The 115,343-nt window shown below is 71.5% G+C and carries 95 protein-coding genes, 1 tRNA gene and 3 pseudogenes (1 of these 99 running past the window's edge); 43 read left to right on the top strand and 56 right to left on the bottom strand.

The genetic code is table 11. The annotated features are described in order from the left end of the window. The 7 genes from R2S09_RS05325 to R2S09_RS05295 form a co-directional block, all read right to left on the bottom strand. Positions 1 to 39: the beginning of a hypothetical protein gene (locus R2S09_RS05325; RefSeq protein WP_316739993.1), read on the bottom strand. The gene continues 117 nt to the left of window position 1, outside the view; the window shows 39 of its 156 coding nt (coding positions 1–39); the start codon lies at positions 37 to 39; its stop codon lies off the left edge, out of view. 17 nt (positions 40 to 56) lie between these two features. Beyond that, a complete protein-coding gene (locus R2S09_RS05320) occupies positions 57 to 248 on the bottom strand; it encodes a mobile element transfer protein (protein WP_316739992.1) in 192 nt (63 codons plus the stop codon). 20 nt (positions 249 to 268) lie between these two features. Continuing rightward, on the bottom strand, positions 269 to 943 hold the full coding sequence (locus R2S09_RS05315; RefSeq protein WP_316739991.1) for a DUF2637 domain-containing protein: 675 nt from the start codon (positions 941 to 943) through the stop codon (positions 269 to 271). Between the two features lie 73 nt (positions 944 to 1,016). Then, positions 1,017 to 1,211 (bottom strand): hypothetical protein, encoded by a 195-nt coding sequence (locus R2S09_RS05310; protein ID WP_316739990.1) that lies wholly within the window; start codon positions 1,209 to 1,211, stop codon positions 1,017 to 1,019. A gap of 2 nt (positions 1,212 to 1,213) precedes the next feature. Further along, complete coding sequence (locus tag R2S09_RS05305; protein ID WP_316739989.1) at positions 1,214 to 1,420, bottom strand: hypothetical protein; 207 nt, start codon at positions 1,418 to 1,420, stop codon at positions 1,214 to 1,216. An 87-nt stretch (positions 1,421 to 1,507) separates the two neighbouring features. Beyond that, entirely contained in the window at positions 1,508 to 2,848 is a 1,341-nt protein-coding gene (locus tag R2S09_RS05300; RefSeq protein WP_316739988.1) for an FtsK/SpoIIIE domain-containing protein, read from the bottom strand. 3 nt (positions 2,849 to 2,851) lie between these two features. Then, positions 2,852 to 3,208, bottom strand: coding sequence for a hypothetical protein (locus R2S09_RS05295; protein ID WP_316739987.1), 357 nt, complete (start codon positions 3,206 to 3,208; stop codon positions 2,852 to 2,854). A 190-nt stretch (positions 3,209 to 3,398) separates the two neighbouring features. On the opposite strand from R2S09_RS05295, the gene R2S09_RS05290 reads away from it, so the two are divergent. After that, a complete protein-coding gene (locus R2S09_RS05290; protein ID WP_316739986.1) occupies positions 3,399 to 3,719 on the top strand; it encodes an antibiotic biosynthesis monooxygenase in 321 nt (106 codons plus the stop codon). Next, positions 3,716 to 4,951 (top strand): helix-turn-helix transcriptional regulator, encoded by a 1,236-nt coding sequence (locus tag R2S09_RS05285; protein WP_316739985.1) that lies wholly within the window; start codon positions 3,716 to 3,718, stop codon positions 4,949 to 4,951. The genes R2S09_RS05290 and R2S09_RS05285 overlap by 4 nt, the downstream gene beginning before the upstream one ends. Positions 4,952 to 7,230: 2,279 nt before the next feature. Here R2S09_RS05285 and R2S09_RS05280 read toward each other — a convergent pair. Both R2S09_RS05280 and R2S09_RS05275 read right to left on the bottom strand, forming a co-directional pair. Beyond that, positions 7,231 to 7,551: a hypothetical protein gene (locus tag R2S09_RS05280; protein ID WP_316739984.1), complete on the bottom strand. Its 321-nt coding sequence runs from the start codon at positions 7,549 to 7,551 to the stop codon at positions 7,231 to 7,233. Between the two features lie 2,049 nt (positions 7,552 to 9,600). Continuing rightward, a complete protein-coding gene (locus tag R2S09_RS05275) occupies positions 9,601 to 9,996 on the bottom strand; it encodes a hypothetical protein (RefSeq protein ID WP_316739983.1) in 396 nt (131 codons plus the stop codon). 225 nt (positions 9,997 to 10,221) lie between these two features. On the opposite strand from R2S09_RS05275, the gene R2S09_RS05270 reads away from it, so the two are divergent. Further along, positions 10,222 to 10,470, top strand: coding sequence for a hypothetical protein (locus tag R2S09_RS05270; protein WP_316739982.1), 249 nt, complete (start codon positions 10,222 to 10,224; stop codon positions 10,468 to 10,470). Between the two features lie 224 nt (positions 10,471 to 10,694). Here the strand turns inward: R2S09_RS05270 and R2S09_RS05265 are convergent, their stop codons facing one another. Continuing rightward, a complete protein-coding gene (locus R2S09_RS05265; RefSeq protein ID WP_316739981.1) occupies positions 10,695 to 12,098 on the bottom strand; it encodes an FG-GAP-like repeat-containing protein in 1,404 nt (467 codons plus the stop codon). Positions 12,099 to 12,278: 180 nt separating this feature from the next. Here R2S09_RS05265 and R2S09_RS05260 point away from each other — a divergent pair. Continuing rightward, positions 12,279 to 12,411 (top strand): annotated as a pseudogene (locus R2S09_RS05260) (chaplin); the annotation flags it as partial. A gap of 144 nt (positions 12,412 to 12,555) precedes the next feature. Here the strand turns inward: R2S09_RS05260 and R2S09_RS05255 are convergent. The 8 genes from R2S09_RS05255 to R2S09_RS05220 all read right to left on the bottom strand — a co-directional run bounded on the left by R2S09_RS05255 (position 12,556) and on the right by R2S09_RS05220 (position 17,126). Continuing rightward, positions 12,556 to 12,681, bottom strand: a complete 126-nt coding sequence (locus tag R2S09_RS05255) for a hypothetical protein (RefSeq protein WP_372337751.1) — start codon at positions 12,679 to 12,681, stop codon at positions 12,556 to 12,558. A gap of 82 nt (positions 12,682 to 12,763) precedes the next feature. Further along, on the bottom strand, positions 12,764 to 13,282 hold the full coding sequence (locus tag R2S09_RS05250; RefSeq protein WP_316739980.1) for a hypothetical protein: 519 nt from the start codon (positions 13,280 to 13,282) through the stop codon (positions 12,764 to 12,766). Positions 13,283 to 13,411: 129 nt separating this feature from the next. Further along, positions 13,412 to 13,696 carry a hypothetical protein gene (locus tag R2S09_RS05245; protein ID WP_306189975.1) on the bottom strand — a complete coding sequence of 95 codons (285 nt, stop codon included), beginning with the start codon at positions 13,694 to 13,696 and terminating at the stop codon, positions 13,412 to 13,414. Positions 13,697 to 14,057: 361 nt separating this feature from the next. Beyond that, positions 14,058 to 14,672, bottom strand: coding sequence for a hypothetical protein (locus tag R2S09_RS05240; RefSeq protein WP_316739979.1), 615 nt, complete (start codon positions 14,670 to 14,672; stop codon positions 14,058 to 14,060). Positions 14,673 to 14,927: 255 nt separating this feature from the next. After that, complete coding sequence (locus R2S09_RS05235; protein WP_306189973.1) at positions 14,928 to 15,167, bottom strand: chaplin; 240 nt, start codon at positions 15,165 to 15,167, stop codon at positions 14,928 to 14,930. A gap of 318 nt (positions 15,168 to 15,485) precedes the next feature. Then, positions 15,486 to 16,109, bottom strand: a complete 624-nt coding sequence (locus tag R2S09_RS05230; protein WP_316739978.1) for a chaplin — start codon at positions 16,107 to 16,109, stop codon at positions 15,486 to 15,488. 135 nt (positions 16,110 to 16,244) lie between these two features. Beyond that, positions 16,245 to 16,472, bottom strand: a complete 228-nt coding sequence (locus R2S09_RS05225; protein ID WP_306189971.1) for a chaplin — start codon at positions 16,470 to 16,472, stop codon at positions 16,245 to 16,247. Between the two features lie 252 nt (positions 16,473 to 16,724). Beyond that, positions 16,725 to 17,126, bottom strand: a complete 402-nt coding sequence (locus tag R2S09_RS05220) for a rodlin (RefSeq protein ID WP_306189989.1) — start codon at positions 17,124 to 17,126, stop codon at positions 16,725 to 16,727. A gap of 249 nt (positions 17,127 to 17,375) precedes the next feature. Between R2S09_RS05220 and R2S09_RS05215 the strand changes: the two genes are divergently transcribed. Next, on the top strand, positions 17,376 to 17,771 hold the full coding sequence (locus R2S09_RS05215; protein ID WP_316739977.1) for a rodlin: 396 nt from the start codon (positions 17,376 to 17,378) through the stop codon (positions 17,769 to 17,771). 111 nt (positions 17,772 to 17,882) lie between these two features. Here R2S09_RS05215 and R2S09_RS05210 read toward each other — a convergent pair whose 3' ends face one another. From R2S09_RS05210 to R2S09_RS05200, 3 genes are all read right to left on the bottom strand, one after another. Next, positions 17,883 to 18,743, bottom strand: coding sequence for an ABC transporter permease (locus tag R2S09_RS05210; RefSeq protein ID WP_316739976.1), 861 nt, complete (start codon positions 18,741 to 18,743; stop codon positions 17,883 to 17,885). Further along, positions 18,740 to 21,394, bottom strand: coding sequence for a CocE/NonD family hydrolase (locus tag R2S09_RS05205; protein WP_316739975.1), 2,655 nt, complete (start codon positions 21,392 to 21,394; stop codon positions 18,740 to 18,742). Before R2S09_RS05205 ends, R2S09_RS05210 begins: the two co-directional genes overlap by 4 nt. A gap of 395 nt (positions 21,395 to 21,789) precedes the next feature. Further along, positions 21,790 to 23,187, bottom strand: coding sequence for an APC family permease (locus R2S09_RS05200; RefSeq protein WP_316739974.1), 1,398 nt, complete (start codon positions 23,185 to 23,187; stop codon positions 21,790 to 21,792). Between the two features lie 435 nt (positions 23,188 to 23,622). On the opposite strand from R2S09_RS05200, the gene R2S09_RS05195 reads away from it, so the two are divergent. Continuing rightward, positions 23,623 to 24,477: a hypothetical protein gene (locus tag R2S09_RS05195; protein ID WP_316739973.1), complete on the top strand. Its 855-nt coding sequence runs from the start codon at positions 23,623 to 23,625 to the stop codon at positions 24,475 to 24,477. Positions 24,478 to 24,536: 59 nt separating this feature from the next. Here the strand turns inward: R2S09_RS05195 and mmsA are convergent, their stop codons facing one another. The 3 genes and pseudogenes from mmsA to iolC all read right to left on the bottom strand — a co-directional run bounded on the left by mmsA (position 24,537) and on the right by iolC (position 27,646). After that, the gene (gene mmsA, locus R2S09_RS05190) at positions 24,537 to 26,039 is read right to left on the bottom strand and encodes a CoA-acylating methylmalonate-semialdehyde dehydrogenase (RefSeq protein WP_306189965.1); all 1,503 of its coding nucleotides are present in this window, start codon (positions 26,037 to 26,039) and stop codon (positions 24,537 to 24,539) included. Then, a pseudogene (locus R2S09_RS05185) lies at positions 26,036 to 26,225 on the bottom strand (hypothetical protein); the annotation flags it as partial. The pseudogene R2S09_RS05185 and the gene mmsA, both read right to left, overlap by 4 nt. A 452-nt stretch (positions 26,226 to 26,677) precedes the next feature. Continuing rightward, a complete protein-coding gene (iolC, locus tag R2S09_RS05180; RefSeq protein WP_306189964.1) occupies positions 26,678 to 27,646 on the bottom strand; it encodes a 5-dehydro-2-deoxygluconokinase in 969 nt (322 codons plus the stop codon). A 324-nt stretch (positions 27,647 to 27,970) separates the two neighbouring features. Between iolC and R2S09_RS05175 the strand changes: the two genes are divergently transcribed. Continuing rightward, a complete protein-coding gene (locus R2S09_RS05175) occupies positions 27,971 to 28,171 on the top strand; it encodes an AlpA family transcriptional regulator (RefSeq protein ID WP_030170966.1) in 201 nt (66 codons plus the stop codon). Between the two features lie 162 nt (positions 28,172 to 28,333). Here the strand turns inward: R2S09_RS05175 and R2S09_RS05170 are convergent, their stop codons facing one another. Further along, entirely contained in the window at positions 28,334 to 29,377 is a 1,044-nt protein-coding gene (locus tag R2S09_RS05170; protein WP_316739972.1) for a zinc-dependent alcohol dehydrogenase family protein, read from the bottom strand. A gap of 180 nt (positions 29,378 to 29,557) precedes the next feature. Between R2S09_RS05170 and R2S09_RS05165 the strand changes: the two genes are divergently transcribed. Then, positions 29,558 to 29,797 carry a heavy-metal-associated domain-containing protein gene (locus tag R2S09_RS05165; protein WP_030170958.1) on the top strand — a complete coding sequence of 80 codons (240 nt, stop codon included), beginning with the start codon at positions 29,558 to 29,560 and terminating at the stop codon, positions 29,795 to 29,797. Between the two features lie 98 nt (positions 29,798 to 29,895). Further along, complete coding sequence (locus R2S09_RS05160; RefSeq protein WP_316739971.1) at positions 29,896 to 32,271, top strand: heavy metal translocating P-type ATPase; 2,376 nt, start codon at positions 29,896 to 29,898, stop codon at positions 32,269 to 32,271. Positions 32,272 to 33,265: 994 nt separating this feature from the next. Here the strand turns inward: R2S09_RS05160 and R2S09_RS05155 are convergent. After that, positions 33,266 to 34,555, bottom strand: a complete 1,290-nt coding sequence (locus R2S09_RS05155; RefSeq protein WP_306189961.1) for a citrate synthase — start codon at positions 34,553 to 34,555, stop codon at positions 33,266 to 33,268. 274 nt (positions 34,556 to 34,829) lie between these two features. After that, entirely contained in the window at positions 34,830 to 37,094 is a 2,265-nt protein-coding gene (locus R2S09_RS05150; RefSeq protein ID WP_316739970.1) for an ATP-dependent RecD-like DNA helicase, read from the bottom strand. 185 nt (positions 37,095 to 37,279) lie between these two features. Between R2S09_RS05150 and R2S09_RS05145 the strand changes: the two genes are divergently transcribed. The 5 genes from R2S09_RS05145 to rbsD are packed head-to-tail and all read left to right on the top strand — an operon-like array spanning position 37,280 to position 43,213. Beyond that, positions 37,280 to 38,296, top strand: a complete 1,017-nt coding sequence (locus R2S09_RS05145) for a LacI family DNA-binding transcriptional regulator (protein WP_306189959.1) — start codon at positions 37,280 to 37,282, stop codon at positions 38,294 to 38,296. Further along, complete coding sequence (locus R2S09_RS05140; RefSeq protein WP_306189958.1) at positions 38,293 to 39,831, top strand: sugar ABC transporter ATP-binding protein; 1,539 nt, start codon at positions 38,293 to 38,295, stop codon at positions 39,829 to 39,831. Before R2S09_RS05145 ends, R2S09_RS05140 begins: the two co-directional genes overlap by 4 nt. Further along, positions 39,821 to 41,773, top strand: a complete 1,953-nt coding sequence (locus tag R2S09_RS05135; protein ID WP_306189957.1) for a substrate-binding domain-containing protein — start codon at positions 39,821 to 39,823, stop codon at positions 41,771 to 41,773. The genes R2S09_RS05140 and R2S09_RS05135 overlap by 11 nt, the downstream gene beginning before the upstream one ends. Before the next feature lie 49 nt (positions 41,774 to 41,822). Beyond that, positions 41,823 to 42,836 (top strand): ribokinase, encoded by a 1,014-nt coding sequence (locus R2S09_RS05130; RefSeq protein ID WP_316739969.1) that lies wholly within the window; start codon positions 41,823 to 41,825, stop codon positions 42,834 to 42,836. Further along, positions 42,833 to 43,213: a D-ribose pyranase gene (gene rbsD, locus R2S09_RS05125; RefSeq protein ID WP_189905415.1), complete on the top strand. Its 381-nt coding sequence runs from the start codon at positions 42,833 to 42,835 to the stop codon at positions 43,211 to 43,213. Before R2S09_RS05130 ends, rbsD begins: the two co-directional genes overlap by 4 nt. 215 nt (positions 43,214 to 43,428) lie before the next feature. Here the strand turns inward: rbsD and R2S09_RS05120 are convergent, their stop codons facing one another. Genes R2S09_RS05120 through R2S09_RS05110 form a run of 3 tightly spaced genes read right to left on the bottom strand, consistent with a single transcriptional unit; the run spans position 43,429 to position 46,585 of the window. Beyond that, complete coding sequence (locus R2S09_RS05120) at positions 43,429 to 44,289, bottom strand: sugar phosphate isomerase/epimerase family protein (RefSeq protein ID WP_316739968.1); 861 nt, start codon at positions 44,287 to 44,289, stop codon at positions 43,429 to 43,431. Further along, complete coding sequence (locus R2S09_RS05115; RefSeq protein WP_306189954.1) at positions 44,286 to 45,437, bottom strand: dihydrodipicolinate synthase family protein; 1,152 nt, start codon at positions 45,435 to 45,437, stop codon at positions 44,286 to 44,288. Before R2S09_RS05115 ends, R2S09_RS05120 begins: the two co-directional genes overlap by 4 nt. Next, the gene (locus R2S09_RS05110) at positions 45,434 to 46,585 is read right to left on the bottom strand and encodes a Gfo/Idh/MocA family protein (RefSeq protein WP_306189953.1); all 1,152 of its coding nucleotides are present in this window, start codon (positions 46,583 to 46,585) and stop codon (positions 45,434 to 45,436) included. Before R2S09_RS05110 ends, R2S09_RS05115 begins: the two co-directional genes overlap by 4 nt. 201 nt (positions 46,586 to 46,786) lie before the next feature. On the opposite strand from R2S09_RS05110, the gene R2S09_RS05105 reads away from it, so the two are divergent. Continuing rightward, positions 46,787 to 47,833 carry a LacI family DNA-binding transcriptional regulator gene (locus R2S09_RS05105; protein ID WP_316739967.1) on the top strand — a complete coding sequence of 349 codons (1,047 nt, stop codon included), beginning with the start codon at positions 46,787 to 46,789 and terminating at the stop codon, positions 47,831 to 47,833. A gap of 665 nt (positions 47,834 to 48,498) precedes the next feature. Continuing rightward, positions 48,499 to 49,299: a sugar phosphate isomerase/epimerase family protein gene (locus tag R2S09_RS05100; RefSeq protein ID WP_316739966.1), complete on the top strand. Its 801-nt coding sequence runs from the start codon at positions 48,499 to 48,501 to the stop codon at positions 49,297 to 49,299. Here the strand turns inward: R2S09_RS05100 and R2S09_RS05095 are convergent. Next, positions 49,283 to 49,939, bottom strand: a complete 657-nt coding sequence (locus R2S09_RS05095; protein WP_306189949.1) for a GNAT family N-acetyltransferase — start codon at positions 49,937 to 49,939, stop codon at positions 49,283 to 49,285. The genes R2S09_RS05100 and R2S09_RS05095 overlap by 17 nt on opposite strands. Before the next feature lie 352 nt (positions 49,940 to 50,291). Here R2S09_RS05095 and R2S09_RS05090 point away from each other — a divergent pair, with 352 nt between their 5' ends. Then, the gene (locus tag R2S09_RS05090) at positions 50,292 to 51,635 is read left to right on the top strand and encodes an IS630 family transposase (protein WP_316739965.1); all 1,344 of its coding nucleotides are present in this window, start codon (positions 50,292 to 50,294) and stop codon (positions 51,633 to 51,635) included. Positions 51,636 to 51,895: 260 nt separating this feature from the next. Here the strand turns inward: R2S09_RS05090 and lpdA are convergent, their stop codons facing one another. After that, on the bottom strand, positions 51,896 to 53,296 hold the full coding sequence (gene lpdA / locus R2S09_RS05085; protein ID WP_316739964.1) for a dihydrolipoyl dehydrogenase: 1,401 nt from the start codon (positions 53,294 to 53,296) through the stop codon (positions 51,896 to 51,898). 29 nt (positions 53,297 to 53,325) lie between these two features. Next, complete coding sequence (locus tag R2S09_RS05080) at positions 53,326 to 54,264, bottom strand: EamA family transporter (protein ID WP_306189947.1); 939 nt, start codon at positions 54,262 to 54,264, stop codon at positions 53,326 to 53,328. Between the two features lie 160 nt (positions 54,265 to 54,424). On the opposite strand from R2S09_RS05080, the gene R2S09_RS05075 reads away from it, so the two are divergent. From R2S09_RS05075 to R2S09_RS05065, 3 genes are all read left to right on the top strand, one after another. After that, positions 54,425 to 55,336 carry a LysR family transcriptional regulator gene (locus R2S09_RS05075; protein ID WP_306189946.1) on the top strand — a complete coding sequence of 304 codons (912 nt, stop codon included), beginning with the start codon at positions 54,425 to 54,427 and terminating at the stop codon, positions 55,334 to 55,336. A 311-nt stretch (positions 55,337 to 55,647) separates the two neighbouring features. Then, entirely contained in the window at positions 55,648 to 57,495 is a 1,848-nt protein-coding gene (locus R2S09_RS05070) for a glycoside hydrolase family 3 protein (RefSeq protein WP_316739963.1), read from the top strand. Positions 57,496 to 57,630: 135 nt separating this feature from the next. Beyond that, the gene (locus R2S09_RS05065; protein ID WP_316740132.1) at positions 57,631 to 58,263 is read left to right on the top strand and encodes a hypothetical protein; all 633 of its coding nucleotides are present in this window, start codon (positions 57,631 to 57,633) and stop codon (positions 58,261 to 58,263) included. Between the two features lie 390 nt (positions 58,264 to 58,653). On the opposite strand, the gene R2S09_RS05055 is transcribed toward R2S09_RS05065, so the two are convergent. The 7 genes from R2S09_RS05055 to R2S09_RS05025 all read right to left on the bottom strand — a co-directional run bounded on the left by R2S09_RS05055 (position 58,654) and on the right by R2S09_RS05025 (position 69,411). Further along, a complete protein-coding gene (locus tag R2S09_RS05055) occupies positions 58,654 to 59,043 on the bottom strand; it encodes a hypothetical protein (protein WP_316739962.1) in 390 nt (129 codons plus the stop codon). A gap of 130 nt (positions 59,044 to 59,173) precedes the next feature. Beyond that, positions 59,174 to 62,914 carry an ABC transporter ATP-binding protein gene (locus R2S09_RS05050; protein WP_316739961.1) on the bottom strand — a complete coding sequence of 1,247 codons (3,741 nt, stop codon included), beginning with the start codon at positions 62,912 to 62,914 and terminating at the stop codon, positions 59,174 to 59,176. 173 nt (positions 62,915 to 63,087) lie between these two features. Further along, positions 63,088 to 64,128, bottom strand: coding sequence for an esterase-like activity of phytase family protein (locus R2S09_RS05045; protein ID WP_316739960.1), 1,041 nt, complete (start codon positions 64,126 to 64,128; stop codon positions 63,088 to 63,090). Between the two features lie 53 nt (positions 64,129 to 64,181). Continuing rightward, positions 64,182 to 65,108, bottom strand: coding sequence for a serine hydrolase (locus R2S09_RS05040; RefSeq protein WP_316739959.1), 927 nt, complete (start codon positions 65,106 to 65,108; stop codon positions 64,182 to 64,184). 108 nt (positions 65,109 to 65,216) lie between these two features. Further along, complete coding sequence (locus tag R2S09_RS05035; RefSeq protein WP_316739958.1) at positions 65,217 to 66,902, bottom strand: thiamine pyrophosphate-binding protein; 1,686 nt, start codon at positions 66,900 to 66,902, stop codon at positions 65,217 to 65,219. Between the two features lie 23 nt (positions 66,903 to 66,925). Beyond that, complete coding sequence (gene speB / locus R2S09_RS05030) at positions 66,926 to 67,894, bottom strand: agmatinase (protein ID WP_306189939.1); 969 nt, start codon at positions 67,892 to 67,894, stop codon at positions 66,926 to 66,928. 56 nt (positions 67,895 to 67,950) lie between these two features. Then, on the bottom strand, positions 67,951 to 69,411 hold the full coding sequence (locus tag R2S09_RS05025; protein ID WP_316739957.1) for a sodium:solute symporter: 1,461 nt from the start codon (positions 69,409 to 69,411) through the stop codon (positions 67,951 to 67,953). Positions 69,412 to 69,603: 192 nt separating this feature from the next. Between R2S09_RS05025 and R2S09_RS05020 the strand changes: the two genes are divergently transcribed. Together R2S09_RS05020 and R2S09_RS05015 are read left to right on the top strand one after the other, a co-directional pair. Beyond that, positions 69,604 to 71,091 carry a helix-turn-helix domain-containing protein gene (locus R2S09_RS05020; RefSeq protein ID WP_316739956.1) on the top strand — a complete coding sequence of 496 codons (1,488 nt, stop codon included), beginning with the start codon at positions 69,604 to 69,606 and terminating at the stop codon, positions 71,089 to 71,091. A 281-nt stretch (positions 71,092 to 71,372) separates the two neighbouring features. Next, entirely contained in the window at positions 71,373 to 72,164 is a 792-nt protein-coding gene (locus R2S09_RS05015) for a phosphatase (RefSeq protein WP_306189936.1), read from the top strand. A 19-nt stretch (positions 72,165 to 72,183) separates the two neighbouring features. Here R2S09_RS05015 and R2S09_RS05010 read toward each other — a convergent pair whose 3' ends face one another. The 3 genes from R2S09_RS05010 to R2S09_RS05000 all read right to left on the bottom strand — a co-directional run bounded on the left by R2S09_RS05010 (position 72,184) and on the right by R2S09_RS05000 (position 75,123). Continuing rightward, the gene (locus tag R2S09_RS05010) at positions 72,184 to 73,065 is read right to left on the bottom strand and encodes an acyl-CoA thioesterase II (protein ID WP_306189935.1); all 882 of its coding nucleotides are present in this window, start codon (positions 73,063 to 73,065) and stop codon (positions 72,184 to 72,186) included. Between the two features lie 45 nt (positions 73,066 to 73,110). Beyond that, positions 73,111 to 74,268, bottom strand: coding sequence for an acyl-CoA dehydrogenase family protein (locus R2S09_RS05005; protein ID WP_306189934.1), 1,158 nt, complete (start codon positions 74,266 to 74,268; stop codon positions 73,111 to 73,113). Between the two features lie 234 nt (positions 74,269 to 74,502). Then, a complete protein-coding gene (locus R2S09_RS05000; protein ID WP_306189933.1) occupies positions 74,503 to 75,123 on the bottom strand; it encodes a TetR/AcrR family transcriptional regulator in 621 nt (206 codons plus the stop codon). 107 nt (positions 75,124 to 75,230) lie between these two features. On the opposite strand from R2S09_RS05000, the gene R2S09_RS04995 reads away from it, so the two are divergent. From R2S09_RS04995 to R2S09_RS04950, 10 genes are all read left to right on the top strand, one after another. Further along, positions 75,231 to 76,847 carry a carboxyl transferase domain-containing protein gene (locus tag R2S09_RS04995; protein ID WP_306189932.1) on the top strand — a complete coding sequence of 539 codons (1,617 nt, stop codon included), beginning with the start codon at positions 75,231 to 75,233 and terminating at the stop codon, positions 76,845 to 76,847. A 16-nt stretch (positions 76,848 to 76,863) separates the two neighbouring features. Next, the gene (locus R2S09_RS04990; protein WP_316739955.1) at positions 76,864 to 78,828 is read left to right on the top strand and encodes an acetyl/propionyl/methylcrotonyl-CoA carboxylase subunit alpha; all 1,965 of its coding nucleotides are present in this window, start codon (positions 76,864 to 76,866) and stop codon (positions 78,826 to 78,828) included. Continuing rightward, a complete protein-coding gene (locus tag R2S09_RS04985; RefSeq protein WP_316739954.1) occupies positions 78,825 to 79,772 on the top strand; it encodes a hydroxymethylglutaryl-CoA lyase in 948 nt (315 codons plus the stop codon). Before R2S09_RS04990 ends, R2S09_RS04985 begins: the two co-directional genes overlap by 4 nt. 6 nt (positions 79,773 to 79,778) lie before the next feature. After that, positions 79,779 to 80,939 (top strand): acyl-CoA dehydrogenase family protein, encoded by a 1,161-nt coding sequence (locus R2S09_RS04980; RefSeq protein WP_306189929.1) that lies wholly within the window; start codon positions 79,779 to 79,781, stop codon positions 80,937 to 80,939. Between the two features lie 123 nt (positions 80,940 to 81,062). Beyond that, positions 81,063 to 82,112 (top strand): ABC transporter substrate-binding protein, encoded by a 1,050-nt coding sequence (locus tag R2S09_RS04975; RefSeq protein ID WP_316739953.1) that lies wholly within the window; start codon positions 81,063 to 81,065, stop codon positions 82,110 to 82,112. Between the two features lie 140 nt (positions 82,113 to 82,252). Continuing rightward, on the top strand, positions 82,253 to 83,095 hold the full coding sequence (locus tag R2S09_RS04970) for a siderophore-interacting protein (RefSeq protein ID WP_316739952.1): 843 nt from the start codon (positions 82,253 to 82,255) through the stop codon (positions 83,093 to 83,095). 98 nt (positions 83,096 to 83,193) lie between these two features. Further along, positions 83,194 to 84,636 (top strand): lysine decarboxylase DesA, encoded by a 1,443-nt coding sequence (gene desA / locus R2S09_RS04965; protein ID WP_316739951.1) that lies wholly within the window; start codon positions 83,194 to 83,196, stop codon positions 84,634 to 84,636. Continuing rightward, entirely contained in the window at positions 84,620 to 85,906 is a 1,287-nt protein-coding gene (locus R2S09_RS04960; RefSeq protein ID WP_316739950.1) for a lysine N(6)-hydroxylase/L-ornithine N(5)-oxygenase family protein, read from the top strand. The genes desA and R2S09_RS04960 overlap by 17 nt, the downstream gene beginning before the upstream one ends. After that, positions 85,903 to 86,433, top strand: a complete 531-nt coding sequence (locus R2S09_RS04955) for a GNAT family N-acetyltransferase (protein WP_306189924.1) — start codon at positions 85,903 to 85,905, stop codon at positions 86,431 to 86,433. The genes R2S09_RS04960 and R2S09_RS04955 overlap by 4 nt, the downstream gene beginning before the upstream one ends. Continuing rightward, a complete protein-coding gene (locus R2S09_RS04950; RefSeq protein ID WP_316739949.1) occupies positions 86,430 to 88,199 on the top strand; it encodes an IucA/IucC family siderophore biosynthesis protein in 1,770 nt (589 codons plus the stop codon). The genes R2S09_RS04955 and R2S09_RS04950 overlap by 4 nt, the downstream gene beginning before the upstream one ends. 66 nt (positions 88,200 to 88,265) lie before the next feature. Here the strand turns inward: R2S09_RS04950 and R2S09_RS04945 are convergent, their stop codons facing one another. Continuing rightward, the gene (locus R2S09_RS04945; RefSeq protein WP_306189922.1) at positions 88,266 to 89,891 is read right to left on the bottom strand and encodes a beta-N-acetylhexosaminidase; all 1,626 of its coding nucleotides are present in this window, start codon (positions 89,889 to 89,891) and stop codon (positions 88,266 to 88,268) included. A 90-nt stretch (positions 89,892 to 89,981) separates the two neighbouring features. Here R2S09_RS04945 and R2S09_RS04940 point away from each other — a divergent pair, with 90 nt between their 5' ends. The 3 genes from R2S09_RS04940 (at position 89,982) to glmS (ending at position 93,181) form a co-directional block, all read left to right on the top strand. Continuing rightward, positions 89,982 to 90,911, top strand: coding sequence for a DUF4429 domain-containing protein (locus tag R2S09_RS04940; RefSeq protein WP_316739948.1), 930 nt, complete (start codon positions 89,982 to 89,984; stop codon positions 90,909 to 90,911). Positions 90,912 to 91,044: 133 nt separating this feature from the next. Continuing rightward, positions 91,045 to 91,302 (top strand): hypothetical protein, encoded by a 258-nt coding sequence (locus R2S09_RS04935; RefSeq protein ID WP_306189986.1) that lies wholly within the window; start codon positions 91,045 to 91,047, stop codon positions 91,300 to 91,302. A 61-nt stretch (positions 91,303 to 91,363) separates the two neighbouring features. Further along, positions 91,364 to 93,181, top strand: a complete 1,818-nt coding sequence (glmS, locus tag R2S09_RS04930; protein ID WP_306189920.1) for a glutamine--fructose-6-phosphate transaminase (isomerizing) — start codon at positions 91,364 to 91,366, stop codon at positions 93,179 to 93,181. Positions 93,182 to 93,288: 107 nt separating this feature from the next. Here the strand turns inward: glmS and R2S09_RS04925 are convergent, their stop codons facing one another. Both R2S09_RS04925 and R2S09_RS04920 read right to left on the bottom strand, forming a co-directional pair. Continuing rightward, positions 93,289 to 93,855, bottom strand: coding sequence for a GPR1/FUN34/YaaH family transporter (locus R2S09_RS04925; protein WP_306189919.1), 567 nt, complete (start codon positions 93,853 to 93,855; stop codon positions 93,289 to 93,291). Positions 93,856 to 93,995: 140 nt separating this feature from the next. Beyond that, complete coding sequence (locus tag R2S09_RS04920) at positions 93,996 to 94,523, bottom strand: universal stress protein (protein ID WP_306189918.1); 528 nt, start codon at positions 94,521 to 94,523, stop codon at positions 93,996 to 93,998. 563 nt (positions 94,524 to 95,086) lie between these two features. Here R2S09_RS04920 and R2S09_RS04915 point away from each other — a divergent pair. The 4 genes from R2S09_RS04915 to R2S09_RS04900 all read left to right on the top strand — a co-directional run bounded on the left by R2S09_RS04915 (position 95,087) and on the right by R2S09_RS04900 (position 97,932). After that, on the top strand, positions 95,087 to 95,359 hold the full coding sequence (locus R2S09_RS04915; RefSeq protein WP_306189917.1) for a hypothetical protein: 273 nt from the start codon (positions 95,087 to 95,089) through the stop codon (positions 95,357 to 95,359). Positions 95,360 to 95,738: 379 nt separating this feature from the next. Further along, the gene (locus R2S09_RS04910) at positions 95,739 to 97,007 is read left to right on the top strand and encodes a helix-turn-helix domain-containing protein (protein ID WP_306189916.1); all 1,269 of its coding nucleotides are present in this window, start codon (positions 95,739 to 95,741) and stop codon (positions 97,005 to 97,007) included. Positions 97,008 to 97,127: 120 nt separating this feature from the next. After that, on the top strand, positions 97,128 to 97,736 hold the full coding sequence (orn, locus tag R2S09_RS04905; protein WP_030170802.1) for an oligoribonuclease: 609 nt from the start codon (positions 97,128 to 97,130) through the stop codon (positions 97,734 to 97,736). Positions 97,737 to 97,859: 123 nt separating this feature from the next. Next, positions 97,860 to 97,932 (top strand) — tRNA-His (locus R2S09_RS04900). A 114-nt stretch (positions 97,933 to 98,046) separates the two neighbouring features. On the opposite strand, the gene R2S09_RS04895 is transcribed toward R2S09_RS04900, so the two are convergent. From R2S09_RS04895 to R2S09_RS04875, 5 genes are all read right to left on the bottom strand, one after another. Continuing rightward, positions 98,047 to 99,102 carry a LacI family DNA-binding transcriptional regulator gene (locus R2S09_RS04895; RefSeq protein WP_306189915.1) on the bottom strand — a complete coding sequence of 352 codons (1,056 nt, stop codon included), beginning with the start codon at positions 99,100 to 99,102 and terminating at the stop codon, positions 98,047 to 98,049. A 218-nt stretch (positions 99,103 to 99,320) separates the two neighbouring features. Next, positions 99,321 to 100,769 carry a GH1 family beta-glucosidase gene (locus tag R2S09_RS04890; RefSeq protein ID WP_316739947.1) on the bottom strand — a complete coding sequence of 483 codons (1,449 nt, stop codon included), beginning with the start codon at positions 100,767 to 100,769 and terminating at the stop codon, positions 99,321 to 99,323. Between the two features lie 538 nt (positions 100,770 to 101,307). Next, positions 101,308 to 102,231: a carbohydrate ABC transporter permease gene (locus R2S09_RS04885; RefSeq protein WP_316739946.1), complete on the bottom strand. Its 924-nt coding sequence runs from the start codon at positions 102,229 to 102,231 to the stop codon at positions 101,308 to 101,310. 14 nt (positions 102,232 to 102,245) lie between these two features. Next, positions 102,246 to 103,241, bottom strand: a complete 996-nt coding sequence (locus R2S09_RS04880) for a carbohydrate ABC transporter permease (RefSeq protein ID WP_306189912.1) — start codon at positions 103,239 to 103,241, stop codon at positions 102,246 to 102,248. Between the two features lie 431 nt (positions 103,242 to 103,672). After that, positions 103,673 to 104,998 carry an ABC transporter substrate-binding protein gene (locus R2S09_RS04875; RefSeq protein ID WP_306189911.1) on the bottom strand — a complete coding sequence of 442 codons (1,326 nt, stop codon included), beginning with the start codon at positions 104,996 to 104,998 and terminating at the stop codon, positions 103,673 to 103,675. Between the two features lie 496 nt (positions 104,999 to 105,494). Here R2S09_RS04875 and R2S09_RS04870 point away from each other — a divergent pair. Both R2S09_RS04870 and R2S09_RS04865 read left to right on the top strand, forming a co-directional pair. Then, positions 105,495 to 105,758 (top strand): annotated as a pseudogene (locus R2S09_RS04870) (LacI family DNA-binding transcriptional regulator); the annotation flags it as partial. A 352-nt stretch (positions 105,759 to 106,110) separates the two neighbouring features. Further along, the gene (locus R2S09_RS04865; RefSeq protein WP_316739945.1) at positions 106,111 to 107,535 is read left to right on the top strand and encodes a GH1 family beta-glucosidase; all 1,425 of its coding nucleotides are present in this window, start codon (positions 106,111 to 106,113) and stop codon (positions 107,533 to 107,535) included. A gap of 130 nt (positions 107,536 to 107,665) precedes the next feature. Here the strand turns inward: R2S09_RS04865 and R2S09_RS04860 are convergent, their stop codons facing one another. From R2S09_RS04860 to R2S09_RS04850, 3 genes are all read right to left on the bottom strand, one after another. Then, positions 107,666 to 109,114, bottom strand: a complete 1,449-nt coding sequence (locus tag R2S09_RS04860) for a cellulose binding domain-containing protein (protein ID WP_316739944.1) — start codon at positions 109,112 to 109,114, stop codon at positions 107,666 to 107,668. Positions 109,115 to 109,225: 111 nt separating this feature from the next. After that, positions 109,226 to 110,629, bottom strand: a complete 1,404-nt coding sequence (locus tag R2S09_RS04855; RefSeq protein WP_316739943.1) for a HAMP domain-containing sensor histidine kinase — start codon at positions 110,627 to 110,629, stop codon at positions 109,226 to 109,228. Continuing rightward, the gene (locus tag R2S09_RS04850; protein ID WP_316739942.1) at positions 110,626 to 111,330 is read right to left on the bottom strand and encodes a response regulator transcription factor; all 705 of its coding nucleotides are present in this window, start codon (positions 111,328 to 111,330) and stop codon (positions 110,626 to 110,628) included. The genes R2S09_RS04855 and R2S09_RS04850 overlap by 4 nt, the downstream gene beginning before the upstream one ends. Before the next feature lie 162 nt (positions 111,331 to 111,492). Between R2S09_RS04850 and R2S09_RS04845 the strand changes: the two genes are divergently transcribed. After that, positions 111,493 to 112,020 carry a hypothetical protein gene (locus R2S09_RS04845; protein ID WP_316739941.1) on the top strand — a complete coding sequence of 176 codons (528 nt, stop codon included), beginning with the start codon at positions 111,493 to 111,495 and terminating at the stop codon, positions 112,018 to 112,020. Between the two features lie 41 nt (positions 112,021 to 112,061). On the opposite strand, the gene R2S09_RS04840 is transcribed toward R2S09_RS04845, so the two are convergent. After that, entirely contained in the window at positions 112,062 to 112,931 is an 870-nt protein-coding gene (locus R2S09_RS04840; RefSeq protein ID WP_316739940.1) for a fused MFS/spermidine synthase, read from the bottom strand. Positions 112,932 to 113,082: 151 nt separating this feature from the next. Next, a complete protein-coding gene (locus R2S09_RS04835) occupies positions 113,083 to 113,517 on the bottom strand; it encodes a hypothetical protein (RefSeq protein ID WP_316739939.1) in 435 nt (144 codons plus the stop codon). A gap of 283 nt (positions 113,518 to 113,800) precedes the next feature. On the opposite strand from R2S09_RS04835, the gene R2S09_RS04830 reads away from it, so the two are divergent. Further along, on the top strand, positions 113,801 to 115,343 hold a 1,543-nt coding region (locus R2S09_RS04830; protein ID WP_316739938.1), incomplete at its 3' end, for a hypothetical protein.

The following is a 115,343-nucleotide window of genomic DNA, read 5'->3' as shown; positions in this document are numbered from 1 at the left end:
GCCGAGGCAGGCGATGAAGAACCACAGCGGCACGGACACGGACCCTCCCCCTCCTTTCAGCGGACGGGGCAGCGGTGGCCCTGCGCGGCGATCATGGCGGGGGACACGTCGTCGTACTCCGCCGACCACCCGCAGTCGGGGGTGGTGCAGGCCGCGACGTACTTGACCTGTCCGCGCCGTCCGTGCGCGGTGCCGACCTGGGTGGTGCCCACGCGGTGGAGCGTGCGCCAGATCCGGTAGATGCCCATGAGCTGATCTCCTTTGCGGGTTAGGCGAGTTGGGCGGCAATCGCGTCGGCCATCGGCGCAGGGACGCCGAGGCGGGCGCGCAGGGTGTCGGTGTCGATCGGGGAGCCGGTGCGGGAGCGGTGGTCGTCGGCGACCTTCCGCGCGTGCGCCACCAGCGCCGCGGGCACCGCCACAGCAGGAGCAGGAGCCGGGGCGGGGGCGGGCAGGGCCGGGGTGTCGTCGACAGCGGACGACGGGGCAGGCTCCGGGGCGGCCGTGGGAGCGGGGGCCGGTTCGCGCTCGACCTGCGGCACGGGGGCCGGGGCGCTGGCCGGGTGCGCGGCAGATGCCGGGGTGCTCGCGGAGTGGGCGAGGAGGGTGCCGCCGAGGAAGGCCAGGGCGGGCCATCCGGCGATGCCGAAGCGGAGCCAGGCCGGGGGGTGGGCCAGGTCGAGGAAGCCGGCGGTGGCGACGTTTGCGCCGAGGGAGGCGACCAGGGCGATCAGGAACCAGCACCAGGCCAGCCGTGAGGGTCCGGCCGAGCGCAGGCGACGCCAGGCGGCGACCAGGAGCAGGTCGACCGAGACGGGGTAGGCCCATGCCTTCCAGCCGGACTGTCCGGCCGCCGAGGCCAAATCGTGCAGGTGGGCGAAGGACAGCGCACCGGCGATCACGGCCTGTACGAGTACGGCGTCCGGGCGGATGGTGGAGCGCATCAGGTCCTCCTTCCTGGGGGTCGGGCCGGGGCGGAGCGGGGAGCGGGTCCGGCGCTCCGCCCCTGGCGGGGTGTCAGGCGGCGGGGGCCTCGCCCGTGCCCCAGCAGGTCAGGCAGAGCCCGGCCTGCTGGTCGTCGGTGGTGCGGCCTTTGCGGGTGCCGACGCGGACGGCTTCGGTGATCTCACCGTTGCCCTGGCAGTCCGGGCACGGGCGCGGTTGCGGCTTGGCCGTCCTGCGGCGCGGGGCCGGCTTCTTCGCGGCGGCCATCGTCAGGCCCCCTCACCGGAGTAGTCGGGGCCGTCGTTGAGGTCGTAGCCGGGCGGGAAGATGCCCGGCGGCGGCTCGGGCAGCGACGCGGCCAGCGAGGGGCTGATCGCGTGGACGAAGTCCAGGTCCGCGCCGGGCCGGTCGGCGTACAGGGAGAGGTCGCCGAGCAGCAGGATCGTGCGGTGGAAGTCCTCGTACTGCGGGCACATGACGCGCGCCCTCCTTGGTCTTCGGGCATGGCAGGGGTAGGGACCCGGCGCGAGGCGGTCGCGCCGACCGTGAAGCAGTGCGGGGTGTCAGGCGGCTTCGGCCACCGCGGGCGACTCGACGGGGGCGAGGTCGGCCAGCGGGCGGAAGCGGGCCAGCTCCGGGATGTCCGGGACCAGGCCGGCGTGCCGGTTGCAGGCGGCCACCGTCTGCCGCATCGAGGTGTGCGGGGTGCGGATGCGGACCCACTCGCCGGTGGAGTAGCCGACCACCGCCATCCCGCGCCGGTTGTTCGGGATCTGCGTGGCGGCGAACACCGCGTGCGGGGAGATGTCGCCGAAGGCCATCTTGGCGGTGGCTTCGTCGTTGACGCGGTGGACCATCCGGCCGGAGAGCTGCGCGCGCAGCATGGTGATGCCGTCGCCGAGTTCGGAGCCGAAGCGCTGGCCGTAGATGTCCAGGAACATCCCCGCCGCACGGCCGAGCTGGGCCAGGCGGATCAGGGCGGTGACGATCCGGTCGCGCCGGGGATCGTTGCGCTTCGTGCTCAGGGTGAGTTCGGCGATCTCGTCGATCGTGACCACCACCGGCACCGGCCGCAGTTTCTCCGGCAGGTCCCAGATGTTGGCCGCGATCTCAGCGGCCGGTGTGTCCGCGCTGATCCGCTGCTCACGGCGGATCACGTCGTAGATGCCCTCCATCCGCGCCACCAGCGCTTCGAGGAGGTCGGCGGCATCGTCGGCGTTGTCGGCGATCGCGGAGAAGCGGCGGGCGAACGGGCCCAGTTCCACGCCCTTCTTGCAGTCGATCCCCACCAACGCCACCGGCTGAGAGGCGAGTTCTTTGATCACGGTGCGCTGGGTGACGGACTTGCCGGACTGCGTGGCCCCGACCGTGATCGAGTGCGGCACCTCCCGGTAGTCGCGGTAGTGGACCGATCCGTCCTCCACCAGCGCCACCGGGATCTTCAACAGGTCCCGTGCCGTCCTGGCCGGCATCTGCACCCGCTTGAGCACGTCATAGCCGGTCAGCGTGACCTCGACGACGCCCGGCTTGATCTCGCGGGAAGTGACCTGATGGACACCGAAGGAGTGACGCAGCCGGTCAGCGGCGGCGGAGAACTCGAACGCGTCCTGACCGGGCCGCATCCTGATCCGCAACCGCAGACCGGTCCGGGTCGGCTTCACCCACATCAGGCGCGGCACCCGCTGCTGCGGCACCGGCTTGTTGAACCAGCGCGCCAGCGCCAGCCGCAGACGCGAGGCCGGCACCGTCAGGTGACAGGCATCCATCACCTGCGCATAACGCCAGCGCACCCGCACCGTGGCGAGCAGCACGCCGAAGCAGGCCCAGTACCAAACCGGGCGGCACCGCTTGAGCAGCAACGCCAAACCGACCACGAGCACAAGCGCGATCACTAACCGCGCCATGACTCACGCCGCCTCAGGCTGCGCCGACGCCTGCACCAGCGAGGTGGCGGCGACCGCGCGGAAGCTGATGCCGTGCCGCTTCTGGCCGTTGAACTCGTTCTCCCAGGGCACCGCGACCAGTCCGGTCAGCGCGAGCGGGGTGCCCATGGCCAGCTCCCCGGAGATGTCCGGCTCGGCCACGGTCACAGTGATGACCTCCGCGTTGCCGTTCATGACGAACAGCACGTCAAGGGTCATGAGGGTGTTGCCGGTGTCCCGGTCGGTGGCGATCACACCGTTGCGCTTGTCCTTCATCTTCGTCTGCGGGGGCTGAGCGACCATCAGGGTCGCGCCGTTCGTCTCGACGGGGATCTGACGCATGATGGAGTCTCCCTTTTGGGATCAGCCCCGGACTGCGTTGTGATCTTGGCGGATGGCACGCGGTCCGGGGTGCCTTGTTGTTGCGACACCACCGAAGCTACTCGCAGGAAAACTGCGAGTCAACAGAAAAACTGCGACTAGTAGCTCAACTCTGAGTCTGCGAGACTGAGTGCGACACAAGGAGGCAGGAATGGGCAACTTTGGGCTTTTTGTTCGCTTCACGTTGCGTGAAGGCGCAGGGGAAGCGTTTGACGCGCTGATTCAAGAGACCACGGCGGGTATCCGGGCACACGAGCCCGGCACGCTGGTCTATGCGTGCCATGAGGTCGAGGGGGCTCCCAACGAGCGTGTCTTCTTCGAGCTGTACGCCGATCACGATGCGTTTGAGGAGCACGAGCGTCAGCCGCACACGCGTCACTTCCTGGCCGAGCGCTCCAAGTACGTCGAGAAGACCGAGGTCGACCGCCTCCAGCCGTACGTCGGCAAGTACCCCACCGGAGCCGAGAAGTGACGACTTCCGACACCAAGACCCTCGGCCAGAGGGTGAAGGAGTTGCGCCGAGCCGCCGGCATGTCGCAGAGCGACCTTGCCGCCGCTATGGGGCGCTCAGAAAGTTGGGTGTCGCAGGTCGAGAGAGGGGTGCAGCCTGTCGAGCGTCTCTCAGTCCTGCAAGCCCTTGCCGACGCGCTCAATGTGTCCGTGCGCGAGCTGAGGCCGGATGCTCCCCCAGCTGAGGAAGCCGAGCCAGAGGCGCAGGCGAAGAGCAACGATCTCGACGGCCTACGAGTGGCCCTCACAGGTCACCCAGCGCTGGGCAGCCTCTTTCAGCAACCGCCGGCCGAACCGACCCCATCGCTTGCTGACTTCCGTCAGCGAGTGGATGAGGCGTGGACCCTTGTGCACGCGTCGAGTTACGCGGCCTTGAGTGATCACCTCGCGGAGCTGCTTCCCAGCATCGAGACCGCGGTACGCCAGGCACCCGCAGGCGAGCGCACGGAGCTTCACTCCCTACGCGCCAAGGCGTACCAGGTGGCCGCCGCCAGCTTTACACGGCAGGACCAGGCGGATGCTGCTTGGGTCGCGGCAGATCGAGCGCTGCAAGCGGCCGAGCTTGCCGGGCAGCCCTTGGAGGTCATCGCAAGCCTGTTCCGCATGTCGCATGCCTTCATGCGGCAACAGCACATGGAGCAGGCCGAGCAGGCGGCGAAGTCCGCCGTGGCCGTCATGGCACCGAGGGCGGAGGCCCCAACGTGCCCACCGGAAGAGTTGTCACTGTTGGGTGCGATGAACCTGGTCCTTGCGGTGATCAACGCCAGGGAGGGCAACCGAGGGCGGACCCACGAGCACATCGACAGGGCTCGAGGAATCGCAGCGCGACTAGGTGAGGACCGCAACGACTTCGACACCGAGTTCGGGCCGACGAACGTCGAGATTCACGCCGTGAGTACGGCCGTTGAGCTGGGCGATGCCGGACTCGCCCTTGAAGTGGCCCAGCGGGTTGACGCATCGGGGCTGTCCCCCGAGCGGCAATCACGTTTCCTGCTTGACGTGGCGCGAGCGCACGCGCAGCGGCGACACGTCGGCGAGGCTACAGCCGCGCTGTTGGAAGCGGAGGCTTTGGCCCCCGAGCAGATCCAAGACCACCACTTGGCGCGCGATGTCATCCGCGACCTGATCCAGCTCTCAGGTACCCGCATCCCTGAGCCACTGCGCGACTTGGCCGAGCGGAGCGCTGTCGTTTAGGTGACCCGTGACGATCATGCGCACAACCGATCAGTGCGCGGTGGGAATTTCCCTACGTCATCAAGGCTCGCTTCGCTCGCTGGTCCGGCGGCCCACGGCGCTCCTCGGCCATCGCCAACCCGACCACCGCAGACTCCGCCCAGGCGCATCAACGGCCGCTTGCGGCCCGCATGCCACCGCCACCACGATCCGGCCTCGGAAGGGAAACCACCACAGCAGCCCGGCGACCGAACGCCGGCCCGGGCCACCCGCACCCCTTTCCACCCGACTGCCTGGCAGGTCAGGTCGATCACGGATCGATGGCCGCGCACAGCGCGGCGGCGCCGGTCGGCCGCCGCCCCGCTGCCTCATGTCTCCGCCCCGGCTGCGGCGCGCCGTCCGCCCGTCGCCACACGCAGCGGCCAAAACACAGCACGGGCACGGGGCGCAAGGTGATCCCAACAGCACAGGTCAAAGACGCTTTGTGCTACCCGCAGGAGGCCGGATCGTGGTGGCGGTGGCATGCGGGCCGACGCTGGCCGATGCGCCGGCGTTCATACGGCCCGCTGATCCCACGCCGGGACAACCGGCCGGACGGCGGGCGCAGCCTTGCAACGGGGAGAAACCCTCTGTGGCTGGGGCGGTCGGCTCCGCGACTTTAGCCAGCCACTTTGGCGCGAGCCTCGCAGATCATGGCCCCAACGTCGTGCTTTACCGGGCAGGTCCACAGACTGCCCGACGCGCCGGAAGCTTACGGGGCCATGATCACTCGCGCCAAAGCAGCTCCCGGCCAAAGTCGCTACACCGACCTTGCATCGCATGAGGCGCAGGTATTTTTCAGCCAATCTTTCGGGTCCGCAATGTGCTACTAAGTGCGATTGGGTGCGACTAGCCGAGGCTAACTAAGGCTGACTAAGGCTAACTAAGAGAGTTGCCTTGACCTGCACTGATCCGATGGGATTGACCGGCTTCCCGTCCCTTCGAGGTCGTTGACCAGGGGGAATCTGCATGGCTGATATTTCATTGCGTACGCAATGAGAAAGCTCTTTTGGAGAGCCTCCGGGGTCCGTGGCCTATTGGCATCCTGCGTTGTCTTCCCGAGTTCCCGCGCAGTGCACGATGTCCCAGAAGCAATCAAAAGGCCCATCACCAGCTCCGACCTGGAAGCAAGGGCTGGGTGATGGGCCACGAACCCGGAGGTTCAAGGATGAGTGTGACCCCGTCTCCAAGGGATCTGTCAAACCACCCTCAGCGGCCGTGGGTCGTTGTGGTCATCCTCGTACTAATGCTGTGGGCCCCATTCGCTCACGCAGTGGGTGCCTATGTTGACGCGGCGGCCCTAATCGCACTGTTCTCAGCTGACTGCGGTACAGCAGCGGAGTACAGCAACTGCATCAGCCGTGTGTGACCGTCCTAGGTCGATAACGCACCCCATGAACTGGGCAGATGGACCTCAGCGACCGGCCCGCCCATAGTTCGCATCGAGGGGCCCAAGGCACGGTCCCGTGGCCGTGCCACTCTCGTGCCAGAACGGGCGGGGACTCACGGGAACCGGGGTCCGCAGGGGTGAGTTCGTCCGGACTCTGCCCACGGTACGGAATCCGCAGGTCACGCGCGTGATCGCCCAACCTCGCTCCCAATGTGGTGTCCAGGCCCTCACCGACCACACCCCACTGGACCCACGACGGACGCACAACGGCGCTCTGTGGGAGAATCATCTCCGCTTAGCGGGAGGGGGCTGGTATGGGGTTCTATTCAGGCTGGTCGAGCGGGAGAGGCCTTTACAGCGGGTACAGGATGCGTCTCTCAGGAGGGGGGCGGCGGTCCGCTACGTACAGGCCATCGCCCTTGCCAGCGAACGCTCGTCGAGCGGATGATCTTCCTGAGTGGGTTGAACTGTCGTACTTCCTCACGGCGATCGTAATTTTCGGTGCTGGCATTCTGTCCGCCTCGGTATGGCTCTGGTTCTCTACCGACGGCTACTTCGACAGCCTGCTCGGGAGGCTCTTCCTCATCACCCTCCTGCTCATCCCCGCAATAATCGTGAGCGGTGCCGCAGCTATCGCGGCCGGTTTGGCCGCACCCATAATCGTCGGTCTGGTGAAGGCCGTCGTTGTCTTGATTCGCTGGATCAGCCGGAAACGTGCAGCTCGGCGTGCGGCACCACCAGTGCCGGTAGTCCAGGACGATCAGCGGGAAACCCCAGGTCACAGCCCCCGGATCTAACGGGTTTCCCCCGAGGATGGCGGTCAGGCAGGGGTGTTTCTTGCTGTACTCCACTCGCATACTAGGTCGCCCGGTCAGCTACGGTGCTCGGACCTGCCGCCGCGGAGCCACTCCTCGATGTCGCTTCTCTGCCAGTAAAGGCGATACAGCAGCCGATGCGGTGAGGGGAACGGTCGCTTCTTCGGCCCTCCACGCGCCAGCCAGCCAGTAATGGTCTTGGGATTGACGCGCACCAATGCCGCTGCACCAGCGGTGTCTACCCATACATCATCGGCGTCCAGTTCCGGCAACCCAAGCAGGCGGCCGGCCGGGACAGGCAGAGAGCCGGCCAGGGCCTCAAGGAGCGCCTGGTGCTGTGCAGCCAAGGTCACGCGGGATCCACCAGCTTCAACCATCGCACCATCATACAGTTTTAAGACTGCGACGCCGGGTGCTCTGCACCGCCCTAGGTGATCACCGGTTTTGCAACTGTCCGGCTTATTCCGCTACTTGGCGTTGCTCGACACCAAGCTCAGAGAGGACAGAAGCCACCTGGTCGTCAGGGATTCGCTGGAGTAGTTGCCGCTTCAGCGCAAGCGTTTCACGCTTGTGCTTGTGGTCAAGGATGTCGCGGATAATGCACCGCAGCACCCATCCAACTCCAGGAATCGCTCCCAACGAAGCCAGGTCACCAAGGATTTGCACCTAGGGCTCCTGGGATATAGAGGACGGCTAGCTCGTTCCAGCCGTTTAAATGTCATCACTCATCACGAGTGCATGAGAATTGGCCATAGAGAGGCCCGAAACGCATTCGGGCAACCAAAAGGCGGAGACTGCTTGCTGTCTCCGCCTTCTAAGTATTCGCGCACGCCAAGATGGCCTACAACTCAGGCCGTGGAGAGGTTCGGTCACATCGAACCGATTAGGTCTCTGCAGACACGACAGCTGAAGACGGGCTATAGAGCAGATGCCCGCGGTCGCTCCAACCCAGCGAACTCATGTCGCTTCTTGGCTGGCCGAGTATGCGCGGCGCTTGCGCTGCTCAATCAGCGCCTCTACGTGGTAGTCGGCGAAGAGGTGGCCTTGTTGGTCCGTGAGGACCGGTACCAACCTTCCTCGACGAACCCACTGCAACACGGTTAGGTGCTGCACACCACACCGACGAGCTACCTCGGCGGTGTTGATCAACTGTCGTGGACGAACGTTGAAGATCTCGTCGCTTGCCCTGGTGGTCATAGCCCTCCCAGACATGCAAAAACCCTCCGCATCCGCGAAGGGTGGTGATTTTAGGCGCACTTGTGCTGCCTGTAGGCACTATGACAGGACGCCGTCCGTGATCGCAACAGCCACCCGGGCAGGTCGGCGTGACGGTGCAGGCTGGGCCGTCTCTGGGCCGCGCGAAGTCGCCCGACGCCGACCAACCACGACAAGAGCCCACGGCATTCGAGCAGTTCAGAGCCGTGGGCTTCGTCAGCCTCGCTGGTCAGCGAAGCCGGTGATCAGTAGACCGGCTACTGAGAGCCGCCCACATGGTTCCGAGACACCGTGTCGAATGGGTGTCGAAGTTCGCGGCCAAAGAGGTGTCAAACCGTATGAATCCCCAGGTCAGGGACCGACCACGAGCGAACAGGAGGCGCGCCTTCTAAGCGCTTGGCCGCAGGTTCGAGTCCTGCCGGGGGCGCCCCCGAAAGCCCTCCCCCTGGGAGGGTTTTTTCGTGATCAGGGTGAGTGACCTACGACACGCCGAAGCCCCGGACGCCCTCTTGGCGATCAAGGGCAGAGCCCGCCGCTCCGGGCCGCTCGGACAGAGCCCAGCCACTTCCAGCCGCGCCGCTTCGGGTCGGGCAGCGGCCCTTCGACGCATCGGGCCTAGATGGCCGGAAGCACCGGCACGCTGTTTCCGGCCCACCGCGCCACCTGCGCCGGCGGGACACTCACACCAGGCGTCATAGCCCTGGGTACACGGAATCAACTCCGTGACCAGGAGTCCGTGGTCACGGGTATCGGCCGGCGTCCTGGCCGGCGCTTGGATCCCTTCCGGCTCCAACCCTTCAGCGGCAGGCAAGGCCGAGTCCGGATAGAAATGACGGCTCGCGTCGGGGTACTGGGCCAGCAGCTCATCGACGTGATGCAGCCGCTCCAGGCAGTCGTACATGACCGATGTCGCGGCGATCCTGTTGCTCATCGATGCCTGGTTGGCCAACAGACCCGTCTGCCAGGCAAAGAGCGACGCGGAAACAACCACTCCGTACGAGGTCAAGCTGATCACCGCAGGGAGACCGCGCCCATCGCCGGTGAACCGATCGTGGACCGCGAAGGCCACTGGCGGTTCGCGGTGTATCGCACTGGCGTGATGCATTGGCGCGACGGGAGCCTGATGTCCGCTGACGAGCGGGACTCTGTGTTCTCCGGGTCCTCAGTGGGCGCGGTAGGCGACTGGACTGAGTCCGTAAGCGCCGGATCGATCAGGCAAGCGCAGGCATGAAGCCACCTCGCGCTGTGCCTGAGGATCGCAAGAATGACCAGTCGAGCACCTCGGGAAGCTGGTCCAAAGACAGAACGACCGCTCCGCCGGCCCGCTCTGCATCCGCGCACCAGTCGTCCATGCCGCTCGATGCGGTGCCATCCTCCGCGCCACCGACCACCGGTGCAGCGAGAGCCGGGACGACGAGTCCGTGGTTGCCTGGTCCGTCCACGACGCACAGGGTGAGTCGGGGGACGATGCTCCACCCTTCGCACAAGGGCACCGCCCCGCCCGGCGCGGTCAGGAGCGGCAGGGCGTCGTGGACGGGCGCGTCAGCCAGTAGGAGCACGGGCGTGGCACCACGGATGAACAGAGTGTTCTCGGGATCCAGCAGCACGGGTCCACTCTCGCAGGCCCGGGCACAGGGACTGCAGAGGGGGCCGAGATGGGCAACGAGGGCCGGTGCCGGCATCAACGCCGCTGGACGGTGTCGTACGTGGCGGAGAACCGGCCTGCGAGGCATGGCAGCAAGGCCTCGAGTCCGCAGAGGTCTGACCGAACTCGTCATGCAGTGCTCACCAGGTCCCGGGCCCCGGGCTGGCGTGCCAAACAGGGTGCCGGCATGGCCACTTCCCCTGAGCACGTTGACAGCAGAGAAGACCTGGCGGCCTTCGTTCGCTTCCTTCATCGCAGCCACGCCGAGGAGGGGTGCTCATGGGAGAACGCCGACCTTCCGAGCTTCCTGGAGGCCCTGGCGGCGTGGATCTCCGACGCGGACGGCTGGTACGGCAACAACGGTCGCGAGTTGCCGGCCGACGGTGACTGGAGGTTCTTCGCGCGAGCCCTACGAGCGGCGTCCGTCTATGAGTAGGCGGGGCCGTGTCGAACAGTTGTCGAAGCTGTGGGCAAGCCATTGCCGGCGCGAGTGATTGCTCAGAAGTCAGGGTCAGATCGCGGGCCGGCGCACGAAGCGCCTTACAAGCGTCGCTTGACCGCAGGTTCGAGTCCGGCCGGGCGCTCCCCCGGTGATCAGGGGAAGGCCCCGGCCGGGTGGCCGAGGCCATCAGGGCTGTAGGCGAAGCCAGGGGCTGGGTGTCAGCCGGCGAGTGGGGTGCCGAAGCCGGTGGCGCCGGACGGGGGGCCGAAGTAGGCGGAGCCGGTGCTGGTGAGATTGTTGGCGGTGCCGGGGAAGGCCCAGACCAGGCCGGTCCCGTTCTCGCCCGAGGCGGTGGCTGCCAGGTCCGCCCGGCCGTCGTGGTTGAAGTCGCTGAGCTGGAGCTGGGATCCGAAGCGGTCGCCGGACTCGGCGTGCCCCGGAACGCCCTTGCTGTCCTGGCTGAAGGTCTGGGTCCGGGCGGTGTTGATGCCCCGGGTCGAACCGTGCAGCAGGGTGATGTTGCCGGCGTCCCGGATGGAGGCGTTGGTGCCCAGACGCTCGGTCGGGTTGCCGACCAGCAGGTCGGCGTAGGTGTCGCCGTCGACGTCGCCGAAGGCGAGGGCGGCGCCGAAGCTGTCCCACGCTTCGTTGCCGCCCGCGACACCCGCGGTCGCCTCGGTGATGGTGACGGACCTGCGGGTGACGGCGAGGGGGCCCCTGGCCTCCCCGTAGTAGATGCTGACACCGTTCCCGGCGGAGAGGGCCAGGTCGGCGCGGCCGTCGTGGTCGATGTCCCCGGTCGCGAGGGGCACCCGGTTGCCCACGGCGTAGGTGAGCGGCAGGGTGCCGGCGTCCACCAGGCCGCTGGAGGTGCTGTGGAGGTAGTGCAGCCGGAGGTCCGGGTCGGAGTCGTCCTCCGGAGGAGTGGTCTGCGCGTAGACGACGTCGCTGCGGCCGTCGCCGTCGAAATCGCCCACGGTGAAGTGGTCGATCCAGAAGCTGCTGCTCGGGGAGACGGTCGTGACGGCCCCCGTGCCCCCGGCCCGGGTGATCGGCCCGAGTACCACCCGCAGTCGCCCGGTGACGGTGAAGGCGAGGTCGGTGCGGCCGTCGTGGTTGAAGTCGCCGGTGCGGACCTCCTCGGCCGCGGACCCGTACGGCGTTCCGGACTTGAGGCCGCCCGACAGGGCGGTGCCGCCGGTGAGGCCCCCGCTCCCGCCCCACAGCACACGGAGGTCCCCCTGCGGGAACTCGCTGGTTCCGATCTTCTCGCCCGGTACGCCCACGACGAGATCGCTGTACCCGTCGTGGTCCATGTCCCCGACCGCCAGCGCGGCACCGAACCGGTCGCCGGTCTCGTTGCTGCCCGGCACACCCGGCGAGCTCTGGTCGATGGTGACGCGCTTGCCGCCGGGCAGTCCCTTGGCGGATCCGTAGATCACTGTGACCCGCCCGGCGCCGCCGCCGGACGCTATGGCGAGGTCGCGGTAGCCGTCCCCGTTGAAGTCGCCCTGGAGGCCGGAGCCCGCGGCCGATGCCGTCTGGGGAAGCAGCCCCAGCGCCCCGACCGCCATAGCGCCGGTGGCCGCGACTGCCAGGACGGACGATATGCGTTTGCGCATGCGGTGTTGTCCTGTTCGGGGTGTCGGATGTCTGTATGGGTGATGACTCGCGACAGGCGGTACAGGTTGTGGCCCGTTCGGTGCGAATCTGCCTTGGATCGACGCATTCCGATGCGGTGACCCGGCGTGGTGGCGACACGGATGACGGGCGCTGCCACCCACTGCAAGGTGGAGAACGCGATGTCTCGCATTGCGAAAGCGGCGGCCGCCGCCCTCGGCACCGGTGCCCTGGTGATCGGCGGGACCGGTCCCGCCATGGCGAACGCCGGAGCCGAAGGGGGACCTACGGGCACCCGGTGTGGTCTTCGGCAACGCCTGCGCGAACGCCGGTCAGTCCGGGGCGGCGGCAACGACGACGGCAAGCCCGGTCACTGCCACGGCAGCTGACGACCGAGGCCGTACGCCGCCACACATGTGAAGAGCCTCGGCACCTCGATCGCCGCGTTCTTGGCATGGCTCACGCGTACCGGTAGATCCGGCTCATGTCCTCCAGCTCGTCGGGTGTGACGTCCCACGGCGGCAGCTTCTGATGACGGGTGGTGGTCCGGCCGTGCCGTGCGTCGCCAAGAGGTCCTCGCGTCACGGCGCGGCCCCCGTTGGATCGCCGTCGTGCGGCCGAAACGCGATCGCCGTGGTGGCCGGGCCGTGGACGGGCCCGAAGCCGCCTAGAGACCCGGGCCCGCCGTGAGGTCGGTGGTGGGAGCGGTTTGCAGCACGGGGCCGAGAACGCCCAGTTCCGGCAGCTTCAGGCCGGGCAGTCCGGCGCTGCCGGGCTTCGGCGCGGTCAGCGGGCCGTCCGCGGACAGTCCCGGCGCCAGTGCCCGCACGTCGGACGCGGGCGCGTCGACGCTGACGTGGTCGAAGCCGTCGTCGAGAACGTGGGCGAGCGGGACGCGCGCGTCCAGACCCGGCAGCCCGCCGTGCACCGGCACCCGCGGCACCACGCTCTCCGGGAGGAGCCGTCCCCGGACGAAACGCGGTGCCTCCGGCGTGCCTGTCGTCGGTACCGGAAGCTCGCCGCCGACCTTGGGCAGTTTCGTGCCGAGCGCGGTCTCGGCGCCGCCCAGCGGCACCGGAACGGGCACCGTGCCCACCGCCGCTGCCGGGGTGGCGGTGGCGACACCGACGGCCGCCGCGACTCCCGCGACGGCGGCGGCAAGGGTTCCTCGAGTGGTCGACTTCATGACAGGCACGGTCCCTTCCAGGATGGGCAGCACAATGTCCCTACGGCCAACGATCCCTAGGTGGCCGGCGGCGCGAGATTCCTTCGAGTGCCGCAGTAGTACGACGTACAAGACGTACGAAGGGCGGCCTCAGTTCTGCAGCGGCAGCCCGCCGAGCAGCGGGGCGTTGGACTCGTTCAGGCTCTTGGCGGCGCTGTTCACGGTGTGGAGTACGGAGCCCTTGTTCTCGGTGTCGAGCGCGTTCGACTGGTGCTTGACCGGCATCACGTCGACGGGACCCTTGGTGAGCGCGTTCACGGCACCATTGAGGCTGGTGGGCGTCACGTTGGCGGTGTCGTAGGCGAACGCGGGCGCGGCGGCCCCGGCGGCGACCAGGGACCCGGCAATGACGGCGGCAGCCTTCAGGGACTTCATCGTGTTCCTTTCGTTCGGCGACATACGTCACCGGCGGCTATGGGGTCGCCGTGCCTAACGAGTCCCGGGCGGGCCGGAAACCCCGGGGCGGGAGATTACCGAGTCCTCATATGAGATCTTCCGGAGCCGCGGCACGGCTTCTGAGGACTCCGGCACCGCTTCCGGGGCCCAGGCACCGCTTCCGGGGCCCCGGCACCGCTTGCGGGGGCTCCGGCACCCGCTTCCCGTGGCTCCGGCACCGCTTGCGGCGCTCGGACAGGGTCTCCGGGGTCCGACGCGGAACAGCCGTCGTGCCGGCTGCGGTGGCCGGGACAACGGCTGTTCGGGTTCTCGGGTGAAGCGCGGGAGGTGTCAGTCAGTGTTACGACGCCGTCCCGTCCGAGGCCCCCGCGGGAAGCGTGCTGACGGCGGCGGAGGCGCCGGGTGTGGTCAGTCCGTCGTCCTTGAGCAGGGAGTCGACGAGGTCGACCAGACTGTCGACCAGACCGGTGACCGCCGGGAGTACCTGGCCGACGTCTCCGGACGTGAGTGACTTCAGCAGGTCCTCGAGCGCCTTCTGGACGGCCGCCAGCGCGTCGCCCGCCGGGTCTGCCGCCCGCTGGACGCCCGAGGCCGCCTGGGCCGACGGCGCCGACCGGATCGACGTACTCGCCTCGGCGAGGGCGTCCTCCGCCGCCTCACCCAGCTTCTTGGCGTCGGCCGGTGTCAACCGGCCATTGTCGGTGGTGAGTACGGCGGTCGCGAGATCACGGACCGGGGTCAGCCGGCCGCCGAGGTCGCCGAGTCGGCTGAGGTCGCCCAGGCCGTTGAGCTCGGCGAGCAGCCGGTCGGCGCCCGGGAGGGACGTTCGGGGCACCGCCACACGGCTGTGTCCGCCGGCCGAGTCGGCCGCCAGGGCGGCCGGGCCGCTGATCCCGACCAGGAAGGCGGCGCAGAGTGCGGTGGAGGCGATACGCCGTGCGGACAGACCACGCATGAGTGTTCCTTTCGATGGGCGCCAGATCTCAGCCCACCGTTAAAGCGCTTGTCGTGGTCCGCAACCGACCACGGGACCGTCGCCGCCGCCATGGACTGCCGCCGCCCCTTCCCACCTGGTGCCACGGTGCGCCGGGCACCGCTTCGGAACGGAACGGCCGTTCGAGGGGGGTACGGCCGTCGGCCACCCTCCCGAGAGACCCCGGAGCAGTGCCGGGTTCCGGGAGAGCGGCCGACCGAAGGGCGCGCGTGGACGTCAGCCGTTGGCGCAGGTGTTGCCGAACGCCGGGTTCAGCAGACCGATGACGTCGACGGTGTTCCCGCACACGTTGACCGGAACGTGGATCGGGACCTGGATGACGTTGCCCGAGGCGACGCCCGGCGAGTTGGAGGCGAAGCCGTTCGCACCGCTGTCGGCGGCGGCGATGCCTGCACCGGCGGCGACAGCCGTGGCGGCGACAGAGGTAAGGACCAGGCCCTTGGCAATACGCGACATGGAGAAGTGCTCCTTGGGTTGACACACAAACACCCGGGCGAACACCCGGCGCCCTGTCAACGCCTGGCGGCCGTCCGGGTTGTGCCGCCAAAGGAGTGATCTCGGCGTGGCATCAGCCTGACATCCCGGAGCGACGCACCCGATTTCACCAGCTTCGGTCAGCCTGGTCGCTGGAGTCGAGAACCATGCCCGGCTGGGGCCGGACACGCGCGAGCCGCCGCGCCCGGCCCCGGTAGGGGCGCTGGGGCGCGACGGCTCGCGTCGACGCGGTCCTGGCTGCTCGCGGTGCCCGTCGCACGGGCCCGCGGTGCCGATCCTCTAGCGGTGGGAGCCGGTGGTCCGGCCGCGGCGGTAGAGGACGGCGCCGCCCGCGATCAGGGCCGCGCTGGCGGCCGAGGCCGCCAGCATCGCACCGGTGTTCGCGCTGCCCGTCTCAGCCATCTGCGGTGGGTTGCCGGACTCGGCGGGCGGGGTGTCGGCGCGCGGCGGGGTCTCGGTCCGCGTGGGCGGGAGGGGGGTGTCGCCGGCCGGCGGCGTGGTGCAGTCGCCGCCCTGGTCGTCGCAGTCGGTGCCGTTCGACGGGGGCGGCGTCGACACCGGGGTCGGTGTCGACACCGCGGGCGGCGTCGACACCGCGGGCGGCGTCGGCACCGCGGGCGGCGTCGGCACCGCGGGCGGCGTCGGCACCGAGATCTCCCCCGAGCCGTTGGCACACTGGTTGCCGAACGCGGGGTTGAGCGCCGCGGCACCGTCGACGGTGTTGCCGCAGGCGTTGACGGGCACCTCGACCGGCACCTGGACGGTGTTGCCGGACAGGACGCCGGCCGAGTTCTGGGAGGTGCCGTCCGCCTGCGAGTCGGCGAAGGCGGAGCCGCCGTACAGGGACAGCACACTCGTCGCGGCGGCCGCCACGAACACTCCCCTGCTCAGGGTCTGTCGCAATCTAGTTGTCTTCCTGCTCGAAGCCGCTCGAAGCGGCTTGAGAAACGTGACGATGTCGCGGGCCGGTCTCGGGTCGCGGAGTTCGACGTCCGAGGCCGGCCCTGGCACAGCCGTGCGGCTGGTGCGCCCGCGCGGTCAGGCGTTGGCGCAGGTGTTGCCGAACGCGGGGTTCAGCAGGGCGATGACGTCGACGGTGTTGCCGCACACGTTGACCGGAACGTGGATCGGGATCTGGATGGTGTTGCCCGAGATCACGCCCGCCGAGTCGGCGGCGCCGCCCGTGGCCCCGGCGTCGGCGAAGGCGGGGCCCGCCACGCCGAGGGCCAGGATGGCGCCCGTCACCACAGCAAAGCTCTTCTTCATAAAAGGTCCCTTCTTGGGGGTCATTCCCCGATGACGGCCAGAAACCGAGTGGGCGCGACCGGGCGGTCGCGACACTGAACGAGGAATAGACGCAATGGAAAACGGAAGAACGCATATCGCCCGATAAATCACTCGACTGCGCCGCGCACTCTGCGCCTCATCCCCGGCTGCTCACACGAAAAGGCTCTCCGGGAAAAGCCCGGACAGCCCGCGGCCGGAGCGGCGGACGGCCCGGGCCGACCCGGAATCGGATCAGCTTGCTTCGGTGTTGGACGACAGGAGCGAAACGTCGTCCAGTACGTGCGCCAGCGCACCGTCCCGCTTGGCCTGTGTCGAGTTGTCGGCGCACTGCTGCTGCTGGTGGTCCGACAGGACCGGGATGTCCTGGGCCACGACGCCGATCAGGGCAGCGGCGCCGGCGTCGACGTCCTGAACGCCCACGCACGGCTTGTTGAGCGTCCCCTGGACCAGCGAGAGCTGCGGGCTCATGCTGCCGTTCGTCGCCGAGTTGCCGAACGACGTCGAGGCGCCGGAGCCGTTCGAGACGGACGGTCCGTTGTCGTTGTCGATGGCAAGCGCCGTGGGGGCTGCCGCAACCGACATTCCCACGACAGAAGCGGCGGCCGCCACGGCGACCATTGCCTTCTTGAGCACTGCGCGTTCCTTTCTTCGTAGCGACGCATGCCCTACGGCCTCATTCAACATGAGGTCATGGGTTTGGTTGCGGATATTCACCCGGTTGGCTCGCGCCGCAGTCAAAAGGCCCCGAAAATCGGGAATCCCGGAAAACACACAAACACTTCGATGTGTCCGCCGTCGGAGTGAAGAGGAGAAACCGGTTCGCCACCTGGCAGTTGACCAGTGCACTCCGGTGGACGGGGTTTCCTCAGAAAGGACCGGTCAGTGATCAAGAAGATTGTTGCCACCGCGGCCATCGCCGCCTCCGCGCTGGGTGCCACCGCTGCCGCGGCCCCGCAGGCGCTGGCGCTCGGCAACGACGGCGGGCCGAGCGCCGAGAACGCCACGGGTTCGTCGCAGAGCTTCGGCAACTCGACCACGTACGGGACCATGAGCCCGCAGATGGCGCTCATCCAGGGGTCGTTCAACAAGCCCTGCGTCGCCGTGAGCGATCTGCCGATCGGCGCCGCCCTGCTCGGTGTGAGCGCCCAGGACATCCCGATCCTGTCGGACGACCTGAACCAGCAGTGCGCCGAGAACTCCACCCAGGCCAAGCGCGACGGTGCGCTGGCCCATCTGCTGGAGAACGTGTCACTGCTGTCCCGGAGCTCCGAGAGCTGACCGCGGCAGACGCGACAGCGGGCCGCCGAGTTCCTCGGCGGCCCGTTTCGCGTCGGCTCCCCGCGGCGCCGCGCCGGTCCTCCGGCACGCCCACGACAGCGCGTCCTTCGCCTACGACACCACGTCCTTGCGGGCGAACCCGCGGAAGGCCAGGGCGAAGAGCACCAGGGCGTAGCTGACGGAGACCGCCGTGCCCTGGATCATCCCCGACCACTCGGGGTGCGGCTGCACGGCGTCGGCCCAGGCGAACTGCCAGTGCGCGGGCAGGAAGTCGCGCCAGTTCCCGAGGGCCGTGACGGCGTCCAGGACGTTGCCGACGATGGTCAGCCCGACCGCGCCGCCCACCGCGCCCAGGGGCGCGTCCGTCTTGGTGGACAGCCAGAACGCCAGCGACGCGGTGACCAGTTGGGACACGAAGACGTACGCCACGACCACCAGCAGCCGCTGGGCGGCGGTGCCCGCGTCGAGCGCGCCGCCGGTGGGAATCTGCAAGGGACCCCAGCCGTAGGCGGCCGTGCCCACGGCGAGCGCCACCAGCGGCAGCAGCACCATGGCGGCCAGGCTCAGCCCCAGCCCGACGACGAGCTTGGACCGCAGCAGCCGGGCTCTGGGCACGGGCGCGGCGAGCAGATAGCGCAGCGAGGACCAGTTGGCCTCCGAGGCGACGGTGTCCCCGCAGAACAGGGCCACCGGGATCACCAGCAGGAAGCCCGCCGACACGAACAGGTTGACCGCGGCGAAGTTGGCCCCGGAGGCGGTGGCCGTGTCCATCAGGGTCACCTGGTTGTTGCGGGCGCCCGGGTCGCCGCCGATGGCGAAGGCGGCCACCAGGACGAACGGCAGCACGGCCAGGATGGCGCCCATGATCAGCGTGCGGCGCCGCTTCAGCTGCCGCACCAGCTCCACCCGCAGCGGCAGGGTGCGGCCCGCCCGGTAGCCGGTGGCCGTCTCGACGACGGCGGGCGTGCTCATGCGGAACCTCCGATCAGGGTGAGGAAGGCGTCCTCCAGGCGGCGATGCGGGCCGACCGAGGCGACCGGCACCTCCAGCCGCACCAGCTCCACGACGAGGCGCTCGGCGGTGCCGCCGGACTCCAGCCGCACCAGCAGGCCGGCCTCGGTGCGCACGGCGGAGGCGACGCCCGGCAGCGCGGACACCTTCTCGGCCACGGGCTCGTCCAGGGGCACGGCGGTGCCGACCAGCAGGGTGTCCCCGGAGCCGACGATCTCGTCCACCGGGCCCGCCTGCACCAGCCGCCCCCGGTCCATGACGACCAGGTGCGTGCAGGACTGCTCGACCTCGGCGAGCAGATGGCTGGAGACGATCACCGTGCGCCCGCCGGCCGCGTAGCGGATCATCACCTCGCGCATCTCGCGGATCTGGGGCGGGTCCAAGCCGTTGGTCGGCTCGTCCAGGATCAGCAGGTCGGGCAGGCCGAGCATGGCCTGGGCGATGGCCAGGCGCTGGCGCATGCCCTGGGAGTAGGTGCGCACCGCGCGGGCCAGCGCGTCACCGAGCCCGGCGATCCGCAGGGCCTCGTCGAGGTGGGCGTCCTCGGGTGGCCGGCCGGTGGCCCGCCAGTACAGCTCGAGGTTCTCCCGGCCGGACAGGTGCGGCAGGAAGCCCGCGCCCTCGACGAAGGCACCGACCCGGGACAGCACGGGCGCGCCGGGCCGGATCGCGTGGCCGAAGACGCGGATCTCGCCGCTGTCCGGCCGGATCAGGCCCATCAGCACGCGCAGGGTGGTCGTCTTCCCGGCACCGTTGGGCCCGAGCAGGCCGAGAACCTGGCCCTGCTCCACCCGGAACGACACGTCCCGTACCGCGTACCGGTCCGCCGCCCCGGCGTAGCGCTTGCTCAGGCCGGTGATCTGGAGCGGCACGTCGGCCAGTTCCGGATCCGGGGCCGGGGCGGCCGTGCGGCGGCGGGCGGTCAGCAGCAGCGCGAGCGCGATCAGCGCGCCCGCGGCCGGCAGCCACCACACCCAGGCGGGCAGGGGCGCCGCGCCGGTGGTCACCGCGGGTGCCGTGGGCACCTTCAGGCCGCTTCTGAGGGAGACGGTGTACGTGGCCGGCGCGGCCGGGGAGGCGTAGCCGAGGTCGGTGGAGGCGAGGACCAGGCGGAGCCGGTGGCCCTTCTGCACCTCGTGGTCGATCGCCGGGAGGGTGAGGCTGACGTCCTTGCCGGCCTTGGCGCCCGTGACCCGTACCGGGTCCACCAGCTGGGCGGGCAGCACCGGCCGCGCCCGGCCCGGCCCGACGTCGTAGAGCTTGGCGAAGAGCACGGCGTCGTCGCTGGTGGAGGTGGTGTGGACGGTGACCGTCGGCGATCCGGTGATCCGCAGGTCGCTGCTGACGGGGGTGGACTCGAAGCTCGCGTACTGCCCGGGGAAGTCGAGTGAGACGCCGACGCCGAGCGCGGAGAGCTGGGCGAGTGAGCCGCCCGAGCCGCCGAGGCCGGGCAACGAGGACACGGCGGGCGGATTGGCCCCCGCCGGGTTCTGGAACCGCTGCTCGCGTCCGGTCAGGGCGACGGTCCGCTGCCCGCTGGTCAGTCCCGGGTACGTGCTCGCGCTCGCGCCGCGCAGCAGGGCCGCGCCGTCGGTGGAGTCGACGCCTCCGGTGCGGGTGACTCGGAAGGCCGGGCCGGTGCCGGCGCCCGGGTCCTTCTTCAGGTACCGGTCGAACCAGGCCGTCACACGTGCCTGGACCCGGTCGGTCTCCAGGTCGCCGCCGTCGTGCCCGCCCGCGATCCAGTCCACGTCGACGGGTGCGCCGTTCGCCCGGATGGCCCGCGCGGCGGCGTCGGCCTGGCCGAGCGGGAAGAGCGAGTCGGACTGGCCCTGCACCAGCAGCGTGGGCACCCTGATCCGGCCGGCGACGGCGGACGGCGAACGCTCGTCGAGCATCCGGCGGGCCTCGGCGTCCGGCTTCCCGGACTCGGCGACCCGCTGGTACATCCGGCACAGCCCGGGCTCGAACCGCGAGCATCCGCCACCGGTGTTGAGGAAGACACCCGCCCACAGCTTCTTGAAGACGCCGTTCGGGAACAGGGCGTCGGCGAGGTTCCAGTACGTGATCGCCGGGGCGATGGCGTCCACCCGGTGGTCGTACCCGGCGGCGAGCAGGGAGATCGCGCCGCCGTAGGAGGCGCCGGCCACGCCCACGCGCGGGTCACCGGGCCGGTCGAGGAGGACCTGGGGCTGCCGGGCCAGCCAGTCGATCAGCTTCGAGACGTCGGCGACCTCGCCCCGGGGGTCGTTGAGCCCGATCCTCCCCGTGGACCTGCCGAAGCCGCGCGCCGACCAGGTCAGCACCGCGTACCCGTCCCGGGCCAGGTCCGCGGCCTGCTGCCGTACGTCCTCCTTGCTGCCGCCGAAGCCGTGCCCCAGCAGCACCGCGGGGTGGCGGCCGGTGCCGCCCGGGGTGAAGTACGAGGTGTCCAGGCGCACCCCGCCGCCCATGCTCATGACCCGGTCGGCGCGGTGCACCGGGGGCGGGTCGTCGGAGGCGACCGCCGTCCAGGTGCCGGCGCCGGCGAGCACGACGACGGCGGCCCCGGCGGCCAGCAGCCGCCTGGGCCTCCGTAGCAGCCCCCGGAATCCGGGCAGTCGAAGATCCATGTGTCCACGGTACGGGCCGCCACCGACAACGGGAGCAGCCCCGGGACCGACCCTGGCACCCTCCCGGGGGAGTACGGTGCCGGTCCCGCGTACCGCAGGGGCGGTACTTCTCACGACGGACCTGGCGCCGGACGGGCGGGAAGTGACGCCCGCGGAGGCCCGTGCGGGACCCGTTCCCGGAACCGGCGGGGGCCCGTGAGACAGGAACCCGCGATGGCACCGCACGGCGTGCGGACCGGGATCGCCCGCTCTCGTGGGCCGGGGCGTCAGAGGATGTGGGTGGGATCTGGCCCCCTGTGTCCCGTGCGCCCGCGGCGCTTGCGACGCGGGCGCACGGACAATGTCACGTGTATGAACCTCTTGGGACTTTCACCTGCGCCGGGCGGGGTGCCGGGTCAGGCCCGGGCGTCCTCCGGGATGGAGACCAGCCAGCGGGTGTCGCGGCGCGGGCGCAGGTAGAGCGCCCAGTACAGGGTCGCCACCGCCACGATCCCGCCGGTCCACAGCAGGTAGCTGGTCTCCTGCTGGCTGAGGATGTACGCGAGCACCGCGATCAGCAGCACCGGCATGGCGGGCCACAGCGGCATGCGCCAGGCGGGCGTGTGCCGGTGGGAGCCGCGGCGGGCGAGCAGGGCGGCGACCGCGACGAGGAGGTACATGCCGGTCACGGAGACGCCGGTGACGCCGTAGAGCATGTCGAGGTTGACGAAGCACAGCACGGCGCCGGGGACGCCCACCGCGAGCGTGGCGACCCACGGGGAGCCGAAGCGGCCCAGCTTGGCGAAGACGTTGTTGACGGGCTCGGGCCAGGCCTTGTCGCGGGCGGAGGCGAACAGCACGCGGGAGTTCTGGATGACCATGACGATGCCGGCGTTGATGATCGCCAGGGCCACGCAGAGGCTGACGAAGGTGCCGACCGCGGAGTTGGACCACGCGGTCACCATCGAGCTGAGGTCGCCGCCCGTCAGCTCCTGGAGGTCGGAGGCGCCCATCGTGATGGCGACGACCGGCACCAGGATGATCACCGTGGAGATCGCGAGGGTGGCGAGCACCGTGCGGGCCACGTTGCGGCGCGGGTGCTCGAGCTCCTCGGAGAGGTACACGGCGGTCGAGAAGCCCTGGGTGACGAAGAGGGCGATGGCGAGGCCGGAGACGACCAGCATGGCCGTCACGGTGTCGGTGTGGCCGCCCGAGCCGGCCACCTGCATGGACAGGAGGCTGCCGGCGCCCCGGTGGCTGTGCGTGAAGCCCAGCAGGGCGACCACGGCGGCGGCGATGACCTCCAGGACCAGGAAGATGCCGGTGATCCAGGCGTTGGCGCGCAGGTCGAGCAGACCGGCGAGGGTGGCCAGCAGCATCACGCCGGCGCCGGTCATCGCCGGGTCGAGGTGCGCGATCGGGAACAGGTAGTCGGCCGTGCCCATCGCGATCACCGGCGGGACGATCATCACGACCAGCAGGGACAGGACGAAGACCAGCCAGCCCGCCAGCCGCCCGGCCATCGTGGAGACCATGGCGTACTCGCCTCCCGCGCTGGGGATGAGGGTGCCCAGCTCGGAGTAGCAGAACGCCACGGCGATACAGAGGAGGGAGCCGATGGCGATCGTCAGGGCGGTGGCGGTGCCGAGCGAGCCGAACAGGTCGGGGACGACCACGAAGAGGGTGGAGGCGGGGGTGACGCACGAGAGGGTGAGCAGGGTGCCGCCGACGACGCCGATGGAACGCTTGAGCGTCTGGGGACTGTCGGACGCCTCTGTGAGGTCGGCGTCGACAGGGCGGAGCGTGTCGGTCATGCGGCGGTTCCGATCGACTTGAGCGGGTGAGGGTGGGGGACGGGAGCGCTATCGCCTCCGGCGGATCGTCTTCGCGTCTGTGTCGTCCGCTCCCGGCGCTGCATGGAACCCCGGCGAAAACCGCTGCGTCAATGGCCGATCACCTTCGGATTCCGCACTTACGGAACGGAAGGTTCGACATCACTTTCCCAGGCTGCGACGTCCTGTCAGTGAGACCATCAAGATGATTTGTCTTGTGACCTTGCTTTCAAAGATCATTAAGCTGAAATCCCTTCACCATCCGTTTCGTCCGGGCTGAACGAGAACCGAAGCCAACGCGTCAAAAAAATGTCAACGCGTCCGGTATCCGGACGGCCCGGGGAGGCCCCCGGGGCTGTCACAGGGCCCCGCTAGAGTCGACGGCCACAGCCGAATCACAGCAACGGGTGGGGACTCATGAAGCTGAAGCACACCGCGGTGTGGGTGGCATTCACGGCGGCGACGGTGCTCGCCGCCTCCGCGTGCAGCGCGGAGACGACGAAGAAGGCCGCCGAGGCCGCCGGCGACGCGCAGGGCCTGATCAAGGCCGCACTGACCCGGGCGACGGACCGGACGCAGAACCTCGGCTCGGCGGACGTACGCATGACCACGGACCTGGGCAACGGCTCCCGTCCGGTCACCATGGACGGCACCTACTCCTGGGGCCACGGTTTCGCCTTCGACGCCGAGATGGACACCAAGGCCGCCCAGATGGGGCAGTTGCACGCCGCCCCCAAGACCCGCACGATCTTCGTGGACGGCGCCTACTACTACGACATCGACCCGCAGCCCTCCGGCCCGCTCAAGGGTAAGGAGTGGATGAAGATCGACGCGTCGGCGATCTTCGGCGAGAAGGGCGCCCAGGCCCTCGGCGGCAGCAGCGGCGCGGGCAGCCCCGCGGCCTCCATGAGAGGCCTGAAGTACGCGAGCAACGTCGACGACCTCGGCAAGGAGACCGTCGACGGACAGCTGACGCACCACTACAAGGCCGTCATCGACCGGGCGCACATGGGCCGGTTCAAGGAGGCCTACGGCAACCAGGACAACCTCTTCAACTCCATGACGGGCGGCGGGGACTCCATCACGATGGAAGTCTGGGTCAACGACAAGGACCTGCCGGTGCGCCTGACGGAGGAGTTCGGCAAGGCCACGGTCACCATGGACTTCGAAAAGTTCGGCGCCACGGCGGCCGTCAAGGCTCCGCCCGCCGCGCAGACGGGCGATCTCACCGACGCGGTGAAGGCGCAGCAGCAGAAGCGGCAGCAGGGCTGACCGCACGACGGTGCCCCGCCCTCCCGGTGGAGGCGCGGGGCACCGTCGTCGGGGCCGGCTCAGTGGTTGCGCGGGAAGCCCAGGTCCACGCCCGCCGGGGCCTCCGACGGGTCCGGCCAGCGGGTGGTGACGACCTTGCCGCGGGTGTAGAAGTGGGTGCCGTCGTTGCCGTAGATGTGGTGGTCGCCGAAGAGCGAGTCCTTCCAGCCGCCGAAGGAGTGGTAGCCCACCGGCACCGGGATCGGCACGTTGACGCCGACCATGCCGGCCTCGATCTCCAGCTGGAAGCGGCGGGCGGCGCCGCCGTCACGGGTGAAGATCGCGGTGCCGTTGCCGAACGGCGAGGCGTTGATCAGGGCGACACCCTCCTCGTAGGTGTCGGCGCGCAGCACGCACAGCACCGGGCCGAAGATCTCGTCCTGGTACGCCTTGGCGCTGGTCGGCACCTTGTCCAGCAGCGACAGGCCGATCCAGTGGCCGTCCTCGTAGCCCTCCACGGTGTAGCCGGTGCCGTCCAGGACCACTTCGCAGCCCTCGTCCGCGGCGCCCTTCACATAGGAGGCCACCTTGTCGCGGTGCGCCCTGGTGATGAGCGGGCCCATCTCGGCGGCCGGGTCGTGGCCCGGGCCGATCTTGATCTTCTCGGCGCGCTCGCGGATCTTCTCCACCAGTTCGTCGCCGATCGAGCCGACCGCGACGACGGCCGAGATGGCCATGCAGCGCTCGCCCGCCGAGCCGTAGGCGGCGGAGACGGCGGCGTCGGCCGCCGCGTCCAGGTCGGCGTCCGGCAGGACCAGCATGTGGTTCTTGGCGCCGCCGAGGGCCTGTACGCGCTTGCCGTGGGCGGCGGCGGTGGTGTGGATGTAGCGGGCGATCGGGGTGGAGCCGACGAAGGAGACCGCCTTGACGTCCGGGTGCTCCAGGAGGCGGTCGACGGCCACCTTGTCGCCGTGGACGACGTTGAACACGCCGTCCGGCAGGCCCGCCTCGGCCAGCAGCTCGGCGAGCCTGACGGACGCCGACGGGTCCTTCTCGCTCGGCTTCAGCACGAAGGTGTTGCCGCAGGCGATGGCGATCGGGAACATCCACATCGGGACCATCGCCGGGAAGTTGAACGGCGTGATGCCGGCGACCACGCCCAGCGGCTGCCGGATGGAGGCCACGTCCACCCGCGTGGCGACCTGGGTGGACAGCTCCCCCTTGAGCTGGACGGTGATGCCGCACGCCAGGTCGACGATCTCCAGGCCGCGCGCGACCTCGCCGAGCGCGTCGGAGTGCACCTTGCCGTGCTCGGCGCTGATCAGCTCGGCGATCTCGTCGCGGTGGGCGTCCAGCAGCGCACGGAACCGGAACAGGATCGCGGTCCGCTGGGCCAGCGAGGTCTGGCTCCAGGCGGTGAACGCGTCCTTGGCGGTGGCGACCGCCGTGTCCACCTCCTCCACGGAGGCGAACGCGACCTTCGTGGTGACCGCTCCGGTCGCCGGGTCCGTGACCGGCCCGTACGTCCCCGAGGCGCCTTCGACGGTCTTCCCGCCGATCCAGTGGTTGACGATCTTCGTCATGCCGGGTTACTCCTTCGCAGACGGCGCAGATGGCGGCGTCGGGTCGAGACATGCCGTTCGTACAGCTCGTGGGCCGTGGCCGCGGGCCCTCGGGTCGCGGTCTCGGCCACGTATCCATCCCACCAGGGGCCGCACCCCGGGCGCGCCCGACAGAGTGTCTGCGGTTGTGGTCGTCGCGTAGACACATGGGGCCGCATGGACACCGTGGGGAGCCTCCGGCACCCACAGGCGGGGCGGGGACTGCGGGTGCGGGAGGGGGCGGGTCCGGGAGGGGGCGGGTCCGGGAGGGGGCGGGTCCGGGAGGGGGCGGGTCCGGGAGGGGGCGGGTGACCTCCGGCGCGGGGCCGTAGCGGGCGGGGAGTCGGCGCTCGCACTTCGCTCCTGCCAGGGCGAAGCGGCCTCCCGCACCGGAGGCGATCGGTGGCCGGACGGCGCGGGGCCCGGGTGTGTCCACCCAACGTGCGCTGCCCGCCCGGCTCTTGGGACTGCTCGTCCACTGTGCCGTGATGTATCTGGGTGTACCCGCACCGTACAACCGCCGCCCGCCCAGGACGCGCGCCACTCGCGGGAACGGCCGGCGAATGTGTGTGCGCGGCCGTCGCCCGGGTCACGCCGGACGGCGTACGGAACGCGGTCGGTCACCCGGCCCCGCCTCCTCCCCGCACCGCCCCGGCCTCCAGGGCGGCCTCGACCTCGGCCGGGGTGGGCATGGCGGAGGAGCACTCCAGCCGGGAGGCGACGATCGCGCCGGCGGCGTTGGCGTACCGCATGATCCGCTCCAGGTCCCACCCGGCGAGCAGTCCGTGGCACAGCGAGCCGCCGAAGGCGTCGCCGGCGCCGAGCCCGTTGACGACGTCGACCGGGAGCGGCGGCACCTCGGCCGACTCGCCCGCGGCGCTGACGGCGAGGACGCCCTTGGGTCCCTGTTTCACCACGGCCAGTTCCACGCCGGCCTCCAGCAGGGCTCGGGCGGCGGCGTGCGGCTCGCGCAGGCCGGTGGCGACCTCCACCTCGTCGAGGTTGCCGACCGCGACGGTGGTGTGCCGCAGGGCCTCGGCGTAGAAGGGGCGGGCGGCCTGCGGGTCGGCCCAGAACATGGGGCGCCAGTCCAGGTCGAAGACGGTGGTGCCGGCCCTGGCCCGGTGGGCGAGCGCGGCCAGGGTCGCCGTACGGCTGGGCTCCTCGCTCAGGCCGGTGCCGGTGACCCAGAAGACGCTCGCGTCGAAGACGGCGTCGAGGTCGAGCTCGTGGGCGTCGATCTCCAGGTCGGGAGCCTTGGGCTGCCGGTAGAAGTACAGCGGGAAGTCGTCCGGCGGGAAGACCTCGCAGAAGGTCACCGGTGTGGGCAGCCCGGGCACCGGCGTGACCCAGCGGTCGTCGACGCCGAAGCCGCGCAGCGCCTCGTGCAGATAGGCGCCGAACGGGTCGTCCCCGGTACGGGTGATCACCGCCGTACGGCGGCCGAGGCGCGCGGCGGCGACCGCCACGTTGGTCGCCGAGCCGCCCAGGAACTTGCCGAAGGAGGACACCTGGGCGAGCGGCACACCCGTCTGGAGCGGGTAGAGGTCCACACCGATCCGTCCCATGGTGATCAGGTCGTACGCCATCGGCTTCCGCGTCCCTTCGCTCGACTCCCCCGGTTGTAGTGCCGTACCCGGAAGGCTGTCAATAGTTTGTCCGGACATTCGGACGAGCGGAGGGGGAGCGCGGGATCGTCAAGGCGTTCCCCGGCCTCAGGTCTGTCACGAACGCAACTCTCCGGTCACACCTGTCTCAGGTTTACGGGGCCTTGGTCACGCCCGGTCGACAGACGCTCGCCGCGGGCCCTCCGCGTCGTTCACCGAGCACAGGCTTTGTGATCGCCGACGCGGCGCCCGGCTCCCCCGACGGCCCTCCGGCCGCCGCCGTGGCGCGCGCAGGGAGGTGCAGTCATGACCGACCGAAGGCTCTGGTCGTACAAGGACATCGCGGCACACATCCGGGTGCAGCCGGACACCGTGCGGTCCTACCGCAAGCACGGCCTGCTGCCGCCGCCCGACCATGTGGAGGGCGGCAGGCCCTACTGGTACGCGGACACCGTCCGCGCCTGGGTGGCGTCCCGGCCCGGCAACCGGGGCCGGGGAGCCGACTGAGACACGAGCCCGGCGCCCGCCGGTTCCCAGCAGCGACAGGCCCCGGCACCGACAGCTCCCGGCCCGGCCGGTCCCAGCGCCGCGGCCCCATCGCGGCCGGTCCCATCCCGGCCGGTCCCAGCGCCGCGGTCCCATCGCGGCCGGTCCCGGCAGCGGCCGGGCTCAGCGCCAGGGTTCTATGACCGTGACCCCGGCTCCCGGCGCCGTCCCCATCGACGCGAGCGCCTCCGGCACGGCCGCCAGGAGGATGGTCGACGTCACCAGCAGATCGGGGCGCAGGACGCCCGCCTCGACCAGGCGCAGCATCTCCGGGTAGGCGTGCGCGGCCATGCCGTGGCTGCCGAGGAGTTCGAGCTCCAGCGCGATCGCCCGGGCCATGGGGACCGGGGTGGTCCCGGTCGCGGAGGGCAGCAGGCCGACCTGGACGTGACGGCCGCGGCGGCGCAGGCCGTTCACCGAGGCGGCGCAGGTGGCGGGCGAACCGAGCGCGTCGAGGGAGAGGTGGGCACCGCCGCCGGTGACCTCGCGGATTCGCTCCGCGGTGTCCCGGCCGTCGGAGGCGTCCACACACTCCGTCGCGCCGAACTCGCGGGCCAGCTCCAGGGCCCGCCGCGATATGTCCACCGCCACGACCCGCGCCCCGCAGGCCGCCGCGATCATCACCGCGGACAGGCCCACGCCCCCGCAGCCGTGCACGGCGACCCACTCTCCGGCGGCGAGGCGGCCCTGCTGGACCACCGCGCGGTAGGCCGTGGCGTAGCGGCAGCCGAGCGAGGCGGCCGTGGCGAAGGACAGCCCGTCGGGCACGGCCACGAGGTTCACATCGGCGTGGTCGAGCGCCACGTACTGGGCGAAGGAGCCCCAGTGGGTGAATCCGGGCTGGCTCTGGCGTTCGCACACCTGCTGGTCGCCCGCCGCGCAGGAGGGGCAGCCGCCGCAGGCGCAGACGAAGGGCGCGGTCACGCGGTCGCCGGGGCGCCAGCGGCTCACCTGGTCACCGACCGCCTCGACGACACCCGCGAGCTCGTGACCGGGCACGTGCGGCAGCGTGATGTCGGGGTCGTGGCCCTGCCAGCCGTGCCAGTCGCTGCGGCACAGGCCGGTCGCCTCGACCCGCACCACGACCCCGTGCTCCGCGGGCCGCGGATCGGCCACCTCCCGGACCCGGGCCGGCTCCCCGTACCGCTCGAACACCACAGCCCGCATCCGTCGCCTCCCCTTCGCGAGATCACCGTCCGGCGGAACGCTACTCGGTGAGCCGCGCCGCTCCTTTGGGTTCATACCCCCTAGGGGTATAGTCTGAAGAGAGGAGGGTCCTCATGGGCCCCGCAGACCCCACATGCCCGTCGCATGCCGTGCGCGGACACACCCGACGAGGAGAGCGACATGACCGCCCAGACCGAGACTCCGGACACCGTCACCACCGTCTACAAGGTGAGCGGGATGAGCTGCGGCCACTGCGAGGGCTCCGTCTCCGCCGAGATCTCCGGGCTCCCCGGCGTCAGCTCCGTCAAGGCCGTCGCCTCGACCGGCGACGTCACCGTCACCTCCGCCGCCCCGCTGGACGAGGAGGCGGTGCGGGCCGCCGTGGACGAGGCGGGCTTCGAGCTCGTCGGCCGCGCCTGACCCGGGCGTCCGGGACACCACGTATCTCTCGACACCGGGCCGCATCGACCAGCTGATACTGGCTCTGTGCGGTCCGGTCCGTTCCCTGGAGTACGGACATGACCAGCGTCACCAGCACCACCACCGGCGGCGGCACGGCGGCCTCGGCCGCGCAGGCCGCACCGGCGGCTTCCACGAAGTCCGGTGAGAAGACCGGCGTACAGACCAGCGCGCAGACGGGCGCACAGACCGGCGCGCCGGACACCCCGGTGTCCCAGGTGGAGCTGCTCATCGGCGGGATGACCTGCGCCTCCTGTGCGGCCCGCGTGGAGAAGAAGCTCAACCGGATCGACGGCGTCACCGCGACGGTGAACTTCGCGACGGAGAAGGCCAGGGTCACCTACCCCCAGGGGGTACAGGTGTCCGACCTGATCGACACCGTCGTGAAGACGGGATACACCGCCGAGGAGCCACCGCCGCCGGACCCGGAACCCGCCACGCGGGAGGCGCAGCCGGCCGCCGCCTCGGACCCCGAGGTGGCCGCCCTGCGGCAGCGGCTGGTCGTCTCCGCGCTGCTCGCCGTGCCGGTGATCCTGCTGTCCATGGTCCCGCCCCTGCAGTTCGACAACTGGCAGTGGCTCGCGCTGACGCTCGCCGCGCCGGTCGTGGTCTGGGGCGGCCTGCCCTTCCACCGGGCGGCCCTCACCAACGCCCGGCACGGCGCCGCCACCATGGACACGCTGGTCTCGGTCGGCACGCTGGCCGCGTTCGGCTGGTCGCTGTGGGCGCTGTTCCTCGGCGACGCGGGCACGCCCGGCATGCACGACGAGTTCCGTCTCACCGTCTCCCGGACGGACGCGGCCTCCACGATCTACCTCGAGGTCGCCTCCGGAGTCGTGGCGTTCATCCTCCTCGGCCGTTATCTGGAGGCGCGCTCCAAGCGGCGGGCGGGTGCCGCGCTGCGGGCGCTGCTGGAGCTGGGCGCGAAGGACGTGGCCGTGCTCCGGGGCGGCCGGGAGATCCGGGTCCCGGTGTCCGAGCTGGCCGTCGGCGACCGGTTCGTCGTCCGGCCCGGCGAGAAGATCGCCACCGACGGCACGGTCGTGGAGGGCGCCTCGGCGGTCGACGCCTCGATGCTGACCGGCGAGTCCGTGCCGGTGGACGTGGCGCCCGGCAGCACGGTCACCGGCGCCACCGTCAACGCCGGCGGCCGGCTGGTCGTCGAGGCCACCCGGGTCGGCGCCGACACCCGGCTGGCGCGGATGGCGAAGCTGGTCGAGGAGGCGCAGAACGGCAAGGCGCAGGTGCAGCGACTGGCCGACCGGATCTCGGCGGTGTTCGTGCCGATCGTCCTCCTCATCGCCGTCGGCACCCTGCTGACCTGGTTGTTCACCACCGGTGACGTCACGGCCTCGTTCACCGCCGCCGTCGCGGTACTGATCATCGCCTGCCCGTGCGCCCTGGGCCTGGCCACGCCGACCGCGCTGATGGTCGGCACGGGCCGGGGCGCCCAGCTCGGCATCCTGATCAAGGGTCCCGAGGTGCTGGAGTCCACCCGCCGCGTCGACACGATCGTGCTGGACAAGACGGGGACGGTCACCACCGGCCGGATGACCCTCCAGGACGTCCATGCCGCGGAAGGCACCGACGAGAAGGAGCTGCTGCGGCTCGCGGGCGCCCTGGAGCACGCCTCCGAGCACCCGGTCGCCCGCGCGATCGCGGCAGGCGCCGAGGAGCGCGTCGGCCCGCTGCCCCCCGTCGAGCGGTTCGAGAACGTTCCCGGGCGGGGCGTGCGCGGGCATGTGGACGGCCATGACGTCGTGGTGGGGCGGCTGATCGAGGAACTCGGGGAGCTGCCCGCCGAGGTGGCCCGGGCCCGCGGCGAGGCCGAGGCGGAGGGCCGGACGGCCGTCGTGGTCGGCTGGGACGGGACGGCACGCGGTGTCGTGGCCGTGGCCGACACGGTCAAGGAGACCAGCGCCGATGCCGTACGGCAGCTGCGCACGCTGGGGCTGCGGCCGGTGCTGCTGACCGGCGACAACCGCGCGGTCGCCGAGTCGGTGGCGCGGACGGTCGGGATCGACCCCGGCGACGTGGTCGCCGAGGTACTGCCCGAGGACAAGGTCGCGGCGGTCGAGCGGCTGCGCGCCGAGGGGCGGATCGTGGCCATGGTCGGGGACGGCGTCAACGACGCGGCCGCGCTGGCCACCGCCGACCTGGGCCTGGCGATGGGCACCGGCACGGACGCCGCCATCGAGGCGGGCGACCTGACCCTGGTGCGCGGGGACCTGCGGGTGGCCGCGGACGCCATCCGGCTCTCCCGGCGGACGCTGGCCACGATCAAGGGGAACCTGGTGTGGGCCTTCGGCTACAACGTGGCCGCGCTGCCGCTGGCCGCCGCCGGGCTGCTCAACCCGATGATCGCGGGGGCGGCGATGGCGTTCTCCTCGGTGTTCGTGGTGACGAACAGTCTGCGGCTGCGGACGTTCCGTTGAACCGGAAGTGCTCGGCACCGAAGTAAGAGTCCCCCTAGAGTCCGACGCGCTCCTCACATAAGCTCTTCACAAGGCTCGCGCATCATCCTTACGCTTGGGCCTCGATCGCCATACCAGGCCTCTTGAAGCACCTATGGGGACATAGGCAAGAGACACAGATCACAGTGATGTGAACGTAACCATCGAAGGGGTTCGAAGGTCTAAGTTGGCGATGTCAGGAAGGCGTCTTGGGGGGCGCCGACTGACATCTGGGGATGTCTTGGGGGACTTCCTCAGAGATGCGTTGCCGGGGCACGTACACCGGGAAGCTTTGAGCGGCCCTCCCGGGCGTGCGCTGTCCCGGCAGATCGCACGCCCGTACGGCCGTACACGCGGCCGTACGGCAGTGCTAGGGGGACGGCGAGTTCTGCTCGCCGGGCTCACAGCGGTTCAGGCGCTGGTTCTCACAGACGCCCGGCCGGATCCCGTGGGGGGAATCCGCACCGGGACACGGGAAGGCGCCCTGGCCGCCGGCCCGTGGGGGGACCGGCGCACCAGGGCGCCTTCCGCTTTTTTGTGGCGCTGTTTTTTGTGGCTCGGTTCGCCTCCGGGGCGCTCTGAGCCGGTGTCGAGAGCACGACCGTACTCGGCCCTTCGGGCCTCCGCGCACTCATGGTCTCGACGCCGACGCGCCCCTTCGGCTCACTCGCCGCTCCAGGGGACGAACCCCAGCCCGGCGAGGTGTGCGGTTCCGCTCAAGCGGGGCGAAAGCATCGCATCACAGCCGCCAAGGAGCACCGCCCGAGCGGCGCCCCCGCCGGCAGGCGTCAGCGCTCGACCGGGACGAAGTCCCGCTCCACCACACCCGTGGCCGTGCTGACCCGGGGGACACCCCCCGGACCCCCGGCCACCTGAAGCCGCCGACCACACCCAGCAAACCGGCTACGCCACCCAAGCCGAAGGCCACAGCCGTCCCAAGAAGTACGGACCGAGCGGCGCCCCCCGACGGCAGGCGTCAGCGCTCCTCGACCGGGATGAAGTCCCGCTCCACCACACCCGTGTAGATCTGGCGCGGGCGGCCGATGCGGGAGCCCGGCTCCTTGATCATCTCGTGCCACTGGGCGATCCAGCCCGGCAGGCGGCCCAGGGCGAACAGGACCGTGAACATCTCGGTCGGGAAGCCCATGGCCCGGTAGATCAGGCCGGTGTAGAAGTCGACGTTCGGGTAGAGCTTGCGCTCGACGAAGTAGTCGTCGGAGAGGGCGTGCTCCTCCAGCTTCAGGGCGATGTCGAGGAGCTCGTCCTCCTTGCCCAGGGCCGAGAGCACGTCGTGCGCGGCGGCCTTGATGATCTTGGCGCGCGGGTCGAAGTTCTTGTAGACCCGGTGGCCGAAGCCCATCAGACGGACGCCGTCCTCCTTGTTCTTCACCTTGCGGATGAAGGTGTCGACGTCGGAGCCGGAGTCGCGGATGCCCTCCAGCATCTCCAGGACGGACTGGTTGGCACCGCCGTGCAGGGGACCCCACAGGGCGTTGATGCCGGCCGAGATGGACGCGAACATGTTGGCCTGCGAGGAGCCGACCAGGCGGACCGTGGAGGTCGAGCAGTTCTGCTCGTGGTCGGCGTGCAGGATCAGCAGCTTGTCCAGCGCGGAGACGACGACCGGGTCCAGCTCGAACTCCTGGGCGGGGACCGAGAAGGTCATGCGCAGGAAGTTCTCGACGTAGCCGAGGTCGTTACGCGGGTAGACGAACGGGTGACCGATCGACTTCTTGTACGCGTAGGCCGCGATCGTCGGAAGCTTGGCGAGCAGCCGGATGGTGGAGAGGTTGCGCTGCGTCTCGTCGAACGGGTTGTGGCTGTCCTGGTAGAAGGTGGACAGCGCGGAGACGACCGACGACAGCATCGCCATCGGGTGGGCGTCGCGCGGGAAGCCCTTGTAGAAGTTCTTGACGTCCTCGTGCAGCAGGGTGTGCCGCGTGATGTCGTTCTTGAAGGAGCTGAGCTCGTCGACGGTCGGCAGCTCACCGTTGATCAGCAGGTAGGCCACCTCCAGGAAGGTGGAGCGCTCGGCCAACTGCTCGATCGGGTAGCCGCGGTACCGGAGGATGCCCTGCTCGCCGTCGAGGTAGGTGATGGCGGATTTATAGGCCGCGGTGTTGCCGTAGCCGCTGTCGAGTGTCACCAGACCGGTCTGGGTGCGGAGCTTCCCGATGTCGAAGCCCTTGTCGCCGACGGTGCTGTCGACCACCGGGTAGGTGTACTCGCCGCCGTCGTACCGCAGTACTACAGAGTTGTCGCTCACGTCTTCCCTCACCGACGTAGTGCCTCATCTTCGAGGTGCCCTGACTGTCTCTACCATCCCCCATTTGGCTCAGGAGAGTGCACTCGGGGTCGACCATTGGGCCTATTGGCGGCACTCAGTGCCGTCAACCTGCTCATCCTGCCCCCTCGATCCGGCGACGGGAAGGGCTGTGTGACCTTTGCGACTCGTTTGATCGATCATTTTTGGTGACGCCCGGGCCGGCGCCCGGACGGTCGGGAGCCTTCGGGCCGGTCAGAGCCCGGCAAGAACCCGGTCAGGATCCCGCGAGCCGGAAGTCCAGCGCCGTACAGCGCCGGCCCGCCGAGACTGTGCGCACCGCCTGGCCGATCGCCTTGCGCGAACCGACGAGGACGACCAGCTTCTTGGCCCGTGTCACCGCCGTGTACAGCAGGTTTCGCTGCAGCATCATCCAGGCGCCGGTGGTGACCGGGATCACCACGGCGGGATATTCACTTCCCTGTGAACGGTGGATGGTGACCGCGTAGGCGTGCGCCAGTTCGTCCAGTTCGTCGAATTCGTACGGAACCTCCTCGTCCTCGTCCGTCAGTACCGTCAGGCGCTGGTCGACCGGGTCGAGCGAGGTGACCACGCCCACGGTGCCGTTGAAGACACCGTTCTTCCCTTTCTCGTAATTGTTGCGGATCTGGGTGACCTTGTCGCCGACGCGGAAAACCCTTCCGCCGAACCGTTTTTCGGGCAGATCGGGCCGGCCGGGGGTGATGGCCTGCTGGAGCAGGCCGTTGAGCGTGCCGGCGCCGGCCGGGCCGCGGTGCATGGGCGCCAGCACCTGCACGTCCCGGCGCGGGTCGAGTCCGAACCGGGACGGGATCCGGCGGGCCGCCACGTCCACGGTGAGCCGGCCGGCCTCCTCGGTCTCGTCCTCGACGAAGAGGAAGAAGTCCTTCATTCCGTCGGTGACCGGGTGCTGCCCGGAGTTGATCCGGTGCGCGTTGGTCACCACGCCCGACTGCTGGGCCTGGCGGAACACCCGCGTCAGACGCACGGCGGGGACGGGGCTGCCGTCGGACAGCAGGTCCCTGAGGACCTCGCCGGCGCCGACGCTGGGCAGCTGGTCGACGTCCCCGACGAACAGCAGATGGGCTCCCGGGGGCACCGCCTTGACCAGCTTGTTGGCCAGCAGCAGGTCCAGCATGGAGGCCTCGTCGACGACCACCAGGTCGGCATCCAGCGGGCGGTCCCGGTCGTAGGCCGCGTCCCCTCCGGGCTTGAGCTCCAGCAGACGGTGGACGGTCGAGGCCTCCGCGCCCGTCAGCTCGGACAGGCGCTTGGCGGCCCGGCCGGTGGGCGCGGCCAGTACGACCTTCGCCTTCTTGGCGCGGGCCAGTTCCACGACGGAGCGCACGGTGAAGGACTTGCCGCAGCCGGGGCCGCCGGTGAGCACCGCCACCTTCTCGGTCAGCGCCAGCCTCACGGCCGCCTCCTGCTCGGGGGCGAGGTCCGCGCCCGTGCGCCCCCTGAGCCAGCCCAGGGCCTTGTCCCAGGCGACGTCCCGGAAGGCGGGCATCCGGTCGGCGTCCGTGCGCAGCAGGCGCAGCAGCTGGGCGGACAGGGAGAGTTCGGCGCGGTGGAAGGGGACCAGATAGACGGCGGTGACCTGTTCGCCGCCGTCGGGGGCGGGGACCTTCTCGCGCACGACACCGGGTTCCTCGCCGTCCTCGCCCGGCTCCGCCAGCTCGGCCAGGCACTCGATGACCAGGCCGGTGTCCACCTGGAGCAACTTGACGGCATCCGCGATCAGCCGCTCCTCCGGCAGGAAGCAGTTCCCCTGGTCGGCGGACTGCGACAGGGCGTACTGCAGGCCCGCCTTGACGCGCTCCGGGCTGTCGTGCGGGATGCCGACGGACCGGGCGATCCGGTCGGCGGTGAGGAAGCCGATGCCCCAGACGTCGGCGGCCAGCCGGTAGGGCTGGTTCTTCACCACGGAGATGGAGGCGTCGCCGTACTTCTTGTAGATGCGCACCGCGATCGACGTGGAGACCTCGACGGTCTGGAGGAAGAGCATGACCTCCTTGATCGCCTTCTGCTCCTCCCAGGCGTCGGCGATCTTCTTCGTCCGCTTGGGGCCGAGGCCGGGGACCTCGATCAGCCGCCCCGGCTCCTCCTCGATGATCTTCAGGGTGTCCAGTCCGAAGTGCTGGGTGATGCGGTCGGCGAAGACCGGTCCGATGCCCTTGACCAGGCCCGAGCCGAGGTAGCGGCGAATGCCCTGGACGGTGGCCGGCAGGACCGTCGTGTAGTTCTCGACCAGGAACTGCTTGCCGTACTGCGGGTGGGAGCCCCAGCGGCCCTCCATGCGCAGGGACTCGCCGACCTGGGCGCCGAGCAGCGCGCCGACCACCGTGAGCAGGTCGCCGCCGCTGCGGCCGGTGTCGACCCGGGCGACCGTGTAGCCGTTGTCCTCGTTGACGTATGTGACGCGCTCGAGCACGGCCTCGAGCACGGCCGTCTGCCGCTCCCCCGCCCCCGCCGCCCGGGCACCGGCTGTCTGATTGGACATGATCCGACGTTACCGCCCGGGTACGACAGCGCGGTCCGCCTGTGGACGACGGGCACCCCTGGGAGCGGACGACGAGCGCTGCGCCTGTGGACGACTTCATCACGATCCGGTCTCAGGGGTTGTTTCCAGCCGTGTAATCGTTTCCAATCCTCGTGTAATCGATTCCACGAGGAGGTGGAACGACGATGGCGAGCATCAAGGACGTCGCCGCCGAGGCGGGCCTGTCCGTCGCCACGGTCTCGCGCGTCCTCAACGACCACCCGTCGGTGAGCCCCGAGGCGCGCACCCGCGTGCTGGCCGCCGTCGCGACGCTGGGCTACCGCCCGAACGCCGTCGCCCGGTCCTTGCGCACCGACACCACCCGCACCCTCGGCCTGGTCATCAGCGACGTACTCAACCCGTACTTCACCGAACTGGCCCGCTCCGTCGAGGAGGAGGCCCGCGCGCTCGGCTACAGCGTGATCATCGGCAACGCCGACGAGCGGCCCGACCTCCAGGACCACCACGTCCGCACCCTCCTCGACCGCCGGATCGACGGCCTTCTGGTCTCCCCCACCGACGGCGGCTCCCCGCTGATGCTGGAGGCCGCTCGCGCGGGGACCCCGATGGTGTTCGTCGACCGCTGGATCAAGGGTGTGGACGTGCCGGTCGTCCGGGCGGACGGGCAGTCGGCCGTGCGGGACCTGGTCGCCCATCTGTACGGGCTCGGGCACCGGCGGCTGGCGATCATCGCGGGACCGGCGGCCACCACCACCGGCAGCGAGCGCGTGGACGCCTTCCGCGCGGCGCTGGCCGACTGCGGCATCCCCCTCCCCGACGCCTACACCGGCCAGGGCGACTTCCAGGCCGAGAGCGGCCGGCGGGTCACCGAGGGCTTCCTCGACCTGCCCGAGCCGCCCGAGGTGGTCTTCGCCGCCGACAACCTGATGGCGCTCGGCGCGCTGGACGCGATCCGCGCGCGCGGGCTGCGGGTGCCCGACGACATCGCGCTCGCCGCGTTCGACGACATCCCGTGGTTCGTGCACACCGATCCGCCGATCACCGCCGTCGCCCAGCCCACCGGCGCACTGGGACGCGCCGCCGTACGGGCCCTGGTCGACCGCATCGAGGGCCGCACCCCCCGGTCCGTCACCCTCCCCGCCCGTCTCGTCGTACGCCGCTCGTGCGGCGAGCCCCCCGCAACGAACAGGAGCAAGCCGTGAGCAACCCGGACGAGTTGCTGCGCATCGAGGGCATCCGCAAGACCTTCCCGGGCGTGGTCGCGCTGGACGGCGTCGACTTCGACCTGCGCCGCGGCGAGGTGCACGTGCTGCTCGGTGAGAACGGCGCGGGCAAGAGCACCCTGATCAAGATGCTCTCCGGCGCCTACACCCCCGACGCCGGGCGGATCCTGGTCGGCGGCGAGGAGGTGCGCATCCAGGGCGCCCAGGACTCCGAACGCCTCGGGATCGCCACCATCTACCAGGAGTTCAACCTGGTCCCCGATCTGACGGTCGCCGAGAACATCTTCCTGGGCCGCCAGCCGCGCCGCTACGGGATGATCGACCGCCGGCGCATGGAGGCCGACGCCGCCGTCCTCCTGGAACGGGTCGGCGTGAACGTGTCGCCCCGCGCGCGCGTGCGGGACCTCGGCATCGCCCGCCTTCAGATGGTGGAGATCGCCAAGGCGCTCAGCCTGGACGCCCGCGTGCTGATCATGGACGAGCCGACCGCCGTGCTCACCTCCGAGGAGGTCGACAAGCTGTTCTCGATCGTGCGCGCCCTGCGCGCGGACGGCGTCGGGATCGTGTTCATCACGCACCACCTGGAGGAGATCGCCGCCCTCGGCGACCGGGTCACGGTCATCCGCGACGGCCGCAGCGTCGGCCAGGTGCCCGCGTCCACGCCCGAGGACGAGCTCGTACGGCTCATGGTGGGCCGCTCCATCGAGCAGCAGTACCCGCGTGAGCGTCCCGAGACCGGTCCGGCGCTGCTCACCGTCGAGGGGCTCACCCGGGACGGCGTCTTCCACGACGTCAGCTTCCAGGTCCACGCGGGCGAGGTCGTCGGCATCGCGGGCCTGGTGGGTGCCGGCCGTACGGAGGTGGTCCGCGCGGTGTTCGGCGCCGACCCCTACGACAAGGGCGCGGTGAAGGTCTCGGGCGCCCGGCTCAGGCGCCACGACGTGAACGCGGCCATGGCGGCCGGGATCGGGCTCGTGCCCGAGGACCGCAAGGGCCAGGGCCTGGTCCTGGACGCCTCCGTCGAGGAGAACCTCGGGCTCGTCACCCTGCGGTCGGCCACCCGCGCGGGACTCGTCGACCTCAGGGGGCAGCACGAGGCGGCCGAGCGGATCGCCGGGCAGCTGGGCGTCCGGATGGCCGGCCTCGGCCAGCACGTGCGCACCCTGTCCGGCGGCAACCAGCAGAAGGTCGTCATCGGCAAGTGGCTGCTGGCCGACACCAAGGTGCTCATCCTCGACGAGCCGACGCGCGGCATCGACGTCGGCGCCAAGGTCGAGATCTACCAGCTCATCAACGAACTGACGGCCGCCGGCGCCGCCGTCCTGATGATCTCCAGCGATCTGCCCGAGGTGCTCGGCATGAGCGACCGGGTGCTGGTGATGGCCCAGGGCCGGATCGCGGGCGAACTCCCCGCCGACCGGGCCACCCAGGACGCCGTGATGGCCCTCGCCGTCAGCACCCCCATAACCCCCACCACGTCCACGACCGGAACGGAGGCCTCCCGTGGCCACTGACACGCTCAAGAGCACGACGGGCGCGGGGGGCGCCTCGGGCGGCCTGCGCCGCCTGCTGCTCGACAACGGCGCGCTCACCGCGCTCATCGTCCTCGTCATCGCGTTGTCGGCGCTGTCCGGCGACTTCCTGACGACGGACAACCTGCTCAACATCGGCGTCCAGGCGGCCGTGACCGCCATCCTCGCCTTCGGTGTCACCTTCGTCATCGTCTCCGCGGGCATCGACCTGTCGGTCGGTTCGGTGGCGGCCCTGTCGGCCACCGTGCTGGCCTGGAGCGCCACCTCGGCCGGGATCCCGGTCGTCCTCGCCGTCGTCCTGGCCGTCGCCACCGGCATCGCCTGCGGCCTGGTCAACGGCATCCTGATCTCCTACGGCAAGCTGCCGCCGTTCATCGCGACACTGGCCATGCTGTCGGTGGGCCGCGGTCTGTCCCTGGTCATCTCCCAGGGCTCCCCGATCGCCCTGCCCGACTCCGTCTCGCACCTCGGTGACACGCTCGGCGGCTGGCTGCCGGTGCCCGTGCTGGTCATGCTCGTCATGGGCCTGATCACGGCGTTCGTGCTGGGCCGGACCTACATCGGCCGCTCGATGTACGCGATCGGCGGCAACGAGGAGGCGGCCCGCCTGTCGGGTCTGAAGGTCAGGAAGCAGAAGCTCGCGATCTACGCGCTGTCCGGTCTGTTCGCCGCCGCCGCGGGCATCGTGCTCGCCGCCCGGCTGTCCTCCGCGCAGCCGCAGGCCGCCAACGGCTACGAGCTGGACGCGATCGCCGCCGTCGTCATCGGCGGCGCCTCGCTGGCGGGCGGCACCGGCAAGGCCTCGGGGACGCTGATCGGCGCGCTGATCCTCGCGGTGCTGCGCAACGGCCTCAACCTGCTGTCGGTGTCCGCGTTCTGGCAGCAGGTCGTCATCGGTGTGGTGATCGCGCTGGCCGTGCTGCTGGACACCGTGCGCCGCAAGGCCGGGGCGACCGCGCCGGCCGCGGGCACGGGCAGCGGCGGCGGCAAGGGCAAGCAGGCGGCGACGTACGGACTGGCGGCCGCGGTCACCGTGGCCCTGGTGGCCGCCACCTCCCTGCTGCACACCGGCTCCGGCTCCACCACCCCGAAGATGGGCCTGTCCCTGTCCACGCTGAACAACCCGTTCTTCGTGCAGATCAGGTCCGGCGCCCAGGCCGAGGCCAAGAAGCTCGGCGTCGACCTGACCGTCACCGACGCCCAGAACGACGCCTCCCAGCAGGCCAACCAGCTCCAGAACTTCACCAGTTCGGACCTCGGCGCGATCATCGTCAACCCGGTGGACTCCGACGCCGCGAGCAACTCGGTCAAGGCCGCCGACAAGGCGGGCATCCCGGTGATCGCCGTCGACCGAGGCGTCAACAACGCGAAGACGGACGCCCTGGTCGCCTCCGACAACGTGGCCGGCGGCGAGCTGGCGGCCAGGACCATCGGCGAGAAGCTGGGCGGCAAGGGGAAGATCGTGATCCTCCAGGGCCAGGCGGGCACCTCCGCCGCCCGCGAGCGCGCCGCCGGCTTCGCCCAGGGCCTCAAGGCCTACCCGGGCATCAAGGTCGTGGCCCAGCAGCCCGCCGACTTCGACCGCACCAAGGGCCTGGACGTGATGTCCAACCTGCTCCAGGCCCACCCCGACGTGCAGGGCGTGATCGCCGCCAACGACGAGATGGCGCTCGGCGCGGTCAAGGCGCTGGGCTCGAAGGCCGGCAAGTCCGTGCAGGTCGTCGGCTTCGACGGCACCCCGGACGGCCTGACCGCCGTCAAGAACGGCACGCTCTACGCCTCCGTGGCGCAGCAGCCGAGCCAGCTGGGCCGGATCGCCGTGGACAACGCGCTGAAGGCGGTCCAGGGCAAGAAGGTCGAGTCGACGGTGAAGGTGCCGGTCAAGGTGGTAACGAAGGAGAACGTGGCCGGCTTCAGCGGCTGACCCGGCGGCCCGCCCCCGGCGAGGGGGCGGGCCCTGCGTGAGGAGACACATGTACGACTACGACCTCCTGGTCGTGGGGTCGGCCAACGCCGACCTGGTGATCGGCGTCGAGCGGCGGCCCGCGGCCGGGGAGACGGTGCTGGGCTCGGACCTGGCCGTCCACCCCGGCGGCAAGGGCGCCAACCAGGCGGTGGCCGCCGCCCGACTCGGGGCCCGTACGGCCCTGCTGGCCCGGGTCGGCGACGACGCGCACGGCCGGCTGCTGCTCGACTCGCAGCGGGCGGCCGGTGTCGACCCGGTGGGCGTGCTGGTCGGCGGCGCGCCGACCGGCGTCGCGCTGATCACGGTGGACCCGTCCGGGGACAACAGCATCGTGGTCTCGCCGGGTGCCAACAGCCGGCTCACACCCGAGGACGTCCGGGCGGCGGCCGGGCTGCTGCGGGCCTCCCGGGTGGTCTCGGCGCAGCTGGAGATCCCGCTGGAGACGGTGGTGGAGGCGGTACGGAACCTGGCGCCCGGCAGCCGTTTCGTCCTGAACCCCTCGCCGCCGCGCCCGCTGCCCGGGGAACTGCTCCGGGCCTGCGACCCGCTGATCGTCAACGAGCACGAGGCGAAGGTGATCCTGGGCGGCGAGGAGGCGGGCGACAGCCCGGAGGACTGGGCGCGGGCCCTGCTCGCCCACGGCCCGCGTTCGGTGGTCGTGACCCTGGGCGCCGAGGGCGCGCTGGTGGCGTCCGCCGAGGGCGCGACCCGGGTGCCGTCCGTGAAGGTGGAGGCCGTGGACACCACGGGCGCGGGCGACGCGTTCACCGCCGCCCTCGCCTGGCGGCTGGGCGCCGGGGCGTCCCTGGCGGAGGCCGCGGCCTACGCGGCCCGGGTCGGCGCGGCGGCCGTGACCAAGCGGGGCGCGCAGGAGTCGTATCCGACGGCGGAGGAGGTCGACGCCCTGGGTTGTGCCGACCCGGGGGCCACCGCATCCGACGGCCGCTTCGCGGCGGGCCGGACCCCCGGCCAGGAGTCGGGCAGCGCACCCGACGCTCCCGGGCGAGGTGGATCGCTGTGAAGAAGGCGGGCATCCTCAACCGTCACCTCTCGGGCGCGCTGGCCGAACTCGGCCACACCGACGAGGTGCTGGTGTGCGACGCGGGCATGCCGATACCGGACGGGCCCCGCGTGGTGGACCTGGCGTTCCGCGCCGGGGTGCCGTCGTTCGCGGAGGTCCTGGACGGCCTGCTGGCGGAGCTGGTGGTGGAGGGGGCGACCGCGGCCGAGGAGGTGCGCGGCACCAACCGCGCACTGCTGGAAGGCCGCTTCCCCGACCTCGCCCTGGTCCCGCACGAGCGCCTGAAGGAGCTCTCCCGCGGCGCGCGCCTGGTCGTACGCACCGGCGAGGCCCGGCCGTACGCGAACGTGCTGCTGCGGTGCGGGGTGTTCTTCTGAGCCGCCAGGTCACCGGGTGACCGGACAATACGAGGGGGCCTGGTCCGTGGACCGGGCCCCCTCGGCTTTCCCCTCCTGCTTCCCCCACCTGCATCGGAATCCCCGTGTGATCCCCCCAGATCCCCCTCGGGGAGTTCCGATGACAGGTACGACACCCGACGTGCCGGAAGGGTTGCACCGTCGCCGGGATTATTTTTCCGGCGTCCGGGTCCGGGTCATCGGCCGACGGATGCGGCAGGCCGGATCGCGTGTGCCACGAAGCGCTCCGCCGTCTCCGCCAGCACCTCACGGCCGTCCCGGGCCCACAGTCCCTCGTTGAACAGCTCGACCTCGATGGGCCCGGTGTAGCCGGCCGCCTCCACGTACCCCTTCCACTGCCGCATGTCGATGGCGCCGTCGCCGATCTGGCCGCGGCCGTTGAGGACACCGGCCGGGAGGGGGGTGGTCCAGTCGGCGAGCTGGAAGGTGTGGATGCGGCCGCCTGCGCCCGCGCGGGCGATCTGCTCGGGAGCCCGGTCGTCCCACCAGATGTGGTAGGTGTCCACGGTCACGCCGACCTGGTCGGCGGGGAAGCGTTCGGCGAGGTCGAGGGCCTGGGCGAGGGTGGAGACCACGCAGCGGTCGGCCGCGTACATGGGGTGCAGCGGCTCGATGGCGAGGCGCACGCCGCGCTCGGCCGCGTAGGGGCCGAGGACGGCGAGGGCGTCCGCGATGCGCTCACGGGCCCCGTGCAGGTCCTTGCTGCCGGCGGGGAGTCCGCCGGAGACCAGCACCAGGGTGTCCGTGCCGAGCGTGGCGGCCTCGTCGATCGCCGCTCGGTTGTCGTCCAGCGCCCCGGCCCGCTCCACCGGGTCGGTCGCCGTGAGGAAGCCGCCCCGGCACAGGGTGGTGACGGTCAGTCCGGCGTCCCGCACGAGCTTGGCGGCGGCCTCCACTCCGTACGCCCGCACCGGCTCGCGCCACAGGCCCACGCCCCCGACGCCCAGCTCGCGGCAGGCCTCGGCCAGCTCCGGCAGCGACAGCTGCCTCACCGTCATCTGGTTGATGGAGAAACGGGACAGCTCCTGGTCGTTCATGCGTTCACTCCGTACAGCGACAGCAGGTTCCTCATCCGGTCCTCGGCGCGGGCGGGGTCCGGGAACAGGCCGAGGCCGTCGGCGAGTTCGTAGGCGCGGACCAGGTGCGGCAGGGAGCGGGCCGACTGCAGGCCGCCGACCATCGTGAAGTGCGACTGGTGTCCGGCGAGCCAGGCCAGGAAGACCACGCCCGTCTTGTAGAAGCGGGTGGGGGCCTGGAAGAGGTGGCGGGAGAGTTCGACGGTCGGATCGAGCAGGGCGCGGAAGCCGGCCGTGTCGCCGGTGTCGAGGACGCGTACCGCCTCGGCCGCCAGGGGACCCAGCGGGTCGAAGATGCCCAGCAGCGCGTGGCTGAAGCCCTGCTCGTCGCCGGCGATCAGCTCGGGGTAGTTGAAGTCGTCGCCGGTGTAGCAGCGCACGCCCCGTGGCAGGCGGCGGCGCAGCTCGACCTCGCGCCGGGCGTCCAGCAGGGAGATCTTCACGCCGTCGACCTTGTCGGGGTGGGCGGCGACGACCTCCAGGAAGGTGTCGGTGGCCGTGTCCAGGTCGGCCGAGCCCCAGTAGCCCTCCAGGGCCGGGTCGAACATGGGCCCGAGCCAGTGCAGGATCACCGGCTCGGCGGCCTGGCGCAGCAGGTGGCCGTAGACCTCCAGGTAGTCGTCCGGGCCCTGGGCCGTGGCGGCGAGGGCGCGCGAGGCCATCAGGATCGCCTGGGCGCCCGCCTCCTCGACGACGGCGAGCTGCTCCTCGTAGGCGGCCCGGACCTCCTTGAGCGTGCCCGTGGCGATCTGGTCGGTGCCGACGCCGCAGGCGATGCGCCCGCCGACGGCGCGGGCCTCCGCCGCCGACCGGCGGATCAGCTCGGCCGCGCCCGCCCAGTCCAGGCCCATGCCGCGCTGCGCGGTGTCCATGGCCTCGGCCACGCCGAGTCCGTGGCTCCACAGATGGCGGCGGAAGGCGAGGGTGGCGTCCCAGTCGACGGCGGCGGGCGCGTCGGAGCCGGCGTCGGCGAACGGGTCGGCGACGACGTGCGCCGCGGAGAAGACCGTACGGGACGTGAGCGGGGTGCCCGGCGAGATCTCCAGCGGCCGGGTGCCGGGCTCGTGGGTCCGCAGCCCGCCCTGGAAGTCGGGGAGTCGGATGGTCACGGGGCGATCTCCGGTACGTCGATGCGGCGGCCCTCGGCCGCGGACTTAAGGCCCAGCTCGGCGAGCTGGACGCCGCGGGCGCCGGCGAGCAGGTCCCAGTGGTAGGGGGCGTCGGCGAAGACGTGCCTGAGGAACAGCTCCCACTGGGCCTTGAAGCCGTTGTCGAACTCGGTGTTGTCGGGCACCTCCTGCCACTGGTCGCGGAAGGCCTCGGTGGCGGGGATGTCCGGGTTCCACACCGGCTTGGGGGTGGCCGAGCGGTGCTGGACGCGGCACTTGCGCAGGCCCGCGACGGCGGACCCCTCGGTGCCGTCCACCTGGAACTCCACCAGCTCGTCGCGGTTGACCCGGACCGCCCAGGAGGAGTTGATCTGGGCGATCGTGCCGCCGTCGAGCTCGAAGATGCCGTAGGCGGCGTCGTCTGCGGTGGCGTCGTAGGGCTTGCCGTTCTCGTCCCAGCGCTGCGGGATGTGGGTGGCGGTGAGCGCCTGGACGGACGTCACGCGGCCGAACAGCTCGTGCAGGACGTACTCCCAGTGCGGGAACATGTCCACGACGATGCCGCCGCCGTCCTCGGCGCGGTAGTTCCAGGAGGGGCGCTGGGCCTCCTGCCAGTCACCCTCGAAGACCCAGTAGCCGAACTCGCCGCGCACGGACAGGATCCGGCCGAAGAAGCCGCCGTCGACCAGGCGCTTGAGCTTCATGAGGCCCGGCAGGAAGATCTTGTCCTGGACGACGCCGTGCTTGATGCCCTTCTCGTGCGCGAGCCGGGCGAGTTCGAGAGCGCCGTCCAGGCCCGTGGCGGACGGCTTCTCGGTGTAGACGTGCTTGCCGGCGGCGATCGCCTTGCGGATCGCCGCCTCGCGGGCCGAGGTGACCTGGGCGTCGAAGTAGATGTCGACGGACGGGTCGGCGAGGACGGCGTCCAGGTCCGTCGAGAAGTGTTCCAGGCCGTGCTTCTCCGCGAGCGCCTCGAGCGCGTGCTCGCGCCGGCCGACCAGGACCGGTTCCGGCCACAGCACGGTGCCGTCGCCGAGGTCGAGTCCGCCCTGCTCGCGCAGGGCGAGGATCGAGCGGACCAGGTGCTGGCGGTAGCCCATGCGCCCGGTCACGCCGTTCATGGCGATCCGCACCGTCTTGCGTGTCACGTCAGTCCCTCCGTACGCCGTCGCGTGCCGCAAGGGCCCCAGCGGTCTCCCTGGCAAACCTGGCAGCAAGCGCTTTCTATGCACTGAGAAGCTAACCTCTCCGCAGTGCTGGGGACAAGAGCCCGCGCGGACCGTCTTGTTCGAGGGGGCGAACAAGCGGTTGTATACGCCCGACGAGATGCGCGACCGGAGGACGACGAGATGACGGTGACCCTGGCGGACGTGGCGGCCCGCGCCCAGGTCTCGCCCGCGACGGTGTCGCGCGTGCTGAACGGCAACTACCCGGTGGCCGCCTCCACCCGGGACCGGGTCCTGAAGGCCGTCGACGAGCTGGACTACGTGCTCAACGGGCCCGCGAGTTCCCTCGCCGCGGCCACCTCCGACCTGGTCGGCATCCTGGTGAACGACATCGCCGACCCGTTCTTCGGGATCATCGCGAGCGCGATCCAGTCCGAGATCGGCGGCCCCGGAGGCCGGGCGGGCGGGGAGAGGCTGGCGGTGGTCTGCAACACGGGCGGCTCACCGGAGCGCGAGCTGACCTACCTGACCCTGCTGCAACGGCAGCGGGCCGCGGCCGTCGTCCTGACCGGCGGGGCCGTGGAGGAGGGGCCGCAAGCGGCGGCCATCGCGGCGAAGCTGCGCAAGCTGGCCGACGCCGGCACCCGGGTGGTGCTGTGCGGCCGGCCGCCCGCGCCGGACACCCGGGCCATCGCCCTCACCTTCGACAACCGCGGCGGGGCACGGCAGCTGACCGAGCACCTGATCGGCCTGGGCCACCGGCGCCTCGGCTACATCGCGGGGCCGGAGGAGCGGACGACCACCCGCCACCGCCTGGAGGGACACCGCGAGGCTCTCGCGGCGGCCGGTATCGAGGAGGACCCGCGCCGGACGGTGCACGGCCGCTACGACCGCCGCTCCGGCTACGAGGCCACACTGGAACTCCTGCGCCGCGACCCCACGCTCACGGCGGTCGTCGCCGCCAACGACTCCGTGGCGCTGGGCGCGTGCGCCGCCCTGCGCGAGTCCGGGATGCGCATCCCGGAGGACGTCTCGGTGGCGGGCTTCGACGACCTCCCGTTCAGCGTCGACGCGGTCCCCTCCCTCACCACGGTCCGCCTCCCCCTCACGGACGCGGGCGCCCGGGCCGGCCGCATCGCCATGGGCCGCGAGGACCCCCCACCCGGCGGGATCGCGACGGTCCGGGGCGAGCTGATGGTACGGGGGTCGTCGGGGGTACCGCGGGGCTGACTCGGAGGCCGGTGACCGACGCGGGGCTGACTCGGAGGCCGGTGACCGACGCGGGGCTGACTCGGAGGCCGGTGACCGACGCGGGGCGCGGGGCACACGCGGCTGCGAGCGCACGCGTGCGGGCTCCGGCAAGCGCGGGGACGAGGGCAAGGCGCGGGTGCGGGCCGGCATTGCGCGTCAGGGAGCGCGGCGGGACGGAGTTTCTGGGCGCTCAGGCGCGGGCGCGTGAGGTCTGTGTGTGGCCGAGGGCCGGAGCCGGAGCCGGAGGCCGAGGGCCGGAGACCGGGGGCCGGAGACCGGGGGCCGGAACCGGAGGCCGGGGGCCGGGGGCCGGAACCGGAGGCCGGGGGCCGGGGGCCGGGGGCCGGAGGCCGGAGGCGGAGGCCGGAGGGCGGAGGCCGGGGGCCGGAGGCGGAGGCCGGAGACCAGGGGCCGCGGGCCGGAGACCAGAGGCCGGAACCGGAGGCCGGAACCGGAGGCCGGAACCGGAACCGGAGGCCGGAGGCCGCGGGCCGGAAGCGGGGGTCGGGGGCGGGGTGTGCAGGGTCTGTGTCGGGTGGTTGGGGAAAGTCCGAGTCGGGTGGTGCCGGCCGTGGCAGGAATCCTCCATTCGTCCTCCCGTCGCGGGCGTGTGGGTCCGGTGGGCCCGGGTAGGGTCGCGGGGTATGAAGCTGGCGTTCTCCACGCTCGGGGTTCCCGGGCTGTCCGTGCCCGAAGTGGTACGGCTGGCCGCCTCGTGCGGATATCACGGTGTCGAACTGCGCGCCCATCCCGAGGAACCCGTGCATCCGGGGATCGGCTCCGCGGAGCGGGCCGAGGTGGCCCAGGCGTTTTCGGCGGGCGGGGTGGAGATCCTGGGCGTCGCGGGGTACGCGCGGGTCGCCGCGCCCGGTGACGACGACGCCGTACTGCAGGAGGTCCGCGAACTGGTGCGGCTGGCGGGGGATCTGGGCGCGTCCTTCGTCCGGGTCTTTCCGGGGGGCGATCCGGGGCGGCCGCGCGAGGAGGGGGACGCCGTCGCCGCGCGGCGGATGGCCACGGCCGCCGAGTACGCCGCCGAACTCGGGGTGCGCGTCCTGCTGGAGACGCACGACTCGCACCGCACCGGCGCCGACGCCCTCCGCGTCCTCGGCCCGGTCGGTCACCGCGCCGCCGGGGCCTTGTGGGACGTGATGCACACCTGGCTGGGCGGCGAGCAGCCCGCGGACACCTTTGCCGCCCTCTCCCCATATCTCGGGTACGTGCAGGTCAAGGACATCGCGTCGGCCGAGGACACGACGCCGCTGCCCCTGGGGGCGGGAGTGCTGCCCCTCGCCGAGTGCGTGGACGTGCTCTGCCGCGGCGGCTGGGACGGCTGGCTGTGCTGGGAGTACGAGAAGCGGTGGTACGAGGCCGCGGCCCCGCTGCCCGAGCTGCTCGGCCCCGGCCGGGAGCATCTGGCCCGGCTGCTCAACGAGGCGGCGTAGCCTCGCCCCGCCCGGTCCTGCGGACGGCCCCGCGCACCCTCGCCTCCAGGTGCGCCCTGGCCCGCGGCCAGTCCGCCGCCGTGATCGAGAAGATCGCGGAGTCCCGCAGCCGGTCGTCCTCCCCCGGTGCCCAGGAGCGGGACCAGTTGCGCAGCACGCCCTCGAAGCGGGCGCCGACGCTCTCGATCGCGGCCCGGGAACGGCTGTTGCGGGCGTCGGTCTTGAGGTCGACGCGGGAGACCCGCCACTCCTCGAAGGCGTGCCGGAACAGCAGGTACTTCGCCTCGGCGTTCACACCGGTGCCCTGGGCCGAGCGGGCGAGCCAGGTGAAGCCCACCTCGACGGCGTCGAGTCGGTCCTCCGTCCGCCAGCAGCGCGGCTCCCAGTACGCCGTGGCGCCGACCGCCCGTCCCGTGGCGAGGCAGATCTGCGCGTAGGGCGCGAGCCGGCCGGTGGCCGCACGGGCGAGCTGGGCGTCGATGTAGTCCGCGACCTCGTGGGTCCGGGGCACCCACGTGTACGCGTACGTGTCCCGGTCCTCCTCCGCCGCCACCGCCAGCTCGGCCGCGTGCCGCTGCTCCAGCGGCTCCAGCCGCACGAGCCCGCCCTGGAGAACCGGCCCCTTCAAGGTGTACGTCACGGCGGAAGTCTGGCGCACCGGTCCGGCGGCGTCGAACCGATTTCCCTCCGCCTGTGGTCCCGTGCGGTCGCGGCTCCACGACCAGTGCCGCGGCAGGCAACGTTTGCCCGTCAGGGAGCGGCGTCCGGTGCGTGCTCTGGGGGTCCCCCCGGCCGAAGGCTGGGGGAGTGCCGGGCGCAAGCCCTCGTACTGGACGTACTTGGGCTTGTGCCCGGTGCGGCGAGTGGGGGCACCTCCCACGCCGTCAAGGCAGTGGGGGGGTGCCGGGCGTCGCGACGGGGCGAACGTTGCCTGTTGCGGCACTAGTGTGATACGCCTGAATTTCTGAGGGTTAGTTGGTACCTTCTTTTTTATGGCGCATCGGGGTCCTGCTGCTGTTGAGATCGTTCTTTCCGAGGGCGAGCGTGTCGAGCTTGTGCGCCGGGCGGGGCTGCCGGATCGGCGTACGGCTGGGCGGGCTCGGATCATCCTGGCGTGCGCTGACGGAATGTCGAATACTGGTGCCGCGCAGGCTATCGGGGCCGGTGTGAAGACGGTCCGCAAGTGGCGGGGGAAGTTCGCCGCCGAGCGGCTGGCGGGGCTTGAGGATGAGGGACCTATCGGCCGGCCGAAGTCTGAGCTGGTCCTGACCGAGGACGAGCGGGCCCAGTTGGTGCGCTGGTCGAGGCGGGCGAAGACGGCCCAGTACCTCGCACTGCGAGCGAAGATTGTGCTGCGGTGCGCGGAGGGAGCGACGAACAAGCAGGTCGCAGCCGATCTGGGGGTGGACCAGTCGACCGTGGACCGTTGGCGGGCCCGTTTCGTGGCCGATCGCCTCGACGGCCTGCAGGACGAGCCACGAACCGGCCGTCCGCCCTCGATCCTGCTCGACCAGGTCGAAGACGTCATCGTCGCGACCCTGGAATCCACGCCGGGCAAGGACACCCACTGGTCGCGGGCCTCGATGTCCGCCCGCACTGGACTGTCGAAGTCCACCATCGGGCGGATCTGGAAGAAGTTCGATCTCAAGCCGCACCTGCAGGATGCCTTCAAACTCTCCACCGACCCGCAGTTCGTCGACAAGGTCGTCGATGTCGTCGGCCTGTATCACAACCCGCCTGAGAAGGCAGTGGTGTTGTGCGTGGACGAGAAGAGCCGGTTTCAGGCGCTGGACCGGTCCCAGCCGGTGCTGCCGATGATGCCGGGCATGCCCGAGCGGCGTACCCACGACTACCTGCGGCACGGCATCACCAGCCTGTTCGCCGCCTTCAACATTGCTGATGGCACCGTCATCGGTGAACTCCACCGCCGCCACCGGGCCATCGCGTTCAAGAAGTTCCTGACCGCGATAGACAAGGCCGTGCCCGTCGGCCTCGACGTGCACTTGGTCTGCGACAACTACGTCACCCATAAGACCCCCGAGATTCAGAAGTGGCTCGCCCGGCATCCCCGCTTCCACGTCCACTTCACGCCGACCGGCTCCTCTTGGATCAACCAGGTCGAGCGGTGGTTCGGCCTGCTGACGGACAAACTCATCCGCCGCGGCGTCCACACCTCCGTCCAGGCTCTCGAAAACGACATCCGCGACTGGATCGACACCTGGAACGAGAACCCCAGGCCATTCGCCTGGACGAAGACCGCCGACGAGATCCTCAAGTCCCTCGCCGACTACCTCGCCAGGATCACCCCACAGGACAGCCAAGCCAGAGAGAAATAAGCCTCAGGATTTTTGGCGCAGCACACTAGGTCGGACACGTCCAGCCGCAGCCGTCGTCCGCGGTGCCGCCGCGGGCAAGAACGCCCCGTCGTACACGACTTCCCGACTACGAGGCTCAGTCGCCCGCCGCACGGGCCGCCGCCTGGCCTGGCCCCGGCGGCGGCCCGTGCGGCTGCGCGCCGCGTTCACCGTCCGCGAATACCCCGGTGTGAGCGGGCCGTCGGCGGCTGCGTCCGGCCCAGGACCAAGGCGTCCGGCCCTCACATGTTGATCATGTGGCCCGCCAGGCCGTGGATCGCCTCCTTGACCGCCTCGCCGAGCGTCGGGTGGGCGTGGACGTTGCGGGCGACCTCGTGGACGGTCAGGTCCCACTGCTGGGCCAGGGTGAGTTCCGGCAGCAGTTCGGTGACCTCGGGGCCGATGAGATGGGCGCCGAGGAGTTCGCCGTGCTTTCCGTCGCTGATGACCTTCACGAAGCCGACGGCGTGGCCCAGCCCGTGGGCCTTGCCGTTGGCGCTGAAGGGGAACTTGACGACCTGGACGTCGAAGCCGCGCTCGCGCGCCTGGGCCTCGGTCCAGCCGAAGCTGGCGACCTGCGGCTGGCAGTAGGTGGCCCGCGGGATCATGACGTAGTCCAGCTCCATGGTCTCCGCGTCCGCGATGGTCTCGGCGGCCACGATCCCCATGGCCTCGGCGGCGTGGGCCAGCATCAGCTTGGCGGTGACGTCACCGATCGCGAAGATGTGCGGCACGCTGGTGCGGCAGCGGCCGTCGACGTCGATGGCACCGCGCTCGGTGAGACGGACACCGGTGTTCTCCAGGCCGTATCCCTGGACGTTCGGCGCGAAGCCGATGGCCTGGAGGACCTTGTCCGTCTCCAGGACCCGGCGGTCACCGCCCTTGTCGACCGTCACCCGGACCCGCTCGCCGGAGTCGTCGATGGCCTCCACGGCGGTGCCCGTGAGGACCTCGATGCCGAGCTTGCGGTAGTGCCGGGCGAGTTCCTTGGAGACCTCCTCGTCCTCCAGCGGGACCATGCGGTCGAGGAACTCCACGATGGTCACGTCCACGCCGTAGCTGTGCAGCACGTACGCGAACTCGACGCCGATCGCGCCGGCACCGGCGATGACGATGCTGCCGGGCAGCGTCTCGCTGAGGATCTGGCTCTCGAAGGTGACCACCCGGTCCGACAGCGAGGTGCCGGGCAGCAGGCGCGGACTGGCGCCGGCCGCGATGATGCAGTGGTCGAAGGTCACGGTCTCGGTGCCGCCGTCGGAGCGGGCCACGACCAGGGTGTGGTCGTCGGTGAAGGTGCCGCGGCCGTCGAACTGGGTGATGGCGTTCTTCTTCATCAGGTAGTGAACGCCCTTCACCCTGCCGTCCGCGACCTTGCGGCTGCGCTGGTAGGCGGGCCCGTAGTCGGCCGAGACGTCGTCGCCCACGGCGATGCCGTAGGACTTGGCCTCGTTCTGCACGAACTGGACCATCTCGGCGTTGCGCAGCAGGGCCTTGGAGGGGATGCAGCCGACGTTGAGGCACACCCCTCCCCAGTAACGCTCCTCCACGACCGCGGTGGTGAGGCCGAGCTGAGCGCTGCGTACGGCGGCGGTGTAACCGCCTGGACCTGCTCCCAGGACAAGAACGTCGAAGTGTTGGCTCACAAGGCCACCTTCGTCCGAACCGGACGGACCTACAACCGGGATGCCTCGCCACCCACTGTGACCTTGCCCTCACCGATCACCGCGGGGGTCGTCGCGGCGGCGCCGGGCCGGCGGCGGCTCGGCGCGAGCGACGTCAGCGCCACCCCGCCGACCAGCAGTGCCGCCGCGCACCAGCGCAGGCCGGTCACCGGCTCGCCCAGGAACAGGCCCGCGGAGGACATGCCGAACACCGGGACGAGGAGGGAGAACGGGGCGACCGTGGAGGCGGGGTGACGGCGCAGCAGCCAGCCCCACGCGCCGAAGCCGAACACCGTGGTGACCCAGGCGACGTAGAGGACGGTGGCCGCGCCCTGCCGGTCCAGATCGCGCAGCGCGGCCAGGTCGCGTGCGGGGCCCTCGGTCAGGAGGGAGAGGCCGAGCAGCGGCAGGACCGGGACGGTGCTCACCCAGACCATGAAGTTCAGGGCGTCCGGCGGAGCGGCCTTGCGGGTCAGCACGTTCGAGGCGCCCCAGCAGGCCGCCGCGGCGATCACCAGGGCGAAGGCGCCGAGGGGGCCCGAGGTGCCCTCGTCCACGGCGGCCACGGCGATCCCGGCGAGGGCCACGCCCATGCCCACCAGCCGCAGCCGGGTGGGCCGTTCACCCAGCGCCGCGAACGCGAACAGGGCGGTGAAGACCGCCTGGATCTGGAGGACCAGCGAGGACAGACCGGCCGGCATGCCGGCGTCCATCCCCACGAACAGCAGTCCGAACTTGGCGACACCGAGGACCAGTCCCACCGCCAAGATCCACTTCCAGGCCACCTTCGGCCGGCCCACGAACAGGACGGCGGGCAGCGCGGCGGCCAGGAAGCGCAGCGCGGAGAACAGCAGCGGGGGGAAGTGGTCGAGGCCGACCTCGATGACGGTGAAGTTCACGCCCCAGACGGCGGTGACGAGGACGGCGAGAAGCACATGGGGTGGTCGCATGCGTCGAGGATCACTCGCGTGAACCGTGAAGCACCAGCGATGATTGCTGCACTGTTGAATGAAGGATCGCTAACCGGTCCGGATCGCTGACCGGTCTGTCCGCCGACCTCTGTCCGCCGACCGGTCCGTCCGCCCACCGATCCCGCCCCCGGGAGGAACCGTGCTCGATCTCCAGCGTCTGCGCGCCCTGCACGCCGTGTCCGTGCACGGGACCGTCGGCGCGGCCGCCGCCGCGCTCGGCTACACCTCCTCCGCCGTGTCGCAGCAGATCGCCAAGCTGGAGCGGGAGACCAGGACGGTGCTGCTGGAGCGCGAGGGGCGCGGGGTGCGGCTCACCGACGAGGCGTATCAGCTGGTCGCGGCGGCACGGGAGTTGCTGGCGATCGTGGAGCGGGCGGAGACCGAGCTGGAGGAGCGGCGCGGGGTGCCGGCCGGGCGGCTGACGATCGCGGCGTTCGCCTCGGCGGCGCGCGGGCTGCTGCCGTCGGTGCTGGCGGACCTCGCCCGGCGCCATCCCGCGCTGGACGCCCGGCTCAGCGAGGTCGACCCGCATCTGTCGGTGGACCTGGTCGCCAAGGGCGCCGTCGACCTCGCCGTCGCGCACGACTGGGACATCGCGCCGCTGCCCGCGCCGGCCGGGGTGGAGCAGGCGGTCATCGGTGACGACCTGTGCGACCTGCTGGTGCCGGCCGGGCATCCGTTCGCGGGCCGGGCGGCGGTACGGCGCTCCGAGCTGGGCGGGGAGCGGTGGATCTGTCAGCCGCCGGGCCGGGTCTGCCACGACTGGCTGCTGCGCACCCTGCGCGCGGCCGGTCACGAGCCGGACGTCGTCCACCAGGCCGAGGAGAACCCGACCCTCGTCGCCCTGGTCGCCGCCGGACTCGGTGTCGCGCTCATCCCGCGTCTGGGCCGCGGTCCGCTGCCCGGGGGCGTCGTCGAGGTCCCCCTGGACCCCATGCCGGTGCGCCGTCTGTACGCCCTGTGGCGCACCGGCGCAGCCCGCCGGCCGGCCATCGCGGAAACGGTCCGCACCCTGCGCCACCACTGGCCGGCGGTCGCGTCCCACGGCTGAGGGACCGGGGGCGGGAACCCCGGTGGGCTCGCACACGTCTCATCGGCACGCCGTCGGCGAGTCTGCGCGGTGCGGTGTCGGCTCTCGCTGCCGGGCGATCGCTGACCACCCTCTCCTCCGCACCGCGCCCGGCGGCCCGCCGTCATCGGCGCGCCCCCTCCCACAGCGCCGATGACGGCCCCTCACCTCGCGTGCCGGTGCTGCGCGTTCCCTTGACTGGCAGAAACTTCCCGGATATTGGTGACTCCTCGGAAGTTTCCTTCAAGCGACTCAGCCGACTCTCCAGCGGAACTCCTCCGGAAGGAGCGCACGTGCACGACGCCAGCACGGACGACCCGGGAAGACCGGGACACCCCGCACGCCCCTCCCGACGTACCGTCCTCGCCGCCACCGCCGGCCTCACCGCGGCCCTCGCGGTCCAGGGCACCGGCACCGCCCACGCCGCATCCCACGACGACAGCAAGCTGCGCGCCCTCATCTCCCGGATGACGCTGGAGGAGAAGGTCGGCCAGCTCTTCGTGATGCGGGTCTACGGTGCCTCGGCCACCGCTCCCGACCAGGCCGACATCGACGCCAACCTCAAGGAGATCGGCGTCCGCACCGCCGCCGAGCTGATCGCCAGGTACCGCGTCGGCGGCATCATCTACTTCGCCTGGGCGCACAACACCCACGACCCCCAGCAGATCGCCGATCTGTCCAACGGGATCCAGCGGGCCTCCCTCGAGCAGCCCCGCGGCCTGCCCCTGCTCGTCGCCACCGACCAGGAGCACGGCATCGTCTGCCGCGTCGGCAAACCCGCCACGCTCTTCCCGGGCGCCATGGCGATCGGCGCCGGCGGCTCCACCGCCGACGCCCGTACGCTCGGCCGGATCTCCGGCGCCGAGCTGCGCGCCATGGGCATCAACCAGGACTACTCCCCCGACTCCGACGTCAACGTCAACCCGGCCAACCCGGTCATCGGCGTACGGTCCTTCGGGGCCGATCCGGACGCCGTGGGCCGGCTGGTGGCGGCGGAGGTGAGGGGCTATCAGGGGTCCCGGGTCGCGGCGACCGCCAAGCACTTCCCCGGGCACGGCGACACCGCCACCGACAGCCACTACGGCTTCCCGGTCATCACCCACAGCCGCGAGGTGTGGGAGCAGCTGGACGCCGTGCCGTTCCGGGCCGGGATCCGGGCCGGCATCGACTCGATCATGACGGCCCACATCCAGTTCCCCGCGCTCGACGACTCCGGCGACCCGGCGACCCTCTCCCACCCGATCCTCACCGGCATCCTGCGCGGTGAGCTGGGCTACGACGGCGTCGTGATCACCGACTCCCTCGGCATGGAGGGTGTCCGCACCAAGTACGGCGACGACCGGGTGCCGGTGCTGGCGCTGAAGGCGGGCGTGGACCAGCTGCTCAACCCGCCCTCCATGGACGTCGCCTGGAACGCGGTCCTGGCGGCCGTGCGCAGCGGGGAGCTGACGGAGGCCCGGCTCGACGAATCGATCCTGCGCATCCTGCGGCTGAAGGCGAAGCTGGGCCTGTTCGACGACGCGTACACCACCCAGGCCCGCGTCAGCCGCACGGTCGGCACCCCGGAGCACCTGGCCGCGGCCGACCGCATCGCCGAGCGGACGACCACGCTGCTGGTCAACGAGGGCGGCCTGCTGCCGCTGTCGCGCCGCAGCCACAACAAGGTCCTCGTCGTCGGCGCCGATCCCGCCTCCCCGTCGGGCACCACCGGCCCGCCCACCGGCGTGCTCGCGGCCGCGCTGACCGAGCTGGGCTTCACGGCCACCGCGCTGTCCACCGGCACCTCCCCGTCCGCGGCGACCATCGACAAGGCGGTGGCGGCAGCGGCGGACGCGGACGCCGTGGTGGTCGGGACGTACAACGTCACGTCCGGCAGCACGCAGAAGACGCTGGTGGAGCGGCTGGTGGCGACGGGCAGACCGGTGATCGCGGTCGCCGTCCGCAACCCTTACGACGTCGCTCAGCTCCCCTCCGTGCCCGCCTGCCTCGCGGCCTACTCCTGGACCGACGTGGAACTGCGTGCCGCCGCCCGCGTGATCGGCGGCCAGGTCGACCCGCGCGGCAAGCTGCCGGTGCCCGTGCAGCGGGCGGACGACCCGACGCAGGTCCTGTACCCCATCGGGTACGGCCTGTCCTACTGACCGGCCTCGCGCAGCGGACGTACGAGACGTACGCAGCGCACCCGGTGCACCACCCCCGAACGGCCCGAACCACCCCATATGTCTGGCGTGGCCCCGCTGCGGCGGGCCACGCTGGACGGGGCGGACCCGGGGGGGATGAGGATGCGCAGGAGTGGGGCCGTGGGGGTGGCGTGCGCGCTGCCGGTGCTGCTCGCCGCCCTGTTGACGGGATGTCAGCGGCCGACCTCCGGCTCCGCCGGACAGGACGGCCGGCCCACGGCGACCGCGCCGCGGCCCGTCGGCTACGGCGCGGTGTTCCTCGGGACCGGCGAGTGCAGCTCCTTCGGCACCACGAGCTTCACCGAGGTGCCCTGCACGAGCGAACGCGCGGCGGCCCGGGTGATCGCCCGTCACGACGGCAGCCCCGACGGCGGCCCGCCGTGCCCGGCGAACACCGACTTCGTGCTGCACATCAGCGCCCAGCGGCCCGCCTCCCACGAGGACGGCGACGGTGTGATCCCGCAGGGCTACGCCTGCATGCGCAACCTGGAGCCCCCGCACCCGGGCGACCCGGGCGGCGGGGGCGGCCCCCGCACCGTCGTCGGCGACTGCGTCTACGGCGCGGGCCGCGGGCAAGTGCGGGAGACCGCGTGCGACGGCACGGGCCGCAGAAGACCCGAGTACAGGGTCGTCCGCGCGGTACGCACCCGCGACCGGTGCCCGCCCGCGACCGCCCTGTACGTCGAGCTCGGCGGGACGGACCCGGTCGGCTGCGCCCGCAGGATTTGAATCCTCCCGGCGTGCGGGAGATCGTGGGCTTGGGAGGTGGTGGTGGCGATGTCTTTGACGCCCCAGTCGATGCCGATCACCGCACCGGTCTCCGACAGCGGATCGACGACGGCGGGGACGACGAAGCTGGCGTACCAGTGCCCGATGTTGTCCTGGTACACGCGGACGCTGGAGGGGTCGGCGGGCAGATCCCGCGACCACACCACGGTCAGGGCGATCCCGCCCGCCAGGTCCAATTCTGCGTCCTTCAGGCGGAAGCCTCACCGGGTGTAGCTGAGGGTGGGCAGCGCCTCGCGCTTCTTCTTCAGCCGGGACATCCCGGCCCGGCGTGCCATGGGCAGCCGCTGCGGCTGACAGTGCCCGATAAAATCCCGGTGCGCTGCCTGCGTGTCAGCACAGGATCCAGCCGCTGGTGTACGACCCGCCACCCACCGATCCGGACACCCGTACGCAGCGGTGGCCGGCGTGCACGGTGACCGGGCCGGCGTGGTACGAGTAGCGGCCTGAGTCGGTGACGGGCCGGTTGCCGCGGGCCTGGACGGTGACGGACATCGACTGCTTGCGGCCGGGGTGGTCGGGGGTGGTGACGGCGCAGACGTAGCCGCCCTGCCGGTAGACGTGCAGGGAGCCGGTGGAGAACGACAGCGTCCTGACCTCCCGTCCGGAGCAGGTGGAGGCCGCCGCCTGCGCGGCGCCGGGCAGGGCGAGCGCCAGCGTCACCGATCCGGTCAGGACGGCCAGACCGAGCGCCAGCCGACGGCGCGCTCCTCCACTGTTCACGGTCGTCCCTCCCCGAACATCACTCACACACGCGTACAGGTGTACGGACGCACGACAGGCATCGAAAGGTTGCGTGCTGCGCGGGCCCGGGTCGCGGGGTGCTCCGACCCGGGCCGCGGAGTGCGCCGGCTCAGCGGGAGGCGCTGACCGGCTCCTCCGGCTCGGGCGCGCCGGCGAACGTCCGCCACAGCTCGGCGTACCGTCCGCCGAGGGCCAGCAGTTCGTCGTGCGTGCCGTCCTCGGCGACCCGGCCGTGGTCCATCACCACCACCCGGTCCGCACGGGCGGCCGTGGTCAGCCGGTGGGCGACCACCAGCGTCGTCCGGCGGCCCGCGAGCCGGTCGGTGGCCTGGTTGACCTGGGCCTCGGTGGCCAGGTCCAGGGCGGCGGTCGCCTCGTCCAGCAGAAGGACGTCGGGGTCGACGAGTTCGGCCCGGGCGAGTGCGATGAGCTGGCGCTGCCCGGCGGACAGGTTGCGGCCGCGCTCGGCGACCTCGTGCAGATAGCCGCCCTCGAGCGTGGCGATCATCTCGTGCGCGCCGACCGCCCGCGCCGCGGCCTCCACCTCGGCGTCGGTGGCGTCCGGGCGGCCGTAGGCGATGGCGTCGCGGACCGTGCCGGGGAAGAGGTACGCCTCCTGCGGCACGACCCCGAGCCGGTGCCGGTACGCCGTCAGGTCCAGCGCGCGCAGGTCCGTGCCGTCCACCGTGACCCGGCCGCCGGTCGGGTCGTAGAACCGGGCCACCAGCTTGACCAGGGTGGACTTGCCCGCGCCGGTCTCGCCGACGAAGGCAACGGTCTGGCCGGCGGGGATGCGCAGGTCGATCCCGCTCAGCGCCTCCTCGGTGCCGTCGCCGGCGCCGTAGGCGAAGTGCACGTCCTCGAAGGCGATCTCGCCGCGCAGCGCGGGGACGTCCCGGGGCTCGGCGGCGGTCGTGGTGGACGCCGGCTCCTGGAGCAGCTCCTGGATGCGGCCGAGGGAGACGGTGGCCTGCTGGTAGCCGTCGAAGACCTGGGACAGCTGCTGGACGGGCGCGAAGAACAGGTCGATGTACAGCAGATACGCCACCAGGGCGCCCGTGGTCAGTGTGGCCGCCTCCACCCGGCCCGCGCCCGCGATCAGCACGGAGGCCGCCGCGACCGAGGACAGCAACTGCACGAAGGGGAAGTAGACGGAGATCAGCCACTGGCCCCGGATACGGGCCCGGCGGTAGCTGTCGCTGCGCTCGGCGAACCGCCACCCGCCGTCCCGCTCGCGCCGGAAGGCCTGCACGATCCGCAGCCCGGCCACCGACTCCTGAAGGTCGGCGTTGACCACGGACACGCGCTCGCGGGCCAGCTGGTACGCCTTCACGCTCGCCCGGCGGAAGAAGAAGGTGGCGACGATCAGCGGCGGCAGCGTCGCGAAGACGACCAGGGCCAGCTGCACGTCGATCACGAGCAGGGCGACCATGATGCCGAAGAAGGTGACGACCGAGACGAACGCCGTGACCAGGCCGGTCTGAAGGAAGGTGGACAGGGCGTCCACGTCCGTCGTCATGCGGGTCATGATCCGGCCGGTCAGCTCGCGCTCGTAGTAGTCCAGGCCGAGCCGCTGGAGCTGGGCGAAGATCTTCAGCCGCAGCGCGTACAGGACCCGTTCGCCGGTGCGGCCGGTCATCCGGGTCTCGCCGGTCTGCGCCGCCCACTGCACCAGCACGGCCAGCAGGCCGAGCAGGGAGGCCGTCCAGACGGCGCCGAGGGCCATCCTGCTCACGCCCTGGTCGATGCCGTGCCGGATCAGCACCGGCAGCAGCAGGCCCATCCCGGCGTCCACGGCGACCAGGAGCAGGCTGGCGAGCAGCGGCAGCCCGAAGCCGTGCAGGAGGCGGCGCAGGCCGTAGGAGTCCTCGGGCCTGACCGCCCGGTTCTCGTCGATGTCCGGGGTGTCGGTGGCGGGCGGCAGGGCCCCCACCTGAGCGAGGAGTTCCGGGGTGGCGGGGGTGCCCGACAGGGCGGTGTCCTTCGGTTCGCGGTCGCCGGTCCACAGCCGCGGGGTCACCCCGCGCTCGGCGTCGAACTCGGCGTCCAGCTCGTCCCGTACGGAGGTGTCCTCGGCCGGCGCGGCGGGCTGGGCGTGGCCGGGCGAGACACCGCCGAGCTCGTCGGGGTCGGTGAGCAGGCGGCGGTAGAGGGCGCAGCGCTCCTGGAGTTCGTCGTGGGTGCCGATGTCGGCGAGGCGGCCCTGGTCGAGGACGGCGATGCGGTCGGCGAGATTGAGGGTGGAGCGCCGGTGCGCGATGAGCAGGGTGGTCCGGCCCTCCATGACCTGTCCCAGCGCCTCGTGGATCTCGTGCTCGACGCGGGCGTCCACGGCGGAGGTGGCGTCGTCCAGGACGAGCAGGCGCGGGTCGGTCAGGATGGCGCGGGCGAGCGCGATGCGCTGGCGCTGGCCGCCGGAGAGGGTCAGGCCCTGCTCTCCGACCTTGGTGTCGTAGCCCTCGGGCAGCTCGGCGATGAAACGGTCCGCCTGGGCGGCGCGGGCGGCGGCCTCGATCTGCTCCTGGCCGGCGTCGGGGCGGCCGTAGGCGATGTTGGCGCGGACGGTGTCGGAGAAGAGGAAGGAGTCCTCGGGGACCAGGCCGATCGCGGCCCGCAGCGAGTCCAGGGTCAGCTCGCGCACGTCGTGCCCGCCGACGAGGACGGCGCCGTGGGTGACGTCGTAGAAGCGCGGCAGCAGCAGGGAGACCGTGGACTTGCCGGAGCCGGAGGAGCCGACCACGGCGAGGGTCTCGCCGGGGCGGATCTCGAAGGACAGGCCGGTCAGGACGGGGCGGCCGTCGGTGTAGCCGAAGGACACGTCGTCGAACTCGACGGTCGCGGGCGCGTCGGCGGGCAGCTCCTTGGTGCCGCCGGTCAGCGTCGGCTCGGTGTCGATCAGCTCCAGGACCCGCTCGGTGCCGGCCCTCGCCTGCTGCCCGACGGTGAGGACCATGGCGAGCATCCGGACCGGGCCGACCAGCTGGGCGAGGTAGGTGGAGAACGCCACGAACGTGCCGAGCGTGATGTGGCCGCGCACGGCGAGCCAGCCGCCGAGCGCCAGCATGGCGACCTGGCCGAGGGCGGGCACGGCCTGGAGGGCGGGGGTGAACTTCGCGTTCAGCCGGATGGTCCGCAGCCGCCCGGCGAACAGCCGCCGTCCGACCGCCCGCAGCTTGGCGGTCTCCTGCTCCTCCTGCCCGAACCCCTTCACCACGCGGACCCCGCTGACCGCGCCGTCCACCACCCCGGCGACGGCGGCGGCCTGCGCCTGCGCGTACCAGGTGGCGGGGTGCAGCCGGGTGCGGCTGCGCCGGGCGATCCAGCCCAGGGCGGGGGCCACGGCCAGGGCGACCAGGGTCAGCGGCAGCGACAGCCACGCCATGATCGCCAGGGAGATCAGGAACAGCAGCACGTTGCCGATGGTCATCGGCAGCATGAAGAGCAGGCCCTGGATCAGCTGGAGGTCGCTGGTGGCGCGGCCGACCACCTGCCCGGTGGACAGCTCGTCCTGGCGGCGGCCGTCGAACCGGGTGATCGTCCCGTACATGTCCGTCCGCAGGTCGTGCTGGACGTCGAGGGCGAGCCGGCCGCCGTAGTAGCGGCGGACGAAGGTCAGGGCGTAGACGAGGAGCGCGGCGCCCACCAGCGCGCCCGCCCAGGGGGCCATGGCGCGGCTGTGGTCGCCGATCACGTCGTCGATGATCACCTTGGTGATCAGCGGGACGACGGCCATGACGGCCATACCCCCGAGGGAGGCGCCGAGGGCGAGGACCACGTCCTTGGGGCGGCGCCACGCGTACGCGGCGAGTCTGCGCGCCCAGCCTCGTGTCTCCCCCGGTTGCGCTGCCACGTCGGTGCCTCCCTGACGGCCTGATCTACCGGAAGGCACCAACACGGACGGGAGCGGATTTCATCCCTCCGCAACGATTCGTTCCGCGGGTCGGGCCATTTTGTAGCTGCGGTTCGGTGGGGGCTGGTCGCGCCCACGCGGCGGAGCCGCACATCGATCCAGCCCCGCGCCCCTCAGGAACCGGTGCGTGCCCGGAGGTAATAGAACCGGGTCGTCTGCACCGCGTTCTGGTTGTCGTCGCTGACCAGGAGGACCCGCAGGCGGCCCCGGGCGTCGCGGCCGGTGACCGTCATGCCCTCGATGTTGTCGAGGAGGGGATTGGGCTGGGGCTGCCTGGCGGTGGCGCCGAGGGAGGGGCAGGCGGCGAGGTCGGTGAGCAGGGTCTTCCTGATCAGGCGGACGCCGGGCTGCCCGGTCAGGTGCCCGATGCCGCTGGTGTCCGTGGCGTGCCGCGGGTCGGCGAGGTAGAGGCGGACGGTGTTGCCGACGCCTGCGGTGAAGCCGCGCTCCAGGACCAGCAGCCGGCCGTCGGGCGTGGCCTGGACCTCGGGGACGCCGAGGCCGTCGTCGGTGCGGTAGGAGTACTGGGCGGCGAGCCGGAAGTGCCCGCCCGGGGTCCGCCGCCAGGTCTGGAAGCGGACGATGCCAGGGGTGTCACCGGAGAGCGCGTACTCCATGGAGGCCAGCACCGTGTCTCCGCCGGGCAGCAGGGTCAGCCCCTCGAAGGTCTGGTTGGCGGTGGCTCGGCCGGCCGGGGCGACCCTCAGGGAGTCCGGCACGGGCAGGCGGTCGAGGATACGGCCGTCACGGGAGTAGCGGCGCACGGACGGCTCGGTCTCGGAGGTGACCAGGCGGGTGCCGTCCCGGTCGACGACGAGTCCCTCGGAGTCGAGCGCGGCCCCGTTCTCGTCGGCGAGCTGGACCACACTCGTGGGCCTGAGGGTGCGGCGGTTCAGGGTGAACAGCGACGAGCGGTCGGAGAGCGCGGCGAGTTCGCCGTGCCGGTCCACCGCGAGCGCGGAGAGGTTGCCGACGAAGGTGCCCTCGTACGTCGTCTTGTCGAGGCCGTCGGCGAAGCGGTCGAGGGAGACGGACGGCGAGCAGGCGTGGTCGCTCGGGGTGCCGGCGGCGGCCGGCCCGGCGGTGAGACCGGTGAGGCAGGTGGCCGCCGCCAGGCCGGCGGTGAGGGTCGCGAGTACGGTTCTCAGACGCATGACCGTCACCGTAGGGTGCCCGGATGACCGAGGGGAGACCTCCTCGTGAAGCGTCAGCCGGTCGGCGGCACCGCCACGAACGCCTCCCTGGGCGCGGTCGTCGGCGAGTAGCGCACCGTGCTCCTCGTCGTGGGCACGAGATCCTTGTGGATGGCCCGGGCGATGTTCTGAATGGTCGTCACGCCGTAGTCCATGGTGCTGTTGTCCTGGGTGAGCACCGTGATCATGTAGTCGTGCCCGGCGCCGTTGAAGGTGCCGACGCTGTGCACCCGCCAGCCGTGGGTGGCGCGCTGCAGCCAGCCGTTCTTGACGTGCACGGCGACGGAGGACGGTGCTCCGGCGGGCGTGCCCCAGCGCTGGGAGGAGACGACCTGGCCCATCAGCTTGAGGATGTAGGCGCGGGAGTTGTCGCTGAGCACCGAGTTCCTGGCGGTGATCAGACCGAGCAGCCTCTGCTCGTCGCGCACGGTGATCTGGGTCAGGCCCCAGTAGCCGTCCGCGCCCGGCTTGGTCCAGGTCATGCCGGCGGCGGCCAGGAAGCCCTTGATCTTCGTCAGGCCCAGCTGTTTCCACAGGCTGCTGGTCGCGTTGTTGTCCGACTGCGTGATCATCGCCCTGGTGAGCGTGACCTCGCGGTCGGTGAGGTAGCGGTTGTGCTTCTTGTTGTCCCACAGCAGCGTGGCGAGGACGGTCACCTTCACCACGCTGGCGGAGTCGTAGGCGCTGGACTCCCGAAGCGTGCAGGTCGTGTTGGTGCCGCGGTCGCGCAGCCCGACGGCGATGGTGCCCTTGCGGCCCGCCATCGCCGCGGTGATGTCCTTCTGCAGCTTGACGGCCAGCCCGGCCTTGCCGGACGTGCAGCTGACGGTGGCCGGGGCGGCCGAGGCGGGGGCCGCGGCGGCCACGCAGGGAACGAGCATCCCGGCGCCGGCCCCGAGCGCCGCGAGCGCTCTGACGCGCCCGGTTGTCCAGTGAGTCATACCCGGTTGACGCACAGGATCGGGCGAATGGTTGTGCGGGCGGGAAGTGTTTGACGAGTCGTTACCGGCGAGGGGGCGGCGTCGGGCCCTCGCCGGTGGGCGGCAGCCTCAGTCCAGGTGCGTCGGCGCGAACGTCCGCAGCAGGGCCGGGAGTACGACCACCGAGGGGCCCGGAGCGGTCAGGGCCTTGGCCAGGTCGGCCTCCAGGGTCTCGGGGGACGTACGGACGCCCGGGACGCCGAAGGACTCGGCCAGGGCCACGTAGTCGGGGCGGGTCAGTTCCGTCGCCGTGGGCTCGCCGAAGGCGTCGGTCATGTACTCGCGCAGGATGCCGTAGCCGCCGTCGTCGACGATCAGCCAGGTGACGTTCAGGTCGTACTGACGTGCCGTGGCCAGTTCGGCGACGGAGTACAGGGCGCCGCCGTCGCCCGAGACGGCGAGGACCGGGCGGGTCGGGTCGGCCGCCGCCGCGCCGAGCGCCGCGGGGAAGCCGTAGCCGAGGCCGCCTGCGCCCTGTGCCGAGTGCATCGTGTTGGGCGACCCCGCGTCGAAGGCGGACCAGGCCCAGTAGGCCAGGATCGTCATGTCCCAGAAGGACGGGGAGTGGGCGGGCAGGGCGCGGCGCACGGAGGCCAGCACCCGCTGCTCCAGGGTGAGTTCCTGGGCGGCGATCCGGTCGGCGACCTTCGCGAGCAGCTCCCGCACCCGGTCCGGTGCCGTGGCGTCCGCGCGCTCCTCCACCGTCTCCAGCAGCGCCTGGAGGGCCAGGCGGGCGTCCGCGTGGATGCCGAGGGCCGGGTGGTTGGACTCCAGCTTGCCGAGATCGGCCTCGATCTGGATCACCCGGCCGCGCGGCTTGAAGGTGTGGTAGTTCGAGGACAGTTCGCCCAGGCCCGAGCCGACCACGAGCAGGACGTCCGCGTCCTCGAGGAAGTCGGTGGTGTGGCGGTCCTCCAGCCAGGACTGCAACGAGAGCGGGTGCGTCCACGGGAACGCGCCCTTGCCGCCGAAGGTGGTGACGACGGGGGCGTCCAGCTTCTCCGCCAGGGCCCGCAGCTTCCCGGAGGCGTCCGCGCGGACCACTCCCCCGCCCGCGATGATCGCCGGACGGGCCGCCTTCGACAGCAGGTCGGCCGCCACCGCGGTCAGTTCGGGGCGCGGCGGCAGGCCGTCCGGGGTGGCGTCCATCGCGGTCACCACCGGCAGACGCGTCTCGGCAAGCAGCACGTCCTGCGGGATCTCCACCCACACCGGCCCGTGCGGGGCGGTCAGCGCCGACTTCCAGGCCTCGGCGATCGCGGACGGGATCTGGGACTGGGCGCGGACGGTGTGGACCGACTTCACCACGCCCCGGAACGAGGCCGCCTGGTCGGGGAGTTCGTGCAGATAGCCGTGGCGGCCGCCGCCGAGCCCGGCCGTGGGGACCTGGCTGCCGATCGCCAGGACCGGCGCCGAGGCCGCCGCCGCCTCCTGGAGCGCGGCCAGGGAGGTGAGGGCTCCCGGGCCCGTCGACAGCAGCAGCGGCGCCGCCTCGCCCGTGATCCTGCCGTAGGCGTCCGCCGCGAAGCCCGCGTTGTTCTCCACCCGCAGGCCCACATAGCGCAGCGAAGACCTGCGCAGGGCGTCGAACATGCCCAGCGCGTGCTGGCCGGGCAGGCCGAAGACGGTCGTCGCACCGAGCCCGGCCAGTGCTTCCACGACCAGGTCTCCGCCGTTGCGGCCGTCAGGGGGATTCAGCGCGGCCGCCGTCTGCTGATCGGTCGGGCGGAGTACCAGGTCGTGGTCGTGGTTCACAGCTCTCGGTCCTCTGGGGAGAGTCAGGCGTTGCGGGCCGCCGCGATCTGGCGGCTCATGATGGTGGTCAGCTCGTAGGCCGTGTGGGAGGCCGCGACCGACGTGATCTCCGCGTGGTCGTACGCGGGCGCCACCTCGACCACGTCCGCCGAGACCAGGTTGCAGGACGCCAGGCCGCGCAGGATCTCCAGCAGCTCCCGCGACGTCATGCCGCCGGCCTCCGGCGTGCCGGTGCCGGGCGCGTGCGCCGGGTCCAGGCAGTCGATGTCGATGGAGATGTACAGCGGGCGGTCGCCGATGCGCCGGCGGAGCTGGTCGGCGACCTCGTCGGCGCCGCGGCGGTAGACGTCGGCGGAGGTGACGATGCCGAAGCCCATCTTCTCGTCGTCCGTGAGGTCCTGCTTGCCGTACAGCGGGCCGCGGGTGCCGACGTGGGAGAGGGCGGAGGTGTCGAGGATGCCCTCCTCCACGGCACGCCGGAACGGGGTGCCGTGGGTGTACTCGGCACCGAAGTAGGTGTCCCAGGTGTCGAGGTGGGCGTCGAAGTGGAGCAGGGCCACCGGGCCGTGCTTCTTCGCCACGCTCCTGAGGAGCGGCAGCGCGATGGTGTGGTCGCCGCCGAGGGTCATCAGGCGGGCGCCGGTGCCGAGCAGGTCGTCGGCGGCGGCCTCGATGGTGTCCACGGCCTCGTTGATGTTGAACGGGTTCACGGCGATGTCGCCGCCGTCCGCGACCTGGGCGAGGGCGAACGGGGAGGCGTCCTGCGCCGGGTTGTAGGGGCGCAGCAGCCGGGACGCCTCGCGGATGGCGTTGCCGCCGAAGCGGGCGCCCGGCCGGTACGAGACGCCGGAGTCGAACGGCACGCCCACCACGGCGACGTCGGCGGTGCCGACCTCGTCCAGGCGGGGCAGCCGGGCGAAGGTCGCGGGGCCGGCGTACCGCGGGACGCGGGAGGAGTCGACGGGGCCGCGGGGCGTCTCGTTGCTGCTCATGGTGAAATGCCTTCTTTCCTGCGCTTCGTCGCGCATGTACTGCTTTCCGGACGACTCTACTGGTGAGCCGGGACGGGTTCGGACGCGAGTTCGGGGCTCTGTCCGGCGAGCCGCTCCCGCCAGACGGTGAGGACGGCCTCGTCGGTGGGCCGGGTCGCCAGGGACACGGCGACGTAGGCGACGAGGGAGGACAGCAGGCCGTAGTAGACCGGCTCGTTGGCCAGGATGCCGTAGCCCGCCATCAGGCCGATGACCGCGAGGCCACCGACGGTCACGGAGGCGAGGGCGCCCTGCGCGGTGCCGCGCTTCCACAGCAGCCCGCCGAGGATCGGCACCAGCAGCCCGCCGACGAGCAGGTTGTACGCCACGGTCAGCGCCTCGACGACGTCGTTGAGCGCGATGGCGGTGGCGATCACCGCGACACCCATGACCAGGATGAAGGCGCGGTTGCCCTTGACCTCGTCGTGCTCCTCGTCCGTGCGGTGGACGGCGCCCCGCAGCCGCGACCAGATGTCGTTGTTGGCGACGGTGGCGCAGGCGATCAGCGCACCGGAGGAGGTCGACATCACGGCGGCGAGGGCGGCGGCCAGCACCAGCCCGCGCACACCGACGGGCAGTTCGTCCTTGACGATGGTGGCGAAGGCGTCGTCGGCGCTGCTCAGGTTCGGGTAGAGCACCTTGGCCGCGGTGCCGATGACGGCGCCGGCGAGCGCGTAGACCAGGCAGTAGGTGCCGGCGACGGTGCCGCCGTGGCGGGCGACCCTGTCGCTGCGGGCGGTGAACACGCGCTGCCAGATGTCCTGGCCGATGAGCATGCCGAAGGTGTAGATCAGCACATAGGTGAAGATGGTCTCGCCGCCGATGCCCAGCGGGTCGAGGTACGAGGTGGGCAGTTTGGCCTTCATCGCGCCGAAGCCGCCGGCCTTGACGACGGCGACGGGCAGCAGCAGGAGCAGCACGCCGATCGTCTTGACCACGAACTGCACCATGTCGGTCAGCGTGATGGACCACATGCCGCCGAGGGTGGAGTACGCGACGACGATCGCGCCGCCGAGCACGATCGCGACCGTGCGGTTCAGGTCGAACAGGACGTCGAAGATCGTGGCGTAGGCGATGGTCGAGGTGACCGCGAGCATCAGGGTGTACGCCCACATGACCACGCCGGAGATCACGCCCGCGCGCCCGCCGTAGCGCAGGTCGAGCATCTCGGAGACGGTGTAGACCTTCAGCCGGGCGATGCGGGCGGAGAAGAAGACGGACAGGGCCAGCAGGCCGAGGCCGATGGTGAACACCATCCACGCCCCGGAGAGCCCGTACTTGTAGCCGAGGCCCACGCCGCCGATGGTGGACGCGCCGCCGAGGACGATCGCCGCCATGGTGCCGGAGTACATCGCGGGCCCGAGACGGCGGCCGGCCACCAGGAACTCGCTCTTGGATTTGGCGCGGCGCATGCCCCACCAGCCCAGGGCCAGCATGCCGGCCAGATAGACGACGATCACTGTGTAGTCGACGGCCATGTTGGGGCCCTCCTTCGCGCACATCCCGGTGGCGTGTCGTTTGCATCTGCGTGGGGACGTCGGCAGCGGCTCGCGGGGACATCCGCCCGTACCCGCGGCTGCCGGTCTGGGTCGACACTAGGTGGCCGGAAAGCGACTGCGAAGTGTACTTTTCATCCATTCACACGGGCCGGAATGGAGGGAACGCACACCATGCAGGACACACCGTCGCCGTCCGCGCCGGCGGTCCCACCCACCCCACCGGTCCCGCTCTCGGCGCTGCTCGCCCGCGAGGACCTGGCGCTGCGGCAGATCGCCGGGCCGTCGGATTCCGGCACCGTGATCCACTGGGCGCACACCTCGGAGATGGCCGACCCGTACCCGTATCTGCTCGGCGGCGAGCTGCTGCTGACGGCGGGCGTCCAGGCCCCTCGGGCGGCGACCGCGCAGGCCGGGAGCGGGTACTTCGACGACTACGTCGCGCGGATCGTCGCCGCGGGCGGCGCGGCCCTCGGCTTCGGTGTGGCGCCGGTGCACGACACGGTGCCGGCCGCCCTGGTGGCGGCCTGCGACGCCCGCGGCCTGCCGCTGCTCGAAGTGCCGCCGCAGACCACCTTCTCCGGCGTCGCCCGCGCCGTCTGGCAGCTGATGGCCCAGGCCCGCCTGGCCGAACTCCGCCGGGTCACCGAGACCCAGCAGAGCCTGGCCGCCGCCGCGTCCCGCCCGGATCCGGTGCCGTCGGTGCTGCGCCAGCTGGCCCAGCGGGTGGGTGGCCGTACGGTGCTGTACGGGCCCGAGGGCACCCCTGTCGCCGAGGCCGGGCGGGAGGAACACCTGCCCGAGGTGCGGGACGCGCTGGACGCGCTGGCCCGGCTCGTCGCCAGCCGCGCCCGCTCCTCCGCCACCGACACCGTCGCGGGCCGCCACCTCGCCGCCTACACCCTGGGCACCGGGCAGGGCTTCGTGCTCGCCGTCGCCTCCCCGCACCGCGAACCGGGCGACCACACCATCGCCTCCGTGGCCGCCGTCCTGCTGACCCTGCTGACCGGCGAGCACCAGAGCGGTGCGGGCGCGGCCCGCTCCTCGGCGCTGGTGCGGCTGCTGCTGGGCGCCCCGGCCCAGGAGGTCGCGCCGCTGCTCGGGGACGGGCGATGGGTCGTCGTGCACGCGCGGCCCGGCGCGCAGGCCGCCGACGCGGTGGCGGCCTCGGCGCTCGGCGCCGCCCTCGGGTCGGCGCTGGTCGACCTCGCGGACGGCGTCGTACGGGTCCTCGTCCCCGCCGACCGCGAACCGGGCCCGCAGCCCGGCTGGACGCTCGGCGTCAGCGCGGCCGTCGCCCCGGCCGACTGGCCCGCCGCCGACACCCAGGCGGCCCGCGCCCTGGCCCGCGCCCACGCCACCCGCGCCGCGCTGGTCCGGCACGGCGCCCCCGGCAGCGGTCCCGGCCTCGCCGACCTGCTCCCGCCCGCCGAGGCCGACGCCCACGCCCGCGCCCTGCTGGCTCCCCTCACCCCGGCCCTCACCGAGACCCTGCGCACCTGGCTCTCCCTGCACGGCAGCTGGGACCGCACCGCGGTCGCCCTGTCCGTCCACCGCAACACCGTCCGCCAGCGCATCACCCGCTGCGCCGCCCTCCTGGGCACCGACCTGGACGACCCGGACGCACGCATGGAACTGTGGTTCGCCCTGCGCAGACTCTGAGCGGCGCCGCGGCCGGCCGCGACAGACGGGCGGGGCGGGGGCGAGATGGGCGGAACGGCGTGACCGGGCGGACGTGGCGTGGCGCGGCGGGCATGACGAGCTGGGCGAGCCCGGCAGCACCGCGCGGCCGGACGGGCGGACTCGGCCGGACGGGCGGACCGCGCGGCCGCCGTCGCCGCCGTCGCCGCCGGACAGGCACGGCCCACACGACCGGCGTGAGCCCCGTCCCAGCGGCCGGAACACCGGCGACGGAGGCGGATCACTGCATCACAATGGGTGGCATGCCGATAACCGGGACGCCCAGCCGCGCCGAACTCCTCGACCATCTCGTGAAGACCCGTATCGCCGGGAACGTCGCCACCCCCCGCGAGAACAACCTCTCCCACTACCGCAGGCTGTCGAACGGCGACCGCAACTTCTGGCTCGGCCTGGAACTCGGCGACCGCTGGAGCGACGAGCAGGACGTCCTCGCGGTGATGGCGGAACGGGTCGGCGTCAGCGACGACCCGGAGCACCGGTACGGTCAGGACACCATCGACCCCGAGCTGACCGTCGCCGGCCTGGAGCGGATGGCCGGCCGGCTGCGCAAGGCGGCCGACGGCCGGCAGCGGGTGCTGTTCGCCACCGGCCACCCCGGCGGTCTGCTCGACGTGCACCGCGCCACGGCCGCCGCGCTGCGCGCCGCCGGGTGCGAGATCACCGTCATCCCGGACGGACTGCAGACCGACGAGGGCTACGTCATGCAGTTCGCGGACGTGGCGGTGCTGGAGCACGGCGCGACGCTGTGGCACACCCACTCGGGTGAGCCGATGCGCGCGATCCTCACCGGCCTGGAGCGCGAGGGGCGCCCGCTGCCGGACCTGGTCGTCGCCGACCACGGCTGGGCGGGCTGTGCCGGACAGCACGGCGTGGACTCCGTCGGCTACGCCGACTCCAACGACCCGGCGCTCTTCCTCGCCGAGGCCGAGGGGACCGTCCAGGTGACGGTCCCGCTCGACGACCACGTGGTCAGCCCCCGGTACTACGACCCGATGACGGCGTATCTGCTGGACCAGGCGGGCCTGGCCGGCTGACGGCCCCGACGACGGGCTCTCACTGCTCCCGGGGTACGCGGACCACGCCCTCCTGGATCACCGAGATGGCCAGGCGCCCGTCCTGCGTGTAGATGCGGGCCTGGCCGAGGCCCCGCCCGCCGTGGGCGGAGGGGGACTCCTGGTCGTACAGCAGCCACTCGTCGGCCCGGAAGGGCCGGTGGAACCACATGGCGTGGTCCAGCGAGGCCCCGACGACGTCGCCGACCGCCCAGCCGCCCCGGCCGTGCGCGAGCAGGACCGAGTCCAGCAGCGTCATGTCGGAGACGTACGTGGCGAGCACGACGTGCAGCAGCGGCTGGTCTATGACGCCCTCGAGCTTGCCGTTGGTGCGGAACCACACCTGCGAGTGCGGCTCGCGCGGCTCGCCGAACCTGCCGTACGGCGGCTCGTCGACGTAGCGCAGGTCGACCGCCTCGCGGGCCTCCAGGAAGCGCTCGACGACCTCGGGGGCGAGGTGGTCGTAGTTCCGCATGCGTTCCTGCGAGGTGGGCAGGGTGGCCGGGTCCGGGGCGGGCGGCATCGGGGCCTGGTGGTCCAGGCCCTCCTCGTACGTCTGGAAGGACGCCGAGAGGTGGAAGATCGGCTGCCCGTGCTGGACGGCGACCACCCGGCGGGTGGTGAAGGAGCGGCCGTCGCGGATGCGGTCGACGGTGTAGACGATGGGCGCGCCGGGGTCGCCGGGGCGCAGGAAGTAGGCGTGCAGCGAGTGCGCGTGCCGGTCCTCGGGGACCGTGCGCCCGGCGGCGACCAGCGCCTGCGCCGCGACCTGCCCGCCGAAGACGCGCGGGACCACGGCGGAGCGCGACTTCCCGCGGAAGATGTCCTGCTCGATCCGCTCGAGGTCGAGCAGATCGAGCAGCGACTGAAGTGCCTGACTCATACGTCAGTTGTATCCTGCACTGATTTCGCGGATCCGTCGGGGCCCTTACAGGCCCATGTCCTTGGCGATGATCGTCTTCATGATCTCGCTGGTGCCGCCGTAGATGCGGTTGACGCGGTTGTCCGCGTACAGGCGGGCGATCGGGTACTCGTTCATGAAGCCGTAGCCGCCGTGCAGCTGGAGGCAGCGGTCGATGACGCGGTGGGCGACCTCGGTGCAGAAGAGCTTCGCGGAGGCGGCCTCGGCGGGGGTCAGCTCGCCGGCGTCCAGGGCCTCCGTCGCGCGGTCGGCGACGGCCTCGGCGGCGTCCACCTCGGCCTGGCAGGCGGCCAGCTCGAACTTGGTGTTCTGGAAGGCGGCGACGGGCTTGCCGAAGACGGTGCGCTGCTGGACGTACTCCTTGGCGAACCGGACGGCGGCCTTGGCCTGCGCATAGGCGCCGAAGGCGATGCCCCAGCGCTCGGAGGCGAGGTTGTGGCCGAGGTAGTAGAAGCCCTTGTTCTCCTCGCCGAGCAGGTCCTCGACCGGGACCTTGACGTCGACGAACGCCAGCTCGGCGGTGTCGGAGGTCCGCAGGCCGAGCTTGTCGAGCTTGCGGCCGACGGAGTAGCCCTCGGCCTTGGTGTCCACGACGAAGAGGGAGATGCCGAACCGGCGGTCGTCCTCGCGGGGCGCGGAGGTGCGGGCGCAGACGATCATGCGGTCGGCGTGCACACCACCGGTGATGAAGGTCTTGGCGCCGTTGAGGACGTAGTGGGTGCCGTCCTCGGAGAGCTTGGCGGTGGTCTTCATGCCCGCGAGGTCGGAGCCGGTGCCCGGCTCGGTCATCGCGATGGCCCACATCTCCTCGCCGGTGACGAACTTCGGCAGGTAGCGCTTCTTCTGCTCGTCGGTGGCGAGCAGCTTGATGTAGGGCAGGCCCAGCAGCACGTGCACACCGGAGCCGCCGAAGGAGACGCCGGCACGGGCGGTCTCCTCGTACAGGACAGCCTCGAACTTGTGCGTGTCCAGGCCGGCGCCGCCGAACTCCTCCGGCACGTTGATGCCGAAGACGCCCAGCTCGCCCAGCTTGTAGTAGAACTCGCGCGGAGCCTGTCCGGCGGCGAACCACTCGTCGTAGACGGGCACGACCTCGGCCTCGATGAAGGCGCGGACGGTCTCCCGGAACGCCTCGTGATCCTCGTTGAACACCGTACGGCGCACGCCGCCACCTCCACGTACATCGCCACTGTCTAAGCGCTTGCTCACACAACGTACCGGCGAGTACGGCAAGGCGTAAAGAAGGAGCACTGGTAACGCTCGTCACGTGAAGCAACCCAGGGGCGCGGGGAACTGCGCGCCTGACCCCCACCCACCCGCAGCCGCGCACCCGCGCAACACACCCACCCCTTGGGCGAACCGGGGGCGCGGGGCGGAGCCCCGCAGCCCCTCCCCCCCTCAGCCCGCCGCAGGCGATCCCGCAGGCGAACTCGCCGAGGCGAACGCCCCCCGCGCCATACGGTGCAGCAGCTCCGCCGTCGCCCCCCGCCCCGGCAGGAACCCCCGCCGCCCCAGGTGAGGCGTGGAGTTCAGCAGGCCGAAGACGGAGTGGACGGCCGACCGCGCGGCCGGCTCGGCGAGATCCGGGTGGACCTGGCGGACGACCTCCACCCACAGTTCGACGTACTGCCGCTGGAGCTGGCGCACGAGCTTGCGGTCGCTGTCCCGGAGGCGGTCCAGCTCGCGGTCGTGCAAGGTGATGAGGGGACGGTCGTCGAGCGCGAAGTCGATGTGCCCCTCGATGAGCGAGTCGAGGACCGCCTCCGGGCCCGCCACCCCGCCGGCCTCCGCCAGGCGCCGCTTCGCACCCGTCAGCAGCCGTCCGCTGATGCCGACCAGCAGCTCCGCGAGCATCGCGTCCTTGCCCGCGAAGTGCCGGTACAGGCCCGGGCCGCTGATGCCCACCGCGGCGCCTATCTCGTCGACCCCGACGCCGTGGAAGCCGCGTTCGGCGAAGAGCCGCGCGGCTTCCTTGAGGATCTGCTCGCGGCGGGTGGGGGCGTCGGTTCGCGTGGTCATGAAAACAATTCTAGACAGGATGGTTAGCGCTCGTTAACCTGAAGGAAATGGGTTAACGCTCATTAACAGTGGACCACGTCGAACCACCGGGTGAGGGGACCACAGGGATGCACGAGGCACCGGAGCTGACGAGCGCGGCCGATCCCGCGTCGGAGGCCTGGCGGGCCAACGATCAGGCACATCGCGCGCTCGTCGAGGAGCTGCGCGGCAAGCTCGCCGCCGCGCGGCTCGGCGGCGGCGAGAGGGCGCGGACCCGCCACACCGCGCGCGGGAAGCTGCTGCCGCGCGACCGCGTGGACACCCTGCTCGATCCGGGCTCGCCCTTCCTGGAGCTGGCCCCGCTGGCCGCCGACGGGATGTACGACGGACAGGCCCCGGCGGCCGGGGTGATCGCCGGGATCGGGCGGGTCAGCGGGCGCGAGTGCGTGATCGTCGCCAACGACGCCACCGTCAAGGGCGGCACGTACTACCCGATGACGGTGAAGAAGCACCTGCGCGCCCAGGAGGTGGCCCTGGAGAACCGCCTGCCGTGCCTGTACCTCGTCGACTCCGGCGGCGCCTTCCTGCCGATGCAGGACGAGGTCTTCCCCGACCGTGAGCACTTCGGGCGGATCTTCTACAACCAGGCCCGTATGTCCGGCGCCGGGATCCCGCAGATCGCCGCCGTCCTCGGCTCCTGCACCGCCGGTGGCGCCTACGTCCCGGCGATGAGCGACGAGGCCGTGATCGTCCGCAACCAGGGCACGATCTTCCTGGGCGGGCCGCCGCTGGTGAAGGCGGCCACCGGCGAGGTGGTGACCGCCGAGGAGCTGGGCGGCGGCGAGGTGCACTCCCGCGTCTCCGGCGTCACCGACCACCTCGCCGAGGACGACGCCCACGCCCTGCGGATCGTGCGGAACATCGTCGCCACCCTCCCCGCGCGCGGGTCGCTGCCCTGGGAGGTCACCGAGCCGGTGGAGCCCAAGGTCGACCCCTACGGTCTCTACGGCGCCGTGCCGGTCGACTCCCGCACGCCCTACGACGTCCGCGAGATCATCGCGCGTCTGGTCGACGGCTCGCGGTTCGCCGAGTTCAAGTCCGAGTTCGGGCAGACCCTGGTCACCGGGTTCGCCCGGATCCACGGCCACCCGGTGGGGATCATCGGCAACAACGGCATCCTGTTCTCCGAGTCCGCCCAGAAGGGCGCCCACTTCATCGAGCTGTGCGACCAGCGCGGCATCCCGCTGCTGTTCCTGCAGAACATCTCCGGCTTCATGGTGGGCCGCGACTACGAGGCCGGCGGCATCGCCAAGCACGGGGCCAAGATGGTCACGGCCGTGGCCTGCACGCGCGTGCCCAAGCTGACCGTCGTCGTCGGCGGGTCCTACGGCGCGGGCAACTACTCCATGTGCGGCCGGGCCTACTCCCCCCGCTTCCTGTGGATGTGGCCCAACGCCAAGATCTCGGTGATGGGCGGCGAGCAGGCCGCCTCCGTGCTCGCCACCGTCAAGCGGGACCAGTTCGAAGCACGTGGCGAGGAGTGGCCCGTGGAGGACGAGGAGTCCTTCAAGGCACCTGTCCGCGCCCAGTACGAGCGCCAGGGCAACGCCTACTACGCCACCGCCCGGCTCTGGGACGACGGCGTGATCGACCCACTGGACACCCGCCAGGTACTGGGCCTCGCCCTGACCGCGTGCGCCAACGCCCCGCTGGGCGACCCCCAGTTCGGCGTCTTCCGGATGTGAGGGGGACCTCGTAGACATGTTCGAAACAGTTCTGGTGGCCAACCGCGGCGAGATCGCCGTCCGCGTCATCCGCACCCTGCGCGCGCTCGGGGTGCGCTCGGTGGCGGTCTTCTCCGACGCGGACGCGGACGCCCGGCACGTCCGGGAGGCCGACACGGCCGTACGGATCGGCCCGGCGCCCGCGGCCGAGAGCTACCTGTCCGCCGAGCGGCTGCTTCAGGCCGCCGCCCGCACCGGCGCCCAGGCCGTCCACCCCGGGTACGGCTTCCTCGCGGAGAACGCCGGCTTCGCGCGCGCCTGCGAGGAGGCGGGGCTGGTCTTCATCGGCCCCCCGGCGGACGCGATCTCCCTCATGGGCGACAAGATCCGCGCCAAGGAGACGGTCGAGGCGGCCGGAGTGCCGGTCGTGCCCGGCTCCAGCGGCTCCGGACTCACCGACGCGCAACTGGCCGAGGCCGCCCGCGGGATCGGCATGCCGGTGCTGCTGAAGCCGTCCGCCGGCGGCGGCGGCAAGGGCATGCGGCTGGTGCGGGACGCCGATCGGCTCACCGAGGAGATCGCCGCCGCCCGCCGCGAGGCCCGCGCCTCCTTCGGCGACGACACCCTGCTCGTGGAGCGCTGGATCGACCGGCCTCGCCACATCGAGATCCAGGTCCTCGCCGACGGCCACGGCAACGTGGTCCACCTCGGCGAGCGCGAGTGCTCCCTCCAGCGCCGCCACCAGAAGATCATCGAGGAGGCGCCCAGCGTGCTCCTCGACGAGGAGACCCGTTCGGCGATGGGCGAGGCGGCGGTCCAGGCGGCCCGCTCCTGCGGCTACCGGGGCGCGGGCACGGTGGAGTTCATCGTCCCCGGCGGCACTGCGCCGGTCGGGGGGACACCCCCCGAACCCCCCGTGTCCTCGTTCTACTTCATGGAGATGAACACCCGTCTCCAGGTGGAGCACCCGGTCACCGAGCTCGTCACCGGCCTGGACCTGGTGGAGTGGCAGCTGCGGGTGGCAGCCGGCGAGCGCCTGCCGTACGCGCAGGGGGACATCACCCTCACCGGTCACGCGATCGAGGCCCGGCTGTGCGCGGAGGACCCCTCGCGCGGCTTCCTGCCCTCCGGCGGCACGGTGCTGCGGCTGCGCGAGCCGCAGGGCGACGGCGTGCGCACCGACTCCGGGCTCAGCGAGGGCACCGAGGTCGGCAGCCTGTACGACCCGATGCTGTCCAAGGTGATCGCGTACGGCCCCGACCGCGCGACCGCGCTGAGGAAGCTCCGCGCGGCGCTCGCGGAGACGGTCACGCTGGGCGTGCAGACCAACGCCGGATTCCTGCGCCGGCTGCTGGCCCACCCGGCGGTCGTGGCGGGCGAGCTGGACACGGGGCTGGTCGAGCGGGTGGTCGACCAGCTGGTCCGAACGGACGTGCCGGAGGAGGTCTTCGAGGCCGCCGCGGCCGTACGGCTGGACGCGCTGCGGCCGAAGGGCGCGGGCTGGACGGACCCGTTCTCCGTGCCGTCCGGCTGGCGGCTGGGCGGTGAGCCCAAGCCGGTGGCCTTCCACCTGCGGGTCACCGACCCGGTGGAGTACGCCCCGCGCGGCGCCCACACGGTCACCGAGGACACGGTCTCCGTGACGCTCGACGGGGTCCGCCACACCTTCCACGGCGCCGCGGACTGGCTCGGCCGCGACGGCGACGCCTGGCACGTGCGCGACCACGACCCGGTGGCCGCCTCCCTCATCCGCGCGGCCCATTCCGGCGCCGACTCGCTGACCGCCCCCATGCCGGGCACGGTCACGGTGGTGAAGGTCGCCGTCGGCGACGAGGTGGCCGCGGGCCAGAGCCTGCTGGTGGTCGAGGCGATGAAGATGGAGCACGTCATCTCCGCCCCGCACGCCGGCACGGTCACCGAGCTGGACGTCGCACCGGGCACCACGGTCGCCATGGACCAGGTGCTGGCGGTCATCGCACCGGCGGAGGAGGAAACGGCATGAGCATTCCGGAACTCGGTCTCCCCATGGCCGTCCCGGCCCCCGGCCTGCCCGCCCGGGTCAGGATCCACGAGGTCGGTCCGCGCGACGGCCTGCAGAACGAGAAGGCGACCGTACCGACGGAGGTCAAGGCGGAGTTCATCCGCCGCCTCGCCGACGCGGGCCTGACCACGATCGAGGCCACCAGCTTCGTCCACCCCAAGTGGGTGCCCCAACTGGCCGACGCGGAACAGCTGTTCCCGATGGTGAGCGGCCTCCCGGTGGACCTGCCCGTCCTCGTCCCGAACGAGCGCGGCCTGGAGCGGGCCCTGTCGCTGAGCGCGACCCGGGTCGCCGTCTTCGCCAGCGCCACCGAGTCCTTCGCGAAGGCCAACCTCAACCGGACGGTGGACGAGGCGCTGGCCATGTTCGAGCCGGTGGTGCGGCGGGCGAAGGACGGGGGCGCGCATGTGCGCGGCTATCTGTCGATGTGCTTCGGCGACCCGTGGGAGGGGCCGGTGCCCGTCGACCAGGTGGTCCGGGTCTGCCGGGCGCTGCGGGACATGGGCTGCGACGAGCTGAGCCTCGGCGACACCATCGGCGTCGCCACGCCCGGCCATGTGCTTCGGCTGCTGGCCGCGCTGAACGAGGCCGGTGTGCCCACCGGCGTCATCGGCGTCCACTTCCACGACACCTACGGCCAGGCCCTCGCCAACACCCTGGCCGCGCTCCAGCACGGCGTCACCACCGTGGACGCCTCCGCGGGCGGCCTCGGCGGCTGCCCGTACGCCAAGTCCGCCACCGGCAACCTCGCCACCGAAGACCTCGTGTGGATGCTGCGGGGCCTCGGCATCGACACCGGAGTCGACCTCGGCCGTCTCGTCGCCACGAGCGAGTGGATGGCCGGGCGGCTGGGCCGGCCCAGTCCCTCCCGCACCCTGCGTGCCCTCTCCCACAAGGAGCAGTGACCGACGATGAACCACCGCCTGACCCCCGAGCTGGAGGAACTCCGCCGCACGGTGGAGGAGTTCGCGCACGACGTCGTGGCGCCGAAGATCGGCGACTTCTACGAGCGGCACGAGTTCCCCTACGAGATCGTCCGCGAGATGGGCCGCATGGGCCTGTTCGGCCTGCCGTTCCCGGAGGAGTACGGCGGCATGGGCGGCGACTACCTCGCCCTGGGCATCGCCCTGGAGGAACTGGCCCGGGTGGACTCGTCCGTGGCCATCACCCTCGAGGCGGGTGTCTCCCTGGGCGCCATGCCGATCCATCTGTTCGGCACCGAGGAGCAGAAGCGGACCTGGCTGCCCAAGCTGTGCACGGGCGAGATCCTGGGCGCCTTCGGCCTCACCGAGCCCGACGGCGGCTCGGACGCGGGCGCCACCCGGACCACGGCCCGGCTGGACCCGGACACCGACGAGTGGGTGATCAACGGCACCAAGTGCTTCATCACCAACTCCGGCACCGACATCACCGGCCTGGTGACGGTGACGGCGGTGACGGGCCGCAAGCCCGACGGGAAGCCGCTCATCTCCGCGATCATCGTCCCCTCCGGAACGCCCGGCTTCACGGTCGCGCCCGCCTACTCGAAGGTCGGCTGGAACGCCTCGGACACCCGTGAGCTGTCCTTCCAGGACGTCCGGGTGCCGGCCGCCAACCTGCTGGGCGAACAGGGCCGTGGCTACGCGCAGTTCCTGCGCATCCTCGACGAGGGCCGGATCGCGATCGCGGCGCTGGCGACGGGCCTGGCCCAGGGCTGTGTGGACGAGTCGGTGAAGTACGCCAAGGAGCGCCACGCCTTCGGCAGGCCGATCGGCGCCAACCAGGCGATCCAGTTCAAGATCGCCGACATGGAGATGAAGGCCCACACCTCCCGGCTGGCCTGGCGGGACGCGGCCTACCGTCTGGTGGCCGGCGAGCCCTTCAAGAAGGAGGCGGCCCTGGCGAAGCTGTACTCGTCGACGATCGCGGTCGACAACGCCCGCGACGCCACCCAGATCCACGGCGGCTACGGCTTCATGAACGAGTACCCGGTCGCCCGCATGTGGCGCGACTCCAAGATCCTGGAGATCGGCGAGGGCACGAGCGAGGTGCAGCGGATGCTGATCGCCCGGGAGCTGGGGCTCACCGGCTGACACGGCCGGCTGCGGGCAGGACGGGCGCGGCGCCCCACCCTCTGGACACGAACTAAGGTTAGGCTAACCTAGCTTCGAACCTGTCCGGCGGGCGCTCCGCCCCGTTCGAAAGCAGTCACACCCATGCCCCTTGCCCGTGCCACCCACCTTCCCCGCCGCGGCGTCCTCGCCGCGGGCGGCGCCCTCGGCCTCGGGGCCGCGCTCGCGGCCTGCGGAACCGACGACGGGAAAAGCGGCGGCTCGGACAGCGGGACGGCGGCCGCCAAGTCCGGCCCGTGGACCTTCGAGGACGACCGCGGGCAGACCGCGAAGGCCGACAAGGTCCCCTCGGACATCGTGGCGTTCGTCGGGGTCGCCGCCGCGCTGTACGACTACGGCGTCCAGGCCAAGGGGGTCTTCGGTCCCACGACGACCAAGGACGGCAAGGCCGATGTGCAGGCCGGCGACCTGGACGTCAGCAAGGTGACGGTCCTCGGCAACGAGTGGGGCCAGTTCAACATCGAGAAGTACGCGGCCCTCGCGCCCGACGTCCTCATCTCCACGATGTTCGACGACGCCGGCACCCTCTGGTACGTCCCCGAGGAGTCCAAGAAGAAGATCCTGGCCGTGGGCGCCCCCAGCGTCGGCATCTCCGTGTACGACCGCCAGATGACCGAGCCGTTGCAGCGCATGCTGGCGCTCGCCAAGTCGCTCGGCGGGGACGTCACCGGCGACAAGGTCCAGCAGGCCAAGAAGCGCTTCGAGGACGCGGCCGCCCGGCTGCGCGCCGCCGCCAAGGCCAAGCCGGACATCAAGGTGATGGCCGGCTCGGCCAGCCAGGACCTGTTCTACGTCTCCGGCACCGACCTCTCCGTCGACCTGGAGTACTTCAAGGCCCTCGGCGTGAACTTCGTCGAGCCGCCGGAGCAGGCCAAGGCCAAGGGCGGCGGCTGGTACGAGTCGCTGAGCTGGGAGAACGTCGACAAGTACCCGGCCGACATCATCATGATGGACAACCGCACCTCTGCCATCCAGCCCGCCGACATCACCCAGGGCACCTGGAAGAAGCTCCCCGCGGTCAAGGCCGGCCAGGTCATCGCCCGCAACCCCGAGCCGATCCTGTCCTACGACAAGTGCGCCCCGCTCCTCGAGGACCTCGCCAAGGCCATCGAGAACGCGAAGAAGGTCTCCTGACCCTCACGCGACCAGCGCCCCCCTTTCCGCGACTCACCCCCGACCGCGCACCCCGACCGCGCACCCCGACCGCGCACCCCGACCGCGCACCCCGACAGCGCAGCCCGACAAGGCACCCTGACGACAACTCAGGAGCACACATGACCACGGCCGTGGCCGCCCCGTTCCGTTTCTTCTCCCTCCAGGTCGTACGGACGAGGCGGCTCGGTCCGTCTCTGCTCCGGGTCACCTTCGCCGGACCCGACCTCAGGGCCTTCCACTCGCACGGCAGGGACCAGTCCCTGTCCCTGTTCCTGCCCCACCCGGGCCGGCCCGAGCCCGTCGTACCGGTCGAACGCGGCGAAGGCTGGTGGCAGGCGTGGCGCGAACTGCCCGACGACGTACGGGCGGTGATGCGCTCCTACACGCTGCGCGCGCTGCGCCGCGACCCCGACGAAATCGACATCGACTTCGCCCTGCACGGTGTCGGGCCGGGGGCCGGCTCCCCCGCCGGACCCGCCTCCCGCTGGGCGGCGCACGCCACACCCGGCGACCGGGTGCTGCTGCTCGGCCCGGCCGTCGCCGACAACCGCGCCATCCGCTTCCGCCCGCCCGAGGACACCGACCTGGTGCTCCTGTGGGGCGACGAGACCGCCGTGCCGGCCGCCACCTCGATCCTCGAATCCCTTCCGGCCGGCACCCGGGTGCGCGCCTGGCTGGAGGTGCCCGACGCCGGTGACATCCAGGACGTGTCGACGCCCGCGGACGCAGACATCACCTGGCTCGTACGGCACGGCGGGTCCCCCATGGCCGTCGATGCCCTGCGGACCGCTCGACTGCCCGCCGCCGAGCGGCCGTACGTGTGGCTCGCGGGTGAGTCCGGGCAGGTGAAGGCGGCGCGCCGGCACTTCGTCGGCGAGCGGGGGATCGACCGGCGGCGTATCACCTTCGTCGGGTACTGGCGGCAGGGAATGACGGAGGAGCAGCTGCGGGCGGCCGAGTGACCGCCCCTGGAGTGAGGCCGGTCCCGGGAGAGGCATGCCCCGATTCCAGAAAGTTAGGTTAGGCTAACCTAAATTGAATCCACTGCGGAGGCCCCCACATGCGCTCACACCTGCTCAATGACCTCACCGCGGAGCACTACCGCCGCTCCGTGACCGAAGGAGTCGAGCGGGTGGCCGCCAAACTCGCCGCCACCGACCGTCCGTTCAGCGGCGTCACCGTCGACGCCCTCGCCCCCCGCATCGAGCGGATCGACCTGGACCGGCCGCTGCACGACACCACGGCGGCCCTCGACGAACTGGAGGAGGTCTATCTGCGCGACGCGGTCTACTTCCACCACCCCCGCTACGTCGCCCACCTCAACTGCCCGGTGGTGATCCCGGCGGTGCTGGGCGAGGCCATCCTGTCCGCCGTCAACTCCTCCCTGGACACCTGGGACCAGTCGGCCGGCGGCACCCTGATCGAGCGCAAGCTCATCGACTGGACGGCCGCCCGCATCGGGCTCGGGCCCGCCGCCGACGGCGTCTTCACCTCCGGCGGCACCCAGTCCAACCTCCAGGCGCTGCTGCTGGCCCGCGAGGAGACCAAGAGCCACGACCTGGCCGAACTGCGGATCTTCGCCTCCGAGGCCGGCCACTTCAGCGTCAGGAAGTCCGCGAAACTCCTCGGCCTGGGCCAGGAAGCCGTGGTCCCGATCCCCGTCGACCACGACAAGCGCATGCGGACCGCCGCCCTCGCCCACGAGCTGGAGCGCTGCCGCCTGCACGGCCTGGTCCCGATGGCCGTCGTCGCCACCGCCGGCACCACCGACTTCGGCTCCATCGACCCCCTGCCCGAGATCGCCGAGCTGTGCGCGCGGTACGCCACCTGGCTGCACGTCGACGCCGCCTACGGCTGCGGGCTGCTCGCCTCGCACAAGCACCGGGGCCGCCTCGACGGCATCGAGCGCGCCGACTCGGTCACCGTCGACTACCACAAGTCCTTCTTCCAGCCCGTGAGTTCCTCCGCCGTGCTGGTCCGGGACGCGGCCACCCTGCGGCACGCCACCTACCACGCGGAGTACCTCAACCCCCGCCGCATGGTGCAGGAACGCATCCCCAACCAGGTCGACAAGTCCCTCCAGACGACCCGCCGCTTCGACGCCCTGAAGCTGTGGATGACGCTGCGGGTGACGGGCGCCGACGGCATCGGCGAACTCTTCGACCAGGTCTGCGACCTGGCGCGGGAGGGCTGGCGGCTGCTGGCCGCGGACCCCCGCTTCGACGTCGTCGTGGAGCCCGCCCTGTCCACCCTCGTCTTCCGCTACATCCCGGCGGCCGTCACCGACCCGGCCGAGATCGACCGCGCCAACCTCCACGCCCGCAAGGCGCTGTTCGCCTCCGGCGACGCCGTGGTGGCGGGCACCAAGATCGGCGGCCGCCACTACCTGAAGTTCACCCTGCTCAACCCCGAGACCCGGCCGGCCGACCTCGCCGCCGTCCTCGACCTGATCGCCGGCCACGCCGAGCAGTACCGAGGAGAGTCCCTTGACCGCGCGTCCTGAAGCCCCGAACGGCACCTACGACCTCGTGGGGATCGGGCTGGGCCCCTTCAACCTGGGCCTGGCCTGCCTCACCGAGCCGATCGCCGACCTCAGCGGCGTCTTCCTGGAGTCCAAGCCCGACTTCGAGTGGCACGCGGGGATGTTCCTCGACGGCGCCCACCTCCAGACCCCGTTCATGTCGGACCTGGTCACCCTGGCCGACCCGACCTCGCCGTATTCCTTCCTCAACTACCTCAAGGAGAAGGGCCGGCTGTACTCGTTCTACATCCGCGAGAACTTCTACCCGCTGCGGATCGAGTACGACGACTACTGCCGCTGGGCGGCGGGCAAGGTGAGCAGCGTCCGCTTCGGCACCACGGTCACCGAGGTGACGTACGAGGACGAGCTGTACGTGGTGCGCACCGGGCGCGGCGAGACGTTCCGCGCCCGGCACCTGGTCCTCGGCACCGGCACCGTCCCCTTCGTCCCGCCCGCCTGCCGGGACCTGGGCGGCGACCTCCTGCACACCTCCCGGTACATGCACCGCAGGGCGGAGCTGAAGCGGAAGAAGTCCATCACGATCGTCGGCAGCGGTCAGAGCGCCGCGGAGATCTACCACGAGCTGCTCTCCGAGATCGACGTCCACGGCTACCGGCTGAACTGGGTCACCCGCTCCCCGCGGTTCTTCCCGCTGGAGTACACCAAGCTGACCCTGGAGATGACCTCCCCGGACTACGTCGACTACTTCCACGCGCTGCCCGAGGAGACCCGCCACCGGCTGGAGAAGCAGCAGAAGGGCCTGTTCAAGGGCATCAACTCGGACCTGATCGACTCGATCTTCGACCTGCTCTACCAGAAGAACGCCCAGAGCGGCGACCGTCCGGTCCCCACCCGCCTGCTCACCAACTCCTCGCTGACGACGGCCGCGTACGCGGACGGTGTGTACACCCTCGGCTTCCACCAGGACGAGCAGCACAAGGACTTCGAGATCCGCACCGAGGGCCTGGTGCTGGCCACCGGCTACCACTACGAGCCACCAGCGTTCCTCGCCCCGGTCCAGGGTCGCCTCCGCTTCGACGGCCACGGCCGCTTCGACATCGCCCGCAACTACTCCATCGACGTGACGGGCCGGGGCATCTTCCTCCAGAACGCCGGCGTCCACGCCCACAGCATCACCAGCCCCGACCTGGGCATGGGGGCCTACCGCAACGCGTACATCATCCGCGAGCTGCTCGGCACCGAGTACTACCCGGTCGAGAAGTCCATCGCCTTCCAGGAGTTCGCCGCATGACCTTCACGATCCGCCCGCTGGACCCCCTGACGGACACCCGCCTGCTGCACGGCTGGGTCACGCATCCCAAGGCGGCGTTCTGGATGATGCAGGACGCCGGGCCGGCGGACGTCGAGCGCGCGTACCTGGACATCGCGGCGGACGAGCACCACCACGCCTTCCTCGGCCTGCACGACGGCGAGCCCGCCTTCCTGATGGAGCGCTACGACCCGGCCCACCGGGAACTGGCCGGCCTGTACGAACCGGAGCCGGGCGACGTCGGCATGCACTTTCTGGTCGCGCCCACGGACACACCGGTGCACGGATTCACGCGAGCCGTGATCACCGCCGTGATGCGGCACCTGTTCGAGGACCCGGCGGTGCGCCGCGTCGTGGTCGAGCCGGACGTGCGCAACACGGCCGTGCGCGCCCTGAACGAGGCCGTCGGCTTCGAACCCGAGCGGGAGATCCGGAAGCCGGAGAAGAAGGCCCTGCTGAGCTTCTGCACGCGGGAGCGGTTCACCGCGGCCACGGGGGTGGCCGTATGAGCCTCGCCGACGCCGTCGCCCACCTCTCCCCCGAGCGCTGGGCGGCCGCCGACCGCCTGCTCATACGCAAGGCGCTCGCCGAATTCGCGCACGAGCGGCTGATCACGCCCGAGCAGGAGGGTGAACGGTACGTCGTCCGCGGCGACGACGGACTCACCGCCTACCGGTTCTCCGCCGTCCGGCGCGCCCTGGACCACTGGCAGGTCGACGCCGGCTCCATCACCCGGCATCGCGAGGGCACCGAACTCCCCCTCTCGGCCCTGGACTTCTTCGCCGAGTTCAAGGGGTCCCTGGGCCTGAGCGACGAGGTCCTGCCCGTCTATCTGGAGGAGATCTCCTCCACCCTCGCCGGCACCTGCTACAAGCTCGCCAAGCCACGGATCTCGTCGGCCGAGCTGGCGCGGGGCTCCTTCCAGGACATCGAGACCGGCATGACCGAGGGCCACCCGTGCTTCGTTGCCAACAACGGCCGGCTGGGCTTCGGTGTCCACGAGTACCTGTCGTACGCCCCCGAGACCGCGCGTCCCGTCCGGCTGGTGTGGCTGGCCGCACACCGCTCACGGGCGGCGTTCACGGCGGGTGCCGGGATCGAGTACGAGTCCTTCCTGCGGGCGGAGCTGGGCGAGGAGACGGTCCGCCGGTTCCACGGCGTGCTCACCGCTCAGGGCCTGGACCCCGCCGACTACCTGTTCGTCCCCGTCCACCCCTGGCAGTGGTGGAACAAGCTCTCCGTCACCTTCGCCGCCGAGGTGGCCCGCCGCCGTCTGGTCTGCCTGGGCGAGGGCGACGACGAGTACCTGGCCCAGCAGTCCGTGCGGACGTTCTTCAACGCCTCCCGTCCGGAGAGGCACTATGTGAAGACGGCCCTGTCCGTGCTCAACATGGGTTTCATGCGCGGGCTCTCGGCCGCCTACATGGAGGCCACCCCGGCGATCAACGACTGGCTGGCCGGGCTGATCGAGAACGACCCCGTGCTGAAGGCGACCGGTCTGTCGATCATCCGCGAGCGGGCGGCCGTCGGCTACCGGCACCGGGAGTACGAGCAGGCCACCGACCGCACCTCGCCGTACCGCAAGATGCTGGCCGCGCTGTGGCGGGAGAGCCCGGTGCCCACCCTCCGGGACGGCGAGACCCTGACGACCATGGCCTCGCTCCTGCACGTGGACCACGAGGGCGCCTCCTTCGCCGGCGCGCTGATCGAACGCTCCGGGCTGCCGCCCGCGCAGTGGCTGCGCCACTACCTGCGCGCCTACCTCACCCCGATCCTGCACAGCTTCTACGCCCACGACCTGGCCTTCATGCCGCACGGCGAGAACGTCGTCCTGGTCCTGCGGGACGGGGTGGTGCGGCGGGCGGTCTTCAAGGACATCGCCGAGGAGATCGCGGTGATGGACCCGGAAGCGGTGCTGCCGCCGGAGGTGGCCCGGATCCGGGTACAAGTACCGGAGGACCACAAGCTCCTGTCGGTGTTCACGGACGTCTTCGACTGCTTCTTCCGCTTCCTCGCCGCGCACCTCGCCGCCGAGGGGATCCTGGAGGAGGACGCCTTCTGGCGGACGGTCGCCGAGGTTGCGCGCGAGTACCAGGAGTCGGTGCCCGAACTCGCCGGCAGATTCCGCCGGTACGACCTGTTCGCCCCCGAGTTCGCGCTGTCCTGCCTCAACCGGCTCCAGCTGCGCGACAACCGGCAGATGGTGGACCTGGCCGATCCGTCGGGCGCCCTGCAGCTGGTGGGCACCCTGCGCAACCCGCTGGCAGGCCTGTAGGGCCGCGAAGACGGGCGGGCGCCCCGGAGTACGGTCCTCCGGGGCGCCCGTCGGTGTGCGTCCGTCCTACTCGGCGGGCCAGGGCACCTGGGGCGAGCGGTAGTAGCCGATGCCCAGGGCGTCCCAGCGCGGGGCCTGCGCGGCGAGCCGCACCTTGTAGGTGTCCCAGTCGTGGGTGGCCGCCGGGGACCAGCCCAGCTCGGCGGCGCCGGGCAGCCGGGGGAAGGCCATGTACTCGATCTGGGGGGAGGTGGACAGGGTCTCCGACCACAGCGGGGCCTCGACGCCCTTGACCGCGGAGGCGGGCGCGCCCGGCAGATAGCTGCCCGGGTCCCAGTCGTAGGACCGCTGGACCTCGACGTAGCCGGCCCAGGCCAGCCCCAGCGGGGTGTCCTTGGTGTACTTCATGTCGAGGTAGACGCGGTCGGCCGGGGACAGGATCAGCCCGGTGCCGTTCTGCGCGGCCTGGGCGACCTGCGCCTTCTCGGCGGCGCTGGTGGAGTCCAGGCCCCAGTACTGGGCGAGGGCGCCCTTGGCCGGGGTGGCGCCGGTCAGCTGGTGCCAGCCGACGACCGTCTTGCCGTACTTGGCGACGATGGGCTGCACCCGGTCCATGAACTTCACGTAGTCCTCATGGCTGGTGGAGTGCGCCTCGTCGCCGCCGATGTGCAGATAGCGGCCCGGGGTGATGGCGGCCAGCTCGCGGATCACGTCGTCCACGAAGCCGTAGGTGGCCTCCTTGGGCACGCACAGCGAGCTGAAGCCGACCTTGGTGCCGGTGTAGAGCGGGGGCGCCACGCCGTCGCAGTTCAGGTCGGCGTAGGAGGCGAGGGCGGCGTTGGTGTGGCCGGGCATGTCGATCTCGGGCACGACCTCCAGGTAACGGGAGGCGGCGTAGCGGACGATCTCCTGGTAGTCGGCCTTGGTGTAGTAGCCGCCCTGGCCGCCGCCGACCTGGGTGGAGCCGCCGTAGGTCGCCAGGCGCGGCCAGGAGTCCATGGCGATGCGCCAGCCCTGGTCGTCGCTGAGGTGCAGATGCAGCTTGTTGATCTTGTAGAGGGCGAGCTCGTCGATGTACCGCTTGACCTGGTCGACGGTGAAGAAGTGACGGGAGACGTCGAGCATGGCGCCGCGGTAGGCGTAGCGGGGGCTGTCCTGGACAGTGCCGCCCGCGACCGGCCAGGGTCCGGGCTGCGCGGACTTCTTCTCGACGGCGGCGGGCAGCAGCTGGCGCAGGGTCTGCACGCCGTGGAAGAGACCCGCCGGTTCACGGGCGGTGATGGTCACGCCCCCGGGCCCGCTGTCGAGGCGGTAGCCCTCGGCGCCGAACGGGCCCCCCGCCAGGCGCAGCCGGATGCCCCCCGGGCCGTGCGTGGTCAGCGGCAGCCGGTAGCCGGTCGAGGGCCGCAGGACGTCCGCGAGGTACGTGCCGACCCGGCGGGCCTCGGCGCCGCCGTCGACGCGGATACGGGTCGCCGGCGTGATGCGGTACGCGGCTCCGCCCGCGTGGACGGAGGCGGGCGCGGGGATCACCTGGCTCAGCGGGGTCGCGGCCGGCGGCGCGCCCTTGGCGGGCGTGGCGGCGACCGTGAACGCCCCGGCCGCCGCCACGAGCAGCAGCGAACCGAGGACGTGGGTCACCCGGATGGCCGTACGGGGCTTGCGGGGAGTCGTGCTGTGGTGCCGTCTCACATGCGCTCCCTTCACACGGGGTTCGAGGGCTCGGCGAGCACCCGATGGGTGTAGACCACTCTCTCGCACCAGCGGTGAAACAATCCCCCCATGGCGGAAATCATCCAGAAGGACGGCACCTGGACGTTCGACGGCGAGGCCCTGCGGCTGACTCCCGGACGGGACCGGAACGTCGGTCTGCTCCGCCGTACGCTGGGCGAACTCACCGTCCCGCTGGACGCCTTGGCGGGCGTCTCCTTCGAACAGGGGAGGAAGACGGGGCGGCTCAGGCTGCGGCTGCGGGACGGGGCCGACCCGCTGCTGCTCGCCACCGGCGGCCGGCTGACCGAGCCCCACGACCCCTACCAGCTGCTGGTGGAGTCGGACCGGTACGGCGTCGCCGAGTACTTCGTGGACGAGGTCCGCAGCGCCCTGCTGCTGGAGCAGGTTTCACCCGATCCGGTGACGCGGTATCTGCTGTCCGGCCCATCGCTGCCGGTGTCGGTGGCCGCCGGGGACGGCACGGCGAGCTTCGACGGCGAGCAGGTGCGGCTGGAGTGGAACTGGAAGACGGAGGACGCCAAGGCCGCCGGCGGCGCCCGCTCCCTCGCGCTGGCGGACATCACGGCCGTGGAGTGGGTGCCGGCGGCCGGGCTGGAGAACGGCTGCCTGCGCTTCACGGTGCGCGGCGCCCCGACCGGGACCCCGCCGAAGTACGACCCGCACGCGGTGGAGCTGTGGGGCTTCAAGAAGGACCCGCTGATGGCGCTGGTCGCGGCGGCCGTGCAGGCGCGGCTGCCGCATCCCGCCGCGTCCGGCGGAAAGCCCGGGGAGATACGGGCGGCGGACCCCGGGGCCGCACCGGAGGCGGCGGTGGTCCGGGCCCCGGAGGCCGGGGTGCCGCAGCAGCGCGCGGCGGCGGAGGACGATCACGACGCGCTGCTGCGGCGGCTGCGTGAACTGGGTGAGCTGCACCGCACGGGGGTGCTCACCGACGAGGAGTTCACCCTGGCCAAGCAGGCGGTCCTGAAGCGCATGTGAGGACCGCGCGTGAAGACCGCACGTGGGGACCGCGCGTGAGGACCGCACGTGATCGGAACACTGGGCGGCAGCCCCTGCCCGAAATCGGGCAAGATTGTTGCGAAAGCATCTCCCGTACTCCAGGATCTACCGGGTGCACGACGAACTCGTTGATCATCTGACGCGGTCCACACCCCTGACCCGGGGCGAGGCGCTGCGGGTGGTCCAGGACGTGCTCGCCTACTTCGACGAGACGGCCGAGGAGTTCGTCCGCCGCCGCCACCGCGAGATGCAGGCCCAGGGCCTGGTGAACGCGGAGATCTTCGAACGGATCGGGGCGGAACTGAAGTACCGCGCGGTGGCGCCGCCGGAGCTCTCGCTGCGGCAACTGCGACGGATCGTCTACGGCTGACCATCGCCGCCAGAGCCGACAGCGACATCAACTCGGGAATACGGGGAGAAAAGGGACTTATATGTGCGGAATCGTCGGATACATCGGCAAGCGTGACGTCGCCCCGCTGCTCCTGGAGGGCCTGCAGCGCCTGGAGTACCGCGGCTACGACTCGGCGGGCATCGTCGTCACCTCGCCGAAGGCGGCCGGCCTGAAGATGGTCAAGGCCAAGGGCCGGGTCCGCGACCTGGAGGCCAAGGTCCCGGCGCGCTTCAAGGGCACCACCGGCATCGCCCACACCCGCTGGGCCACCCACGGCGCCCCGTCCGACGTCAACGCCCACCCGCACATGTCGGCCGACGACAAGGTCGCCGTCGTGCACAACGGCATCATCGACAACGCCGCCGACCTGCGCCGCAAGCTGGAGGCGGACGGCGTGGAGTTCCTCTCCGAGACCGACACCGAGGTCCTCACCCACCTCATCGCCCGCTCCGAGGCCGAGACGCTGGAGGAGAAGGTCCGCGCCGCCCTCCGCCTGGTCGAGGGCACGTACGGCATCGCGGTCATGCACGCCGACTTCGCCGACCGCATCGTCGTGGCCCGCAACGGCTCGCCGGTCGTGCTCGGCATCGGCGAGAAGGAGATGTTCGTCGCCTCCGACATCGCCGCGCTGGTCACCCACACCCGGCAGATAGTCACCCTCGACGACGGCGAGATGGCCACCCTCAAGGCCGACGACTTCCGCACGTACACCACCGAGGGCACCCGGACGACCGCCGAGCCGACCACCGTGGAGTGGGAGGCCGCCTCCTACGACATGGGCGGCCACGACACCTACATGCACAAGGAGATCCACGAGCAGGCCGAGGCCGTGGACCGGGTGCTGCGCGGCCGGATCGACGACCGGTTCGCCACCGTGCACCTGGGCGGCATCAACCTCGACGCCCGTGAGGCACGCGCGGTGCGCCGGGTGAAGATCCTCGGATGCGGCACCTCCTACCACGCCGGCATGATCGGCGCCCAGATGATCGAGGAGCTGGCCCGGATCCCCGCCGACGCAGAGCCGGCCTCCGAGTTCCGGTACCGCAACGCGGTCGTGGACCCCGACACGCTGTACATCGCGGTCTCCCAGTCCGGTGAGACCTACGACGTGCTGGCGGCCGTTCAGGAGCTCAAGCGCAAGGGCGCGCGGGTCCTCGGCGTCGTCAACGTGGTGGGTTCGGCGATCGCCCGCGAGGCGGACGGCGGCATCTACGTGCACGCCGGTCCCGAGGTGTGCGTGGTCTCCACCAAGTGCTTCACCAACACCTGCGTCGCCTTCGCGCTGCTCGCGCTGCACCTGGGCCGGATCCGCGATCTGTCGGTGCGCGACGGCAAGCGGATCATCGAGGGGCTGCGCAGGCTGCCCGAGCAGATCTCCGAGATCATGAAGCAGGAGGAGGAGATCGAGGAGCTGGCGAAGAGCTACGCCGACGCCCGCTCCATGCTCTTCATCGGGCGCGTCCGGGGCTACCCGGTGGCCCGTGAGGCCTCCCTGAAGCTCAAGGAGGTCTCCTACATCCACGCCGAGGCCTACCCGGCCTCCGAGCTCAAGCACGGCCCGCTGGCGCTGATCGAGCCCGCGCTGCCCACGGTGGCGATCGTGCCGGACGACGACCTGCTGGAGAAGAACCGCGCGGCCATGGAGGAGATCAAGGCCCGCAGCGGCAAGATCCTCGCCGTCGCCCACCAGGAGCAGGAGAAGGCCGACCAGACGATCGTCGTGCCCAAGAACGAGGACGAGCTGGACCCGATCCTGATGGGCATCCCGCTGCAACTCCTCGCCTACCACACGGCGTTGGCGCTGGGCCGGGACATCGACAAGCCGCGCAACCTGGCGAAGTCGGTGACGGTGGAGTAGGCACCGTCCCCGGCCGGAGACGTGAACGACCCCCTGTGTGCCACCTGCACAGGGGGTCGTTCTCTTCAGGGGCCGGGGCCCGCCCAGAACCCCGGCCCGACGGCTGCTCAGCCGGTGGCCGTCACACCTCGGCCGGCAGCGCGTCGCGAAAGGGCCGTCGGCCAGTGCGCGAGGGCCGCGGTCGCCGCGTACCAGGCGGCCGCCCCGGCCGCCACGGCGAACCAGCCGCCCACCTTCGCCAGGCTGGAGTTGTCGGCGAAGCGCGCCACGGCGAGCAGGAGCAGGGAGACGAAGAACAGCCCGTAGGTGGCCTGAGTGAGCTGGTCGCCGCCCGCGAGGGTGAGCGAGAGGACCACGGCGGCGAACAGGGCCAGGAACAGGCCCGAGCTGTTGGCCGAGATCTGGTTGCCGGAGGACAGTGCCCAGGTGAACCACAGGGCTCCGAGGGCGGTGTAGGCCGTGCCGGAGGCACTGTCGTGGTCGCGGAAGGCCAGCAGCCCGACGAGGAACAGGGCTACGCCGCCGACATAGTGAGCGATGGTCACGGCGTCGTCCGCCGTCACGGAGTGGATGACCCCCGTGTACCCGAGGCCGAAGGCCAACAGGGTGACGAACAGGGCGAGTCGGCCGGCGATCGTGGTGGTGGTGCTTCCCGCAGAGACGTCGTTGGCCACGGCGGGCTCCCTTCATTCCTGTGTGCAGTTGTGCGGTGACCGATATATGCCCTTCACAAGGGCACAAACACCTTCTACGCGCGAGTAGCTTGGGCGGTCGTCACACTGACGTGCCAGGTCACGAAAGGGATTTGGGCCCGTTACGGGATGACAACGACGGGCCGCTGGGCCCGCTTGGCGAGCCGGCCGGCGACCGAGCCGAAGAGGCGTCCCACGATGCCGTGCGAGGAGCCGACGACGATCGCGTCCGCCTCGTACTCCTTGCCGACCTCCTCGAGTTCGTGGCAGATGTCGCCGCCGCGCTCGACCAGGATCCAGGGCACCTCGGCGAGGTACTCCGCGCACGCGAGCTCGAGGCCGAGGACCTCGGTGCGGTGGTCGGGGACGTCCACGAAGACCGGGGGTTCGCAGCCCGCCCACACCGTGGTGGGCAGCCGGTTGGCCACATGCACGATGATCAGCCCGGACCGGGTGCGATGGGCCATCCCGATCGCATAGGCGAGGGCGCGTTCACTGGAGTTCGATCCGTCGAAGCCGACGACTACGCCGTGCTTGAACGCCGGATCGCAGGGATGGCGTGGTTCCTGCTCCGCCAGGGGATCGACCGACGCGGGGTCGGCGACCGGCCGCTTGCGGTCCGCGGGTTCGAAGAATTCGTGACCGGCCATGGCTGTCTCGGCGATGTGATCCTTTGTCGGGGACGACAGTCTGTGGCGAATGCTGTGTCCGGGAATCGTCTTCCCGTCCCCATACCCCCAAGGGTACGGCGGCACTCCTCCTTAGCCCAGATCCCGCGCACTCTCCGTGGCGGTCTCCCGGAGCATGCACGACAGGCGCCCGTAACGCAATGGTTGCTGCCCCGTACAGGCGGTTTGCCCGTGGTTCACTCCCCGCGACCGCCCGGTCACCCCTCACTCGGGAGGCCCGCCGGGACACCGTCCGGTGCCGCACAGTGACCGACCCATCGAACATGCGTTGAACCCAGATGATCCACCGCCGCAGGGAGCACCGCAGGGAGCCCACCGTGTCCGCACCTCACCCCGCCCCCGGCCGGCCCCGGTCGCCACGCCCCGCGCCGGTCGCGGCCGAGGGCGCCGGCGGGGCGGGTCACGGCGGCCTCGGGGAGGCAGGGGCCGGCTGCCGCGCGGGGGGTGCCGCAGGGGGCCGCGCCGGGAGCGCCGGGGGAGACGGCCGTGCCGGCGACACCTCCCATGGGCGGGTGGGGGACAGCGTGGGTGATGTGGTTCGGTGGGGCGTCTTCAGTTGCGCGCTCGTGCCGGTGGTGCTGGTCTGGTACGGCACCTCGCTGGCCGGAGCCACGGGGACCGCGTTGGGGCTGGCGGCCGTGACCGCGGTCTGTCGCGTGCTGTTGAGACAGTCGGAGCGCGGGGCGGCCCGGCTGCGCGCGGAGGAGCGCGTCCCGCACCGCGGACGGCACCAGCGGACGGGCACGGGGGCACATCGGGGCGGCCGTCACACCGGGGGTACGACTCCGGCCGCCTGACCGGTTTCCGCGCACGCGCCCGTATCTTTTCAGCCAACTTCTCGAACTCGTGCATCGCCCGGCCGAGGTACCCCCCAACCCCCGTTCGACCTGCACCGAAAGGGTCTCGGCGACCCTGCGCACCCTACGGGGATTGGCCACTGCGACGAGGCGCACTTCCCTGCACGCCCCACGAGTGCGACGCTTCGTGATCGAATGCTTCACGCCAAGTTGCCATGTCGACAATGTGCCGGGTGCTGAACTGGTCACCGTGGCACGGCGGGACACAGTAGATTCGATCTTGACGGTACTTACGGCGGGGGACTCGTGCAGGACCGAGGGGAAACGTGCAGGAGCGACACAACCGAGGAGCCGCGACCACCGAGGGGGGCTTAGCAGTATGAGCCACGACTCCACTGCCGCGCCGGAAACCGCGGCCCGGAAGCTTTCCGGGCGACGCCGCAAGGAGATCGTCGCGGTGCTGCTGTTCAGCGGCGGCCCCATCTTCGAGAGTTCCATACCGCTTTCGGTGTTCGGGATCGACCGCCAGGACGCCGGAGTGCCGCGCTACCGCCTGCTGGTGGCAGCCGGCGAGGACGGCCCGCTGCGGACCACAGGGGGCCTGGAACTCACCGCGCCGCATGGCCTGGAGGCGATCTCGCGGGCGGGCACGGTCGTCGTGCCGGCCTGGCGGTCGATCACCTCTCCGCCACCGGAGGAGGCGCTCGACGCGCTGCGCCGGGCGCACGAGGAGGGCGCCCGCATCGTGGGCCTGTGCACCGGGGCGTTCGTCCTGGCGGCGGCGGGCCTGCTGGACGGCCGCCCGGCGACGACCCACTGGATGTACGCGCCGACGCTGGCCAAGCGCTATCCGTCGGTGCACGTCGATCCCAGAGAGCTGTTCGTCGACGACGGCGACGTGCTGACGTCGGCGGGCACGGCGGCCGGGATCGATCTGTGCCTGCACATCGTGCGCACGGACCACGGCAACGAGGCGGCCGGCGCGCTGGCCCGCCGCCTGGTGGTTCCGCCGCGCCGCAGCGGCGGTCAGGAGCGCTACCTGGACAGGTCTTTACCGGAGGAGATCGGCGCCGACCCGCTCGCCGAGGTCGTCGCCTGGGCGCTGGAGCACCTCCACGAGCAGTTCGACGTGGAGACGCTGGCGGCGCGGGCGTACATGAGCCGTCGTACGTTCGACCGCCGCTTCCGCTCGCTCACCGGGAGCGCACCGCTGCAGTGGCTGATCACGCAGCGGGTGCTCCAGGCGCAGCGCCTGCTGGAGACGTCGGACTACTCGGTGGACGAGGTGGCGGGCCGCTGCGGCTTCCGCTCCCCCGTGGCGCTGCGCGGCCACTTCCGGCGGCAGCTGGGGTCGTCCCCGGCCGCGTACCGGGCGGCGTACCGCGCGCGCAGGCCGCAGGGCGAGCGGCCCGGGGACGGCGAGACGGGTCCGGCGGGACCGGGCCAGGGACCAGGGCAGACAGCGGGACCGGCGAACGTGACCGGCCCCACGGGCGTGGGCGCCGCGGCGGCCCCGGTCGGCGTCCCGCAGCCCTCGGGCCCCGCGTCGTCGTCCCTGCACACCGAGGGTTCCCTGCCGCACCAGGCCGCCCGCCGTGCTCCGGCGGCGCTGTCGGCGAGCCTGCCGGGACAGCGCGGCGGCGTCTGAGCGACGGCTGACGGACGGCTGGAGAGAACGGGGTGGGCAGGCGCCGGCGCGCCTGCCCACCCCGTCCCCGTCGCCGCACGGTCGGCTCAGCCCGCGGCGGAGCGCCGTAAGGTGAGACACATGAACGATCGCATGGTGTGGATCGACTGCGAGATGACCGGCCTCTCGCTGTCCGACGACGCGCTCATCGAGGTGGCCGCCCTCGTCACCGACTCCGAGCTGAACGTGCTCGGCGAGGGGATCGACATCGTCATCCGCCCGCCGGACGCGGCGCTGGAGACGATGCCGGACGTGGTGCGTCAGATGCACACCGCGTCCGGCCTGCTGGCCGAGCTGGCCGGGGGCACGACGCTCAAGGACGCCGAGGAGCAGGTCCTGGCCTACGTCCGCGAGTACGTGAAGGAGCCCGGCAAGGCGCCGCTGTGCGGGAACTCGGTGGGCACCGACCGCGGCTTCCTGCTGCGCGACATGCCGACGCTGGAGGGCTATCTGCACTACCGGATCGTCGACGTCTCCTCGATCAAGGAGCTGGCCCGCCGCTGGTATCCGAAGGCGTACTTCAACAGCCCGGAGAAGAACGGCAACCACCGCGCCCTCGCCGACATCCGCGAGTCCATCGCGGAGTTGCGCTACTACCGCGAGGCCGTCTTCGTGCCGCAGCCCGGCCCCGACTCCGAGACCGCCAAGACGATCGCCGCGAAGTACGTCATGCCTGCTCAGCACGGATGACACAGGGCTGACCGGGTGCCGCGAAGGGGCGCCGCGAAACTCGTGCGCGAGCACCCCTTCGGACCCTGTACACTTTTTCTCGGCCGGTCGGGGAACGACGAAAGTCAACCGCCGCCGGTCATGGTGGGTGTAGCTCAGCTGGTAGAGCACCTGGTTGTGGTCCAGGATGTCGCGGGTTCGAGTCCCGTCACTCACCCTGAGCAATCAGCCGGTGACCTTCCGACATACGTCGAGGTCACCGGCTGATTGGTTTTCCAGGGGCCCCGGCCCGGACGCCGGGCGGAGCCCCCTCCGTCCGCCGGGGCCTGCCTCACGACGACGTACGGATCACCAGCTCCGTGGGGAGCACCGCGTGGCGGCGTTCCGGGCCGCCGGGGGCCGAGGGGCGGCGGTCGGCGATCTCTGTCAGGAGCAGATCGATCATCGCCCGGCCCATCTCCTCGATGGGCTGGCGGACGCTGGTCAGCGGCGGGTCCATGTGGCGGGCGATGGCCGAGTCGTCGTAGCCGACCAGGGCCACGTCGTCCGGTATGCGACGGCCCCGCTCGCGCAGCACCTGGCGGGCGCCGGCCGCCGTCACGTCCGAGGCGGCGAAGACCGCGTCCACGTCCGGGGCGCCCTCCAGCAGGCGGGTCATCGCGCGACGGCCGCCCTCCTCGGTGAAGTCGCCCGGCTCGATGAGCAGTTCGTCCACCGTGACGCCCGCCCCCCGCAGCGCGTCGCGGTAGCCGTCGACGCGCCGCTGGGCGCCGTAGACGTCCATGCGGCCGGTGATGTGGGCGATACGGCGCCGGCCGCGCTCCAGCAGGTGCTCCACGGCCGAGCGCGCGCCGCCGTAGTTGTCGGAGTCCACCGAGGTCAGCGTCTCCGCCACCGAGCGCGGGCCGCTGATCACCGCCGGGATCTCCAGCTGGGCCACCAGGTCGGGCAGCGGGTCGTCCGCGTGCACCGACACCAGCAGCACCCCGTCCACGCGGTGCGCGGCCAGGAACTGGGCCAGCCGCCGCCGCTCGCGGTCGCCGCCCGCGAAGATCAGCACCAGCTGCATCTCGGTGTCGGTCAGTTCGGCGCCGACACCGCGCAGCATGTCGGAGAAGTACGGCTCCGCGAAGAACCGGGTCTCCGGCTCCGGCACGACCAGCGCGATCGCGTCCGTGCGGTTGGCCGCCAGGGCCCGCGCGGCGGTGTTGGGGACGTAGCCGAGCTCCGCGACCGCGGCCTCCACCGCGGCCCGGGTCGCGTCGCTGACCCGTGGCGAGCCGTTGATCACGCGGGACACGGTGCCGCGGCCCACACCGGCCCGGGCAGCGACCTCCTCCAGGGTCGGCCGCCGGATGCCCCGGCCCCGCCCACCGTTGACCGCCATAGTCGCCGCCTTCCGTTCGCACCCCTCAGGCCAGGAATGTAACAGTAGGGACCTGTTCCGCTCCCGCCCCCATCGTCCCTCCCCCGCGCCACCGCGGCCCCCACGCTCCTCGGGCCGCGCGGGACCGTGACCGGGCCGCGCGGGACCGCGACGGGGCGCGGCCCCGGGTGACTGCCGCGCCCCTGGAACCCGACGGTCGGGTCAGCCCTGGGCTCCGCTCACCACGCGGCCGGCAGGGCGTTGTTGCGGATCACTCCGGCGTACCAGTGGGCGCTCGCCTTGGGGATACGGCGCTGGGTGGCGTAGTCGACGTAGACGGCGCCGAAGCGCTTCGAGTAGCCGTAGGACCACTCGAAGTTGTCCAGCAGGGACCACAGGAAGTACCCGCGCACGTCCGCCCCGTCGGCGACGGCGCGGCGCACGGCCTCGAGGTGAGCGTGCAGATAGGCGATCCGCTGCGGGTCGTTGACGCGCCCCTCGGGGGAGACGTAGTCGTCGAAGGCGGCGCCGTTCTCGGTGACCATCAGCGGCAGCTGCGGGTGCGAGGCCGCGAGGCCGGTCAGCAGGGTGTGCAGCCCGTCGGCGTCGATGGCCCAGTTCATCGCGGTCACGTCGTCGTTGGCGAGGTGGAAGGCGATGTCGTCGCAGCCGGTCCACGGAGAGTGGTCGCTCGCGCCGTGGCCGTCGTTCTTGGTGGTGGCGGTTGTGTCGGTGGCGAGGGAGACCACGGTCGGCGAGTAGTAGTTGACGCCGAGCACGTCGATGGGCCGGGAGATCTCCGCCAGGTCGCCGTCGTGCACCAGCTGGTCCCAGTCGACGAGGTGCGCGGTGTCGGCGAGCAGGTCTTCGGGGTAGGCGCCGTCCAGGACGGGGCCGGTGAAGATCCGGTTGCCGACCGCGTCGATGCGGCGCGCGGCCTCGGCGTCGGCCGCGCTGTCGGTCAGCGGGCGCACCTGGTGCAGGTTGAGGGTGAGGGAGGTCTGCGCGGTGGACGGCAGGACGGAGCGCAGCGCGCCGACCGCCTGGCCGTGGGCGAGGTTGAGGTGGTGCGCGGCGCGCAGGGTGGCGGCCGGGTCGGTACGGCCGGGCGCGTGCACGCCGGAGCCGTAGCCGAGGAAGGCGCTGCACCACGGTTCGTTCAGGGTGGTCCACACGCCGACCCGGTCACCGAGAGCGCGGGCCATGATGTCGGCGTACTCGGCGAAACGGTGCGCGGTGTCGCGGTGCGGCCAGCCGCCGGCGTCCTCCAGCTCCTGGGGCAGGTCCCAGTGGTACAGGGTGGCGACCGGCGTGATGCCCGCCTGGAGCAGCTCGTCGGTGAGCCTGCGGTAGAAGTCCAGGCCGCGCTCGACGGCGGGCCCGCGGCCGGTGGGCTGGACCCGGGACCAGGAGATGGAGAAGCGGTACGCCTTGAGGCCGAGGTCCTTCATCAGCGCGACGTCGTCGCGGTAGCGGTGGTAGTGGTCGGCGGCGATGTCACCGGTGTCACCGTTGCGCACCTTGCCCGGGGTGTGGCTGAAGGTGTCCCAGATGGAGGGGGTGCGGCCGTCCTCGGCGGCGGCGCCCTCCACCTGGTAGGCGGCGGTGGCGGCACCCCAGACGAAGCCCGGCGGGAAGGAGGTGTCCGATGCCTGCTGGGCACTGGTCTCGGGTCGTACGGCGGTCATGGTGAGAACGCTCCCAAAATGGCGTGAGAAGGGGACGGACGGTGGTCCGGCGGTGCGGGACGGCCGGTCGGCGCGTGCGGGTGGGTGCCGGGGGTGGGCGAGTGCGGTGGGACGAGTGGGGGGGCGGTGGAGTGGGGTGCACGGCGGCAGGTGGGGGGCAAGGTGGCGATCGCGGGTCGAGGGGGGCGAGTGGGGCAGGGGCGTGTGGGCGCCCGGTCCGGTACGGCCCGCGTGCGGGGCGGGCCGGAGGTGCGGGTCGTACCGGACGGGCCGTACGGGTGCCTACGCGTGGCAGGCACCACGCGACGGACGGCGCACGACAGGCCGTACGAGACGGCTGGAGAAGAGGGACCGAAGAAAAGAGGACTGGAGGAGGAGACGGACTGAAGGAAGAGCCGGACTGGAGGAGGAGCCGGTCGGGCTGGAGGAGACGGGCGGCGGGAGACCGGTCGTCGGGGCGGCCGGCGCGGGCGAGGGCGACGGCACGTACGGCGACGCGCACGGGCCGCGCGCCCGGCCTCGGCCGGCCCCGACGGCATCAGCCCTTGACGGCGCCCGCCATGATCCCTCCGACGATCTGCTTGCCGAAGACGACGAAGACCACCAGCAGCGGCAGCGTGCTGATCAGCGCACCGGCCATGACGATGCTCTGGTCGGGGGTGTAGGAGGCGCTGAGCTGGCCGAGCGCGACCTGGAGCGTCGGGTTGTCCTGGTTCAGCGCGAGGAAGGGCCAGAAGAAGTCGTTCCAGGCCTGCACGAAGGTGAGCATGCCGAGCACCATCATCGCGGGCCGGGCCGCGGGCAGCACCACGTTCCAGACGATGCGGATGTTGCTCGCCCCGTCCACCTTGGCCGCCTCGATCAACTCGTAGGGCAGGGCCTCCAGCAGGTACTGGCGCATGAAGAAGACACCGAAGGCGCCGACCAGGGTCGGGAAGATCACCGACTCCAGGTGTCCGCCCCATCCGATGTCCGACATCAGCATGAACAGCGGGACCACGCTGAGCTGCGGCGGAATGGTCAGGGTGGCGATGACCGCCGTCATCAGCACACCACGGCCGCGGAAGCGCATCTTGGCGAAGGCGTAGCCGGCCAGGGTGCAGAAGAACAGGGTGGCGGCGGTGATGCAGCCGGCCACGATGACGCTGTTGACGATGGCCTTGCCCAGGTGGGCCTGGTCCCAGGCCGACTGGAGGTTGCTGAACAGCCTGCCGCCCGGAATCAGCGGCGGCGGGCTGTCCAGGACCCGCTGCTGATCGTGGGATGCGGCCACCAGCGTCCAGTACAGCGGGAATATCGAGGCCACGCCGACGACGACGAGCGCGACGTAGGTGAACGGGCCGCCCTTGAGCTGCTGGCCCGCGCCGATCTTGAAACGGCCGCGGCCCTTGTCCGACGGGGCGGCGTGCCTCACCGGAGGAAGGCCCGGCGCGGCGGTCTTGGTGGGACTGGTCGTGGTCATGGATATCGCTCCCGTCAGGCCGCGCTCTTGCGCACGAGATGGCCGACGATCCAGTTGATCAGGGCGATCAGCAGCAGCAGGACGAGCATCGCCCAGGCCACGGCCGCGGCCGGGCCCAGATGCCCGAGCTTCCAGCCGTAGTTGTAGAGGTAGATGCTGAGCGTCTCGTACTGGTGGTCACTGCCGCCGACGGAGCCGAGGGTGCCGCCCTGCAGCAGCAGCGGCTCACCGAACAGCTGCATGGAACCGATCGTCGAGATGACGATGGTGAACAGGATCGTCGGACGCAGCGAGGGAATGGTCACCTTGCGGAACTGCTGCCAGCGCGTGGCGCCGTCGATCGAGGCCGCCTCGTACAGGTCGCTGGGCACCGCCTGCATGGCCGCGAGATAGATCAGGGCGTTGTAGCCGGTCCACCGCCAGATCACGATGACCGAGATGGCGATCTTCGACGTCCAGTCCCCGTTGCCCCAGTCGGTGTCGCTGGGGGCGCCGAAGAAGTGCAGCACCCAGTTGAGGATGCCGCCGTCGGCCCTGAAGACCAGGGCGAAGACCAGGGCCGCGGTGGCCACCGAGGTGGCGTACGGGGTGAGGATGACCGTCCGCCAGAACGCGCTGGCGCGCAGCTTGTAGTTGAGCAGATGGGCCAGGCCGAGGGCCACGAGGAGCTGCGGAACGGTGGAGATGACGCCGATGACGAAGGTGTTGGAGACGGCCGTCCAGAACTCGGAGTCCTGCAGGATCTTGGCGAAGTTGTCGAAGCCGACCCACTCGGACTGGTTCAGGCTCGTCATCTCCACCCGGTGCAGGGCGATCCAGCCCGTGTAGAGGAGGGGATAGAGCCCGAAGGCGCCGAAGACGAGGAAGAAGGGGGCGATATAGGCGTACGGCGATGCGATGTCGTCGAAGCGCCACAGCCGGCTACGCCACGTGGCGCGCTTGTCCGGCGCGGCGCCGGAGCCGCCGGGGGGCGGGGTGTAGGCACCCCGTGCGGGAGTCGTGGTTGCCACGGAGGGAGTCCTTCCCTGGAGGTTCTGGGCCGGTTACGGGGCGGGAGGCACATGCAGGGGCCGGGCACCCGTCCCGCCGCTCCCTGTGCGGATCGACCGCGGTTCCGGGCGGTCCGCGCCACGGCCTGACGTGCGTGCGGGGCCGGGCCCGGCCACCGGACACGGGGTCCGGCCGGCCGGGCACCGGCCTGGGGCCTGGTGCCCGCCTGTCCGGTGGTTCCCGCCGGGCGCGGCGGGCCCGGCGGGAAGCGCCGGCCAGGCTGTGGTCCTGCTGAGCGTGGTCGTGCTGGAACAGGATCCCGTTGCTCGTGGTCCCGTGCCCGGGCCGGCCCCGCTCGACTGCCTCGCGCCCGCGGCGGGAGCCGTCGTACGGCTCCGCGCGCGGGCGCGGTGCGGGCGGCCGGAGGGACCGCCCGCACCCCGGGCGGTCGTCAGCCGATCGCCTTGTCGATCGTGTCGGTCGCGTCCTTCCAGGCCTTGTCGGGCTTGGTGCCCCGCTGCTCCATGTTGTTGATCTGGGTGGAGATGGTGTCCTTGATCACGCCGTCCTTCGGGCCGAGCACGGCCTCGGGGATGGACTTGGCCTCGTCGGCGTAGATCTGGCCGATCGGGGCGTCGTTGAAGTACGGGAGCTTGGCGGTCTTCACGCTGGCCAGCCCGTAGGCGCCCGTGTTGGAGGGGAAGACACCGACGGCCTTGAACACGGCGGCCTGCTGCTCGGGAGCGGTCAGCCACTTGACCAGCTCGGTGGCCTCCTTGACGTGCTTGCCGCTCTTGGGCACGGCCAGGAAGGAACCGCCCCAGTTGGCCGCGGTGGTGCCGGGGGCGCGGGTGATGTCCCACTTGCCCTTGTAGGCGTCACCGGAGTAGGTCGAGATCTGGGCGGCCATCCAGGCCGGGCACACCATGGAAGCGATCTTGCCCTTGCGCAGCGCCGCCTGCCACGGGTCCTGGAACTGGGGCAGACCACCGCTCAGCTTCTTCGCGGCGGCCTCGGCGGCCAGGTTCCAGCCCTGCTTGACGGCCGCGCTGTCCTTGTAGACCGCCTTGCCGTCGGCGTCGTAGTACTGCTGCGCGGAGGAGCTGACGACCGCGTTGTACATGGCGCTCGCGGAGTCCATGAAGAAGGTGCCGGAGGGCGCCTTCTGCTTGTACTGCTCACCGAGCTTGAGGTAGTCCTCCCAGCCGCCCGAGACCGCCTTCGCCACGGCGTCGCGGTCGGAGGGCAGACCGGCCTTCTGGAAGAGGTCCCTGCGGTAGCACAGGGACATCGGGCCGATGTCGGTGCCGGCGCCGATGACCGTGCCGTCCTTCGCGGTGGCCTGCTTCTCCTTCCAGGAGACCCAGTCGCTCACGTTGATGGACTTGCTCAGGTCGGCGAACTTGGCCGCCTGGGTGTCGACGACCTCCTTGATGCGGCCGACCTCGATGCCCGTGACGTCGGCCAGGCCGCTGCCCGAGTTCAGCTGCTGAAGCAGCTTCGGGTAGTAGACCTGCTCATCGGTGGTGGTGTCTTCCTTGACCGTGATGTTCGGGTGCAGCTTGTGGTACTGCTCGAACAGGCCGGCTTCCTTGTAGCCGAACTGGCCGAAGTCGGCCAGTTTGAGCGTGATGTTCCCGTTGGAATCCGAGGCGTTCGAATCGTCGCCGTTGTCGCTGCTGCAACCGGTCAGCAGCAGGGCCGAGGCCGTCAGAACCGTCGTGGCCACGGCCGCTGCTCTGCGACCGCGGCCACCGCCGGTACGGGTGATGCGCATTCCACTACTCCTTGTTCCAGTGGGGAACGGGGACCTCAGGAATCCGACCGCCGAGGTACGACGGTCCGGACCTGCCCTCTCGGGATCGAGCAGCGGCCAGCCCACAGCACTCGGCGTGCGGTGAAAAGGTGCTGGTCAACGGTGTGCCAATGGGTACAGAGGGAAGGGCCGTTGGTGGTTTTCGTCCACACGGGAGAGAGCCCCGGTCACCCGTGGGACCGCTCCCACGCGGCATGTCCGGAAGACTCCTTGCTGCTGGGCCAGGTGTCAAGACTTGAAAACGGCGTTGTTGCGCAAGCGTGTTCCGCGCGTCACGTGAATGTGTCGCACGACGGGGCGTAACCACCCCGTCATCGTCCGGCCTCACGCCCGATTCGCGCAGGTCACCGGCGGGTCGGCCACGGAAGCGGCGGCTCCGCGCGGGGCTCCGGGGCGGTGGCCGGATTTTTCTGGGCCGGAATGAAGCGACCCCCCACGAGGCACCGGAAGGTGAACGATGACCGCTGCCGAACTGCCGCAGCCGCACAGGACCGCGGACGTCCGGCGCCCGACCCTGAACGCCGTCGCCGCCCGCGCAGGCGTCGGCCGCGGCACGGTCTCCCGGGTGATCAACGGCTCGCCCAAGGTCAGCGCCCGTTCCCGGGCGGCCGTGGAGCAGGCGATCGCCGAACTCGGCTACGTTCCCAACCGCGCGGCCCGCTCCCTGGTCGCCCGTCGCACCGACTCGGTGGCCCTGGCCGTCCCCGACGCCGCGACCCGGTCCGGCGAGGCTGAGGGACGGTCCGGCAGGGCTGAGGGGCGGCCCTGCGAGGACTCGGGGGCGGCCCGGTGGGGGCTCGGCGGCGGGCCGGCGGCGACTGAGCGGCGACGCGGAGGCTCGGCAGGAGCCAGGGACCCGGCGACAGCTCGGTTCGGGCCGCCGACGGCTCAGCAGGGCCGCCCCGTCCATCCCGGCCCGCGGGTCTGCCGGACCATGCGCGCCCCAAGCCGTGCGCACCGCCGAGTCGGCTGGGCGGAGGCTTCCGGTCCAGGTGTGCTTCGCGGCAACCCCCTGTTGGTGTGGGAGCGCTCCCATGCATAATGGGGCCCACTCGACTCGTGGGAGCGATTCCATGCCCGAACCGATGACCGTGTCCTTCCCTCCCGCCTTCCTCTGGGGCGCGGCGACGTCCGCGTATCAGATCGAGGGCGCGGTGCGGGAGGACGGCCGTACCCCCTCGATCTGGGACACCTTCAGCCATACGACCGGCAGGACGGCCGGCGGCGACACCGGAGACGTCGCCGTCGACCACTACCACCGCTACCGCGACGACGTGGCCCTGATGGCGGAGCTGGGCCTGAACGCCTACCGCTTCTCGGTCTCCTGGCCGCGGGTGCAGCCCACCGGCCGGGGCCCCGCCGTGCAGGTGGGCCTGGACTTCTACCGCCGGCTGGTCGACGAGCTGCTGTCCCACGGGATCAAACCGGCCCTCACCCTCTACCACTGGGACCTGCCGCAGGAACTGGAGGACGCGGGCGGCTGGCCCGAGCGGGAGACCGCGCTGCGCTTCGCGGAGTACGCGCAGCTCGTCGGCGAGGCGCTCGGCGACCGCGTGGAGCAGTGGACCACGCTCAACGAGCCGTGGTGCAGCGCCTTCCTGGGCTACGGCTCCGGAGTGCACGCGCCGGGCCGGACCGAGCCGCAGGCCGCACTGCGCGCGGCCCACCATCTGAACCTCGCGCACGGACTGGCCGCACAGGCGCTGCGCTCGGTGCTGCCCGCCCGCGCCTCGGTCGCCGTCAGCCTCAACTCCCAGGTGATCCGGCCGCTGTCGCAGGACCCGGCGGACCTCGCGGCGGCACAGCGGATCGACGACCTGGCCAACGGCGTCTTCCACGGCCCGATGCTGCAGGGGGCCTACCCGGCGACGCTGCTGGAGGCCACCTCGTCGGTCACCGACTGGTCGTTCGTCCTCGGCAAGGACCTCGCGGACATCCAGCAGCCGTTGGACGCGCTCGGCCTCAACTACTACACGCCCGCGCTGGTTTCCTCGCCCGAGAGGGCGCCCGAGGGCCCGCGCGCGGACGGGCACGGGGCGAGCGAGCACTCGCCGTGGCCGGGCTCGGACGACGTGGCGTTCCACCAGACGCCGGGCGACCGCACGGAAATGGGCTGGACGATCGACCCGGACGGGCTGCACGAGCTGATCATGCGCTACAGCCGTCTGGCGCCCGGGGTGCCGCTGTACGTCACGGAGAACGGCGCGGCCTACCCCGACAAGGTGGACGGCGACGGCCGCGTGCACGACCCAGAGCGCATCGCCTACCTGCACGCCCACCTGGCGACGGTCCACCGCGCCCTCGCGGACGGGGCGGACGTGCGCGGCTACTACCTGTGGTCCCTGATGGACAACTTCGAGTGGGCCTACGGCTATGCCAAGCGGTTCGGCGTGGTCTACGTCGACTTCGAGACCCTCGAGCGGACTCCGAAGTCCAGCGCCCACTGGTACGGGAAGGCGGCCCGCAGTGGGCAGCTTCCGCCGGTGGACGCTCTCTGACCAGGCGGGGCACCGAAACACCGGGGGTACGGGGAGGAACCCCCGGCGGGGGAAAGTGCGGGGCGCGGCACGCGGAAGCACTAGGGGAGTGCCGCGCCCCCACGGGGGGGTCGTGCCCGGTCGGGCGCGATCAGTTGAAGGCGCCGAACGCCTTGGCGAAGGCGAACGGGTCCTGGGTGATGGAGCTGCAGGTGGCGTCGGCGGTGGGCTTGGTGCCGCCGGAGCACTGCTTGTCGCGGGTGGCGGACCACATGGAGAGCCAGCCGAGCCCCTTGGACTTGGCGAAGTTCACCAGCTGGGTGGCGTCGTCGACCTTGAAGACCTCCGAGGAGACGTCGTTGACGCCGATCATCGGGGTGACGGCGACCGTCTTCCAGGCGGCGCTGTCGGACAGGCCGAGGACGCTCTTGATCTGGGCCTGGGTGGCGGTGGCGGCCTGCTCGGCGTAGGTGCCCATGTCGCCGCTGTAGGAGGCGCCGTAGTCCATCGCCATGATGTTGACGGTGGAGATCTTCACGCCGTTGGACTTGGCGTTCGCCAGCAGGTTCACGCCGTCCTGGGTCAGGCCCTCGGGCATGACGGGGAGGGTGAAGGAGACGTCCAGGCCGGGGTGCTGCTGCTGGAGCTTGGCGATGGCCTGGGCGCGGCGGGTGTTGGCGGCCGTGTTGGGCAGCGCGCCGCCCTCGACGTCGAAGTCGACCTTGGTGAGCTTGAACTGGTCCACGGCCTTGCCGTACGCCGCCGCCAGCGCGTCCGCCGAGGAGCAGGTGGTGGCCAGCTCCGAGCCGGAGGCACCGCCGAAGGAGACGCGTACGTCGCCGCCCTTGGCGCGCAGCGCGCCGATCTGGGACGCCACGCCGTCGCTGCCGAGATCGGTGACGCCGCCCCACTTCGGGGTGCAGCCGCCGCCGTCGGTGACGAAGGCGAGGTTGTAGTTCTTCACTCCGGTCGCGTCCGCGCTCTTCAGCAGGTCGAAGGCCGGGTAGAGGGAGGTGTCGACGTAGGGCGCGAAGCCGGCGGAGGTGGTGGTGCCGGTGCCGGTGCTCTGGGACGGTGTGGGGGTCGGCGTCGGCGTGGAGCTCTTGGTGGGGGTGGGAGTCGGCGTCGGGGTCGCGGACCGGGTGGGCCGGCCGGTGGGTTCGGGGGTGGCGCCGTCGTCGGCGGAGCACGCGGTGTCGTCGATACGGCAGCCGGTGGGGTCACCGGTGCCGTTGACGACGAAGCCGACGGTGACCGACTTGCCCGGGGCGAGCCCGGCGGTGTCCCACTTGGCGGGCTTCACGGTGACGTGCTGCCCGCTGACGCCGGCCTCACCGTTCCACAGCGAGCCGAGCTTCGCGCCCGCGGGCAGATCGAACTCCAGCCTCCAGTCCTTCTCGGTCTGGCCGCTGTTGTTGGTGACGACGTACTGCGCGGTGTAGCCGGTCGACCAGTCGCTGGTCCTGGTGTACGCGGCTCCGACCCCGGCCGCCTGCGCGGTGGCGGTGAACACGAGCGCTCCGCCGCCGACCGCGGCGGCCGCCACGAGACCGCCTATCGCCTTGTTCCTGCCACTGATCCTGCGCCGGTGCGTGCTCATGCGCGTGCCTGCCTTCGCTGTTCACTGGGGGTGAGGTGCGGCAGCACGCTAGCGGCCCCGAAGGGGACAAATCCCTTGATACGGGCGGTGGTTGAGGATCTTAGGGTCCGCTTAAGGAAGGGATCGGGGACGGTTAAAGGTGGAGACCAGCCTGCCCGCCCGGCGTCTTCGTACGGCCCCCCGGCGGGCCCTGCCCGCAGGCCTGCGTCCGGCCAGCTGGAACCAGATGCGGACCTCGGTCCCGCCCAGCACCGAGGCGCCGATCCGGACGTCGCCGCCGGTGGACTCCGCCAGGCGCCGCACGATGTCCAGGCCGAGCCCGGTGGATCCGTCGTTCCCGGAGCCGCTTCCGCGCAGCATGGCCTCCTCCGGGTCGGGTATGCCGGGGCCCGCGTCGGAGACGAGCACGATCACGGCGTCGTCGCCGTTGTGCACGTCGACCGCGAAGGCCGTGCCCTCGGGGGTGTGCCGGAAGACGTTGCCGAGCAGGGCGTCCAGTGCGGCGGCGAGATCGGCGCGGGCCACGGGTGTGCGCACCGGCCGGTCGACGCCGGCCACGCGCCACTTGCGTCCCTCGTCCTCGGCCAGCGCGGACCAGAACTCCATCCGCTCCCGCACCACCTCGGCCGCGTCGCAGCCCGCGCCCGGACCGGCGGCCGCCGTCTGCGGCTTGGCCTCGCGGGCGGTGCGGATGATGGTGTCCACCTCACACTCCAGCTGGGCGACCGCGGCCCGGGTCTGCTCGGCGGCCGGCCCCTCTCCGAGGGAGGCGGCGTTCAGCCGCAGCACGGTCAGGGGGGTGCGCAGCCGGTGGGACAGGTCGGCCGCCAGCTCCCGCTCGTTCGCCAGGAGTTGGACGACCTGGTCGGCCATGGAGTTGAACGCGACCGCCGCCAGCCGCAGTTCGGTCGGCCCCTCCTCGGGCACCCGGGCACCCAGCCGGCCCTCCCCCAGTTCGTGCGCGCCCTCGACGAGCCGCTGCGCGGGCCGCACCATCCGCACGCCGAGCCGGTCGGCGACGGCGACCGAGCCGACGACGAGCGCGGCACCCACGCCGGCGAGCACCGCCCAGGCCGTGCCGACGCCGTTGGTGACCTCGGCCTCGGGGACGTAGACCTCGACGACCGCGATGGCGCCGGAGCTGAGCGCGACCGGCTGGAGCAGGGTGGATCCGCCGGGCACCTCGGTGGTGGAGGCGCGCCCCATCCTCCGCACGGTGGCGATGTCCGCGTCGGCGGCGTGGCGGCGGCCGATGTCGACGGCCGGCTTGCCGTCGGCCGCCGGTATGTGCACGGCCATCTGCGCGTCCGAGCCGGCCGAGGCGACGACCCGCTCCAGCTGGTCGCGCTCGGTGGTGATGGACAGCGCGGGCGCGACGGCCGCGGCCTGGCGCTCGGCGCCTGCGAAGGCGCGGTCGCGGGCCATCTCCTTGATGACCAGTCCCAGCGGTACCGCGAAGGCGACCACGACCATCGTGGTGACCGCCAGACAGACCTTGACCAGTGCCCATCTCATCGCGCCGGCTCCGCTCCGGGCGGTTCCAGCTTGACGCCCACGCCCCGCAGGGTGTGCAGATAGCGGGGCCGGGCGGCGGTCTCGCCCAGCTTCCGCCGCAGCCAGGACAGATGCACGTCGATGGTCTGGTCGTCGCCGTACGACTGCTGCCACACCTCGGCCAGCAATTGCTTGCGCGGGACGACCACACCGGGCCGCCGGGCCAGGAAGGCGAGCAGGTCGAACTCGCGCCGGGTGAGGTCCAGTCGTACGCCGTCCAGCTCGGCCTGGCGGCGCAGCGGGTCGACGGTCAGGCCGCCGACGCTCAGCACGGTGGACGGCGCGGCCTCGGCGGCGCCGGAGCGGGCACGGCGCAGCACGGCGGCCATGCGCGCCGACAGGTGCTCGACGGCGAACGGCTTGGTCAGGTAGTCGTCCGCCCCGGCGTTGAGCAGCCGGACGATCTCCGCCTCGTCGTCGCGGGCGGTGGCGATGATGACGGGGACGTCGGTGATGCCGCGCAGCATCTTCAGCGCCTCGGAGCCGTCCAGATCGGGCAGTCCGAGGTCCAGGACGACCACGTCGAAGCGGATATGGGCGACCTCGCGCAGCGCCTCCAGCGCCGTGCCGACACTGCGCACGGTGTGCGAGGCGTCGGTCAGATGCCGGATGAGCGCCGAGCGTACGAACTGGTCGTCCTCGACCACGAGCACACTTGCCATGCGCCGCACCGTACGCCATGCCGACCGGTCCGGTGCGGGCCTGTGGACAACTCCGCACCGCTCGCGACCGCCTGTGGACGAACCGGGCGAACTCCTGTGGACAAACTCACCTCGGCCGTCCGCCGGCGACACCGGTGGGGCGGGTGAGGCACTATGGCCGCGATGCACAGAGGACTCGTACACGTACTGGCGTGGTCGCTCGCGACGAGCGCGGCGGTCACGCTGTCGTGGTGGGGTGTTCACACGGTGATGGCGGGCACCGTCTACGACCCGCCGCGCGCCCTGCCCATCACGGCCGCCGGGGCGACCACGCCGGAGTCGGCGCCGCTCGCCTCCTCCACCTACCGGCCCGCCCCGTCACCGAGCCCGTCGCGGCGACCGAGCGAGTCGCCGCGCACCCCGGCCGCCCCCAGCGCCTCGAAGCCGGCGCCCGCCACCAGCCCCGCGAGCCCCTCCCCCACCGCCTCCGGCCATGTCAAGAGCTACGACACGGCGGGCGGCCGGGCGGTCTTCGACCTCGGCACGGCCTCGGCGACCCTGGTCTCCGCGACCCCGGGAACGGGCTGGTCGATGCAGGTGTGGAAGACGGAGAGCTGGATCCGGGTGGAGTTCACCTCGGGCACGAACCGGGTGTCGGTCTTCTGCACCTGGCACGACGGGCCGCCGCACGTGGAGGTCGGCAACTACTAGGGCCGGTCGCTCCGTCGGAGCCGGTCCGTCCGTTGCGGTGCTCAGCGGAAGACGGAGGGTGGCGGGGCCGGTGAGGCGATCGCGGCGGCGTCGGAGACGGGGAGGGCTCCGCCGGTGAAGTCGGTGAGGGCACGGCCGTGTTCGACGCGGCCCGGGTGGGGGTCGGAGGCGGCACGGCGGGTCAGTTCGGCGACCGGCAGCGGGAGGTCGCCGGCGACGAGCACCGCATTGCCGAAGCGCTTGCCGCGCAGCACGGTCGGGTCGGCGACCAGGGCGAGTTCCCCGAACCGGGCGGCGGCGGTGGCGATCTGGCCGCGGACGTGGGCCAGTGGCGGGCCGTCGGCGAGGTTGGCGGCGTAGAGCCCGCCGGGTTTCAGGGCTCTGCGGACCTCGTCGAGGAACTCCGTCGAGGTGAGGTGGGCGGGCGTACGGGCGCCGCTGAACACGTCCGCGACGATCACGTCGGCCCAGCCGTCCGGCACCTTGGCGAGTCCCGCCCGGGCGTCCACGGACCGCACCCGGATCCGGGCGCCCGCGTCCAGCGGCAGTGCGCGGCGCACCAGTTGGACGAGGGCCGCGTCCCGCTCGACGACCTGCTGGGTGGAGCGGGGCCGGGTGGCCGCGACGTACCGGGCGAGCGTGAACGCGCCTCCGCCGAGGTGCACGGCGTGGATCGGCTTCCCTGCGGGCGCGGCGAGATCGATGACGTGCCCGAGCCGCCGCTGGTACTCGAAGGACAGATATGCCGGGTCGTCGAGGTCGACGTACGACTGCGGGGCCCCGTCGATCAGCAAGGTCCAGCCCCGTGCCCGTTCCCGGTCGGGTATCAGCTCGGCCAGCCCGCCGTCGACCTGCTCGACGACGGCCTCGGCGGCTCCGCGTTCACGGCGCGGGTTCCTGGACCTTCCCATGGGGCCATTGTCGCAAGCGGCACCGGGCCGCACGCGCGGGCGCGGGTCGCGCCGGTCAGCCGGTCACGCCGGTCAGTCCCTCACGCCGGTCAGTCCGTCGCGCCGATCCGGCCCGGTCGCTCCGCCCGCGGCGTCTGCGCCGCCGGAAGTGTCAGCTGCAGCTGTCCGCCGCCTGGATCATCCGCGCCGCCTCGCCCAGGGCGCGCCGGAGCACGGCGGGGTCCGTCGTGAGATCGGCCTCCCCGGGCGGCACCAGCCAGTCCGAGCCCTCCACGGGCCGCTCGGGGGCGAGCCGCAGTCCGCGGCCGTCCGTCCTCGTGCAGGTGCTCCCCGGGACGTCCCAGCCCGCGGCCGTGCCCGCCGGGACCACGAAGCCCAGCGTGTCCCCGCCGTCGTCGTGCAGTACGGGTCCCACGGCGTCCGCCGCCCCGCGGCGCAGGATGTCGACGGCCTCCAGGCCCTGCCGTGCCGGCACCGTCACCAGGTCGCACCCGGCCCCGGTCACCGCCGTCGGCGGCATCGGTGACGTCGGTGACGGCGCGCAGGAATCAACGCTCCCGTTGGACTGCGTCCCGGCCTCCACCACGCGTACCCCTCCTCGTGAGCGAGCGGGTCGGGAGCCGGGTGGCTCCCGGTCCACCGGGTCCAACGCGGCAACGCGTCAACGGCTACGGACAAAGTCAGCCGCAAAGGATGGCAGTTCATGGCAGATCGTGGATGAGATATCCGGTTTGTAGCCAAACACTGCGTGGCGGACCGGACACAGCAGGTACGTTCTTGCTCGCCGGAAACAGGGTGCCACTCGGATAAGTCGGACAACTCATCCTGTATCCGGCACGGTTCGACGGTTCGCACGAGAGGGCCCGGCCATGGCGTCGTCAACGGTGACCTCGTCTCAGTCCCCACGGCCACCGCGGCCGAATCTCGCTTTCCGGCGACTGCGCGGACACCGCTCGCCGGCCGAGTTCGCCGCGGCGGTGCGGCGGGCCGCCCGCGAGATCGGTGAGCGGGTCAGCTGTGACGCGCGCTACATCGGCCGGGTCGAGGCGGGCGAGATCCGCTGCCCCAACTACGCCTACGAGCGGGTGTTCCTGCACATGTTCCCCGGCCGGACACTCACCGACCTGGGGTTCGCGCCCCGCTCGGCCGTCCGTGGGCGCGCGGCGCGCGGGCCGGCGGACGACCCGCCCCGCCCGCGCGTCACGAGCCGGGAACGCGCCCCGCGTGAAACGCCGGGGGCGTCCCACCCGTATCACCCGTACGAGTACGAGGACTACGACCCGTACGGCACGCAGGACCCGTACGGCAGTGATGACTCGTACGGCACGCAGGACCCGTACCACGGGCAAGATCCGTACCACCAGCACGACCCGTACCACCCGCACGAAGACCACGAGGAGAGCGACGTGCTGCGTCGCGCATTCATGACCCGCGGGGGCGCCACGGTGGCCGCCGCCTCGCTGGGCCCCCTGGGGCTCGCCTTCGACGCCTCCGCCGCGGACCGGGCCGTCCGCCGCGCCGGGGCGAGCGACGCGGGCGCCCTCGAAGAGGCCGTCCGCAGAATCCGGTTGCTCGACGACCGGCACGGCGCGGACGGTCTCTACCGGCGCGCGGCGGCTCCGCTGCGCGCCGCCTACGCGCTGCTCGACGCGGGCGCGACCCGGCAGGCCACCGCGGACCGGCTGCACTCGGGCGCCGGTGAACTGGCCATCTCGGTGGGCTGGCTGGCGCACGACTCCGGCCGCTTCGACGACGCCCGCTCGCACTACGCGGAGGCGCTGGCCACCGCACGCATGACCTCGGACCCCGCCCTGGAGGCGCACGCGTTCTGCAACACGGCGTTCCTCGCGCGGGACGCGGGGCGGCCACGGGAGGCGGTGCGCGCCGCGCAGGCCGCCCAGCGCGTCGCGCGCGGGCTGGGCTCGGCGCGGCTGATGTCGCTGCTGGCGCTGCGCGAGGCGGGCGGCTGGGCGGGGCTCGCCGACCGCACCGGCTGCGCACAGGCCCTCACCCGCGCCCAGGCGCTGTACGACCGGGGCACCTCGGACACCGACCCGGAGTGGATGAGCTTCTACGGCGAGGCCGAGCTCCAGGGGCTGGAGGCGCAGTGCTGGTCCACGCTCGGCGACTGGGAGCGGGCGGCGCGGCACGCACGGCAGGCCGCACGGCTGCAGGACCCCCACTTCACCCGGAACATCGCGCTGTACACGGCCGAGCTGGCCGACGACCTCGCGCGCGGGGGGCGTCCCGACGAGGCGGCAGCCGCCGGAATCCGGGTCCTGGACCTCCTGGACCAGGTCCAGTCCTCCCGCATCCAGACCATGCTGGCGGGAACGGCCCGGGTACTGCTGCCGCACCGGCGGGCCAGCGGGGTGTCGGAGTTCCTGGAGAGGCACGCGAGCACGCCACGGT

The sequence above is a fragment of the Streptomyces sp. MK7 genome, assembly GCF_032658145.1.
GTDB lineage: Bacteria > Actinomycetota > Actinomycetes > Streptomycetales > Streptomycetaceae > Streptomyces > Streptomyces spiralis.
This window is presented reverse-complemented; position numbering and strand designations above follow the sequence as displayed.

Coding starts and splice junctions, on each gene's coding strand:
- R2S09_RS05150 (WP_316739970.1), bottom strand. CDS start 37,094: ATGTCCAATCAGACAGCCGGTGCCCGGGCGGCGGGGGCGGGGGAGCGG.
- R2S09_RS05200 (WP_316739974.1), bottom strand. CDS start 23,187: ATGACCGACACGCTCCGCCCTGTCGACGCCGACCTCACAGAGGCGTCC.
- R2S09_RS05235 (WP_306189973.1), bottom strand. CDS start 15,167: ATGTCGCGTATTGCCAAGGGCCTGGTCCTTACCTCTGTCGCCGCCACG.
- R2S09_RS05130 (WP_316739969.1), top strand. CDS start 41,823: ATGTACGACTACGACCTCCTGGTCGTGGGGTCGGCCAACGCCGACCTG.
- R2S09_RS04890 (WP_316739947.1), bottom strand. CDS start 100,769: ATGACCGCCGTACGACCCGAGACCAGTGCCCAGCAGGCATCGGACACC.
- R2S09_RS05080 (WP_306189947.1), bottom strand. CDS start 54,264: ATGCGACCACCCCATGTGCTTCTCGCCGTCCTCGTCACCGCCGTCTGG.
- R2S09_RS04985 (WP_316739954.1), top strand. CDS start 78,825: ATGAGCATTCCGGAACTCGGTCTCCCCATGGCCGTCCCGGCCCCCGGC.
- R2S09_RS04885 (WP_316739946.1), bottom strand. CDS start 102,231: ATGACCACGACCAGTCCCACCAAGACCGCCGCGCCGGGCCTTCCTCCG.
- R2S09_RS05290 (WP_316739986.1), top strand. CDS start 3,399: ATGGGCAACTTTGGGCTTTTTGTTCGCTTCACGTTGCGTGAAGGCGCA.
- R2S09_RS04860 (WP_316739944.1), bottom strand. CDS start 109,114: ATGAGCACGCACCGGCGCAGGATCAGTGGCAGGAACAAGGCGATAGGC.
- speB (WP_306189939.1), bottom strand. CDS start 67,894: ATGAGCAGCAACGAGACGCCCCGCGGCCCCGTCGACTCCTCCCGCGTC.
- R2S09_RS04995 (WP_306189932.1), top strand. CDS start 75,231: ATGCACGAGGCACCGGAGCTGACGAGCGCGGCCGATCCCGCGTCGGAG.
- iolC (WP_306189964.1), bottom strand. CDS start 27,646: ATGGCGTACGACCTGATCACCATGGGACGGATCGGTGTGGACCTCTAC.
- R2S09_RS05160 (WP_316739971.1), top strand. CDS start 29,896: ATGACCAGCGTCACCAGCACCACCACCGGCGGCGGCACGGCGGCCTCG.
- R2S09_RS05240 (WP_316739979.1), bottom strand. CDS start 14,672: ATGCGTGGTCTGTCCGCACGGCGTATCGCCTCCACCGCACTCTGCGCC.
- R2S09_RS04950 (WP_316739949.1), top strand. CDS start 86,430: ATGAGCCTCGCCGACGCCGTCGCCCACCTCTCCCCCGAGCGCTGGGCG.
- orn (WP_030170802.1), top strand. CDS start 97,128: ATGAACGATCGCATGGTGTGGATCGACTGCGAGATGACCGGCCTCTCG.
- R2S09_RS05245 (WP_306189975.1), bottom strand. CDS start 13,696: ATGAAGTCCCTGAAGGCTGCCGCCGTCATTGCCGGGTCCCTGGTCGCC.
- R2S09_RS05310 (WP_316739990.1), bottom strand. CDS start 1,211: ATGGCCGCCGCGAAGAAGCCGGCCCCGCGCCGCAGGACGGCCAAGCCG.
- R2S09_RS04865 (WP_316739945.1), top strand. CDS start 106,111: ATGCCCGAACCGATGACCGTGTCCTTCCCTCCCGCCTTCCTCTGGGGC.
- R2S09_RS04940 (WP_316739948.1), top strand. CDS start 89,982: ATGGCGGAAATCATCCAGAAGGACGGCACCTGGACGTTCGACGGCGAG.
- R2S09_RS05305 (WP_316739989.1), bottom strand. CDS start 1,420: ATGTGCCCGCAGTACGAGGACTTCCACCGCACGATCCTGCTGCTCGGC.
- R2S09_RS04910 (WP_306189916.1), top strand. CDS start 95,739: ATGAGCCACGACTCCACTGCCGCGCCGGAAACCGCGGCCCGGAAGCTT.
- R2S09_RS04955 (WP_306189924.1), top strand. CDS start 85,903: ATGACCTTCACGATCCGCCCGCTGGACCCCCTGACGGACACCCGCCTG.
- R2S09_RS04970 (WP_316739952.1), top strand. CDS start 82,253: ATGACCACGGCCGTGGCCGCCCCGTTCCGTTTCTTCTCCCTCCAGGTC.
- R2S09_RS05170 (WP_316739972.1), bottom strand. CDS start 29,377: ATGCGGGCTGTGGTGTTCGAGCGGTACGGGGAGCCGGCCCGGGTCCGG.
- R2S09_RS04920 (WP_306189918.1), bottom strand. CDS start 94,523: ATGGCCGGTCACGAATTCTTCGAACCCGCGGACCGCAAGCGGCCGGTC.
- R2S09_RS05210 (WP_316739976.1), bottom strand. CDS start 18,743: ATGAGCACGCCCGCCGTCGTCGAGACGGCCACCGGCTACCGGGCGGGC.
- R2S09_RS04875 (WP_306189911.1), bottom strand. CDS start 104,998: ATGCGCATCACCCGTACCGGCGGTGGCCGCGGTCGCAGAGCAGCGGCC.
- R2S09_RS05195 (WP_316739973.1), top strand. CDS start 23,623: ATGAAGCTGAAGCACACCGCGGTGTGGGTGGCATTCACGGCGGCGACG.
- R2S09_RS05205 (WP_316739975.1), bottom strand. CDS start 21,394: ATGGATCTTCGACTGCCCGGATTCCGGGGGCTGCTACGGAGGCCCAGG.
- R2S09_RS05165 (WP_030170958.1), top strand. CDS start 29,558: ATGACCGCCCAGACCGAGACTCCGGACACCGTCACCACCGTCTACAAG.
- R2S09_RS05295 (WP_316739987.1), bottom strand. CDS start 3,208: ATGCGTCAGATCCCCGTCGAGACGAACGGCGCGACCCTGATGGTCGCT.
- R2S09_RS05100 (WP_316739966.1), top strand. CDS start 48,499: ATGAAGCTGGCGTTCTCCACGCTCGGGGTTCCCGGGCTGTCCGTGCCC.
- R2S09_RS05250 (WP_316739980.1), bottom strand. CDS start 13,282: ATGAAGTCGACCACTCGAGGAACCCTTGCCGCCGCCGTCGCGGGAGTC.
- glmS (WP_306189920.1), top strand. CDS start 91,364: ATGTGCGGAATCGTCGGATACATCGGCAAGCGTGACGTCGCCCCGCTG.
- R2S09_RS05145 (WP_306189959.1), top strand. CDS start 37,280: ATGGCGAGCATCAAGGACGTCGCCGCCGAGGCGGGCCTGTCCGTCGCC.
- R2S09_RS05090 (WP_316739965.1), top strand. CDS start 50,292: ATGGCGCATCGGGGTCCTGCTGCTGTTGAGATCGTTCTTTCCGAGGGC.
- R2S09_RS05065 (WP_316740132.1), top strand. CDS start 57,631: ATGAGGATGCGCAGGAGTGGGGCCGTGGGGGTGGCGTGCGCGCTGCCG.
- R2S09_RS05045 (WP_316739960.1), bottom strand. CDS start 64,128: ATGCGTCTGAGAACCGTACTCGCGACCCTCACCGCCGGCCTGGCGGCG.
- R2S09_RS05025 (WP_316739957.1), bottom strand. CDS start 69,411: ATGGCCGTCGACTACACAGTGATCGTCGTCTATCTGGCCGGCATGCTG.
- R2S09_RS05315 (WP_316739991.1), bottom strand. CDS start 943: ATGCGCTCCACCATCCGCCCGGACGCCGTACTCGTACAGGCCGTGATC.
- R2S09_RS04980 (WP_306189929.1), top strand. CDS start 79,779: ATGAACCACCGCCTGACCCCCGAGCTGGAGGAACTCCGCCGCACGGTG.
- R2S09_RS05280 (WP_316739984.1), bottom strand. CDS start 7,551: ATGGTTGAAGCTGGTGGATCCCGCGTGACCTTGGCTGCACAGCACCAG.
- R2S09_RS05225 (WP_306189971.1), bottom strand. CDS start 16,472: ATGAAGAAGAGCTTTGCTGTGGTGACGGGCGCCATCCTGGCCCTCGGC.
- R2S09_RS05015 (WP_306189936.1), top strand. CDS start 71,373: ATGCCGATAACCGGGACGCCCAGCCGCGCCGAACTCCTCGACCATCTC.
- R2S09_RS04990 (WP_316739955.1), top strand. CDS start 76,864: ATGTTCGAAACAGTTCTGGTGGCCAACCGCGGCGAGATCGCCGTCCGC.
- R2S09_RS05000 (WP_306189933.1), bottom strand. CDS start 75,123: ATGACCACGCGAACCGACGCCCCCACCCGCCGCGAGCAGATCCTCAAG.
- R2S09_RS05300 (WP_316739988.1), bottom strand. CDS start 2,848: ATGGCGCGGTTAGTGATCGCGCTTGTGCTCGTGGTCGGTTTGGCGTTG.
- R2S09_RS05265 (WP_316739981.1), bottom strand. CDS start 12,098: ATGCGCAAACGCATATCGTCCGTCCTGGCAGTCGCGGCCACCGGCGCT.
- R2S09_RS04850 (WP_316739942.1), bottom strand. CDS start 111,330: ATGGCAAGTGTGCTCGTGGTCGAGGACGACCAGTTCGTACGCTCGGCG.
- R2S09_RS05010 (WP_306189935.1), bottom strand. CDS start 73,065: ATGAGTCAGGCACTTCAGTCGCTGCTCGATCTGCTCGACCTCGAGCGG.
- desA (WP_316739951.1), top strand. CDS start 83,194: ATGCGCTCACACCTGCTCAATGACCTCACCGCGGAGCACTACCGCCGC.
- R2S09_RS04855 (WP_316739943.1), bottom strand. CDS start 110,629: ATGAGATGGGCACTGGTCAAGGTCTGTCTGGCGGTCACCACGATGGTC.
- R2S09_RS05040 (WP_316739959.1), bottom strand. CDS start 65,108: ATGACTCACTGGACAACCGGGCGCGTCAGAGCGCTCGCGGCGCTCGGG.
- R2S09_RS05105 (WP_316739967.1), top strand. CDS start 46,787: ATGACGGTGACCCTGGCGGACGTGGCGGCCCGCGCCCAGGTCTCGCCC.
- R2S09_RS04895 (WP_306189915.1), bottom strand. CDS start 99,102: ATGGCGGTCAACGGTGGGCGGGGCCGGGGCATCCGGCGGCCGACCCTG.
- mmsA (WP_306189965.1), bottom strand. CDS start 26,039: ATGACGAAGATCGTCAACCACTGGATCGGCGGGAAGACCGTCGAAGGC.
- R2S09_RS05320 (WP_316739992.1), bottom strand. CDS start 248: ATGGGCATCTACCGGATCTGGCGCACGCTCCACCGCGTGGGCACCACC.
- R2S09_RS04845 (WP_316739941.1), top strand. CDS start 111,493: ATGCACAGAGGACTCGTACACGTACTGGCGTGGTCGCTCGCGACGAGC.
- R2S09_RS04840 (WP_316739940.1), bottom strand. CDS start 112,931: ATGGGAAGGTCCAGGAACCCGCGCCGTGAACGCGGAGCCGCCGAGGCC.
- R2S09_RS04975 (WP_316739953.1), top strand. CDS start 81,063: ATGCCCCTTGCCCGTGCCACCCACCTTCCCCGCCGCGGCGTCCTCGCC.
- R2S09_RS05175 (WP_030170966.1), top strand. CDS start 27,971: ATGACCGACCGAAGGCTCTGGTCGTACAAGGACATCGCGGCACACATC.
- R2S09_RS05120 (WP_316739968.1), bottom strand. CDS start 44,289: ATGAACGACCAGGAGCTGTCCCGTTTCTCCATCAACCAGATGACGGTG.
- R2S09_RS05020 (WP_316739956.1), top strand. CDS start 69,604: ATGCAGGACACACCGTCGCCGTCCGCGCCGGCGGTCCCACCCACCCCA.
- R2S09_RS05270 (WP_316739982.1), top strand. CDS start 10,222: ATGGCCACTTCCCCTGAGCACGTTGACAGCAGAGAAGACCTGGCGGCC.